Consider the following 112664-nt stretch of genomic DNA (forward strand, 5'->3'; position numbering starts at 1 on the left):
GACGCCAAGCCCGTGCGTCGCCGGACCCGCAAGGCCGTCGACGCCGAGATCCCCGCTCAGGCGGCTGCCGAGGACACCGAGGCCAAGCCCGTGCGTCGCCGGACCCGCAAGGCCGCGGAGGCTGCCGTCGAGACCGCTGAGGGCGTTGCCGAGGCTCCGGTCAAGGCGCGTCGTACGCGCAAGGCCGCGGTCGACGGGGCCGAGGTCGCGGCCGAGGCCGAGGCCAAGCCGCGCCGTACGCGCGCCAAGGCCGCCGCTGCCGTGGACACCGCCGAGGCCGCCGACGCCAAGCCCGTGCGTCGCCGGACCCGCAAGGCCGTCGACGCCGAGATCCCCGCTCAGGCGGCTGCCGAGGACACCGAGGCCAAGCCCGTGCGTCGTAGCACCCGCAAGGCCGCGGCTGCCGCGGAGTCCGCGGAGAGCTGATCCCCTGTCCGATGGCCCGGTCCCGCCTTTCGGTGGGGCCGGGCCATCGGTGTTTTCGCCCCCTCCGCCCCTGCCCGTCCCGTCCCTGGGGGCTGCGCCCCCAGACCCCGCCAGAAGACTGCGCAGTTCCCCGCGCCCCTAAAAAGGGGCGCGGGGAACTGCGCGTCAAGCCCCCACAGGTAAGGGCGGCTGGGGCGGAAAACCACCCCCGGTGCCCACCCACAGAGCGCTCGTCAACTCCGCCCGATAGCCTCGGGGGCATGAGCAGGCCGCCCAGCTTCATCCCGCCCGCCGGAGTCCGTGCCTACCGGCTCCCCACCGCCCGCGGTGAGTTCGCCGTGCTCGACGCCGCATCGCAGGGGCACCCAAAGGGAACCGCCCTCCTGCTGCCGGGATTCACCGGGAGCAAGGAGGACTTCATCGCGCTGCACGAGCCGTTGGCGCGCGAGGGGTATCGGACGGTCGCCGTGGACGGGCGCGGGCAGTTCGAGACCGAAGGCCCCAAGGACGACGAATCGGCGTACGCGCAGAGCGAGTTGGCGCAGGACGTGCTGGCGCAGGCCGCCGCCCTCGGTACTCCCGTGCACCTCGTGGGGCATTCCCTCGGCGGCCAGATCTCCCGCGCCGCGGTGCTCCTGGACTCCTCCCCCTTCCTCTCGCTGACGCTCATGGCCTCGGGCCCCGCCCAGATCTCCATCTCCCAGCAGCAGCGCGTCAAGCTGCTGCGCGACGCGCTCGCCGTGATGAGCATGGCCGAGGTGTGGGAGGCGATGCGGTCGATGGAACCGCCCGAGGAGACCGACGCCGGCGGGCTCGACCCGGGGCTCGACGACCTCACCGACCTGCGGCGCCGCTGGCTGGCCAACAGCCCCGCCCAGCTCATCGCCACGGGCCGCCAGCTGTGCACCGAACCCGATCGAGTCGCCGAACTGGCCGCCGTCCCCCTGCCGAAACACGTGCTCTCCGGCGCGCTCGACGACACCTGGCCGATCACCCTGCTGGACGAGATGGCCGTACGGCTCCAGGCCAAGCGCACGGTCGTACCGGGAGCGGAGCACTCCCCCAACACGGACAACCCGCCGGAGACGGCGCGCGCCCTGATCGAGTTCTGGAACGAGAACCAGTAACGAGCAGCGGTCAAGAGCGCCGCGATGGCCACCAGTTACTAGTACTGCGCCTGCAAGTGCTCCCAGAAGCCGTCCCGGAGCGCGCGACGCAAGTCCGCCTGTCCGCGCAGGGAGTACTGGAGCAGCCCCTCGGCCTCGACCAGCAGATCCTGGTCGACCGAGCCGGGGAGGTACGGGTGCCCGGGCAGCAGTTCCGCCAGTGACTCCCGCCCCCGCGCGGCGAGCCACTTCGCGGCGACCTGCGCGCCCACGAAGCGCACGTCGTCGCGCGTGGGACGGCTCGCAACCGTCGCGTCGTACGAGAGGGCGGTCCGCCGTGACACATACGGCTTGAAGAAGTCGAGGTCGAAGGTCCGCTGGCTGTCGACCTCCCAGAGCAGCGGCTCGGCCTGGTTGCGGCCCTCGGGCGCCTCGATCCCCCACAGGTGGACCCGGGCCCCGTACCCCTGCGCCGCCTCGACCGCCGAGACCAGGTCCTCGTCTCCGCCGAGCAGCGCGGCGTCGCTGATGGCGCGGTGCCGGGCGAGGGACTCCAGGTCGGACCTGATGAGTGAATCGACGCCTTTTTGCTGGTTGTTGGCGTTGAGGTTGCCCAACCGCACCTTCACGTCCGGGAGTTCGGCGATCGCCTGCTGTTCCGAAGTGTGGATGCGGCGGCGGGCGCCGTCGTACCAGTAGACGCGCAACAGCCTGCTGTCCGCGAAGATCGTGCGGGCCCGGTCGATGAGCGCCTCGATGAGGCCTTCGGTGTCCAGGTCGAAGGAACGGCGGTCCTCCGTCCCGGCGACGAGCCGCCCCGCGGCCGCGTACAGATATCCGGCGTCGACGAAGATCGCGTGGGTCGAGGGCGTCTTCGCCACCTCGGCGAGCATGCGCTGCAGCAGCTCGTTCGTGCGGTCGATGCGGGCGCCGAGCGCCGCGAGGTCGTCGTTCATCGCCTCCATTGTCCCGGCGGTCACGCTGCGAACACAACTGGCCCCGTTCAGTCTCCGCCACACCGCTTACCAGTCGGTAATTAGGTTCTCGAAAAATTTCCTTAGCGTAGGGAATGTTTGTAACACGCACCCCGTTGACTACGTACGGAAGCGGGGGCACCGACGCCTCGCACGCCACCACGAGTAGTTCTCCGCAGGAGGATGACCAGACGAAGGGAGAAGCCCATGCGCTTCGAAATCATGCGACTCGACGATGTCGACGGCACGCCCGTGGACAGCACCGTTGTAGACGCCGCCTCCGTCAACCGGATCGTTCAGCAAGCCGCCGCCATCGGGCAGCGACTGTGGATCCGCCCGGCCGACTCGTCCGCCTCGTAACAGCGCGGACGCATTTTTCGGACTGACGCGTCTTTCAGACTTCAGAGCCCCGCACGGCAACGGTTGCCGTGCGGGGCTCTGCGTGTGCGTGGGGCCGTTCGGCTCAGGCGGTCCGAATCACCTGCATGACGCCATTGATGATCTGCTGCACCGCGATCGCGGAGAGCATCATGCCCGCGAGCCGGGTCACCAGCACGACACCGCCGTCCTTGATGACGCGGATGATCACCAGTGAGTAGCGCATGACCAGCCACAGCACCACGTGGATGGCGAGGATCGCGGTCCACACCGACACCTGCGTGGCGACGGTGTCGGCCTTCCGCACCGCCAGGATCACGGAGACGATCGCACCTGGGCCGGCGAGCAGCGGCATGCCCAGCGGCACGAGGGCGACGTTCACGTCCTTGGTCTGCTTGGGCTCGTCCGTCTTGCCGGTCAGCAGGTCAAGGGCGATCAGCAGGAGCAGCAGCCCGCCCGCGATCATCAGCGCGGGCACGGAGACGTGCAGGTAGTCCAGGATCTGGTGCCCGAGCAGCCCGAACACCGCGATCACGCCGCCCGCCACACAGACGGCCTGGAAGGCCATCCGCTTCTGCACCTTGGCGGGGCGCCCGGCGGTCAGCGCGAGGAAGATCGGGGTGATCCCGGGGGGATCCATGATCACAAAAAGGGTGAGGAAGAGGGAGCCGAAGACGGCGACGTCGAACACAGGTGAGGCCTTGCTGGGGTGATGAATGCAGGACGGCAGCGGGGCAGTGGATGCCGCTACCGCTGTGGGCGGTCGCTCCGCGGGGCGGAACAGGTGGGCACAGCCGGCAGCGCCGGGTGCCTGAGAACAGAGTCAGCGGTGGGAAGCGTGCGCCTCAGGCCCCGCCGGTACCCGGCACCGGAAACGCCCCGGTAGCCCGCCGAATGATCTCCCCGTACACCTCGGGATCGGTCGTGAACTCCCCGAGCACGCACGTCTTCCGGCTGCCGTGATAGTCCGACGACCCCGTGGTGAGCAGCCCCAGCTCGGCCGCGAGCCCGCGCAACCGCGCCCGCGTCTCCGGCTCGTGGTCCATGTGGTCGACCTCGATGCCGTCGAGCCCCGCGGTGGTGAGTTCCGCCATCGCGGACTCCGGCACGGTCCGGCCCCGCTTGGCTGCGGCCGGGTGCGCGAAGACGGCGACGCCGCCCGCGCCCTTGATCAGCCGGATCGCCTCGAACGGGTCGGTCTCGTGCTTGGGGACATAGGCGCGGCCGCCGTCGGCCAGCCACTCCTCGGTGAAGGCGTCAGAGACGCTGTCCACGACACCCAGTTCGACCAGCGCGGACGCGACGTGCGGCCGCCCCACGGAGCCGTCGCCCGCGATGCGCGCCACCTGCTCCCAGGTGATCGGCACGCCGAGGTCCTGGAGCTTGGCGATCATGCCGTGGGCGCGCGGCACTCGGTCGTCCCGCACCAGCTCGCGCTCGGCGAGCAGCGCGGGCTCCTCGGGGTCGAACAGGTAGGCCAGCATGTGCATGCTGATGCCTTCGATGCGGCAGGAGAGCTCGGCGCCGGTGACCAGGGTGAGCCCCTCGGGCAGCGCCGCGATCGCCTCGGCGTACCCGCGGGTGGTGTCGTGGTCGGTCAGCGCGACGACGTCCAGACCCGCGGCGGCCGCGTTCCGCACCAGCTCGGCCGGGGTGTCCGTACCGTCGGAAGCCGTGGAGTGGGTGTGCAGATCGATGCGCACGACATGACTCCAGGCGGTGACCGGACGGGTGGGGACGCTCAAGGATAACGGGAATCCGAGGGTCCCCTGTCACACCCTCTCCTGCGGAGCGCCCCCTACGAGATTCCTGTGAGGGGCCTCCGCGTTCCTGTGCGGGCCCAGGCGCCCGACCTCACACGCCTACCTACGACTCCAGGATCCGCGGCGACAACGCTCCGCACGGCAGCAGATCCATCTCCGCCCCCGCGTCCCGCAGATCCGTCAGCACCAGCTCGTCGTACATCAGCAGACCCGACTGCTCGGGCCAGACCACTGCCCACAGCCACAGCCCGAGCGCCTCGCCCGCGAAGACAGCGCGGTCGTCGGGGGCGCCGGAGACATGCCAGAGCGGGGTCGGACGCCCGGCCGCGAGGACCTTCGCCTGGGGCGGCTTCTCGACGCTCATGTACGGGCCGGGGTCGGGCCCGTCGATGCCCGCGTACCGCGCACCGAGACCGACGCCGAGTTCCTCGGCGACGAGGATCAGCTCCCCTACGCCGCCGAGCGGCCCGGGACCCGAGCAGGCGACGGCGGTCGCACGCCCGCCGCTGCGGTCGTCACCGGCGAACGTCGCGCCGGTGAACAGCCAGCCGACCGGCAGCGGCCATGGCATCCACACCGGTACCCGCGCGTGGTGCACGACCACGCCGAGGGCCTCGACGCTGGGCGGGATCACGGGCTGCAGCGGATGCACGTTGCCGTGCACATCGCACTGCCAGGAGTCGGCAAAGAGGCCGGGAGCCCTGACCCGGCCACCACACTTCGGGCAACTGGGTTCGCCCCTCATAGGGCCCAACGGTCCTCCCCGCCCTGCGCCGCGTCAAGGACGATCACCCGTCCGGCGTGTGCCTGTCATGTCGGATCACACCCAAAAAGTAGATGTAGATTACATTAATTAGCACAGCTAACTTATTATGTGCATACGACAACGATCTCGGTCGCACACAGCAGTCGCAGTGAAGGAGCGAGCATGACCAGCAGCACCGGAGGCCCCGCGGAGGGCGACACATTCGACGCGGGTGCGGGCGGCATCCTGCGTCAGCCGAAGGCCGTCTGGGCGACCGCGGGGGCATCCGTCGTCGCCTTCATGGGCATCGGGCTCGTCGACCCGATCCTGCCGTCCATCACCAAGGGCCTGGACGCCACGCCCAGCCAGGTGTCGCTGCTGTTCACCGCGTACTTCCTGATCACCTCTGGTTCGCGGCGGCCGCCGCGCCGTACTTCGCGCCGAAGATCGAGGAGTGGAGCGACATCCACATCCCCTTCGTCGTCGCGGCGGTCACCGCGGTGGTCGGCGCCGCCGTCGTCCTCCTACGCCGCAACGCGCTCACCCTCCCCCACTCTCGGCTTCGCTCGAGCGGGGGACCCCCATGGCCGAGGAGCTGGAGCCGCGGCACGCGACCGAGGACAGTGTCACCGTCTTCGCCAACTGACGGACTCCGGCCGGTCTCTGACCGGGGCGCAGGGAGTGAGATGCCCCACTCCGCGCCCGGGGCCGCTCAGTCCAGCGGAACGGACTTGCGCAGCGGATCGCGCAGGTCCGTTCCACCGTTCAGCCAGCGCTCCTGGAGGGCGCCCGCGCCGTGCACACGCTTCCACGCGGCCTCGTTCGGCGTCATCGGAAGCAGCGGCAGGAAACGCACGGGGTCGGCGGGCGTGTCCAGCTCCAGGTCCTCGACCAGGCCGCCGGACTCCGCGACCAGGACGGAGCTGAACGGCGCTCCGGGCCACAGGGGTTCGCCCACGTCGAGCGAGGCGCCCGGAGCCACCACCACCCCCTCGACCTGAGGGGACGCGGCGAGCACGGCGAGCGGGCGGAGCACCTTGTCGGTGTCGGCGCCGCCCGCGCGCACCGAGAGGATCAGTTCGGCGCGGGGGCCCTTCACCGGGTCGGCGAGGACCGCCGTGGGGTCCGCCATCGGCTGGGCGGACATGCCCAGCGTCGCGTAGCGGACGATGTCGCCCTCCGTGAAGCGCAGCACTTCGACGCGGTCGGTGCCGAGGAAGGTGACCGCGGCCCGCGCGTCGGGTTCGCCCAGCGCAGAGCGCAAACGGGCCTCGACCAGAGGAAGAACATCAGCCATGCGCCGAGCATAGGCCGCGTCAATTCCGCGTCAGCACACCGGACCCCGCGGTCAACAACGGGCAAAGCGGCGCGTTGACGCTTCAGTGCGCTGATAGTCTTGGCCGCTGGTCGGGGCAGCACGCAGAAGCGTCGCTCTCGAGCTCCGACGCACTGAGACTGATCTGGCTCCCCACGGCGGGAGACAGACTCCCCTTCGGGGGATGGATCGTCCCTCACGGGGGACCGACCGGAGGAGGTGGGGCTGCAATGGACCGAAGTCGACCGTGCAGTACCACCCGCTCTTCCGGTCGCTGAGTTCCGTAGCTGGTTCCGCTGGTTTCCCCAGCTCTGCTGGCTGCCGCCTCCTGCAAACGTGTGCATACGTGTCAGCGTTGTCCGGTGCACCACGGAAGAGCGCTTCGTTTCCGCCTGATCTGTCTGATCTGAATCAGTAGCGAAGCTGCCACCGCGACGGTGCGGTGCTCCCCGCTTTGTGGACGTGCCAAACATCCGCAGTCAGGACGTCCCCATTCCGGGTAGTTCCAACCGTCGTCGGCGGCCTCCGTTCCGAAAAGGAGCCTGCCATGTCGATGATCCGTGACCTGCGTGCCGCGGTCCGCCCCCGTCCCTCGCTGCGCAAGGAGAGTGGCTCGTACGACACCACCCGTGACCCCGCCACCCCGTCCGCGGTGGTCGACTGCGCCGTCTACCGCGACGGCGCCCGCGTCGAGAGCCGCGAGCCACTGACACCGCACGAGGCGATGCGCCAGGTGCACCGCGACGGCGGCTTCGTGTGGATCGGTCTGCACGAGCCGACGGAGGCCGAATTCGCGGGTATCGCCCGGGAGTTCGGGCTGCACCCGCTGGCCGTCGAGGACGCCGTCCAGGCGCACCAGCGGCCCAAGCTGGAGCGCTACGACGACTCCCTGTTCACCGTCTTCAAGACCATCCACTACGTCGAGCACGACCAACTGACCGCCACCAGCGAGATCGTGGAGACCGGCGAGGTCATGTGCTTCACCGGACGGGACTTCTTCATCACCGTCCGGCACGGCGGGCAGGGCTCGCTGCGGGCGCTGCGGCACCGGCTGCAGGACGACCCCGAGCTGCTCGCCAAGGGCCCCTCCGCCGTGCTGCACGCGATCGCCGACCACGTCGTCGACGGGTACATCGCCGTCGCGGACGCCGTGCAGGACGACATCGACGAGGTCGAGACCCAGGTGTTCTCGCCGGGCCGCAAGGGCACGCCGCGCGGCACGGACGCCGGGCAGATCTACCAGCTCAAGCGCGAGGTCCTTGAGTTCAAGCGGGCGGTGTCGCCGCTGCTGCGCCCCATGCAGCTGCTGAGCGAGCGGCCGATGCGGCTGGTCGACCCCGACATCCAGAAGTACTTCCGCGATGTCGCCGACCACCTCGCCCGGGTGCAGGAGCAGGTCCTCGGCTTCGACGAACTGCTCAACTCGATCCTCCAGGCCAACCTCGCCCAGGCCTCCGTCGCGCAGAACGAGGACATGCGCAAGATCACGTCCTGGGCCGCGATCATCGCCGTACCGACGATGGTCTGTGGCGTGTACGGCATGAACTTCGACCACATGCCCGAGCTGCACTGGAAGTACGGCTACCCGCTGACGCTCGGCGTCACGGTCGGCATCTGCCTCTCGATCCACCGCATCCTCAAGCGCAACGGCTGGCTGTGAGAGCGCGCTGGATAGTCTTGGCCCCATGACGGAAGAGCTGCTCGACCAGGCCCTCGTCGAGGAGGCCACCAAGAAGTCCGGGCTGATCTGGGTGCGGGGCGGCGGCGTACCGACGCCGCAGGGCCACGAGGCGCCCAGCCGCGCCCTGTGGCACGTGTGGCACGACGGCGCGGCCTGTCTGGTCGGCGACGGGCCCGGCGAGCAGCCGCTGCCGGGCCTGGTCGACGGGGGCGACGCGGTCGTCACCGTACGCAGCAAGGACAAGGGCGGACGCCTCGTCTCCTGGTCCGCGAAGGTCGTGGAGCTGACACCCGCCTCCCCGGAGTGGGAGGCCGCCGTCGCCGAGCTCAAGGGCAAGCGCCTGAACGCCCCCGACGGTGAGGCCATGCCGGAGCGCTGGGCCCGCGAGTGCCGGGTGCTGCGCCTGGAGCCCACGGGCGGCACGGCCGAGCTGCCGGACGGCTCACTCGCCGAGCGGCCGCTGCCGACCCCGGCGACCACTCGCCGGCCGATCCCGGCGGGCCTCCCCCGACTCCTCCTCAAGAAGCGCAAGCGCCGCTAGGTCTGCCTTTCGGATCACGCCGGCTTCGGGCTACGGTCCCTCACGACCCCGCGGCCCGGGCGTGATCCTGAAGACGGGCCCCAGGGGCCGCGGACTACGACGTGGGCAGCTGCTGCCCGTAGTCCACCGTCTCCTTCTTCGAGGGCTCTTCCAGGGCGAAGTCCTTGCCCCAGTCGGTGAGACGAAGGGTGCCCGCGTTGCCCGCGCGGACCAGCAGCAGGGGGTACGGGGTTCCCTTCAGGGAGACGTCGAGGGAGCCTCCGGAGCCCTTGTCGCCGGTGATGCGGATGGTGCGGACGCCGGACTGCGCGTGGTGGCCGTCCGTGGCGAGCGCGCCGTGCAGGGTGAGCAGACCGTCGAGGAGGACGTCCTTGTCGGTGAAGCCGCTGAACCGCTTGTAGGCGGGGTCGCCGGTGGGCACCTTCACGTACATGCCCTCCAGCTTCTTGGCCGCGGCGGTGTCGGCGGAGGTGCTGTCGCTCTTGCCGTCCTGGTGGGTCCAGAACTCCGCGTCGGCCTTGAGGAAGAGGTGCTCGCCGACCCGCAGCAGCCGGAAGCTCGCCCCCTTCGAGGTGACGGAGCCGGTGCCGCCGTCGGCCTTGAGGCGCATGTCGAGGGTGTACGTCGTCCCGTTGCTGACGACGGTTCCGGAGAGCCGTACGGTGGCAGCCGCCTCGGCCGCCTTCTTCGTCTTCGCCTGGATCGTGGCGGCGGGCAGCTTGCCCACTCCGTTGGTGCCCGCGTCCGGGTCCTCACTACTGCACCCCGTCAGTCCCGTCCCCGTCACGACCAGTGCGCACATCGCGCTCACCAGTGCGGCCCGGCGGGTTCGGCCCTGGGGAATTGCAGTCACAGGTGGGGCTGCCTTTCGTGCGGGGGTCCTTGGCGGCGTACGGCAGCGTACCGGTGCCGCCGGCGCTCGGCGGAGGCAGTCCGTCCGGACCGCTCACCAGGGCGTATCCGACCGGGACGGGCTAGCCTGAAGCCCACCCGAGCGGACAGAGCGGGACAGACCGCGCGTACGTCGCGTGCGCACGGAGAGTCGTACAGGAGAACGCCCGCAAGAGCGCGTACGAGGGGAAGGAGGCGCGGGCATGGCCGCAGGCGCCCGGATCTTCGTCTCGCACCTCGCCGGTGTCGCCGTCTTCGACCCGAACGGCGACCAAGTGGGCCGGGTGCGGGACCTCGTCGCCATGCTCCGCGTCGGACGGCGGCCGCCCCGGCTGCTCGGCCTCGTCGTCGAACTGTCCACGCGGCGGCGCATCTTCCTGCCGATGACCCGGGTCATCGGCATCGAGTCCGGCGAGGTCATCACCACCGGCGTCCTCAACGTGCGGCGCTTCGAACAGCGGCCCACCGAACGGCTCGTCTTCGGCGAGCTGCTCGACCGGGTGGTACGCCTCGTCGAGACCGACGAGGAAGTGACCGTGCTCGACGTGTCGATCGACAAGCTGCCCGCCCGCAGGGACTGGGAGATCGACCGGGTCTTCGTCCGCAAGGGGCGCAGCGGGGCCTTCCGGCGCACCAAGGGCGAGACGCTGACCGTCGAGTGGTCCGCCGTCACCGGGTTCTCGCTGGAGGAGCACGGACAGGGCGCCGAGAGCCTGCTCGCCACCTTCGAGCAGCTGCGCCCGGCCGACCTCGCCAACGTCCTGCACCACCTGTCCCCCAAGCGGCGCGGGGAGGTGGCCGCCGCACTGGACGACGACCGGCTCGCCGACGTCCTCGAAGAACTCCCGGAGGACGATCAGATCGAGATCCTCAGCAAGCTCAAGGAGGAGCGCGCCGCCGACGTCCTGGAGGCGATGGACCCGGACGACGCGGCCGACCTGCTCGCCGAACTGCCCACCGAGGACGTGGAGCGGCTGCTGAAGCTGATGCAGCCGGACGAGGCGGCCGACGTGCGGCGGCTGATGGCGTACGAGGAGAAGACCGCCGGCGGGCTCATGACGACCGAGCCGATCGTGCTGCGGCCCGACGCGACGGTCGCCGACGCGCTCGCCCGGGTCCGCAACCCCGACCTCTCCCCCGCGCTCGCCGCCCAGGTGTACGTGTGCCGCCCACCGGACGAGACGCCGACCGGAAAGTACCTCGGCACGGTCCACTTCCAGCGGCTGCTGCGCGACCCGCCGTTCACGCTGGTCGGCGCGCTCCTCGACGACGATCTGCAGCCGCTCGCGCCGGACGCCTCGCTGCCCGTCGTCGCCGGCTTCTTCGCGACGTACGACATGGTCGCGGCGCCCGTTGTCGACGAGAGCGGCTCACTGCTGGGCGCGGTGACCGTGGACGACGTACTGGACCACATGCTGCCCGAGGACTGGCGCGAGACGGAGTTCCACCTCGTGGAGGAGGAGCCCCATGCCACCTGAGCGACCCCGCGAACGCACCCCCGCCGGGGCGACCGCCGCCACTCGGCCGCGTACCCGGCTCGACCAGCCGAAGCCGCCGCGGCGCAGACTGGTGCCCGAGTGGGACCCGGAGGCCTTCGGACGGCTCTCGGAGCGCATCGCCCGCTTCCTCGGCACCGGACGGTTCATCGTCTGGATGACCGTCGTCATCATCCTGTGGGTGGTGTGGAACGTCTCCGCGCCCCACGATCTGCGCTTCGACAACTACCCGTTCATCTTCCTGACGCTGATGCTGTCTCTGCAGGCCTCGTACGCCGCCCCGCTGATCCTGCTCGCGCAGAACCGCCAGGCCGACCGCGACCGGGTCAACCTCGAACAGGACCGCAAGCAGAACGAGCGGTCCATCGCGGACACCGAGTACCTCACCCGCGAGATCGCCGCGCTGCGCGTGGGCCTCGGCGAGGTCGCCACCCGCGACTGGATCCGCACCGAATTCCAGGACCTGATCAAGGAGCTGGAGGAGCACCCGGGCGACGGCCACGTCGTATTCCCGACGGAACGGTCGCGCGGACGTGACGTAGACGACCGGTGACGGGGCTTCGGGGCCCTGGGCCCGTCGCCGTACCATCTGGTTATGGCTACGGAAGACGCGGTGCGCGAAGCACTGGCGACGGTGAACGACCCCGAGATCCAGCGACCCATCACCGAGCTGGGGATGGTCAAATCAGTGGAGATCGGTGCGGATGGTGCGGTCGCGGTCACCGTCTATCTGACCGTCTCCGGCTGCCCGATGCGCGAGACCATCACGAAGAACGTGACGGAGGCGGTCTCGGCGGTCGAGGGCGTCACCCGTGTCGGCGTGACTCTCGAGGTGATGAGCGACGAGCAGCGCCGCGAGCTGACCTCCGCGCTGCGCGGCGGGCAGGCCGAGCGCGAGGTCCCCTTCGCCAAGCCCGGCTCGCTGACCCGTGTCTACGCGGTCGCCTCCGGCAAGGGCGGCGTCGGCAAGTCCTCGGTGACGGTGAACCTGGCGGCGGCGATGGCGGCCGACGGCCTCAAGGTCGGTGTCGTCGACGCCGACATCTACGGCCACTCGGTGCCCCGGATGCTCGGCGCTGACGGCCGTCCGACCCAGGTCGAGAACATGATCATGCCGCCGTCGGCGAACGGCGTGAAGGTCATCTCGATCGGCATGTTCACCCCGGGCAACGCGCCGGTCGTCTGGCGCGGCCCGATGCTGCACCGCGCCCTCCAGCAGTTCCTGGCGGACGTCTTCTGGGGCGACCTGGACGTCCTGCTCCTCGACCTCCCGCCCGGCACGGGCGACATCGCGATCTCGGTGGCCCAGCTGGTCCCGAACGCGGAGATCCTGGTCGTCACCACCCCGCAGCAGGCGGCCGCCGAGGTCGCCGAGCGGGCCGGCTCCATCGCCGTGCAGACCCACCAGAAGATCGTCGGCGTGGTCGAGAACATGTCGGGCCTGCCCTGCCCGCACTGCGGCGAGATGGTCGACGTCTTCGGCACGGGCGGCGGCCAGTCCGTCGCCGACGGCCTGACCCGCACCACCGGCGCGACCGTCCCGGTCCTTGGCTCCATCCCCATCGACGTCCGCCTCCGCGAGGGTGGCGACGAGGGCAAGCCGGTGGTCCTCACGGACCCCGACTCTCCGGCCGGCTCCGCCCTGCGCGCGATCGCGGGCAAGCTGGGCGGCCGCCAGCGGGGCCTGTCCGGGATGTCGCTGGGCATCACCCCGAGGAACAAGTTCTAGGAGCGCCCCGTAAGGGGCGCGGGGAACTGCGCGACCAACCACGACGGACCCGCAGTTGGCGAACGATCCGCAGTAATCCAATTCCATACGGGGAAGGGGGCGCCGTCCATCAGGACGGCGCCCCCTTCCCCGTAACCCCGCCGGCTAGGCGTACGCGCCGATGTCCTTGATCATGGCGAACCCCAGCCCATACGCACTCATCCCCCGTCCGTACGCCCCCACATGCACACCCTCCTGAGTGGACCCCGCCAGCACCCACCCGAACTCGGACTCGCGGTAGTGGAAGGACGTCGGGACACCGTCCACGGGGAGCGACAGCGAGGACCAGTCCGGCCCGTCGAGGTCGTCCGCGAGGACCCACGCAGTCTCGGTCTGCTGGTCCAGCCAGTCGTCCCGCAGGGTGTGGTCCATCTGCCCGGGCCAGGTGAAGGACAGCAGACCCACACCGGCCAGCCAGGCCGCGGAGGACACCGAGGTGGCCTCCAACAAGCCCGTACCGTCCGCGCTGCGGCGTACGGGGCTGGCCGCCACGGTGACCACCACCGCGAAGCGCTCCTTGTCCTCGGTCGACTCGGCGCGCACCGTGGGCTCGTCGCCGTGCCCGATCGATCCGTGGTCGACGGCGCCGTCCGCCGAGGTACCCACCTGCATCAGCCAGCGCGGCCCCGTGAAGGCCTCATCGAGGCCGTACCACGGGAAGGGCGCCAGCAGGTAGCCGTCGACCGTACGCCGGGCGGAGGGGACCTGTTGGCCGCCCTCCGCGGCCGGCGCCTTCGCGCCTACCCGACTTGTCGTCTCCATCTGCCCGGACGCCTCCTTGCTCTCGTCGGACCGGGCGGCCCGCCCCCCTCGGGCGTCCTTATCGGTCCGCACAACAACTGGGCAGCATAGCCACACCGCTCCTATCAGCAGGGAAACCGCCCGGCGCGTGGGTCGCGAACGCGCCGGTTCAGGCTGCGAGGCGTCGCTCTGATGTGCGGGTACGCGGGCGGCCGTGTGGATCAGGTGACGTCCGCCACGGCCAGGGGGCGTACGGCCCAGTCGGCCTCCGCCGAGTGGGACGTACGACTCAGGTGGCGTCCGCGTCGTACGGCGGACGCTCGTCCGGGTCGAGCTTCTCGCGCTTCTTCGTCATGTCGACGGAGCCACCGGTCGAACCGGACGAAGACGAGGCCGAGGAGGTGTCGGCTTCGCGGCCGTGGACCGCGTCCGTGACCTCGGCCATCTCCTTCTTCAGGTCGAAGCCGTTGCGGATTTCCTTGAGCCCCAGCTCGTCGTTGTCCAGCTGCTTGCGGATGAACGTCTTGGGGTTGAGGTCCTCGAACTCGAAGTCCTTGAACTCCGGGCCGAGTTCCTCACGGATGTCCGCCTTGGCGCTCTCCGAGAACTCGCGGATCTTGCGAATGGTGCGCGTGACGTCCTGGATCATCTTCGGGAGCTTCTCCGGGCCGAAGACGAGCACGGCGAGGACGACGAGCGTCACCAGCTCGAGCGGTCCTATGTCATTGAACACCTGAAGCTCCTTGCGATGTCCTCGGTCCTCGGCCCTCGGCGGGTCTTCCGTGGTCCGGGCCGTGTCCACGGTACCCGGCGATCCTGTCCGTCCGGAACTGTCCCGGGGCTTCCGGGTTCATGTACACGACGGGTTTTCCGCGTTGTTTGCCGTTCGGAGCTGCGGCGATGCGCCCAGCTGTGAACTTCATGTCAGTCACCGTCGGCGGAACCGAGGACCAGTGTGACCTTCTTCTGCGTGTCGCCCCGCCGCAGGGTCAGCCGGAGCCGGTCGCCCGGGCGGTGCGCACGGGTCTTCACGATGAGTTCCTCGCCGGAGTGGACGCGCTGGCCGTCGACCTCGGTGATGACGTCGCCCGCCTTGATGCCCGCCTCGGCGCCGGGACCGCCCGCGGTGACGGGCGGGCCGCCGCCGTTGCCCTTCGTGCCGACGCGGGCGCCGTCGCCCGTGTAGTTCATGTCGAGCGTGACGCCGATCACGGGGTGGGTGGCCTTGCCCGTGTTGATGAGCTCCTCGGCCACGCGCTTGCCCTGGTTGATCGGGATGGCGAAGCCGAGCCCGATGGAACCCGCCTGACCGCTCTCCAGGTCGGAGCCGCTGTCGGCGGAACGGATGGCGCTGTTGATGCCGATGACGCGGGCCTTGGAGTCGAGCAGGGGGCCACCGGAGTTGCCGGGGTTGATGGGCGCGTCGGTCTGCAACGCGTCGACGTACGAGACGTCGCTCCCGTCGCCCTTCTCCCCGCCCGCGGTGATGGGCCGCTCCTTGGCGCTGATGATGCCGGAGGTGACGGTGTTGGCGAGGTCGAAGGGCGCGCCGATGGCGACGACCGGGTCGCCCACCTGGACGTTGTCGGAGTTGCCCAGTGGCATGGGGTCGAGGCCGCTGACCCCGGAGACCTTGACGACCGCCAGGTCGTACCCGCTGTCGTGTCCGACGACCTCGGCCTTGGCGGTCTCCCCGCCGCTGAACGTCACGGATATCTCGCCGCCGCTGCCTGCCGGTTCGATCACGTGGTTGTTGGTGAGGATGTGGCCCTGGCCGTCGAGCACGAACCCGGTGCCGGTGCCTTCCTCCTGGGAGCCGCGCACATGCAGGGTGACGACGCTGGGCAGCGCGTGGGCGGCGATCCCGGCCACGCTGTCCGGAGCGCGCCCCGGCGCCTCCTTGCCCGCCTGCGGCAGCTCGACGTCCCCCATCCCCCCGTTCCGCTCCAGATACGCCCCTACGGCACCGCCGACGCCCCCGGAGACCAGCGCGATCAGCACGGCCCCGAGCACCAGCACCTTCTTCGCCCGCTTGCGCCGCTGCGTCACGGTCGCCACGGCCGCGCCGTTCTGCTGGAGGGGGCCCGGGGCGGCCCAGGGGTCGTAGTTCTGCCAGGGGGTGGGGGGCTGGGGGGTTTGTACGGGTGCTTCGTGGGCGGTTCCCGCGTACGCGGCCGGGGGCGCGCCCGCCGGGGCGTGGGCAACGGGCGCGGTGCCGTTCGGCGGGGCATCGAAGGGTGTGCCGTGGGCCGGTGCGCTCGCGGGGACGTGTGTGCCCAGGGCCGGTGCGCTCGCCGGCATGTGCGTCCCGTGCGCGGGGGTGGCCGCGGGGACGTGTGTGCCCTGGGCCGGCGCGCCCGCCGGGACGTGTGTGCCGTGGGCCGGTGTGCCCGCCGGCATGTGCGTCCCGTGCGCGGGGGTGGCCGCGGGGTGCTGGACCGGCGGGGCGGGCGCCCAGGGACCGGGCTGACCGTAGGGCGGGGTGCCGTAGGGGTCGGGGTCGTGCAGGGGCTTGGCGCGCTCCGCGGCGGCACCGGGGTGCGTGCTCGCCTCGCCCTGCGTGACGTGCGCGAGGGCTTCCGTGACCCGCGTGGGGACCGACGGCACGTGCGCCTCCCCGGTGTCGCCCGGGGCCGGGACACGGTCCGCCGGAGCGGTGTCGCCGCCCTGCGCACTCGCGCGCTGAACCGGCACGGGCCGCTCCAGCTCGAAGTCGCCGTCGGCTCCGGGCCCGCCCGTGGCCGGAGCCGCCGCGGGGCGGGCCAGCTCGAAGTCACCCCCGGTGTCGTCTCCCGTGGCACTGCCAGGCGTCTCGACGTCACCTCCGGTGCCGACCGCGCCGCCGGGCGTGCGGACGCCGGCGACGCCCGCGGGCCCGTCGGCGCCCTCGGACGAACCCGCCCCGGCATCCTCCGGAGAGACCGGCGGCCTGGGTCGGCTCCACCACTTCGCCTTCGTGGGCTTCCCCTCGTTCATGTTCTCCCCACACCTGGCCCGCGGCACAACTCGCCGACGGTCACCGCAGATTGTCGACTCCGCGTCCGGGATCCCTCCTGCGGACGCGGCCCACCCTGGATTCAACCAGGTTCACGGGCCGCCGCGCAGAGGGCGGGGTCAGCGGACGCTACGGGAGGAGGGGGAGGTGGGGGACGGGGAGGAAGCGGGGGACGGGGTGGCCACGGGGGCGGCGAGCAGGCCCGGAGTCGTGACGTCAGGGACTGCGGACCACGAGGTCAGCGCGAGCGGCTGGGCATCGGTGAGCGGACGTATGAGCGGGGACATCGCGGCTGCGCCGGCGACCACCGGTGTCGTCAGTGTGTGCATGGCGTCCTGGCCGCGCTCCGCCGGAGCGGGGACTCCGGACAGCAGCGGCGCGGACACCTCGGTCGGCGCCACGGTACCGTCGCCCAGCGCCCGGCGGCCCTGCGCGAGCAGCGGTGCGTCGGACCGGCGACGCTGTGACTCGGGAGACGTCGAGGCCCCCGTGCCCGGCGAACGCGTCGGCGTCACATTGCTTCCGGCCCCGGAACCGCCGCGTGCGTCCGCGGTGTCACCCGGCACCCCGGTCGACACCCCACCGAGCGCGACCGCGGCGAGCGACACCGCACCGGCGGCGGCGAACGCGAACCGCAGCCCGCGCGAGGCCGATCGCTCGGCCTCGTGACGGCTGACGTCATGGATGCGGAAGCCGCTGCCCGACGAGGGGGGCAGCACATCGGCGTGCGGTCCGGCGGGAACGTAACCGAAGGGCTCGCCCCTCACTCCGAAGAGTCCGGTGAGGCCGGAGGTCCGGTCGGCTCCGGGAAGTCTGCCGCCGAATCCTCCCCCGCCCAGCGGCGAGCCGGTGCCGTCGGAGTCCCCTCCCCCGGGAAGCCCCTGGAGGCGGGCCAGGAAGCTCTCGGAGGGCGGCGGAGGGGCCACTTCCGCGAATACGTTCTTCAGTCGGCGCTGGGCGTCCGCCTCGACCTTGCACTTCGCACAGGTGGCGAGGTGGGCCAGGACACGATCGCGCGACTCATGACCGAGCTCTCCGTCCACCAGGGCGGAGAGTCGGTCGCCGAGGTGCTGCTCAGCGGGCGTAGGACGGGATCCACTCACGCGGTCGCGCCCCCTCCTCCCAGCACGGGCACACGGGCCGTGAACGAGCGGCGCTCGGCGCGGGCCTCGGGAGACCGGTGTGCAAGGGCCTTGCGCAGCTGGGAGCGGCCACGGTGGATCCGGGAGCGGACCGTGCCGAGCTTCACGCCCAGGGTCGCGGCGATCTCCTCGTACGAGAGTCCCTCGATGTCGCACAGGACGACGGCGGCGCGGAACTCGGGCGCGAGGGTGTCCAGCGCCTGCTGGACGTCCGCGTCGAAGTGCGCGTCGTTGAAGACCTGCTGCGGGGACGGCTCGCGGCTGGGCAGGCGCTCGGCCGCGTCGTCACCGAGGGCGTCGAAGCGGATGCGCTGCTTGCGGCGGACCATATCCAGGAAGAGGTTCGTGGTGATGCGGTGCAGCCAGCCCTCGAAGGTGCCGGGTGTATAGGTCGACAGCGAGCGGAAGACGCGGACGAAGACTTCCTGGGTGAGGTCCTCGGCGTCGTGCTGGTTGCCCGTCAGGCGGTAGGCGAGGCGGTAGACCCGTCCGCTGTGCGTGCTGACGATCTCCTCCCAGGTGGGCGGAGTCCACGCCTGCGACTCCGCGTCGGTGGTGAACGTCGCGGTCTGCGCGGGGGCAGCAGCATGGAAGTTGTCAGCGATCTCGGTCACGGATTTCGGCTCACCCGCCGATCTGAGCAGGCGCCGCAGCACCCCTCCTCGATCCACAGGCGCAGCCGCACCTCCCCTGTCGGCTCTGGTGGTGTCCAGTCGAGCCCCTACCATAGCCACCTCGCCCGTTAGCTCCGGATAAGCGGTTTTACGGGAATTTGATACGTGCTCATATGGCTGCGTCAGCACTTGCTCGCCGCCCTGCTCCGCTTCCTGGTCCATCGCCTTCCCCCCGCTCTGTTTCCCCACCCCTCTAAACGCCCGGTCCCATCTGCGGGTTCCCGGCACCAACGGATACAGTCACGCCCAGGCAACCACGGGGACAGGAGAGGGTCATTACCGGCAACCGGCAGACGAGCTGGGCGTTCGCCGACGCCTTTGTCGCCGAGGACGAGGCGCTGCGCTGGGCCCGCGACCGGGCCCGCGAGGCAGGCCTGCGCTCGGTGTCGCCCGGCACGGGCGCCGCGCTGCGGTTGCTCGCCGCCACCGTGGACGCGAAAGCGGTGGCGGAGATCGGGACCGGGACCGGCGTCTCCGGAATTCATCTGCTGCACGGCATGCGGCCGGACGGGGTACTGACCACCGTCGATCCGGAGCCGGAGCGGCAGCAGTTCGCCCGCCAGGCCTTCCGCGCGGCCGGTTTCGCCAGCAACCGCGCCCGCTTCATCCCTGGCCGCGCCCTGGACGTCCTGCCCCGGCTCGCGGACGCCGGCTACGACCTCGTCTTCTGCGACGGCGACCGTCTCGAGTGCCTGGACTATCTCGCTGAATCGTTGCGCCTGCTGCGCCCGGGCGGGCTCGTCGCCTTCGAGGGCGTCTTCGCGGACGGCCGCACGGTGGACTCGGGACCGCAGCCCGCGGAGGTCGGCCGGCTGCGCGAACTGCTGCGCGCGGTCCGTGAGAGCCAGGATCTGGTGCCCTCGCTACTGCCGGTGGGCGACGGTCTGCTGTGCGCGGTCAAGCGCTGACTGCGCCCCGGCTCGTACGCGTCCGACCTGGAGAAATACCAAAGGGGTACGTCGCTGACGTACCCCTGGAGCCCCCTGGAAGACCACTGCCCCGGCACCGATTACGATGCCGGGGCAGCTGAAAAGGTGTGGTCGCTTCCGCGTCAGCCGACGACCTTCTTGAGGGCGTCGCCGAGCGCGTCGGCCTCGTCAGGGGTCAGCTCGACGACGAGCCGACCGCCGCCTTCGAGCGGAACGCGCATGACGATGCCCCGCCCCTCCTTGGTCACCTCGAGCGGGCCATCGCCCGTCCGCGGCTTCATGGCCGCCATGCTCGTTCCCCTTCCTGAAACCAGCTCATCGTCGCCGACGGCCCCTTGAGGGCACGCCCGTCCCCTCATAGGACACGCGTCACCGGCATCGAACACATTGCTTCCAGGCCATTATCCCGCATCTCAGGACCCGATGACCAACATCAGTCGGCATCGCTTGCGCAACGCGCTTGAGCAAAACCACTCAATTCGGCGATGTGACTGCGATACTGCGCCGCCGCATGGTCTTCCGGAGCGCGGAATTCTTTGACGCAGGTCACATGTCCGGTCCGCGCCACCGCCGGTGATCTCCGCCATGCTGTCCTCGGACACAGGACGTACCGACCGGTACGACGGAGCCGCGACACCGGAGGGAACCCACCATGGCCGACACCGTGCTCTACGAGGTGAGCGACGGACTCGCGACGATCACGCTCAACCGCCCCGAGGCGATGAACGCGATGAACATCGAGACCAAGGTCGCCTTCCGGGACGCGGCTCAGGAGGCCGCGGCGGACGGGGAGGTACGGGCGATCCTGCTGACCGCCGCCGGTGACCGGGCGTTCTGCGTCGGCCAGGACCTCAAGGAGCACATCGGGCTGCTGGCCGCCGACAAGCAGTCGGGTTCCGGCCAGACGATGAGCACCGTGCGCGAGCACTACAACCCGATCGTGCGGGCCCTGACCGGCGCCGCGAAGCCCGTGGTCGCGGCCGTGAATGGCGTCGCGGCCGGAGCGGGCTTCGGCTTCGCGCTCGCCGCGGACTATCGCATCGTCGCCGACACTGCTGCCTTCAACACGTCGTTCGCCGGGGTGGCGCTGACCGCGGACTCGGGCATCTCCTGGACGCTGCCCCGGGTCATCGGACCCAGCCGGGCCGCTGACCTGCTGCTCTTCCCGCGCAGCATCACCGCGCAGGAGGCGTACGAGCTGGGGATCGCGAACCGTCTCGTGCCCTCGGCGGAGTTGCGCGCCGAAGCGGAGAAGGTGGCCCGGGCGCTGGCCTCGGGACCGACGCTCGCGTACGCCGCGCTGAAGGAGTCCCTCGCGTTCGGGCTCTCCCACTCTCTGGAGGAGACCCTGGAGAAGGAGGATGAACTCCAGGCGCGGGCGGGTGCCTCCGAGGACCACACCATCGCGGTGCAGGCCTTCGTGAACAAGGAGAAGCCGAAGTACCTGGGGCGCTGACGCTTCGCCGGAGTCGGCGGTCAGAGGTCGGTACGGGAACTGCGGGCCGTCTGTGGCCGGTCGCGCAGTTCCCCCCGCTCCTTAAGGGGCGCTCCTGGCCGCGCAGTCCTCCAAGTGATCGTTCACCAGGCCGCAGGCCTGCATCAGTGCGTAGGCCGTGGTCGGGCCGACGAAGCGGATGCCGCGCTTCTTCAGCGTCTTGGACAGAGCCGTCGACTCGTCGGTGACCGCCGGAATGTCGCCCAGTCTCTTCGGGGCCGGGCGGGTGGTCAGGTCGGGGGCGAAGGACCAGATCAGCTCGTCCAGCTCGCCGGGGGCCCAGTCGGCCAGCACGCGCGCGTTGGCGACCGTCGCCTCGATCTTGGCGCGGTTGCGGATGATGCCCGGGTCTGCGAGCAGGCGCTCCTTGTCCGCGTCCGTGAAGGTCGCGACCTTGGCGATCTCGAAGCCGGCGAAGGCGGCGCGGAAGCCGGGGCGGCGGCGCAGGATGGTGATCCAGGACAGGCCCGACTGGAAGGCCTCCAGGCACAGCCGCTCGTACAGCGCGTCGTCGCCGTGGACCGGGCGGCCCCACTCCTCGTCGTGGTACGCCACGTAGTCCTCGGTCGACAGCGCCCAGGGGCAGCGCAGCGCGCCGTCCGGGCCGGCCAGGGTGTCGCTCACTGGGAGTCCTCCTCGGTCCGCTTCCGCAATGAGGGTGCGGCGCTCGCGCGGGCGCCGGCCAGCGCGTCCTCCAGGTCGGCGATCCGGGCGTCCCGCTCGGCGATCTCGGCGCCGAGCCGGCCGAGGGCGTCGTCGACGTCCGCCATGCGGTAGCCCCGTACGGCGACGGGGAAGCGCAGCGCCTCCACGTCACCGCGGTTCACCGGCCGGTCGTACGGCAGCGGGTCCTGCAGCCGCTCCGGGCCGGCCTCGGGAAGGGGGGCGCTCTCGCCGCCGCCCACCACGGACACTGTCACCGCGGCGACCACGACGGCGAGCGCGACGACCAGGAACAAGAACATGAACATCGCTGAGGTCCCCACGCTCTGGTGCCGACACATGCGCGTCGGCGCTGAAGTACTGAAGCTGAAACTGTCAGGGTCCGATCGTGCCATGCGACTCTGACAGTTAAGGTCGCAGGCGGCTTATCGGCGGGACTTACTGGGAGAGGTCACAGGGGATGCTCAGGCTGGGCAAGCGTGAATTCGACACGCACGAGCCGGTGATCATGGCGATCGTGAACCGGACCCCGGACTCCTTCTACGACCAGGGGGCCACCTTCCGCGACGAGCCGGCGCTCGCCCGCGTGGAGCAGGCGGTGGCGGAGGGCGCCGCCATCATCGACGTCGGCGGGGTCAAGGCGGGGCCGGGTGAAGAGGTGACCGCCGAGGAGGAGGCGCGGCGCACGGTCGGTTTCGTCGCCGAGGTGCGCCGGCGCTTCCCCGACGTGGTCATCAGCGTCGACACCTGGCGGCACGAGGTCGGGGAGGCGGTCTGCGAGGCCGGAGCGGATCTGCTCAACGACGCGTGGGGTGGGGCCGATCCGCGGCTGGCGGAGGTGGCCGCACGATACGGGGTGGGGCTGGTGTGCACCCACGCCGGAGAGTCCGAGCCGCGTACCCGTCCGCATCGGATCGCGTACGACGATGTCATGGCCGACATCTTGCGGGTGACCGTGGGGCTGGCCGAGCGTGCGGTGTCACTGGGCGTGCCGCGTGAGTCCGTGTTGATCGACCCCGGGCACGACTTCGGGAAGAACACCCGGCACAGCCTGGAGGCGACGCGGCGGCTGGGCGAGATGGTGGCCACCGGGTGGCCGGTGCTGGTCTCCCTCTCCAACAAGGACTTCGTCGGGGAGACGCTCGACAAGCCGGTGAAGGAGCGGGTGGTCGGCACCCTGGCGACGACGGCCGTCTCCGCCTGGCTGGGGGCCCAGGTCTACCGCGTCCACGAGGTCGCGGAGACCCGGCAGGTCCTGGACATGGTGGCGTCCATCGCGGGCCACCGCCCGCCGGCCGTGGCTCGGCGGGGGCTGGCGTAGCGGGTTCCTCGCCCCTCCGCCCCTACCCGTCCCGTACCCGGGGCTCCGCCCCGAACCCCGGGTGCCCTTTCGGCTAGGGGCTTGTCGCGCAGTTCCCCGCGCCCCTGACGGGGCGCGTCACCCAGACCGTCCGGCGTTCGAGGACGAGCGCCGAGGAGACCCCCGGCCCGACTACCGGCCCGCCTCCTTCGACACCAACGCCACCGCTTCCTCCACCTCGTCGGTCAGGTGGAAGAGCAGCAGGTCCTTCTCGGATGCCTTGCCCTGCGCGATCAGGGTGTTCTTGAGCCAGTCGACGAGGCCGCCCCAGTACGCGGTGCCGAAGAGGACGATGGGGAAGCGGGTGACCTTCTGGGTCTGGACGAGGGTCAGCGCCTCGAAGAGTTCGTCGAGGGTGCCGAGACCGCCGGGCAGGACCACGAAGCCCTGCGCGTACTTGACGAACATCATCTTCCGGACGAAGAAGTAGCGGAAGTTGAGGCCGATGTCGACGTAGGGGTTCAGGCCCTGTTCGAAGGGCAGCTCGATGCCGAGGCCGACGGAGATGCCCTTCGCCTCGCAGGCACCCTTGTTGGCGGCCTCCATGGCGCCGGGACCACCCCCGGTGATCACGGCGAAACCGGCTTCGACGAGACCGCGGCCGAGGGCGACCCCCGTCTCGTACTCGGGCGAGTCCACCACCGTACGCGAGGATCCGAAGACACTGATCGCGGGCGGGAGTTCGGCCAGGGTGCCGAAGCCTTCGATGAACTCCGACTGGATGCGCAGCACCCGCCACGGGTCGGTGTGCACCCAGTCGGAAGGACCACCCGCGTCCAGAAGGCGCTGATCCGTGGTGCTCGCCTGTACCTGACTCCGCCTGCGCAGCACCGGTCCGAGCCGCTGCTCGTCGGGTGGCACCTTCTTGCCCTCGGGGTTGCCGGTAGCCATGTCCGCTCCCTTCCCACCGCTCGCGGTCGTTCCACCCCAGCGTAGATCTACGCGGGTTACGGAGGGGGGACGCGAGTATGTCCGCCATGAACCGCCCCGAGATACGGCTCAGGCGGTCAGCCAGGCGCGCAGCCGCTCCTCGCCCGCAAGGACCTTCGCCGTCTCCACCCGCTCGTCGCGCTTGTGGGCCAAGTGCGGGTTGCCCGGGCCGTAGTTGACCGCCGGGATGCCGAGCCGGCTGAAGCGGGAGACGTCCGTCCAGCCGTACTTGGGCTGCGGGGTCCCCCCGACCGCCTCGATGAAGGCGGCGGCCGCCGGGTGCGAGAGGCCGGGGAGCGCGCCGCCGCTGTGGTCGTCGATGACGAACTCCTCCACGCCGCAGTCCCCGAAGACCTCGCGGACATGGGCGATGGCCTCCTCCTCGCTGCGGTCCGGCGCGTAACGGAAGTTGACGGACACGACGCACTCGTCCGGGATGACGTTGCCCGCGACTCCGCCCGAGATGCCCACCGCGTTCAGGCCCTCGCGGTATTCGAGGCCGTCGATGACGGGGTAGCGCGGCTTGTACTCGGCCAGCCTGGCCAGGATCGGGGCCGCCGCGTGGATCGCGTTCGAGCCCATCCAACTGCGCGCGGAGTGGGCGCGCTCGCCCTTCGTCTTCAGCAGTACCCGCAGCGTGCCCTGGCAGCCACCCTCGACCTGGCCGTCGGAGGGCTCCAGGAGGACCGCGAAGTCACCCTCCAGCCACTCGGGGTGGGCGTCGGCCACATGCTTCAGACCGTTCATGTGTGCCGCGACCTCTTCGTTGTCGTAGAAGACGAAGGTGAGGTCGCGGTTGGGGTCGGGGACCGTGGCCGCGATGCGGAGCTGAACCGCGACGCCCGACTTCATGTCGCAGGTGCCGCAGCCCCACAGCACACCGTCCTCGTCGAGGCGGGAGGGGACGTTGTCGGCGATGGGGACGGTGTCGATGTGGCCGGCGAGGATGACGCGCTCGGCGCGGCCCAGGTTCGTCCGCGCCACCACGTTGTTGCCGTACCGGTCGACCGTCAGGTGCGGCAGGGCGCGCAGGGCGGCCTCGACGGCGTCCGCGAGCGGCTTCTCGTTGCCGCTCTCCGAGGGGAAGTCGACCAGCTGCGCGGTGAGCTCGGCAGCGTCCAGGGTGAGGTCAAGGGAGGTGTCGGCCATGCCTTCGACCCTAGCGCCCCTGGGCGCCCGGTCCCGCTGACGGCCGGTCCCGCTGACGCCCGGTCCCACTGACAGCCGGTTCCTCTGACAGCCGGTTCCTCTGACGCCCGGTCCCGCTGACGGCCGGATGCGGCCGGATATGGACGGACGGATATGGACGGATGTCCCGAAGCGCCGGTCGGCACTCGGGTTGTCCACAGCCCCAAGCGCCGCCGACAGTGGCCTCCAGTACCTTGTACGACGTGCCAGAGCCGTCCCCCACTCCTGTCCGGCGCGGCCGCCTCCTCCGTTTCGGGGGGGCCGTCGTGGTCCTGCTCGCGCTCGCGGGGTATCTCACCGTGCAGTACCTCACGGGAGGCACCGGCGCGCCGAGATGCAAGGTCGTCTCGGGCAAGGGCGACGGGGCGTCGTACGAGTTCACACCGGAGCAGGCGGTCAACGCGGCGACGATCTCGGCAGTCGGCACCTCCCGCGGCATGCCCGAGCGCGCCGTGACCATCGCCCTCGCGACCGCCCTCCAGGAGTCAGGGCTGCGCAACATCCAGCACGGCGACCGTGACTCGCTCGGCCTGTTCCAGCAGCGGCCCTCGCAGGGCTGGGGGACGACGAAGCAGATCATGGACCCGACGTACGCGGCGGGGGTGTTCTACGAACACCTGGCCAAGGTGGCCGGCTATTCGCGCCTTCCGCTCACCGTCGCCGCGCAGCGTGTGCAGCGCAGCGGCTACCCGCAGGCGTACGCGAAGCACGAGCCGGACGCCACGCTGCTCGCCGCGGCCCTGACCGGGCGCGCGGCGGCCACGCTGACCTGTGAGGGGCGCCCCGACGCGACCCCGCCCGGCGGCGCGGACTCGGTGCGGGCTGCGCTCGTACGGGACTTCGGGCGCGATGTGCTGCAGGAAGCAGGGGCCGACGTGGGCGCCGAGGGCGTCTCCGCCTCGCCGTCGGCGGCCGCTTCGGCGTCGGCCTCGCCCTCCCCGACGGGCGGCGGGGGCCGGACCGTGACCGTCCCCGTGCGCAAAGAGGTCACCTCCGGGACCGGCGTCCGACAGCGCGGCTGGGAGCTGGCGCACTGGGCCGTGGCCAACTCCTCGGCGCTGCACATCGAGCGGGTGTCGTACGCGGGGCGGGAGTGGACCGCCGGGAGCACCGACAGCCAGTGGCGCGCCTCCGACGCGCAGGGGGGCCCGGACGCGCGGGAGTCCGCCGCCGCGGTCCGAATCGTCACTGGGCAGTAGTACGGGTCCTCACCCGTTGGAGGGACCCGTTCCGCGGCGCGTCGACGATGTGCGCAGGCATTCGCGCACTCACTCCTCCGTCCGTCGAATCCCTTGAAAACAAAGAGCCGTAAGGATTCGGCAGACTTTCCGACCGGGTGCCTTTTGCCCGCTTTTATCCGCAGATGATAATGCGACGCATTGCCAACTCTTTACGTCGGACCACCGCAACCTTCGTGGGCTTCGAGCGGTAGTCACTGCGTCCGAGCCCGGAACGATCACCTTCGGTCGGTCGGCAGCCAGTCGGTCAACTGCCGGGCGCGGTCGGACACTTCAACGTTCTCTCCCGTCTAAGGAGCATCATGTCCCTCCCCCTGACCCGCCGGATCGCCCGTGCCGCGCTGCTCGTCGCAGCGGGAGCGGCAGCCGGGGTCGGTGCGGCCGGCTCCGCCAGCGCGGCGGCCGAACTGCCGGCCACCCCCAACCTCGGCGGACTGACCGCCCTGGACGGGGCGAGCGTCGGCAACACCGTTGACGGAGCGGCTCAGAACGCCACCGGCCTCGCGGGCACGGCCGGCGGCAACACGGTCAAGAAGGCGGTGCCGGCTGCGGGCAAGACCGCTGGCAAGGTCGCCAAGATGGCGACGCCGGCCGCGCAGAAGGTGGCCGGGGATGCGGCGGGGCAGGCCGGGGGTCTGCTCGGCGACACCGCGAAGACTGCCACCAAGGGTGGGCTGCCGACGGACACCGTCACCAAGGGCGGTCTGCCGACCGACACCGTCACCAAGGGCGGGCTGCCGACCGACACCGTCACCAAGGGCGGGCTGCCGACCGACCAGCTGCCGCTGAAGACTCTCCCGCTCGGCTGACGCCGGGTCTGTACGGCTACGGGGGTCCAGGGAAGTGTTTCCCTGGACCCCCGTTTCGCTTGCCCCTGCCGGGGCTGGGGCCTGCCTGCACGGCACCCGGCGCTGTCGGCCGTGCCCACCGTTCCGCCCTGCGGAACATGCCCACAGTGGCAGCGGTAGCGATAGCGGCAGCTGCGGCTCGGCCGCGCACAGCGCGGTTACCGCGCCAGGCGTTCCACCGCTGCCGCTACGCGCTCGTCCGTTGCCGTCAGGGCTACGCGTACGAACGTGTCGCCCGCCTGGCCGTAGAAGTCGCCGGGGGCCACCAGGATGCCCCGCTGTGCCAGGTGGGCCACCGTGTCCCAGCAGGACTCGTCGCGGGTGGCCCAGAGGTAGAGGCTGGCCTCGCTGTGCTCGATGCGGAAGCCGTGCTTCAAGAGGGCGTCGCGCAGGGCCGTACGGCGGGCGGCGTAGCGCTCGCGCTGGTCGCGGACGTGGGTGTCGTCCGACAGGGCGGCGACCACCGCGGCCTGGGTCGGAGCCGACGTCATCATGCCGCCGTGCTTGCGGATCTCGAGCAGGTCGCCGAGGGCGGCGGGGTCGCCCGCCAGGAACGCGGCGCGGTAGCCGGCCAGGTTCGAGCGCTTCGAGAGGGAGTGGACCGAGACGATCCCCTCGTACGAGCCGCCGCACACGTCCGGGTGCAGGACCGAGACCGGGTCGGCCTCCCAGCCCAGCTCGATGTAGCACTCGTCGGAGAAGACCAGGACGTCGTGCTCGCGGGCCCAGGCGACGATCCGGGTCAGTTCGTCCTTCGACAGCACCTTGCCCGTGGGATTGGAGGGCGAGTTGAGCCAGAGGAGCTTCAGGTCCGTCGGGTCCAGTTGCGTGGGGTCGTCGTAGGCCTCGTACTCCGCGCGGGCCAGGCGCGCGCCCACCTCGTACGTCGGGTACGCCAGGCGCGGGTAGGCCACCTTGTCGCCCGGGCCCAGACCCAGCTGGGTCGGGAGCCAGGCGACGAGCTCCTTGGAGCCGACGATCGGCAGGATGTGGCGGTGGGTCACGTCGCGGGCGCCGAGGCGGCGCTCGACCCAGCCGGTGATCGCGTCGCGCAGCTCGGGTGTGCCCCACACGGTCGGGTAGCCGGGAGAGTCGGCCGCCGCGATCAGCGCTTTCTGGATCAGCTCGGGCACCGGGTCGACCGGGGTACCGACGGACAGGTCGACGATGCCGTCCGGGTGGGCGGCGGCCGTCTTCTTGTACGGCTCCAGCTTGTCCCAGGGGAAGGTGGGCAGGCGGTCGGAGACTGCGGACACGGTTCTGGCTCACTTTCTCGTACGTACGAGCCGTCGTACGGCAAACGCCTCGGTCCCGTACGGCGATCGTGCCGTACGGGACCGAGGCGGCGCGTGTGCGGGCCGCTTACTGGTTCTGCGGCGGCAGCGCTGCGATGAAGGGGTGGTCGCGCTCGATCAGGCCGAGCTTGCTGGCGCCGCCGGGCGAGCCGAGTTCGTCGAAGAACTCGACGTTCGCCTTGTAGTAGTCCTTCCACTCTTCAGGAGTGTCGTCTTCGTAGAAGATCGCCTCGACCGGGCACACCGGCTCACAGGCTCCACAGTCGACGCATTCGTCCGGGTGGATGTACAAGGACCGGGAGCCCTCGTAGATGCAGTCGACCGGGCACTCCTCGATGCACGCCTTGTCCTTGACGTCGACACAAGGCTGCGCGATGACGTAGGTCACGCTGTCGTTCCTCCTCGATAGGGCGCTGGCGGGCCTCCGTAGGCTCCGCCGCCTGGCGCGCGGGAGCGCGGCGTCGTCGATGCCCGCCCCTAGTATCTCCGTTCTTGGGCATGATCCGAACAGGAGGGGTGAACTGACCTGTGGAAATCTCTGCCTCCGGCCGCCTTGAGGTCCGTATCACCGCTGCTGACGTGGGCAAACGTGTCTCTGTTCGGCGGATGATCAAAGATGCCGCCGAGGGTGAGAAGTTCACCGACACGGTCGGTGTTCTCACATCATGGAACGAAGGTGTGCTGCTGATCACACGACGGACCGGTGAACGTGTCCGGATCGCGGAATCCGCGCTGGTCGCGGGCAAGGTCGTGCCGTCCGCTCCGGCGCGTCGGCGGGGCCCGGCGGCCTCGTACGAGGAGCTGGCGCGGGTCGCCGCGCGGGCGTGGCGGCCGGTGGAGAGCGAGCGGCTCGGCGAGTGGGAGCTGCGGGCGGCCTCCGGTTTCACCCGGCGCGCCAACTCCGTCCTGCCGCTCGGCGACCCCGGCGTGCCGCTGGACGAGGCGCTGACGTACGTCCGGGACTGGTACGCCGCCCGTGACCTGCCCGCGTACATCCAGACCGCGACCGGGGCCGAGGGCACGCAGGAGCTGCTGTGCGCGGAGCTGGAGGCGCGCGGCTGGACGCGTGAGGTGACGGCCGAGCTGTGGATCGGCTCGCTCGCGCCGATCGGGGACCGGGAGGCGCCCGAGGTCGTGCTCTCCCGCGCGGCGGACGACGCGTGGCTGGGCCGCTATCAGCGGAAAGGGCTGAGCGAGGTGGCCCTGAAGGTGCTGGGCAGTGGGCCTTCGGTGTGGTTCGCGACGGTGCCCGGTGCCACAGGGGAGGCTCCGGCCGCGATCGGACGCTGCGTGGTGGACGGCCGCTGGGCCGGTTTCGCGGCGGTCGAGGTCGATCCCGCCCACCGCCGCCAGGGACTCGCCACCGCCGTCATGGCCGCGCTGGCCCGTCGGGCCCTGGACGAGGGCGCCTCGGCGGCCTGGCTCCAGGTGGAGGACGACAACGCGGGAGCGCGGGCGATGTACGCGGAGATGGGCTTCGGGCCGCATCACGCGTACCACCACTATCGGTGGGTGCCGGACGCCGACGCCGGGGAAGGCGCTGCCGAGCGGCCTGGCGCGCGAGGCCTCGGCCCGCTCGCCGCCGGTGCTGTGTGCCGGACCGACGGGCCGACCGGTCACCGGAACGAGCCGACCAGTGACCAGAACGGGCCGAGCGGCCACCGGAACGGCGAGAGCGGCGGTTTCGGTGTCGGCGACTCGTATCGATCGGCGTGAAGGGGCACGAGCCAGTTATGCGTTCCCCTCAGCCACCGGAACCGGAGCGGGCCGCCGAGGTGCGGCGGCGGTTCGCCGATGAGGCGCGGGCCGAGCGGCCCGATCTGGCGCTGCTGTGCCTGCTGGTGGGGGCCGCGGCGGACGGGACGCTGGACGAGGCCGGGATGGACGCGGCGCAGATCGAGCTGGACCGGCTGGCGGGGCAGCTGCCGTTCCGCCCGGGCGGGCCGCGGTCCTGGGCGGCCGCGCTCGGTGAGCTGCTCGGCGGGCGCTGCGGGTTCCGGGGGGCGCCGGCCGACTACCAGCGGCTGGAGTCCTCGCTGCTGCACGAGGTGCTGCGGCGGCGGCGCGGGCTGCCGATCCTGCTCTCCGTGGTGTGGATGGAGGTCGCGCGGCGGGCCGGTGCGCCGGTGTACGGGGTCGCGCTGCCGGGGCACTTCGTCGTCGGCTTCGGGCCGCCCGAGCAGCAGGTGCTCGCCGATCCCTTCGACGGGGGGCGCGTCCTCACCGGGTCCGACGCGGAGCTGCTCGTCGCGGGGGCGACCGGTGCCCCGCTCGACCCGTCGATGCTCTCGCCCGCCGACACGCTCGACGTCGTGCTGCGCATCCTGAACAACATCCGGGCCTGGGCCGCCGCCCGGCCGGAGCGCTCCGACGTGTCGCTGTGGGCCGTGGAGCTGTCCCTGCTGCTGCCCTCGCATCCGGCGCGGCTGCGCTACGAGCGCGCCCAACTCCTCGTCCAGCGTGGCGACTTCCTTGGGGGTGCGGCCGAACTCGACGCGTATGCCGATGTGGTGGCCGCCGTCGATGAACCGGCCGCGGCCCGGGTGCGCCAACAGGCCCAGGCCGCGCGGGCGATGCTCAACTGAAGCCGGGGAAGGGCTTTTTCGCCCCCTCCGCCCCTACCCGTCCCGTATCCGCCTTTCGGCTGCGAGTGTGGGGGGCTTGTCGCGCAGTTCCCCGCGCCCCTGAAAGGGGCGGCAGAACCCCGGATACGGGACGGGCGGGGGCGGGGCAGAGGCGAAACGACGCTTGGCCGCTGCCTTACAGCCAGCCCTTCTCCCTCGCCGTGCGGACCGCTTCCGCGCGGTTGCGGACCGCCAGTTTCTGGATGGCCGTGGAGAGGTAGTTGCGGACGGTGCCCTGGGACAGGTGCAGAATCGTGGCCAGCTCCGCGTTGGTGGAGCCGTCGGCCGCCGCGCGCAGGACCTCGCGTTCGCGGTCGGTCAGGGGGTTGGCACCCTCGGCGAGAGCGGCGGCTGCCAGGGTGGGGTCGATGACCCGGTCACCGGCCAGTACCTTGCGTACGGCTTCGGCGAGTTGGGCGGCCGGAGCGTCCTTGACGAGGAAGGCGTCGGCGCCGGCCTCCATCGCGCTGCGCAGATAGCCGGGACGGCCGAAGGTCGTGAGGATGACCAGCTTGAGACGCGGAAGCTCCTTGTGGAGTTCGGCCGCCGCCTCGATGCCCGTCCGGCCGGGCATCTCGATGTCGAGGAGCGCGACATCGACGTCCAAGGCACGGGCCGCGGCCAGCACTTCGTCGCCGCGCGCCACCTGAGCGACCACCTCGATGTCCGGTTCGAGGCCCAGCAGCGCGGCCAGCGCCTCGCGGACCATCGACTGGTCCTCGGCGAGCAGGACCTTGATCGTGCGGCTCATGCCCCGGATCCTACGGGGTGGCCGCCCACGGCAAGGGGGGCCTCCGTCGGTACGCGCGCGACCAGCCGGAAGCCGCGCCGCACCCTCCCCGCTTCCAGCGATCCGCCCGCCTTCTCCAGGCGCTCGGTCAGCCCGGTCAGACCGTTGCCGTGGGCGCCCCCTGAACCGCCCGAGCCGTCGTCCTCCACGGACAGTTCGAGCACCGGACCGTCCAGCGTCTGACGTCGGACGACCTCCACCGCGCAGCGCCGGGCCCCGCTGTGCCGTACGACATTGGTGACCGCCTCGCGCAGCGCCCAGGCCAGCGCGGACTCGCTCTCCTCGGGGACGCCGCCGAGGTCCGGTTCGGCCGGAAGGTCGGCGGTGACGCCCGCGGCGGTCAACGCGACCTGCGCGCCCGCGAGTTCGCCGGCCAGCCGGGGCCGCCGGTAACCCGTGACCGCCTCGCGCACGTCCACCAGGGCCTGGCGGCTGACCTGTTCGATGTCCGCGACCTGCTGAGCCGCCTTCTCGGGGTCGTCGGGGAGCATCCGGCCCGCCAGCTCGCTCTTCAGGGTGATGAGGGAGAGTGAGTGGCCGAGCAGGTCGTGCAGATCGCGGGCGAGGCGCAGGCGCTCCTCGTTGGCGGCGAGCTGGGCAACGGTGGCGCGGGCCTTGCGCAACTCGATGGTCGTACGGACCAGTTGACCGACGCCGGTCATGGCGAATCCGATGAGCAGCACCAGCAGGGCCAGGTTCTGGGCCTCCTCCCGGTCGACCCGGCTGCCGACGAGCAGCATCACGCCGGTCGTCGCCGGGATCGCGCCGTACGCCAGCCGCAGCGGCAGGGTGGACCCGCAGGCGACGGACACGTAGCAGTACAGGCCCAGCCAGGCGCCGCCGAGTGTGAGGCACAGCAGGGTGGCGAGCGCGCCCAGGACCAGGATGAGGCCGACGACGAGCCGTCCGGTGAAGGGCTTGCCCATGTTCCGGAAGACCAGCGACAGATACACCCCGACGAAGGCCGCGAGGCCGAGCCAGCCCGCCACGGTGCCACCGGTGGTGTGGTGCCCGGAGACGAGGTCCTTCACCGGTGAGCTCAGGAACACGAGCCAGACGCCGATCCACAGCACCTTGCGCCGCAGCTCGGCCCGGTTGCGGGGCGGCTGCCCCGTACGCATCAGCCGCTCCGACCGGGACTCGTCGTCGCACCGCGGGTCTTCCGTCATGGCACTCACGCCTTCAGCGTGTCCTTCCGGTACAGCCAGGCCGCGCCGCCCGCGAACAGGACGAAGAAGACGGCGAGGATGGCGATGTCCTTGGCGTGCGGGGCCTGGCTCTGTTCGATGGCCTGGCCCAGCGCAGCGTACGCGTGCGTGGGCAGCCACTTCGCTATGTTCTGCAGCCAGTCCGGGAAGGTCGTCGCCGGCATCCACAGGCCGCCGAGCATCGAAAGGCCGAAGTAGGTGATCATGGTGATCGGGCGGACCGCGTCGCCGCTGGCGAGGTAGCCGATGGCGACACCGAGCGCGGCGAAGACGAGGCTGCCGGCCCAGATCGCCCCGGTCAGCGCGAGCCACTGCCAGGCATCCAGGCGTACGTGCTTCACGGCCGCGGCGACGACGAAGACGATCACGATCGAGGGGAGGCTGACGACGGCGGCACTGGCGGTCTTCGCCAGGACATAGCCGCGGCCCGGCAGGGTGGTCAGCCGCAGCTGCCGCACCCAGCCGCTCTCGCGCTCCTTGGCGATGCGCTCGCTGTTGCCCATCAGGACGGCCGTCAGGGCGCCGAAGGAGGCCATGGAGACCATCATGTAGGTCGGGATGGTGAGGCCGGTGCCGTCGACCTTGGCCGTGCTGTCGGCGTTGCCCGCGATGAGCAGGAACAGGGCCGAGGGGTAGATCACCGAGAAGAACAGGAACTTGCGGTTGCGCAGCGCGCGGGCGAGTTCCAGTCTGATGAGGCTGTTCACTTCGACTTCGCCTCCTCGGCGGCCGTGATGGCGACGAAGGCCTGCTCCAGGCCGAGCCCGGCCACTTCGAGATTGCGGGGGTAGACACCGAGCCCGTACAGCGCGTGCACGGTCGCGTCGGCGTCGGAGGACTGGATGCGGACGGTCTGGCCCGACCCCGCGGTGGAGCCGCTGTTGGACACTGTCATCGACGTCAGGAAGGGCAGCGACCGCAGCGCACCCTCGTCGATCGGGCCCTCCAGGTCGAAGGCGATGCGGCGGACGCCGGCCTTGGCCTTGATCTCGGCGGCGGTGCCGTCGGCCAGCAGACGGCCTCGGTGCAGGACCAGCACGCGGTCCGCGATCGCGTCGGCCTCCTCCAGGTAATGCGTGGCGAACAGGACCGTACGCCCCTGGTCGGCCTGCTCGCGCATGGTGGCCCAGAAGGCCTGACGGGCGGAGACGTCCATGCCAGTGGTGGGCTCGTCGAGGACGATCAGGTCGCTGTCACCGGCCGTGGCGAGGGCGAAGCGGACACGCTGGGCCTGGCCGCCGGAAAGCTTGTTGACCTTGCGGTCGGCTATCCCCGAGATGCCCGCACGGGCCAGTACGTCGGTGGCCCGGAACGGCTTGGGGTGCAGATCGCAGGCGAGCTTGACCAGTTCGCCGACGGTGACCTCGTCCATCAGCCCGCCACTCTGCAGCATGGCGCCCACCCGGCCTGCGACGATCGCCTCGCGCGGGGTGGTGCCGAACACCCGGACCGCGCCGCTGTCGGCGTGCTTGAGACCGAGGAGCAGGTCCAGCGTGGTCGACTTGCCCGCGCCGTTGGGCCCCAGCAGAGCGACGGTCTCGCCCGGGTGCAGGTCGAGCGTCAGCCCGTCGACGGCCCGGACGCTCCCGTAGGCCTTGGTCACCGATTCGAACCCGACCACCGAGGTGGTGGCCGTCGCAGTCGTTGTCATGTGATCCATCGTGGCGGCGCGGGAGGGGCCGTCGGCAGTGCTGCGTGTCCTCAGTCGCGGATGACAGATGTCATACCGCGCCTCTCCCCCGTCCTGTCCTGGCGTACGACAGGGGGGCACCCGGCCAGGGAGACCATGGCCGGGTGCCCTCCGGAGAGCGGCAGCGCGAGCGCCCGCTAGCTGGGGTTGGTGGAGATGGTGACGATGCGGTCGGCAGTCGTCTTTCCGAGCAGCGCCTGCCCCAGAGCCGAGGCCACGTCCTCGGGGCTCACGGCCTTCTTGCTGCCGTCGCCCTTGGTGATCGTGACCCCGTCGAAGGCACCGCCGTACAGCTCCTTGAGGACCTTGAGGTCGTAGTGCTGGACGAGCTTGCCGTTGACCGCCTGCACGCTCAGGAACTTCCAGATGGAGTTCTGCGGGCTGAAGGAGATGGTGTGGACGGCATCCGTGCGCACCGTGACGTTCGCGGACATCGCCGGCTTCGCGAACTTCGTCATCATCCGGTCGACCTCGGCGTTCGAGACCGTCGGCTGACGGGTCTTGGTGGCAACCTTGACCGGCGTGGTCGTGCCGGTCTCCACCTGGGTGCGGTACGCGTCCTCGACGGCCTGCGTCGAGGACGCGACGTCGATGCCCTTGCCCGCCTTGCCGTACACGGCGACAGCCTTGCCGGCCTCGAACTTGATGGTGCCGTCGCTCACCGAGCCGGAGCCGCCCGCGGCGCGCTCCAGGGCGGCCTGCAGCTTCTCCTCGTCGACCGGCATCACGGGCTCGACGACGCGCTCCTGGCCGAACAGCGAGCCGATCACCGAGACGGGGTTGTAGTCACTGCCCGCGGCGGCGCGGACGGTGGCCTGGCTGTCGAGCTGGAGCCCGGCCTGGTCCGGCTTGAGCGAGACGGTGTCGCCGTCGACCGACAGCTTGAGCGCCTTGTTCGTACTGGCGCCGAAGGCGTCGTCGAGCTTCTTGGCGGCCTCGTCCCGGGTGCCGCCGCCGATGTCGACGCCGAGCACGGTGGTGCCCTTGGGCACGTCCGAGTGGTTCATGAGCAGCCCGGCGCCGTAGGCGCCACCGGCGACGACGAACACGCCGACGCCCAGGAGCTTCAGCTTGCTGCGGCCCTTCTTCTTCGCCGGCTTCGACGAAGCGGGGGGCTGCTGGACCGGCGCGGGCAGCTTCGGCGGGGTGTGCGGCAACGGGCCGTCGGTGTGCGTGCCCGGCCCGAACGGGGAGTTCTGGGCGGGCGGTACGACGGGGATGCCGCTGGTCAGCGTGTGCCCGGAGACGTTGTCCACGGGGCCGCCGTAGCCACCGGCGCCCGGCTCGGGGGCAGGCTTCTGCGGCGTGAGGATCGCGGTGTCGTCGCTGAGACCACCGCTGAGACCGCCGTGCGGGGTGACACCGGGCGCGCCGGGAGCGCCTCCCGGGTATCCCGGGCCCGGGCCCGCGGCCAGGCTGCCCGGTGCCGCGCCCGGACCGACCGGCGGCACCAGCGGGCCGTCTCCGGTGACCGGACCGCCGGTCGGGCCGGCGGGGCCGCCCTGACCGCCCTCCGAGAAGTACGGAAGATCGTCGCGGCGCGGTTCGCCGCCGCTGCCGGCTCCGACGGACGGGAAGGAGCCGGTGTTGTTCAGCGCCGCGGAGACGTCGAAGGAACCGGTGCCGCCGCCGTGGCCGGGTGCCACGGGTCCAGCGCCGGTGGCACCGGGCAGCCCGGCACCGTTCGTACCGCCGCCGGGGCGGGGGGCGTTCGCACCGCCGGGCCGGGCGCCGCCGGTGGCACCCAGCGGACCGGCACCGTGCGCGGAGCTCGGACGCGCACCGCCCGGAGCGCCAGGACGCCCGCCCTGCGCTCCCGTGGAGTCGGCCGCGCCCGCGGGACCCGAACCGCCCGGCAGGCCCGCCCCGTTGGTGGACCCGCCGCCCGGCCCGCCCTTGGGCGCACCGGCCTTGCGGGGTGCGAACCAGTCGCTCGTCTTCTCCTCGGCCGCGGCGGGCGCCCCGGCGGGACTGCCCGCGAGGGCGGACGCGCCCATGGAAGTGGACGTGGTCGTGGACGCGGTGGGGGACGCGGTGGTGGCCGTCGCCGCGGACGCGCTCGTGGGCGAACCGGCGCCCCGCGGCGTCTCCGCGCCTGCACCGGCGCCGTCGGCACCCTCGGTGGACGCGTCCGCGTCCCCGACCGGTGTGCGGACAACGACGGGCGGGATGGGCCGCGATCCGGGGATGTTGATCCGGATCCGCGTCGTCAGCGTGGTCTCGGTCTTGCGCTCCTCCGGCGGGTTGCCGGTGGCCGAACGGCCCGCGTCGGCACCGCTTTCGGAAGCCGTGGGGGTCCCGTACGGCGGCGTCCCCGACGGGTACGCGGCTCCACCGCGCCCGTTGGGCCCGGAGGACGAACTGTCAGTTTCACGACTCAAGGCAGGTTCTCCCGGTTGGCTCCGCCGCCCGTTTACTCGACCTCATCTCGGGCAGCTCGGCGGCGCGCACCACCATACTGGCCGTCTCCGGCGCGCAAACCTCGCCCGGGAAGGAAACCCCCACGGGACCCGCACCTGTTGGATACGGCGAAGTGGTACGTCACTTGCCAAGTCGGACGCCTGAGCCGTCCGGTTGCCGCCCCTGCCCAAGGGTGGCGCACATCACAGCGACGGCCATGCCGCCGAGCAGGAAGAGGTAGGAGACGACTCCCGCGCCGAAGAGGAAGTCGCCCTCGGGGCGGCTGGCGGTGAGCAGGACGACGGCGACCATCCAGCCGGCCGCGGGCGCCACGGCCCCGGCCCGGGACCCGGTCGCCCGCGCGCCGCCGAGGAAGAGTCCGGCCGCGCCCGCCAGCGCGAGCAGCAACCCGCCCGGGAACCAGCCGGATTGCACCAGCGCCCCGGCGGCCCCGACCACCGTGCCGAGCACAAAGAGTCCCAGGTAGGCGGCCATCCGCCCGCCCGAGGGCCGCGTCAGCGGCTGGGCAAGCATGCTCCCGCGCTGTCCCGTCGTACTCATCGCACATCCGCCTCTCGCCGATCGGTCGTCCTCATCGCACGCCCGCCTCTCCCCGACCGGTCACGATGCCCGCGAACAGGTCCGTCTCCCGCGTCGCCGGCCGCTCCCCGCGCACCAACTCGTAGTACTCGGTGGTGAAGAGGGGTTGCGCGAGCTGGTTCGAGAGGACGAACCAGGGCTCGGCCACCTCGATCTGGGTGGCGTGCGCCCGCATCGCGGCGGCCTTGGCGGCGCCGTACGCGGTCCCGTCGATCTCGGTGGTGATCACCGGCTCGTCCACGACGCCCGGTACGTCGTCGACGGTGGCGGCCTCGGTGAACGGCAGCCGCGGCAGCGTCTCGCGCAGCCGGGCGAAGCCGTCGTCGGCCACCGGGCGCGGCACCCGGTTCCAGTAGATCTTGGCGATCTCCCAGGGGTCCCCGAGGTCCCGGCGGAAGGCGGCCTCGGCGGCCAGCTCGGCGGCGCGCATGGCCACGCGGTGGGCCTGGATGTGGTCCGGGTGCCCATAGCCGCCGTGCGGGTCATAGGTGACGAGCACCTGGGGGCGTACCTCGCGGATCACCTCCACCAGGTACTCGGCGGCCTCGTCGACGTCGGCGGACCAGAAGGCGCCCGCGCGGTGGTTCTGCGCGACGCCCATCATCCCGGAGTCGCGAAAACGCCCGGGGCCGCCGAGGAACCGGTGATCGGTGACGCCCAGCTCCTTCATGGCGGCGGTCAGCTCACCGATCCGGTGCGGGCCCAGCCCGCCGTCGCGGTCGGGTGCCAGATGCGCGAGCTCGGACGGGATGACCTCGCCCTCCTCGCCGAGGGTGCAGGTCACCAGCGTCACATGGGCGCCCTCGGCCGCGTACTTGGCCATGGTCGCGCCATTGTTGATCGACTCGTCGTCCGGGTGCGCGTGCACGAGGAGCAGACGCCGGTCGGGCAGTTCCGTCATGGAACCCACCCTACGAGGCGAGCGCCCGGCCACTCGGCCGGGCGCGGCTCAGAACTTGATGCTGCCGATCATGCCCGCGATGTTCGTGGTCAGCTCGTTGATCGTGGGAGCGACCGTGGAGGAGGCGAGGTAGAACCCGAGCAGGACGCACACGATGGCGTGCCCGCCCTTCAGCCCTGACTTCTTGATCAGAAGAAAGACGATGATCGCCAGCAGCACCACCGCCGAAATCGAGAGTGCCACGGCGGCTCACCTCCAAAGATCCCAGGGACTTGGGGTCCGGTATGGGGGTCGGACACGGGGGGTCGGTAAATCCATACAACAGCCAGCAGGTTGATACCCACGCAGCGCTAGTGATCATAACTATCCGTACGCGCGCATCGATCGGCGCACGGCCGCACAAGGGGGCGCATGGCCAATATGGTCAAGGCATGACGACCGAGCCTCTTTCCTTCCCGCGCCGGTACGCCCGCACCCAGCGGTTCACCTCCGGCGCACCCCGCGCGTTCACCGTGTCTCCCGACGGTTCCCGTGTCGTGTTCCTGCGGTCCCGCTCCGGTACGGACCGGGCGAATCAGCTGTGGGTCCTCGATGTGGCGGAGGGCGAGGTGGGGGTCCCCCCGGCCGGAGGCTGGGGGAGGGTGGCGGCCGATCCGGCGGCGCTGCTCGGGGGCGCCACCGAGCATCTGTCGCCGGAGGAACGGGCGCGCCGCGAGCGCAGCCGCGAGGGCGGTGCCGGGGTCGTCGGCTACGCCACCGACACGGCGGTCGAGTTGGCCTCTTTCGCCTTGTCAGGGCGGCTTTTCACGGCGGAGCTGCGAGCCGGCACGGCACGTGAACTCCGGGTCCCGGGACCGGTGATCGACCCTCGCCCCTCCCCCGACGGACGGCTCGTCGCGTACGTCGCCGGGGGCGCCCTGCGTGTGGTCGGCGCCGAGGGCGAGGACGACAGCGCGCTCGCGGAGCCCGAATCGGACTCGGTTTCCTATGGATTGGCCGAGTTCATCGCGGCCGAGGAGATGGGGCGTTCACGTGGGTTCTGGTGGTCGCCGGAGAGCGACCGGCTGCTCGTCGCGCGGGTCGACGACATGCCCGTACAGCGCTGGTGGATCTCCGATCCGGCGCATCCGGAACACGATCCGCAGCGGGTCGCGTATCCGGTGGCCGGCAGCGCCAACGCGGACGTACAACTCTTCGTCATCGGCCTCGACGGGGTACGCACGGAGGTCGTGTGGGACCGGGCACGCTACCCGTATCTGGCGCATGTGCACTGGTCAGCGGCGGGTGCGCCGCTGATCCTGGTGCAGGCCCGGGATCAGCGCAGCCAGCTGTTCCTGGCCGTGGCGCCGGACACCGGGGCGACCCGCATGGTGCACGCGGACGAAGATCCACAATGGCTGGATCTTTTCGCCGGTGTGCCGTGCTGGAGCCCCGGCGGACAGCTGGTGCGGATCGCCGACGAGGGCGGCGCGCGGGTGCTCGCGTTCGGTGAACGTCCGCTGACGGGACCGCAGTTGCATGTGCGCGCAGTGCTCGACGTGTCGGACGACGACGTGCTGATCTCGGCGTCGGCGGGCGAGGCCGCGGCCGCCCCGGAAACGGGCGAAGTGCATGTGTACCGCGTCAACGAGCTCGGCATGGAGCGCGTCTCACAGGAGCCCGGCGTGCACTCGGCGGTGCGCGCCGGAGGCGTGACCGTGCTCGTCTCGTCGGTGCTCGACCAACCGGGCACCCAGGTACAGGTGCTGCGCGAGGGAAAGCGTGTGGCGACCGTGCCCTCATATGCCGAAAGTCCTGGTTTGTCCCCGCGCGTGACCCTCACGCAGGGGGGCGCACGGAAAATCCCATGCGCCGTGCTTATGCCCACTGACTACGACGGTGACAATCTCCTCCCGGTCCTCATGGACCCCTACGGCGGCCCGCACGGCCCCCGGGTGCTCGCCGCACACAACGCCCACCTCACCTCGCAGTGGTTCGCCGACCAGGGCTTCGCGGTGATCGTCGCCGACGGCCGGGGCACCCCCGGCCGCTCCCCCGCCTGGGAGAAGGCGATCCGCGACGACTTCACGCTCTCTCTCGACGACCAGGTCGACGCGCTCCAGGGCCTTGCCGAGACCTTCCCCCTCGACCTGTCCCGGGTGGCGATCCGCGGCTGGTCGTACGGCGGCTGGCTCGCGGGGCTCGCCGTGCTGCGCCGCCCCGACGTGTTCCACGCGGGCATCGCGGGGGCCCCGGTCGCGGACTGGCGGCTGTACGACACCCACTACACGGAGCGGTACCTCGGTGACCCGGCGGCGACCCCGGACACCTACGCGAAGAGTTCGCTGATCACCGACGAGGGGCTCTCCGCGGCCGCCGAGCCGCACCGGCCGCTGATGATCGTGCACGGCCTCGCGGACGACAACGTGGTGGTGGCACACGCCCTCCGGCTGTCCTCTGCGCTGCTGGCCGCGGGCCACCCGCACGAGGTGCTGCCGCTGTCGGGGGTCACGCACATGACCCCGCAGGAGCAGGTCGCGGAGAACCTGCTGCTGCTCCAGGTCGATTTCCTGAAGCGCTCCCTGGGGCCGGCCTAGCCGACACGGCAACGGACCGGGGCGACATGGCGCGCCCCGGTCCGTTTACGGCACCCGCACGGCCGTACGTTGTTCAGATTGACGCGTCCGTATATCGGGATCGGGTCGGCCAAGTTGCCTGCGTGTTAACGCGGTTGGTGCGCATTTATACGGCTATTTCGCCGCGCCGCCATGATAGTCCGGTGGCTCCTCCGGCGGTACCACCTGCTTCTCCTCGGCGAAGTGGCAGGCCGAGTCGTGCGCGGCCGGGCCCTCGGTGAGCCGGAACTCCGCGGGCACCGCGAGCAGCGGCACCTCCAGCGCGCACCGCTCCTGCGCCTTCCAGCAACGGGTACGGAAGCGGCATCCGGACGGGATGTTCGCCGGCGAGGGCACGTCCCCGGTGAGGATGATCCGCTCCCGGTGCTCACGGGCCTCCGGGTCGGGCACGGGCACGGCGGAGAGCAGGGCCTGGGTATAGGGGTGTGTCGGGTGGTCGTAGATCTCGGCGTCCTTGCCGGTCTCCACGATCCGCCCGAGGTACATCACGCCGACCCGGTCGGAGATGTGCCGCACGATGGAGAGGTCGTGCGCGATGAAGACGTAACTCAGGTCGAACTCGCCCTGGAGCCTGTCCAGCAGGTTGATCACCTGGGCCTGCACGGAGACGTCGAGCGCGGAGACCGGCTCGTCGGCGACGATGATCTCGGGGCGCAGCGCCAACCCCCGTGCGATGCCGATGCGTTGGCGCTGGCCGCCGGAGAACTGGTGCGGATAGCGGTTGATGTACTCGGGGTTGAGCCCGACCACATCGAGCAGGTCCTGGACCTTGCGCCTGCGCTCGCCCTTCGGCGCGACCTCGGGATGGATCTCGTACGGCTCCCCGATGATGTCGCCGACGGTCATGCGCGGGTTGAGCGAGGTGTACGGGTCCTGGAAGACCATCTGGATGTTGCGGCGCACGGCCTTCAGCGCTTTGCCGGACAGCCGGGTGATGTCCTCGCCGTAGTACTTGATCGTCCCGGCCGTCGGCTTCTCCAGGTTGACCAGCATCTTGGCGACCGTCGACTTGCCGCAGCCGGACTCGCCGACGATGCCGAGGGTCTCGCCCCGGCCGAGATGGAAGTCGACGCCGTCGACCGCCTTGACGGCGCCGATCTGCTTCTTGAAGAGAATGCCCTGGGTGAGGGGGTAGTGCTTGACCAGGCCGCTGACCTCGAGAATCGCCTCAGGCATCGGACTCTCCCGCCGCGCTCGCTCCCCCGCCGCTCCCGGAATCGAGCGTCTCTCTCCAGAAGAAGCAGGCGCTCCTGCGGTCCTCGTCCACCTCAGCGAGCGGCGGCACATCGGTCCGGCAGATGTCCTGGGCCATCGGGCAGCGCGGATTGAAGGCGCAGCCCGGCGGGATCCGCATCAGGTTGGGCGGCAGGCCCTTGATCGCATAGAGCTCCTTGCCCTTCTGGTCGAGCCGTGGAATCGACTCCAGAAGCCCCTTCGTATAGGGGTGCGCCGGGGCCTTGTAGATGTCGTGGACCGGCGCCGACTCGACGATCCGGCCCGCGTACATCACCGCGATCCGGTCGGCGACGTCCGCGACCACCCCGAGGTCGTGGGTGATGAGGATGAGCCCCATGTTGAGCTCGCGCTGCAACTCGGCCAGCAGGTCCATGACTTGGGCCTGGACGGTGACGTCGAGCGCGGTGGTCGGTTCGTCGGCGATGATCAGCGCGGGTTCCAGGGACAGCGCCATGGCGATCATGATGCGCTGGCGCATACCGCCGGAGAACTGGTGCGGATAGTCGCGCACCCGGTCGGCGGCCGCCGGGATCCGCACCCGGTCCATCAGCTCGATCGCCTTGGCCCGGGCGTCCTTCCGCGACATCCCGCGGTGCACGGTGAACATCTCGCCCAGCTGGTCGCCGACGCTGAGCACGGGGTTGAGGGAGGACAGCGCGTCCTGGAAGATCATCGCCATCTCGGCGCCGCGGACCTTGCGCCGCTCGTCCTCCTTGAACTTCAGCAAGTCCTTGCCCCGGAAGAGGATTTCACCGCCGGTGATCTTCCCGGGCGGCATGTCGAGGATGCCCATCACGGCCTGCGCGGTGACCGACTTGCCGGAGCCGGACTCGCCGAGCACGGCGAGCGTCTCGCCCTCGTCCACGCTGTACGTGACTCCGTTGACGGCCTTGGCGACCCCGTCCCTGGTTCTGAACTCCACGTGCAGATCGCGCACTTCGAGCAGCACGGCGGTCACCTCAGCTTCGGGTCGAGGGCGTCGCGCACCGCGTCGCCGAGCATGATGAACGCGAGCACGGTGATCGCGAGCGCTCCGGCCGGCCACAGCAGCATGTGCGGGGCGTTGCGGATGTAGGCGGAGGCCGACGAGATGTCGATGCCCCAGCTGACCGTCGGTGGCTTCAGGCCCACTCCGAGGTACGAGAGCGTCGCCTCCAGGGAGATGTACGTACCGAGCGCGATGGTCGCCACCACGATCACCGGCGCGACGGCGTTGGGCGTGATGTGCCGCAGCAGCAGCCGTGAGTTGGAGGCGCCGAGGGCGCGGGCGGCCTGTACGTAGTCGTTCTGCTTGATGGTGATGACGGAGCCGCGCGCGATGCGGGAGATCTGCGGCCAGCCGAGCAGCACGATGAACCCGATGACCGGCCAGATCGTATTGCTGGTCACCACGGAGAGGAGGACAAGACCGCCGAGCACGACGGGGATGGCGAAGAAGATGTCGGTGATCCGGGACAGGAAGGAGTCCCCCAGCCCGCCGAAGAACCCGGCGAGGCCGCCGAGCACCGAGCCGAGGAACGCGACGCCGAGAGTGGCGCAGACGCCGACGCTGATCGAGACGCGGGTTCCGTACACCGTCCGCGTGTAGACGTCGCAGCCCTGGCCGTCGAAGCCGAAGGGGTGCCCCGGCTGCGAACCTTCCTGGGCCTTGGAGAGGTCGCACTGGAGCGGGTTGCCGGAGGTGATCAGCGAGGGCCAGATCGAGATGACGACCAGGAAGAGGATGACGAGCGCGGAGATGATGAAGACGGGGTTGCGCCGCAGATCGCGCCAGGCGTCGGACCAAAGACTTCTGGGCTTCTCCTGCGGACCCGTGCCCTCCGGTCCTCCCGGGGTCTTCTCGAGGGTCTCCGCCTCGCTGGTGCCGAGGTCCATGGTTCCTCCCATGCCGGTCGGGGCGATGGCGAGGTCTTCCGGGGGAGGACCCTCGGGCCTCCCGGGCCCTGGGCCCCGGAGTGCCCCGGGCTCGTACGGGGGCTGCTCAGGCATAGCGGATCCTCGGGTCGAGTACGGCGTAGAGGAGGTCGACGAGCAGGTTGGCGGCCAGGAAGACGAGGACGAGGACGGTCACGAAGCCGACGACGGTCTGGGTGTTCTGGTGCACGATCCCCTGGTAGAGCTGGTAGCCGACACCATGGATGTTGAAGATCCGCTCGGTGGCGATCGCACCGCCCATCAGTGCGCCAATGTCGGTGCCGATGAAGGTGACGACGGGGATCAGCGAGTTGCGCAGCAGATGCTTCGTGATGACCCGGTGCCGGGGCAGGCCTTTGGCGACGGCCGTGCGGACGTAGTCGGATCGTTTGTTCTCCGCGATGGAGGTCCGCGTCAGCCGGGTGACATAGGCGAGGGAGACGGAGGCGAGGACGAGGCCCGGCACGATCAGCTCACTGAGCGTGGCTTCCGGGGAGACGGACGGTTTGATCCAGCCCCACTCGACGCCGAGCAGCAGCTGGAGCAGCAGACCGGTGACGAAGATCGGCACGGAGATGACGACGAGGGTGAGCAGCAGCACGCCGCTGTCGACGGGCCGGCCGCGGCGCAGCCCGGTGATGACGCCGAGCGCGATGCCGACGACGATCTCGAAGAGGATGGCGACGATCGTCAGCCGGATGGTGACCGGGAAGGCGGAGGCCATCAGCTCGGTGACCTTCTGCCCGTTGAAGGCAGTGCCGAAGTCGCCCGTGAAGATGTTGCCCAGGTAGTTCAGGTACTGCTGCCACAGGGGCTTGTCGAGGCCGAACTCCTTGCGCAGCTGGGCGGCCGTGGCGGGGTCGCACTGTCTTTCGCCGCACAGGCCCGCGATGGGGTCGCCCATCACGTTCACCATCAGGAAGATCAGCAGTGTGGCGCCGAAGAAGACCGGGATCATCTGCAGCAGACGCCTGATTACGTACCGTCCCATGGGGGCTCCGGAGATAGAGGGGGCCAACCCCTGACGCGGGTTCGCCCCCTGGACGGTTCAGCTGACCTTGATCTCGTTGTAGACGGGGACGCTGAACTGGTTGAGCGCCACATTGGAGAGCCGCTCCGAGTAGCCGGCGCTGCCGTTCTGGTACCAGAGCGGGATGGCGGCCATGTTGTCCCGTACGACCCCCTCGGCCTGCTGGAAGAGCTTCACCGCCTTGCTGGTGTCGGTCTCCGCGTTGGCCTGGTCGACGAGCTTGTCGAAGTCCTTGTTGGACCACTTGCCGTCGTTGGAGGAGGCGTTGGTGTAGTAGAGCGGCTGCAGGAAGTTCTGGATCAGCGGGTAGTCCATCTGCCAGCCGGCCCGGAACGGACCCTGCATCTTGTGCTGGCCGATCTGGTTGCGGAAATCGGCGAAGGTGCCGATCGGGTTGCCGACGCACGCCTTGTCGTTGCCGAGCGCGTTGTTGATGGAGTTGCAGACGGCGTCGATCCACTCCTTGTGGGAGCCCGTGTCCGCGTTGTAGGAGAGCTTGACCTGGCCGCCGGGCAGGCCGCCGCCCTCCTGGATCAGCTTCTTGGCCTCGCTCGGGTTGTACTTGCAGGAGTCACCGCACAGCCCGTCCTGGAAGCCGCCGTCCGTGCCGAGCACCGGCGAGGTCCAGTCGGAGGCCGGGGTGCGGGTCTTCTGGAAGATCGTGTTCGTGATCTGGTCGCGGTTGATCGCCATGGACAGCCCCTGGCGGACCTTCTGGGCCCCGCTCGTGTCCCAGTTCTTGTCATAGAACGGGAAAGCGAGCGTCTGGATGATGCCGGCCGGTGTATTGATGTAGCGATCGCCGAGGTCGTTCTTCACGTTCTTGAGCTGAGAGGCGGGCACGTCGTCGACGAGGTCGAGGTTGCCCGCCAGCAGGTCGGTGTAGGCGGTGTTGTTGTCGGTGTAGACCTTCAGGGTCACGCCGCCGTTCTGGGCCTTGTCGTCGCCGGGGTAGCCGTCCCACTTCTTCAGGGCCATCTGCGAGCCCTTGGTGTACGAGTCGATGGTGTACGGCCCGTTGCCGACCGGCTTCTGCACCCAGGCCGCGTGGTCCTCGAAGAACGCCTTGGGCAGCGGCGCGTAGGCCACATAGCCGAGGGTGTCGGGGAACGTCGAGAACTTCTGGTTGAGCTTGACGGTGAAGGTGTTCGTGCCGGTCACCTTGAGCCCGGAGAGGGTGTCGGCGCTCTGGCTGCCCGAGTCGGGATGGACCTTGTCGTAGCCCTCGATGTACCCGAAGAAGTACGCGTTCTTCTGGTTGTTCTTGAGGCTGGCCCCGTAGTTCCACGCGTCGACGAAGGACTGCGCGGTGACGGCCTCGCCGTTGCTGAACTTCCAGCCGTCCTTCACGGTGATCGTGAAGTTCTGCGAGTCCGAGGTCTCGATCTTGTCGGCCAGCATGTCCTCGGCGGCGCCGGTCTTGGCGTCGTACCGCTTCAGGCCGCGGAAGATCATGTCGAGGACCTTGCCGCCCTGCACCTCGTTGGTGTTGGCCGGCTCCAGCGGGTTCTGCGGGTCTCCCCAGGAGGAGGAGAGCGTCCCGGAGTCGTTGCCACCGCCGCCGCTGCCCCCTCCGCCCCCGCAGGCAGTCGCCGTGAGGGCTACCGCCGCCGCGCAAGCGGCCCATTTGGCGTGCGTGGCTCCACGCATGGAGTGCCTCCTCAAGAGTGCGCTGTGCCGTCGGCGCCGGGGCATGGGAAGTCGGCTCCGGTGCGCTGTGCCTTTAGCGCCCAATATCGGCCCATACGGGGTGTATCGCTATTTCACCCCACCCTTCCGAGTGGCCGCACCACCCGGATGCATCTGGACGCGGCCACTCCGGATGACCAACGCAATGGATCTTCGCCGTTCGATGCGGAACCGTTGGATTCCGTGCACCAGATGTACGCATTCCGAGACTCCGCCGTCCGCATATCGAACCCCTTGCCCGATTGGCGTAGTTGGCCCGATTCTGGACACGGAACGGCCACGGTGCGCTACACGCGTAGTTACGCTAAGGTCAAGTCGAGGTAAAGAAAGTAAAGAGAAACCCAAGGGGGTCGAGAATTTATTGACCTTGAATGAATTGCGTTGAAAAAGTCCGGCGTAGCCCGTAGGGAGCGCCCTGCGGAGTCCTTGACCGCATCGGGCCTGGAGCACCATGACCCCCCCAACTCCATCTGCGGCTGCCCCGCTAGAGGTGACCGACGAGAGCGTCGAGAAGTCGGCTTCTCCCTCGACGCCCAAGGGCAACGAGAGTCGCTCCCCAGGACGGCTGGCCTGGACCCGCTTCAAGCGTGACCGCACGGGCGTCATATCGGCCTACATCGTGGTCTTTTTCTTCCTGGTCGCGATCTGCGCCCCGCTGATCGCCAAGCTGTACGGCAAGAACCCGTACGAGCAGTACGGTCAGGAGACCCCCGGCCTGCTCAACGACTTCGCCTTCCCCGTCAAGCCCAACGGCGGAATCGACGGCGACTTCTGGTTCGGCATCGAGCCGCAGCTCGGCCGGGACGTCTTCACCTTCCTGATCTACGGCATCCGCACCTCGCTGATGATCGCCACCGCTGCCACGCTGCTGACCACGCTGGTCGGCGTGGTGATCGGCGTCACCGCGGGTTACCTGGGCGGAAAGACGGACTACTTCGTCGGCCGGGTCATCGACATCCTGCTGTCGTTCCCGTCGACTCTGTTCTTCATCGCCTTCATGCCGGTCGTCTACGGCCTCTTCGTCCCCTTCAACGAGGACGTGCCGTCCTGGCTCAGAGCCACCTGCCTGATCCTCGTGCTCTCCGCCTTCGGCTGGGCCTCCATCGCACGTCTGCTGCGTGGCCAGGTACTCGGCCTGCGCGAGCGGGAGTTCGTCGAGGCCGCGAAGGTGACCGGAGCGTCATCCCGCCGCATCGTCTTCAAGGAACTGCTGCCCAACCTGTGGACGCCGATCCTGATCCAGTCCACGCTCATGCTGCCGGCCTACGTCACGGCCGAAGCGGGTCTCGCCTTCCTCGGCGTCGGCATCCAGGACCCGACCCCCGACTGGGGCGTCATGATCCAGCGCGGTGCTGGCTTCTACACCGAAGACATCACCTTCATGATCTTCCCTGGCGTCTCGATGATCATCTTCGTACTCGCCTTCAACCTGCTCGGAGACTCGGTACGCGACGCACTCGACCCGAAGTCCAAGCGCTGAGTCCCACCCCAGCTCCGGTCACCGTAGTCCGGCTGGTAGCACTTCTCTCATCCACCCTCCTCGAGGCAGGTAAGCCATGTCCTTTTCCCGCAGAAACTTCCTCATAGCCACTGGTGTGGCGGCCGGTGCGACCACGGTCCTGAGCGCCTGCAGCAGCGGCAACGGGGGCGGGAGCGGCAGCAGCAAGGCTCCGTCGGTGGACAAGGCCAAGGCCGCCACCATCGCCGTCGGCACCAAGGCCGACTCCACCGGTCCGGCCCCCGAGGTCGAGGGTGCGGTCAAGGGCGGGACGATCTACACGCTGGACCAGATCGACTGGGACCACCTGGACCCGGCGCAGCTCTACTCCTCGTACGAGGGCGCCTGCTCGGTTCTGTTCCTGCGTGGTCTGACCGGCTACAAGGTCGACTCCAAGGGCGCCACCACGCTCGTGGGTGACCTCGCCACTGACGCCGGCACCGCGTCGGACGGCGGCAAGACCTGGTCCTTCACGCTCAAGGACAACGTGAAGTGGGAGGACGGCGCCGACGTCACGATCGAGGACGTCCGCTGGACCTTCGAGCGCCTCTTCGCCAAGTTCGTCACCCAGGGCCCCCGTTACCCGCAGAGCTGGCTGGTCGGCGGCGACAAGTACAAGGGTCCCTACGAGGGCAAGCACCTGGACTCGATCGAGGTCGACGGCAAGACCATCACCTTCAAGCTGAAGGAAGCCCACGCCGACTTCAACTTCATGGTCGCGATGCGCGGCTTCTCCATCGTGCCCAAGAAGCACGACACCAAGGAGAAGTACGACAAGCGCCCGTACTCCTGCGCCCCGTACAAGATCGACAGCCGCAGCATCGGCAAGGGGGCGACGCTGGTCCGCAACACGCACTGGGTCGCCGAGACGGACCCGCTGCGCAACGCGTACCCGGACAAGTTCGTGTTCCAGTTCGGCTTCCAGTCCCTGGCGTCCACGGACCGCTACATCGCCGACAAGGGCAACGACCAGTTCACGCTGTCGCTGCTCAACGAGGTCGCTCCCGAGCGCATCCAGAAGGTGATGACCGACGCGACGCTCAAGAAGCGCGTGCTGACCCAGGTCGACACCACCTGCTACTACTTCGCGATCAACACCACGCGCGTCAAGGACGTCAAGGTCCGCCAGGCGCTCAACTTCGCGTGGCCGTCGCAGCAGCTGAAGCAGATCCGTGGTGGCTCGCTCTCCACCGCGACCGCGACCACGATCATCAGCCCGCTCACCCCGGGCCACAAGGACTTCGACCTCTACAACAAGAAGACGAAGCCCATGGGCGACCCGGAGAAGGCCAAGGCGCTTCTCAAGGAGGCCGGCAAGGAGGGGCAGCGCATCGTCGTCGCGATGCAGCAGTCCGACAACTCCGTCAAGCAGGCCGTCGCGATCAAGACCGCGCTGACGAAGGCCGGCTTCACCCCGGTCCTCAAGCAGGTCGACAAGACGTCCTTCTACAGCCAGATCGGTCAGCTGGACAACCAGTACGACATGTTCGCCGCCGGCTGGGGCCCGGACTGGCCGGCCGGTTACGCCGTCATCCAGCCCTGCTTCGACAGCAGCCAGATCGCCGACGGTGGCGTCAACTGGCCGCAGCTGAAGGACAAGAGCGTGGACAAGGCGATCGCCGCCGCCACCATCGAGGCCGACCCGAAGAAGGCCGCCACGATGTGGGGCAACATCGACGAGCAGATCATGCAGGTCGCCGCGGTGGTTCCGGACTACAACCCGATCCGCAACTACTTCCACGGCTCCAAGGTCGGCGGCGTGATCTACGACTCCGGCAACACCTGCATCGCGCTGGGCAAGGTCTACGCCGCGAAGGCCTGATCCCGCTTCGGGGCGGCGGCAACCGCCGCCGCCCCGGTCCCACCTCACACGCTCCCCACACCCGGCGACGGCGCCCCGTCCGGAAAGTCACGCCACATGTTCCGTTTTCTAGTCCGCCGCGTAATCGGCGCACTTGTGATTCTGCTGATCATCAGCGCCGTCACCTTCATGCTCTTCTACGCGATCCCGCGCGACCCGGCCCGTATGGCGTGCGGCAAGGTCTGCACCAAGGACCTTCTTGAGCAGGTTCGGCAGAACCTCGGGATCGCCGACCCGCTTCCGGTGCAGTACTGGCACTGGCTGGCGGGCCTCTTCGTGGGACGCGACTACGGCGGCCTCGGCAACTGCAACGCGCCGTGCCTGGGCTTCTCGTTCACCAACCGTGAGCCGGTCCTCGGCACGATCATGGATCGCTTCCCGACGACGATCTCGCTCGCCCTGGGTGCCGCGTTCTTCTTCCTGATCATCGGCGTCGGCACGGGCATGATCGCCGCGGTCAAGCAGGGCAAGGCGGCCGACAAGATCGCCAGCTCGTTCTCGTTGATCGGCTCCTCACTGCAGATCTACTTCGTCGGCTACATCGCCATGTACTTCCTGGTGCAGCAGCTCGGCATCCTCGATCAGCCCTCGTACACGCCGTTCACCGAGAACCCGTCCGCCTGGGCGGGCGGACTCCTGCTGCCGTGGCTGACGCTGTCCATCATCTTCACCGCCAACTACACCCGTATGACGCGCTCCCAGCTGGTGGAGCAGCTCAGTGAGGACTACGTGCGGACGGCACGTGCCAAGGGGCTGTCCCGGCGCACGGTCTTCTTCCGCTTCGCGTGGCGCGGTGCGATGGGGCCGATCGTGACGATCTTCGGCATCGACCTGGGCACGCTGATCGGTGGCGCGATCATCACCGAGTCGGTCTTCAGCCTCCAGGGCATCGGCCGGCTCGCGGTCACCGCGGTGGAAGCCAACGACCTGCCCATGCTGCTGGGCGTGACGCTGGTCGCAGCCTCGGCGATCGTCTTCTTCAACATCATCGTGGACGCCGTCTACGCCTTCATCGACCCGCGGATCCGGCTCGCCTGACCCCGGGCACCCGCCCCCGACAGCAACCCCCGGCATCACCCCCCTCAGGAGCGTCCCCGTGACGAGCACCGATCAGCAGCCCTTCCTGTCCGTCAGGGATCTGAAGGTCCACTTCTCCACCGAAGACGGCGTCGTCAAGGCCGTCGACGGTCTCACCTTCGACCTGGCCAAGGGCAAGACGCTCGGCATCGTGGGCGAGTCGGGCTCGGGCAAGTCCGTCACGAACCTGACGATCCTGGGCCTGCACGACCGCGACCGCACCGCCATCGACGGGGAGATCCTGCTCGACGGCAAGGAGTTGCTGACCGCCTCCGAGCGTGAGCTCGAGCAGCTGCGCGGCAACAAGATGTCGATGATCTTCCAGGACGCGCTGGCCTCGCTGTCGCCGTACCACACCATCGGCAAGCAGATCGGCGAGACGTACCGCAAGCACACCGGCGCCTCCAAGAAGGAGGCCCGGGAGCGGGCGATCGAGATGCTCAAGCGGGTCGGCATCCCGCAGCCGGACGTCCGCGTGGACGACTACCCGCACCAGTTCTCCGGCGGTATGCGCCAGCGCGCGATGATCGCGATGGCGCTGGTCTGCGACCCCGAGCTGCTGATCGCCGACGAGCCGACGACCGCGCTCGACGTGACGGTCCAGGCCCAGATCATGGACCTCCTGAAGGACCTCCAGCAGGAGTTCGGCACGGCGATCATCTTCATCACCCACGACCTCGGTGTCATCGCCGACATCGCGGACGACGTGCTGGTGATGTACGGCGGCCGGTGCGTGGAGCGCGGCACCAAGAAGGAGGTGCTGCGCGAGCCGCAGCACCCGTACACCTGGGGCCTGCTGGGCTCGATGCCGAGCCTGGACGGTCCGGTCGATGTACCGCTGAACCCGATCCCCGGTTCGCCGCCGTCGCTGCTGAACCCGCCGACGGGCTGCCGCTTCCACCCGCGGTGCACCTTCACGGAGAAGATCGAGGGCGGCCTCTGCTCCACCGAGCAGCCACTGCTGAAGATCACGGACGGGCGCGGTGCCGCCTGTCACCTCACGGCGGACCAGCGCCGCGAGTTCTTCGCCGACTACGCCGCGACCCGGTCGCACTGACGTAACTGAGACGGGATTTCACGATCATGAGCAACACGAACCCCCTCCTGGACGTCACCGGACTGACCAAGCACTTCCCGGTGATGGGAGGCTTCCCCTTCAAGCGGAAGATCGGCGCGGTCCAGGCCGTGGACGGACTCGACTTCCAGGTCGCCGAGGGCGAGAGCCTGGGTCTGGTCGGTGAGTCCGGTTGCGGCAAGTCGACGACGGGCCGGCTGATCACGCGCCTCCTGGAGCCCACCGGCGGCAAGATCAGCTACCGGGGCCAGGACATCACGCACGCGGGCCGCAAGCAGCTGGCGCCGGTCCGCTCCGAGATCCAGATGATCTTCCAGGACCCGTACGCGTCGCTGAACCCGCGCCAGACGGTCGGCAAGATCATCTCGGGCCCGATGGAGATCAACGGGATCAACCCGCCCGGCGGCCAGGAGAAGCGCGTACGCGAGCTCCTGGAGACGGTCGGCCTCAACCCCGAGCACTACAACCGCTTCCCGCACGAGTTCTCCGGCGGTCAGCGTCAGCGCATCGGCGTGGCCCGCGCGCTGGCCCTCGAACCCAAGCTGATCGTCGCGGACGAGCCCGTCTCGGCGCTCGACGTCTCCATCCAGGCGCAGGTGGTCAACCTGCTCCAGGACCTCCAGCGGGACCTGGGCATCGCGTTCGTCTTCATCGCCCACGACCTCGCGATCGTGCGCCACTTCTCGGAGCGCGTCGCGGTCATGTACCTCGGCAAGATCGTGGAGATCGCCAACCGCGAGGACCTGTACGACAACCCGCGCCACCCCTACACGCGCGCGCTGCTGTCCGCCGTTCCCGAGGCCACCGCGGACGACGTGCCGGCCCGCGAGCGCATCCTCCTCACCGGTGACGTGCCCTCCCCGCTCAACCCGCCGTCGGGCTGCCGCTTCCGCACCCGTTGCTGGAAGGCCACCGAGAAGTGCGCGACGGAGGCCCCGCCGCTGGTCCAGGTCGAGGGCAACCGTGAGGGCCACCTGACGGCGTGCCACTACCCGGAGACCCAGGACTCCGTCCCGGCGCCCCGCCTCTCCAAGGACCCCGAGGTCGCGGCCTGACACACCCCTTTTTCGTCAGCCCGTGACCCACGGGACCGACTTTCACCGGCCCATTGACCCGAGCCCATGAACGTCCGGTTCCCGGGGAAGGAAGGCCCGTGCACCCTTCGGGGGCGCGGGCCTTCGTCTTGGCCACAGTGCGGTGCGGGGGCCGGGCCTCGGGTCATCTTCCGGTTCCTCTTCTCCCCTTGCGATAGTCGAAGAGCACCACGGTGACGATCGTCGTCAACCCCAAGATGATGAGGCCGAGCCACCCTGCACCGGTGAACGTCAAGAAGAGCCCCAAGAGGACGATGACGGCGGTCAGGACTCTTTCTCGCCGGCTCCGGCGGACGAGGCGTGAACCGTGGGCGGTGTCCGGGGAAGGCGTGCCGGGCCGAGTTGCGGTCGCCGGGCGGCCGGGCTTGGGGCGATGGTCCGGCGGCATCTTGGCCGCCTGCTGCGCAGGCTTGGGCGGTTGAGGCTCCGGCTGGACGGGAGCCCCGGGCGGTTGAGCCGTCGGCTGCTCCGGAGTGGGCTCCGGTGGCTGCGGAAGGATGGAGTGCAGGCGCGCGGCGGCGGCGCCTGATACGAGTCTGCTGTCGTCGTCCGAGAGGCGGCGGATCTCGTCGAGGACGGCGCCGCGGACGACCGTGTTGCCGATCCGGTGCAGGTGGGCCAGCCCGTCGAGGGCACCAAGCCGGTCGCCCGCGATCGGGCTGCCGATCGCGTTGCGCAAATAGGCGGGGAGCTTCCAGTTGATGTTCCTGGCGATGACCGTACGGCCCTCTACGTTGTCCTGCTTTTTGGGCCGCTGCTGCGGCATCTCGTCGACGACCCGGTCGTGGACGTAGCTGTACAACTCGTCGAGAGTGATGTTGCCATCGCCATCGAGGTCTGCGCTGCCGTCACGAAGGCCCTCCACCAGGTAGCGGGTGAACACGGACTGCGTCGCTTCACCGTGCGGCTGGTTGCCCTCGAACGAGTACTGGGTCGCGTCCGATGCGGTCAGCACGGTGCGGCCGCGGCCCTGGAACCGCTCCAGTGCGTGTACGGCGGTGTCGTCGGATTTGGCGACCCGGCCGGCCGGGAACGCGCCGCTGTAGCAGCAGTCGAGCACCAGCACCTTCTGCCGTGAGACGCATCCCTCCATCGCCTGATCGATGTTCTCGGCGGACAGCGCGGTGAACAGCAGGCTGTCGCGGCGGGTGTTGGTCATCGCCAGGTAGAGCCGGCCGTCGTCATCCTTGAGGCCATGGCCGGTGAAGTACAGCAGGGTCAGGTCGTCGCGGCGCCGATCGCGATAGAAATCGCCGATGGCCTCCCCGACCACGTGATGCGGTTCGTTGACCAACGTGGTGACCTCGAACCCGGCGATGGCCGGGTCCCGCAGCACCTTGGCGAAGGCCTCCGCGTCGTGCCCCGGAGCGGTCAACTGCCGCAGCCCGGCGTCCTGGTAGTCGTGGGTGGCGATCAGCAGAGCCAGTCGGCGTCCCATGGCTAACCGCGCTCACGGCCGGTGTGGCGACGGATGTACGCGTCGACCAGGTCGCGCCGCTCGGCGGCGGACGCCCGCTCCAGTTCGATCGTGTCACCGTCGATGGTCAGCGAGACGCGATGCCGGGCGGAGGACCTGGCAAGCCAGTCGCGCAGGGTCTCGATGAGCGCCGTGAATACACCGCCGGAGGCGCTCAGCGCTACGACGACGGCCCCGAGCGTGACCGCATCGGCACCCTTCGCACCGTCAGGAGCCGGGGCGCCGGGTGCGGGACGGACCGATTCGACGTCCAACTCGGCGATCTCGGCCCGGAGCCGGCGCGCCAGCCGTTCCGCCGTCTCCGGATCCAGCTCGGGGTCGGGCGCGATGACCAGGAGCACGTTCAGCACGCCGTCCACACGGTGATCCGTGTGGCCCGCTCTCATAGGAGTGTCGTCTCGCATGAGTCCCCCGGTGGCACGTTGCAGCGAAGCCGTACCCCACAGTGTGGCGGTATGCGGCTGCGTCGGCAGCCTGTCGGGACTACTCGCCGAGCCGAGATGGTTCAGCCGGGGGCGGGCACGGGCCTCACCGGCTCAGGCGTGGGCCAGGTCCAGCTCACCCACCACCTGATCCCCACTCATCTCCCCCGTCCGACGGAACCCCAGCCGCAGATAGAACTCCTCGGGTCCGCCCTCGCCCAGGCCCCACGTCACCGTTGCGCGGGACTGGCCGCGCCCGCGGATCTCCTCGCAGACGGACTCGACGGCGAAGCGGCCGTAGCCGCGGCCCTGTCGGCCGTCGGCGATGTTCAGGCGCCAGAGGCCGGAGCGGGGGCGGTCGTCTGGGTCCTCGGGGTTGAAGCGGATGTCGAAGAAGGCCATCACGAACCCGACCAACTCCTCGCCGTCGACGATCAGGCGGGGCCCGGCCTGCTCGGGGTGCACATAAGCCTCGGCCAGCGACTTCACCACCGGGGACACGAAACGTTCCTGGTCCGGCCGCACCTTCAGCGCGAGGGCGGCGTCGATGTTGTCCGGCGTCACCTTCGCCAGCCGCAGATCCGCCACCGTCAGCCCAATTCCCCGCGCTCCACACAGAATTCGTTGCCCTCCGGGTCGGCCAGGACGACCCAGCCGCCGCCGTCCGGGCGGGTGTGGTCCGCGATCTGCCGGGCGCCGAGGGCGAGTGCCCGCTCGACCTCCGCCGCCCGTGTGCGGGCGTGCGGTTGCAGGTCGAGGTGGATGCGGTTCTTGGCCGTCTTCACCTCCGGGACGTGCACGAACAGGAGGGTCGGACCGCCGGAGGGGTCCACGATCACCGCCTCCGGGTCGCCGGGCTTGTCGTCGTCGGCCAGCGGGCGGCCGAGCAACTCGCTCCAGAACCGGCCGAGATCGTAGGGATCGCCGGTGCAGTCGAAGGTGATCGTGCGGATGGTGGGGTTCAACGGACCTTGCTCTCCCATGTGTTAGTCCCCCGTCCGGCCGTCGGCCAGTTCACGCAGGATGTCGATATGGCCGTTGTGCCGGGCCGTCTCCTCGATGAGATGGAGGAGGATCCAGCGGAGGTCGACATGGCGCCCGTCGCGGATGGGGCGCTGTGCCTTGGTGTCCAGGTCGTGGTCGGCGACCAACCGGCGGTAGCGGGCAGCCTGTTCCTCGTAGTCGTCGAGGAGCTGGGTCAGCGGGATGTCGACGGCGATGCGCATCTCGCGGTCGGGGTCCTCGTCCGTCCAGGGCCCCTCGTCCTCCTCGCCGAGGAAGACCACCTGGAACCAGGAGTACTCGACCCAGCGCAGGTGGCTGATCAGTCCGCACAGGGTCATCAGCGGGGACCCTGGCAGCGGTGCCTTGATGGCGTCCTCCGCCGAGACGCCCTCGCACTTGGCGTGGGCGGTGGCGCGGGCGTAGTCGAGGAAGGTGGTCAGCTGGGTGCGCTCGTCCCAGTCGGGGGGCGTGTCAGTGCGAGTCGTCTGAGTCATCGGGGTGAAGCATCCGCTCCCGCCCGTTCGTTGTCGAGCGATTAAGTGCCCGCTTCCAGTGCGGGGTTGTCGACGCCCCGGCACCGGAGCCAGACTGTCGCGCCATGGCCTTCCACCTGCGCGGGACCGTCCTGCCCGACGGCGTCGTACGCGACCTCTGGACCCTCGGCGACCGGATCACCTTCCAGCGCCCCTCCGCACCGGCCGACACCATCGCCGACGGCGGGTTCCTGCTGCCGGGCCTCGTCGACGTGCACACGCACCCGGGCGCCGCCGCCGAGGACGACATGCGCTTCGACCCGGACGTCTTCGCCGAGCAGATCGCCGCCCACCGCGAGGCGGGCATCACGGCCCTGCGCTTCCCGGGGCTGCTGGGCGAGGTGCCCGACGGGCTGCGCGACGCGCCCGGATCCCCTCGTATGATCGCCGCCGGCCGCTGGCTGGCCTGGGCGGGGCTGTCGAAGAGCGTCGGGTTCCACACGGTGACCGACGACCTGGTCGCCGCGGCGGTGGCGGAGGCGAAGGCCCACGACGGCTGGTGCAAGCTCATGGGCGACTGGGACTTCGAGGCGGCGCCGGTGCCGTACGAACTGCTGTGCGCGGTCGTCGACGGCGTGCACGCGGTCGGCGGACGGGTCGCCGTCCACTGCCAGTCCGCGGACGGCGTGCTGGGCGCGGCGCGCGCGGGCGTCGACTCCATCGAGCACGGCATGGGAATGCCGGAGCAGTGCATCGAGCTCATGGCCGCGCGCGGGACGTCGTACGTCCCCACCCTCACCGCCTTCGCGCGCAGCGCGCCCCGGATCAAGGACAACCCCCGGGGCAGACTCTGGCACGACGGCCACCGCACGATGATCCGTCGCGTCCGGGAGGCGTACGACGCCGGTGTCACCGTCCTCGCCGGTACGGACTCCGCCCCCTTCGGCAACGTCGCCACGGAGGTCGAACACCTCGTCGCCGCGGGCCTGCCTCCCGAGACGGCTGTCGGCGCCGCCAGCTGGACCGCCCGCGCGTTCCTCGGCCTCACCGGTCTGGCCGAGGGCGCCCTCGCCGACATCACCGTCTACGACACGGACCCCCGCCTCGACCCGGGTGCCCTCCGCCTTCCCCGCCGCATCGTGCTGCGCGGCCGGGTCGTCCGCTGACCCCGCGTCAGCGCCCCTTCGCCACCAGCTCCACCTCGAACCCGTCCACGTTCTCGAGATATGCGGCACAGTGCTCGGTCCCACCCGCGTACGGATGCCGCTCGGGGAACAGCAGCGACCAGCCGTACGCCGGCGCCTCCTCGACCAGCGCGTCGAGTTCCGCGCGGCTCCCGACGTGGAAGGCGAGGTGGTTGAGCCCGGGGCGCAGCCGGTCGTGCCGGTCTCCGCTCAGCGCGGGCGACTGCTCGACCACCAGGTACGTCTCGCCCAGGCGCCAGCTACGGCCGTCCGGCCAGTCCTGGTAGGGGACGTACCCGAGCCGCTCCAGCAACCAGCCCCACGCCCGCACGGCCCGCCCCAGGTCCGGCACCCACAGCTCGATGTGGTGCAGCATCTCGTCTCGATTCTCATCGGCAGCATGCCCGAGCCTCTCACCTGCAGGTGGAGGCCACGGCGTACACCGTGCAACCGACGGCGGGTCACCGGCCTGCCGTCATCTATCCCTTTCTTCAACTTCCCTTTACTGAACCGAACTTGCCCTCACGCTTCCTACCCGATCAGTGGTTCGACCGGGCCCTCGGGCTGAGACACTGCTGCGATGGCTGATCGTTCGTTCAGTGACGTCTCACTCGCCGCCCTGTACGACGCCCTCAATCCGTGGGGGCCGAGTGACGACTTCTACCTGGACCTGGTGATGTCCGCGCGGTCCGTGCTCGACGTCGGGTGCGGGACGGGGCGGCTGTTGGGGCGGGCCCGGGAGGCCGGGCACGAGGGGCGGCTCTGTGGGCTGGATCCCGCCGCGGCCATGCTGGTGCAGGCGCGGCGCCGGGCCGCCGTCGAGTGGGTGCTCGGGGATCTCGTCTCCGCGCGCTGGGAGCGTGAGTTCGACCTCGTCGTGATGACCGGGCACGCCTTTCAAGTACTCGTCGGCGACGAGGAGTTGCGCTCCTCGCTGGCCGCGGTCCGCGAAGCCCTCACCGACGACGGCCGGTTCGTCTTCGAGACGCGCAATCCCGCCGTCCGCGCCTGGGAGTCCTGGACCCCGGAGCGCGTGCGCGAGGTGAGCGACGACCACGGCGATGTCGTACGGGTCCGGCACGAGGTCGAGACGCCCGTGCTCGGGGACCGCGTGACGTTCACCGAGACGTTCGAGCACCCAGGGTGGGAGCGGCCGCGGGTCAGTCGCAGCACGCTGCGGTTCCTGGGGGCGGACGCGCTGTCCGGGTTCCTCGACGACGCCGGGCTCGCCGTCCACGAGCAGTTCGGCGACTGGGGACGGGGACCGCTCTCCCCCACCGCCCCCGAGATCATCACCGTGGCCGGGCCCAGCGGCGGCTAGGGCCCGCCCGGCGGATCGTGCCGGACAGGCCCTAGTCGTCGCCCTCGAGCGCCGCCAGCGCCGGATCCAGCACGATGTCCTCCGCGCGGGCCTCGATCGTCGGGTCCTCCGGGAAGTGGCAGGCCGTCAGATGGCCCTCGGCGTTGCCCGACAGCTGGATCAGCGGTGGCTCCTCCTGCGCGCACTTGTCCTGCGCCTTCCAGCAGCGCGTACGGAAGCGGCAGCCGGAGGGCGGGGCGATGGGGGAAGGTACGTCGCCCTCCAGGCGGATGCGTTCCTTCTTCTCGGCGTCGATGTCAGCATCGGGAACGGCCGACATGAGGGCGTGGGTGTAGGGGTGGCGCGGGCCGGTGTACAGCGACGTACGGTCCGCGATCTCCACGATCTTGCCGAGGTACATCACCGCGACGCGCTGCGAGAAGTGGCGGACGACCGCGAGGTCGTGTGCGATGAAGACGAACGCGATGCCCATCTCCCGCTGGACTTCCTGGAGCAGGTTCACCACCTGCGCCTGGATGGAGACGTCAAGTGCCGATACCGGCTCGTCGGCCACGATCAGCTTGGGCGCGAGCGCCAACGCCCGTGCCACGCCGATGCGCTGGCGCTGACCGCCGGAGAACTCGTGCGGGAAGCGGTTGTAGTGCTCGGGGTTGAGACCGACCGTCTCCAGCAGCTCGCGCACCCGGGCCTCGCGGCCGCCGGGCGGATTGATGCCGTTGATCTCCATCGGCGAGGAGATGATCGTGCCCACCGTCTGGCGGGGGTTGAGGGAGGCATACGGATCCTGGAAGATCATCTGGATCTCGGAGCGGATCGGGGACAGCTGGCGCCGGGTGGAGCGGCTGATGTCCTTTCCGCGGTACGAGATCGTGCCCTGCGTGGGCTCCAGGAGACGGGTCAGCAGTCGTCCCGTCGTGGACTTGCCGCAGCCCGACTCGCCGACCAGACCCAGTGCTTCACCGGGGAAGACGTCGAACGACACGCCGTCCACGGCCTGCACCGCGCCGATCGTGCGCTTGATCGGGAAGCCTCCCCTCACCGGGAAGTACTTCTTCAGGTCGCGTACCCGCATCAGCGGTTCGGCCGGGTCCACGTCCCGCTGACCGGGGATGGTGTCGACCGCGACCGCGGTCTTCTCGTCGCTCACAGCGTCGCTCACAGTCAGTCCCCTCAGCCCAGCCTGGGCCGAATCGTCTCGGTGAAGATGCGGCTCTTTTGATCCAACGTCAGATGGCAGGCCGCTCCCCGACCTTCCGGCAGCTCGGGCCGGATGTCCACACACCGGTCGGAGCCCTCGACCTCGCTCCGGAAGGCGCACCGCGGATGGAACGGGCACCCCGAGGGCGGGTTCAGCAGCGACGGAGGCGCGCCCGGAATGGGGGTCAGCGGCTCGTCCACGTCCGCCGAAAGTCGCGGCATGGATGCCAACAGGCCCCAGGTGTACGGGTGTTGCGGGGACTTGAGGACCTCGCGGACCGTGCCGCGCTCCACCGCCCGGCCCGCGTACATCACGAGCAGGTCGTCCGCCATGTTCGCGACCACCCCGAGGTCGTGGGTGATCATGATGATCGCGGAGCCGAACTCCTGCTGAAGGTCCTTCAGGAGGTCCAGGATCTGCGCCTGGACGGTCACGTCGAGGGCCGTCGTCGGTTCGTCGGCGATCAACAGGTCCGGGTTGCAGACCAGGGACATCGCGATCATCGCGCGCTGGCGCATACCACCGGAGAACTGGTGCGGATAGTCGTCCACGCGCCGCTGGGCGTGCGGGATGCCGACCTTCTCCAGCATGTCGATGGCCCGCTCGCGCGCCTCCTTCTTGGAGGCCCCGGTGTGCTTGCGGAACGGCTCGCCGATCTGCCGCCCCACGGTGTGGTACGGCGACAGCGCGGTCAGCGCGTCCTGGAAGATCATCGCCATCTTGTTGCCCCGGAGCTTCTCCAGCTCGACCTCGGTGGCGGTGATCAGTTCCTTGCCGTCGAGGACGACCTCGCCCTCGATGGTGGTGGTCAGCGGGTTGTGCAGGCCCAGGATGGTCAGGTTGGTGACGGACTTCCCGGATCCGGACTCGCCGACGATACCGAGCGTCGTACCGCGCTCCAGGTCGAAGGAGAGACCGTCGACCGCCTTGACGACGCCGTCTTCGGTGGAGAACCGCACATGCAGGTCACGCACCGACAGGAACGCGTCGGATCCGGTCGGCGCCGGGGCGTCCTCGGGCTTGGTGAGTGTGGTCACTTCAGAGGGCTCCTCAAGCACTAGGACAGCCGCACACGCGGGTCGATCACGGCGTACAACGCATCCACGATGACGTTGAGCAGGAGGATGAACGCGGCGCTGAAGAGCATCACGCCCATGAGTTTCGGCAGGTCCTTGCCGACCACGGACTCCACGGCGAGCCGGCCGATGCCCGCCAGACCGAAGGTGAACTCGGTGACGACGGCGCCGCCGAGCAGCGCGGAGAGGTCCATGCCGAGGATGGTGAGGATCGGGATGAGCGAGCCGCGCCAGGCGTACCGGAAAAAGACGTATCTGCCGGTCATGCCCTTCGCGCGAGCGGCGCGCACATGCTCTTCCTGGAGCTGCTCGATCATCGTCGAGCGCGCCATACGGGTGTAGTTGGCGGTGAAGATCACGGACATGACGACCCAGGGGATCAGCAGGCCCATGAACCACTGCGCCGGATTCTCGCTGAACGGCACGTACTTGGGCTTGTCCAGCCAGCCGGTGCTGTAGACGAAGATGCCGAGGACGATCGGGCCGAGGAAGTAGATCTGGAACGAGCTCAGCACCAGCGAGATGGAGCTGAAGACCTTGTCCAGCCAGGTTCCCCGGTAGCGGGCGGCGATCATGCCGGTGCCGAGGCCGACGATGAGGAAGACGATCAGGCCGCCGATCGTGAGGGACAGCGTCAGCGGGAAGCGGTCCATGATCGTGGACCAGACCATCTGCTGGTCGCGGAAGGAGACGCCGAAGCAGGGGGCCGGGCAGTGCCCCACGGCGAAGTCCCGCCCGACGAATATGCCGGAGAGGAACTTCCAGTACTGCACCGGGATCGGATCATCGAGCCCCAGGTTCTTGTGGATGATCGCCAGCGCGTCCGGGGTGCAGTTCTTGCCGCACGCGAGGGTGGCCGGGTCCTGGGGGATCGCGTAGTACATGAAGAAGGTGAAGGCGCTGATCAGCAGGAGGATGAGCATCGCGCCGAACGTCCGGCGAAGGATGAATCGAAGCATGGCGGAACGCTGCTCTCAGGACGGCGGCCAGGGACAGGAGCGCCCGGGGCGCACTCCGCTGAGTGCGCCCCGGGAGGGTGGTCAGCTCTTGAGGAAGACCCGGGTCGGGTCGGTGTAGCTGGTGACCGTGGAGTAGCGCAGGCCGCCCACGTTGGTGCCGGCGATCTGGAACACCTTGGTGTAGTAGATCGGCGACGCCGGGTTGACCTTCTCGCTGATGTACTGGTTGAGCGCGGTCCAGGCCTTGGTGGCCTCGGCGGTGTCCGTGATCTTCAGGATCCGCTTGATCTCGGAGTTCACGTGGTCGTCGTTGATGTGCGCGTAGTTCGACGCGCCGTCCTGGATCTGCGTGCCGTCGTACAGCGGCGGGAAGACGGTGCTGGCGGAGGACCAGTCCTGGCCCCAGCCGGTCATGTAGATGTCGAAGCCGTTGTCGACCTTGCCGATCTGCTCGTACCAGGTGGCGGCGTCGACTTCCTTCTTCTGGACGTCGAGACCGATCTTGGTGAGGGCGTTCTCGACGAGGACGGCCTGCTGCTGGCGGACCGGGATGTTGGCGTAGGCGTAGACGATCTTCTTGCCCTTGGCGCCGGCCTCTTCGATCAGCTTCTTGGCCTTGGCGATGTCACCGTTGGGCTTCTTGGTCCGGTCGAAGGGGTCGTAGTCCTTCTGGTAGCCCGGAGTGGTGGGCGACATCAGGCTGTTGGCGACCTCACCGCCGTACGCGCCGCCGTCTGCCTTGTAGACCGCGGTGGACGGCATGGCGTAGGTGATCGCGTCGCGGATCTTCTTGTCCTTGATGCGGTCCATGTTGAAGTTCATCTGCCACACGTACGGGGCGTAGCCCTGGATCGTGCGCTTCATCGCCGCGGCGTCGGAGACCACCTTCTGGACCTGGGTGGTGGCAACCTGGCCGGTCATCATGATGGCGTTCTTGGCCTCACCGCGGTCGGCGAGGATCGTCTTGGTCTGGTCCTCGTCGTCGTGGTTGATGTCGATGTTGAAGCCGTCGACGTACTGGTGACGCATCGCGTCCGTCTTCGCGTCCCAGTTGGTGTTCTTGACCAGCTTCACGCTCTTGCCGGCCTTGAACTCCGAGATCTTGTACGGGCCGATGGCGACGGGCTTGGTGTCGTACTTGGCCTTGGTGTCCGTCTTCTCGGGGACGACGGAGTAGCCGGCCATGGCGAGCGCCTGCGGCAGGTCGGGCTGCGCGTCCTTGAAGTGGAAGACGACCGTCTTGTCGTCGGGCGTGGCCAGGACCGTGTCCGGCAGGTGCTTGCCCTTGAACGGGCCCTCGTACGCCTTGCGGTAGGTGGTGCCGGCACCGGACAGCCACTGCTGGATGTACGACGGGCCGTCCGTGATGAACGGGTCGTAGAGCCGCTCGAAGGTGTGGCGGATGTCGGCCGAGTCGATCACATGACCTGTCTCGTCCTTGACGCCGTCCTTCAGGGTGTACGTCCAGGTCTTGCCGCCGTCCGACATCTTGCCGGGGTCGGTGGCGAGGTCACCGACGACCGTGAGGCCGCCCTTGGCGTCCTCCTTGTAGGTCGTCAGGCCGCGGAAGATGAGCTTGGAGAGCAGGCCGGCGTCGCTGACGTAGATCTGGCCCGGGTCGAGGTGCGAGAAGTCGTCCTCCTCGTACACCTGGATCGTGCCGCCGGGCTTGGCGCCGGTGACCTCTTCGGCGGGACCCGTCGAGTCCGCCGCGGTGCCCATCTTCACCGCCGCGGCCTGGGACGCGGCCTCTTCCTTGTTCTTGCTCTTGTCCTTGCCGCTGCCGCTGTCACTGCTGCTGCAGCCGGCCAGCGCCAGGGCGCCGGCCGCGACCGCGACGACGACGGTCCGCCCTCTGTGGGAACTGAGGATGCTCATGGAGTCGAGTCCACCTGCCTGTGAGTTGTGATCAGTGATCAACCGGTGCTGCCTGGCAGTGCACGGCCGGTCGTGCCGGCTCCCGGGTGGCAGCGGCCCCCCGCGCTCGGATCAGCGGCCCGTCTTGGGATCGAAGGCATCCCGGACCGAGTCACCGAGGAGGTTGAACGCCACGACGAAGACGACCATGGCGACACCCGGGAAGAACATGTAGACCGGGTCCTGTTCGTAGATGTCCGACCCGATGGCGAACATCCGGCCCCAGTCGGGGGTCGGTTCGGTGTAACCGACCCCGACGAACGAGAGAAAAGCGACCGACAGGATGGTGCTCGGCAGCATGTAGGTGCCCTGCACCAGGATCGGTGTGACGAGGTTGGGCAGCAGTTCCTTGCGGATGATCCGCCACGGCGAGGCGCCCGCGACCTTCGCGGCCTCGACGAACTCCCGCTCACGCAGGGAGAGCGCGACCGCCCGGATGAGCCGGGCGAGACCCATCCAGCCGAGGAACCACAGCACGCCGATGATCGCGAGCGCGTGAATGTAGGTGGGCGTCTCCTCGTCGGGGGCGACGAACACCGCGGTGATCACCGGCATCGCCGCGATCATGAACAGCTGCTGCGGGAAGGCGAGCAGGAAGTCCGTGAGCCGACCGAGCCAGTAGTCGACCTTGCCGCCGAAGTAGCCGCCGACCAGGCCGATCAGCACCCCCATGAACACCATCGCGACCGTCGCCGCGAGCGCCGTGTACAGCGAGGTGCGCATGCCGTACAGGAGCTGCATGAACACATCGCGCCCCAGCGTCGGTTCGATCCCGAACCAGAACTCCGACGTGATGCCGCCGTTGGGACCGGCGGGCATGTTGAAGTCGTTCAGGAGCGTGGGGTCGTCCTGCCCGTAGAGCGTGTACGGATCCTTGCCGTACAGCTTCGAGATCAGCGGAGCGAGGGCGGCGATCAGGAAGAAGAAGATCACGATGTACGCGGAGACGACACCGCTGCGGTCGCGCTTGAACCGGCGCCACATCAGCTGGCCGGGCGATCGGCCCTCCAGCTTCTCCGGCTCGGCGGAACGCTTCTGCTTCGTCTGCTCGTCGACCTCGGTGGAGGCTTCCGCGCTCTCGATCTCGATCGGACTCGTCATGATTCGTCCATTTCATGGGTACGCCGAGCCCGCGCCCGCCACAGGGTGTGGGCGGCCACGGTTCGGACCATGCGGATCAGGAGAGACGTATGCCTAGCGGTCGCTGCGCGCAAGAACGCGGCGTGCGACAACTCGCAGATGAACACGCGTAGTTGGCATCTGGTGCCTCCTCATGACTCAACCGGTGCACGGACAGGAGGGGCCCTGACTGACCTCCGACACCCCTGACGGAGGGTCAAACACCCCACTGTGCTCGTGAGTCGGCGCTGTCCCCACAGCGCATGACCCATTGACCCGAGCGTTACGCGGCTAACTATCTGACATGAGCCAGATAACCGACCACAGCCTTTAGGTCTCGGTTCCATCACAGCTGACGCGTACATCTTCCAAAATCTGGACAAAATGATCTGAGGGAGAAGCCCGCGAAACGGACGTGTTACATGCGTATCGGGCGGGGGGTCCCGCATTTCGGACAGCGGGAAGCAGAAATTGGGTTGCAAAAAGCCCGGGTCCCCCCATCCTGGGGAAACCCGGGCTCAGTTGCCGATGATCAGCCGTACGGAGCGACGAGAATCAGCCGAACCGGACGACCGTGATCAGCCGAACCGGCGACTGTGATCAGCCGTGCTTGGCGCGGCTCGCGGCGCGGGCGCGCTCGCGGGCGTCCAGGTTGACCTTGCGGATGCGAACGGCCTCCGGGGTCACCTCGACACACTCGTCGTCACGGCAGAACTCGAGGGACTGCTCCAGCGAGAGCTTGCGCGGCGGGACGATCGCCTCGAACGAGTCGGCCGAGGACGACCGCATGTTCGTGAGCTTCTTCTCCTTGGTGATGTTCACGTCCATGTCGTCGGAGCGCGAGTTCTCGCCGACGATCATGCCCTCGTACACCTCGGTGCCGGGGTCGGTGAACAGCACGCCGCGCTCCTGCAGGTTCGTCATCGCGAACGCGGTGACGGCGCCGGCGCGGTCGGCGACCAGCGAGCCGTTGTTACGGGTCGCCAGCGTGCCGAACCAGGGCTCGTGGCCCTCGTGGATCGAGTGCGCGATGCCCGTGCCGCGGGTGCTGGTGAGGAACTCGGTCCGGAACCCGATGAGACCGCGGGAGGGAACGACGAACTCCATGCGCACCCAACCGGAACCGTGGTTGGACATGTTGTCCATCCGGCCCTTGCGGACACCCATGAGCTGCGTGACCGCGCCCATGTGCTCCTCGGGCACGTCGATCGTCATGCGCTCGACCGGCTCGTGGACCTTGCCGTCGATCTCCTGGGTGACGACCTGCGGCTTGCCGACGGTCAGCTCGAAGCCCTCGCGGCGCATCTGCTCGACCAGGATGGCGAGCGCGAGCTCACCACGGCCCTGGACCTCCCAGGCGTCCGGACGCTCAGTGTCGAGCACACGGAGGGAGACGTTACCGATCAGCTCGCGGTCCAGACGGTCCTTGACCTGGCGGGCGGTGACCTTGCGGTCCTTGACCGCGGCCTTGGCGTCCGCGCCCTTGCCCGTGCCACCACGGCCGACCAGCGGCGAGGTGTTGGTACCGATCGTCATCGAGATCGCCGGCTCGTCGACCGTGATCAGCGGCAGCGCGATGGGGTTCTCGGGGTCGGCGAGGGTCTCGCCGATCATGATGTCCGGGATACCGGCGACGGCGCAGATGTCACCGGGACCCGCCACCTCGGCGGGCTTGCGGGTGAGCGCCTCGGTCATCAGCAGCTCGGTGATGCGGACGTTGGACATCGTGCCGTCGCGCTTGATCCACGTGACGGTCTGGCCCTTGCGGAGCTCGCCCTGCTCGACGCGGAGCAGCGCGATACGGCCGAGGAAGTTGTCGGCGTCCAGGTTGGTGACGTGTGCCTGGAGCGGGGCCTTCTCGTCGTACGAGGGGGCCGGGACGTGCTCCAGGATCGTGGAGAAGAACGGCACCAGGCTGTCGCTGTCGGCCGGGACGGTGCCGTCCTCCGGCTTGGTCAGCGAGGCCACGCCGTCACGCGCACACGCGTAGACGATCGGGAACTCGATCTGGTCCTCGTCGGCGTCGAGGTCGAGGAAGAGGTCGTACGCCTCGTTCACGACCTCGTCGATGCGCGAGTCCGGGCGGTCCGTCTTGTTGATGCACAGGATGACGGGCAGGCGGGCCTGCAGCGCCTTGCGCAGCACGAAGCGGGTTTGCGGCAGCGGGCCCTCGGAGGCATCGACGAGGAGGACGACCGCGTCCACCATCGACAGACCGCGCTCGACCTCGCCGCCGAAGTCGGCGTGGCCGGGGGTGTCGATGATGTTGATCGTGATGGCCTCGCCGCCATCCTTGGGGTGGTACTTCACGGCCGTGTTCTTGGCCAGGATCGTGATGCCCTTCTCACGCTCCAGGTCATTGCTGTCCATCATGCGGTCGTCGAGCGACTCGGCGGCGTGCGCGGCGAAGGCACCGGCCTGCTTGAGCATGGCATCGACCAGGGTGGTCTTGCCATGGTCGACGTGGGCGACGATGGCGACGTTGCGGATGTCGTGGCGCGTGGCCATATTGAGGCGCTTCTCCCGGGGTGAGTGGACGGCCTCCGCTGCGCGGGGCCTGCCGGGCTGAACACGCCACGGCCTTACCCCATGGTACGTGCCCCGGACAGCCCCGGCCCCCGGAGGGCGACGACCACCACCTGACCTGGGCCCCTACAGCCGTCCCAGCTGTGGGCATACGCGCCGCCGCCCCCCACTTTCCCAGCTGTGGGCATGCGTGCCGCTAGGGGCGGCACGGGTGGGCACAGCGGCACCCCGTACAGCGCCGGGCCGCGCGACCGGCCCTCGACCCCCGCCCCGGTGCCGGGAGCCTTGGTGCAACAGGGCACCCGGCGCTGGTGGCTGTGCCCACCCGTCCCGCCCCGGGACGATTGCCCACAGCAGTCAGCGGTAGCGGGAGCCAGCCAGCGGCAGCTGGAGTGGAGCCGTGGTCAGTTCTGTGAGGGGCCGGCCGAAGGCTTCGCGGAGGGCTTCAGGTAGCCCATGTCCTCGTAGATCGGCGTCTGGAAGCCGAAGGCGCCGGTGTTGGCGAGGTTGGAGCGTGCGGCGGTGAGCTGCGGGCGCTGGTAGAGGGGGATGGAGCCGGCGGCGGCCCAGATGCGGGCGTCGGCCTTGCGGACCAGCGAGCGCGCCTCGTCCTCGTCCAGCGTGGAGATGGCCTGGTCGAAGAGCTGATCGACCTGGTCGGTGCCGACCCGGGTGTAGTTCTGCTCGACGCTGAGGGACCCGTCGGCGGCCGGCACCGGCTTGGCGAAGATCGGGCGGGCGTCGGTGGCCGGAAAGGCGGACGCGGGCCACGAGTACAGCGCCAGGTCGTACTGACCCGACGCGATGTGGTCCTTGAAGTAGCTGTCGTCCGAGACCTTCGAGATGTCGGTGTGGATACCGATGCGCTGCAGCATCTGCGCGATGCGGTCGGCGACGGCGTGCAGGGACTCGGAGCCCGGGCCCGAGGGCAGCACGAAACGGAGCGTGAGCGCCTTGCCGTCCTTGGCGAGCGCACCCGCCGCGGCGCCCGCGGGAGCCGCCGTCCCCTTCGGCGCGTACGCCCCCGGCGCCCCGCCCTGCCTGAGGTACCGCTTCCCGTCCAGGTGCTTGCCGGCCTGCTCGTCCGCGTACTCCCCCGACTGCTTCCGATTGTGCCGTTCGCTGTGGTCCTTGGGGTCCTTCTTCCTCTCCCGGTCGGCGTCGGAGGGCTTGTCGTCCTCGCCGACGATGTACGTCCCGTCGTCGCCGGTGCCGTCGGAGTCCGCCTTCTTGCCCTGGGAACCGGCCGCCTTCTCCGTCTTCTTCTTCTGTTCCTTGACCGGCCCGCCGGGCACCCACCCGGCGTCGGTCAGCAGCGCCTGCGCCTCGGCGGTGTTCTGGCCGCCGAGAGCGCCGCTGTTGTCGGCGTACGCCTGCTGGCCCGAGAGGGCGAGATGGCTGCCGACCGGAACGGCGGGCAGGCCCAGCGGCTTCAGCACCACCTGGGCGAGCTCCTGCCGGTTGAGGGCGCGGGCCACGGCGCGGCGGACGCGCTCGTCGGCGAGCGGGCCCTCGGAGCCGTTGAGGGCGAGCTGGGTGTAGGCGGGTTCGAGGGACTTGCGGACCACGAAACGGCGCAGCGCCGACTGCTGGTCGGCGAACTTCTCCATCGCCTCGCGCAGCTTCGTGCGGGCGCTGGCCTCGTCGGAGGCGGCGTTCTCGTCGGAACCGTGCGCGAGGGCCCAGGAGCGCAGCGCCTTCGCGGGTGTGATCGCGGCTCCGGCCCCCTGCAACGGGGTGCTGCCCTGATCGCGGGCGGCGAGCGTGATCTGTTCGGCCTCGGAGGGGTCGATCTCGGCCAGGTCGAGCTTGTCATCGGCGAGCGCGGCGGCCCGCTTGTCACGGGCGACGGCGATCAGATCGATCTCGGAGAGCTTGGTGGGATGGCCCCACCAGCGCGGGTTGCGGATGAGGTGGACCTCGCCGCCCGTGCGGTCCACCTCCTTCAGCGCGAAGGGTCCCGCGGTCACCTTGAGCTTCCTTCTCGCCCCGTCGTTGAAGCTGTCCGGGGTACCCATGACGTCCTTCGGGTACAGCGGTGAGAACAGCGACTTCCAGTCGGCGTAGGGCCGGCTGAAGGTGACTCTGACCTCCAGGTTGTTCTTGCCGCGCTCGATCTTCTCGATGCGGTCGTAGCCGGCGTTGCGGGCCGTCCAGTACGCGGTGTCCTTGCCGGACAGAGCGCGCCACTGGGCCGCGAAGTCGGCGGCGCCGATCTCGCGGCCGTCGCTCCAGACGGCCTGCTGGTTGAGCTTGTACAGCACGACCTGCTTGGGCTCGGTCTCGACGATCTTCGCGGATTCCAGGTAGTCGGGGTCGACCTGCGGCCGCCCGTTCCGGTCGAGCCGGTACATCGACGGCAGTACGGCCCCGGCGACGCGCGAGGTCGCGGCGTCGGCGTCGGCCTGGAAGGTGTTGAGCGTCTCCGGTACGGCGTCCACGGCCCAGCGCAGGGTGCCGCCGTCGGCGACCAGGTCACGGGCCGCGGGCGCGATGTCCTGCCCGGCCACGGGCTGACCCGCCTCGTCCTCCGCGCTGCACGCGGCGAGGGCGGGTACCGCGAGCGCGCCCGCGGTGAGGAACGCGACCGAGCGCATCACCGCGCGCAGTCCGACGCCGTCGTGGGACATCACTGCAACCTCCGGGGGGCGCTCCGCTGTGGGGCAGGTCGGCTTCTGATCACGTTTGGCGGTATATGGAGTTGATCAGATGTATGCGCCCACTGAAGGGGAGGAAGGCGGCCACGGGGCGGCGACACGGCGGTGCGGGCCGCGAAGGCCACCCATGTGGCGCAATGGCACCCGGCGCCGGGGCCGGCCCAGGGAGGATTTCGCCCCTCCACCCCGACCCGTGGGGGCTTGTCGCGCAGTTCCCTGCTCCCCTGAAGGGGTGCGCGGAACTGCGCGATCTTTTGGGGGGTCTGAGGGCGGAGCCCCCAGGTACGGGACGGATAGGGGCGGAGGGGGCGACACACCCCCGGCGCACGGCCGCGCCACCGGCGGCACCCGGCGCGCGCAGGGCGCGTGGCGGCGCGTTCGGGATAGTGCGATCCTGGAATCCGTGCAGATCTCTTCACACGGCCCGGTGTGACGCGCAACACTCGCAGGCGCATGAACGTTGCCGCCTTGGGCCGGAGGGTCCGCGGAAGTGAGGGCAAGTCATGTCCGTGCACGACGACTTGACGTCCGTACAGCGCTGTCTCGACGACCTCGCGAGGTCGGTCGGACGGCTGGAACAGCAAATAGGCGCCGGCCTGGATATGCGCCGGGTGCGGGCGGACGCCGACCACCTGCGCGAGAGCGTCGCGCTGCTGCGCGAGGCCGCCGCCCAGCCGGCCGCGCCACGCCGGCCCGACCTGGTCGCCATCCCCGACACCCCGTACGACAACTCCCTGTGGACGGACTCGGACGACGAGGGCCTCGGCGCCCGCGACCGCCACGCCCCGTGAGCACCCCCGGCGAGCAGGCCGAAGGGTCGACACAGTCACGCGCCGGGGGGCGCACATCGATGCGGTTGCGGCCCGGAGGCGAACCGAGCCCTGAAGAGGAGCAGCAGCGTTGGCCACTGGTACGGAACCCCAACTGAACAGCGGCGGCGTACGGTCCGCCGCGCGGGCCGCGATCACCGCCCCGCATCTGCGGACGGACCGCTGGTGGCTGGCGCCCGCCGCCACCGCGGCCGGGCTGCTGGCCTTCGTCGTCTACTCGACCTGGCGGGCCTTCGCGGACACGAACTACTATGCGGCGCCGTACGTCTCGCCGTTCTACTCGCCCTGTCTGGCCGAGCGGTGCGAGACCATGCACGCGGGCCCCAACGCGGACCTCTTCGGGAGCTGGTGGGCCATCTCCCCGGCCATCATCATCCTGATCTTCCCGCTGGGCTTCCGGCTGACCTGCTACTACTACCGCAAGGCCTACTACCGCGGTTTCTGGGCGTCGCCGCCGGCCTGCGCGGTCCCCGAGCCGCACAAGAAGTACACCGGTGAGACGCGCTTCCCGCTGATCCTGCAGAACATCCACCGGTACTTCTTCTACGCGGCCATCATCGTCGCCGGGATCCTCACGTACGACACCGTGCTGTCCTTCCGCGACGAGCACTACAACTGGGGCCACATGGGCCTGGGCACCGTGGTGTTCCTGGTCAACATCGTGCTGATCTGGTCGTACACCCTGTCCTGCCACTCCTGCCGGCACATCGTCGGCGGGAAGCTCAAGCACTTCTCCAAGCACCCCGTGCGCTACCGGATGTGGCAGTGGGTGGGGAAGCTCAATGCCCGTCACATGCTGCTCGCCTGGACATCGTTGGTGAGCGTGGCGCTCGCCGACTTCTACGTGTATCTGGTCGCGTCCGGCGCCTTCGACGATCCGAGGTTCTTCTGATGTCCGTGGTCGACCGGCAGGAGTGGGACGTTGTCGTGGTCGGCGCCGGGGGTGCCGGACTGCGCGCCGCCATCGAGGCGCGGGAGCGCGGCGCCCGTACGGCCGTGATCTGCAAGTCCCTGTTCGGCAAGGCGCACACCGTGATGGCCGAGGGCGGCATCGCGGCGGCGATGGCCAATGTCAACGAGCACGACAACTGGCAGGTCCACTTCCGCGACACCATGCGCGGCGGGAAGTTCCTCAACCAGTGGCGGATGGCCGAGCTGCACGCCCAGGAAGCGCCCGACCGGGTATGGGAGCTGGAGACCTGGGGCGCCCTCTTCGACCGTACGAAGGACGGGCGGATCTCGCAGCGCAACTTCGGCGGCCATGAGTATCCACGGCTCGCGCACGTCGGCGACCGGACGGGCCTGGAGCTCATCCGGACCCTGCAGCAGAAGATCGTGTCCCTCCAGCAGGAGGACATGAAGGAGACCGGGGACTACGAGAGCCGCCTGAAGGTGTACCAGGAGTGCACCGTCACCAGGATCCTCAAAGAGGGCAGCCGCGTCTCCGGGGCCTTCTGCTACGAGCGCGAATCGGGCCGTTTCTTCGTCCTCGAAGCGCCCTCCGTCGTGATCGCCACGGGCGGCATCGGCAAGTCCTTCAAGGTGACGTCGAACTCGTGGGAGTACACGGGCGACGGGCACGCACTCGCGCTCCTTGCCGGGGCGCCGCTGCTGAACATGGAGTTCGTGCAGTTCCACCCGACGGGCATGGTCTGGCCGCCGTCGGTGAAGGGCATCCTCGTCACCGAGTCGGTGCGCGGCGACGGCGGAGTGCTCCGGAACTCCGACGGCAAGCGGTTCATGTTCGACTACATCCCGGACGTCTTCAAGGAGAAGTACGCGCAGTCCGAGGAAGAGGGCGACCGCTGGTACGAGGACCCGGACAACAACCGCCGTCCCCCCGAGCTGCTGCCCCGGGACGAGGTCGCCCGGGCCATCAACTCCGAGGTGAAGGCCGGCCGCGGCTCCCCGCACGGCGGAGTCTTCCTCGATGTCTCGACCCGTATGCCCGCCGAGGTCATCCGGCGCCGGCTGCCGTCCATGTATCACCAGTTCAAGGAGCTGGCGGACGTCGACATCACCGCCGAGTCGATGGAGGTCGGCCCGACCTGCCACTACGTGATGGGCGGCATCGCGGTCGAGTCGGAAACGGCGGCGGCACGCGGCGTACCCGGCCTCTTCGCGGCCGGCGAGGTCGCCGGCGGCATGCACGGCTCCAACCGGCTCGGCGGCAACTCGCTCTCCGACCTGCTGGTGTTCGGGCGGCGGGCCGGGCTGCACGCGGCCGAGTACGCGGCGGGGCTCTCCGAGGACCGTCCCGCCGTCGACGAAACCCAGGTGGACACCGCCGCCGCCGAGGCGCTGCGCCCCTTCTCGGCCGAGGGACCCCAGCCCGGCGAGGAGAACGGGCGGCCACCCGAGAACCCGTACACCCTGCACCAGGAACTCCAGCAGACGATGAACGACCTGGTCGGCATCATCCGCCGCGAGGCCGAGATGGAGCAGGCCCTGGAGAAGCTCGCGGACCTGCGGGTACGGGCGCGGCGGGCGGGCGTGGAGGGCCACCGGCAGTTCAACCCCGGCTGGCACCTCGCCCTCGACCTGCGGAACATGCTCCTGGTCAGCGAGTGCGTGGCACGGGCCGCGCTGGAGCGCACGGAGTCCCGCGGCGGTCACACCCGCGAGGACCACCCGACGATGGACCGCGCGTGGCGCCCGGTCAACCTGCTGTGCCGGCTGACCGACCCGACGGGCGGATTGGCGGCGACCGACCCCGTAAGCGGCCAGATCGACCTCGTACGCGAGACCACCGAACCCATCCGCCCCGACCTGCTCGCCCTCTTCGAGAAGGAGGAGCTGGTCAAGTACCTCGCCGAAGAGGAGCTGTACGAGTGAGCAGCTATGAGGCCCGCTTCAAGGTGTGGCGCGGGGACGTCAAAGGCGGCGGCCTGGAGGACTTCAAGGTCGAGGTGAACGACGGTGAGGTGGTCCTGGACATCATCCACCGGCTCCAGGCGACCCAGGCCCCCGATCTGGCCGTGCGCTGGAACTGCAAGGCGGGCAAGTGCGGTTCGTGTTCGGCGGAGATCAACGGGCGGCCGCGGCTGATGTGCATGACGCGGATGTCGGTGTTCACGCCGGAGGAGACGATCACCGTCACACCGCTCCGCGCCTTCCCCGTCGTACGTGATCTCGTCACGGACGTCGGCTTCAACTACACGAAGGCGAGGGAGGTCCCGGCCTTCGTGCCCCCGGCAGGCCTCGGCCCCGGCGAGTACCGGATGCAGCAGGAGGACGTCGACCGCTCGCAGGAGTTCCGCAAGTGCATCGAGTGCTTCCTGTGCCAGGACACCTGCCATGTCGTCCGCGACCACGAGGAGAACAAACCGGCGTTCGCGGGCCCGCGCTTCCTGATGAGGGTGGCGGAGCTGGACATGCACCCGCTGGACGCGGCGGCGGAGTCCGGCCTGGACCGCAAGCGCACCGCCCAGGACGAACACGGCCTCGGCTACTGCAACATCACCAAGTGCTGCACGGAGGTCTGCCCGGAGGGCATCAAGATCACCGACAACGCCTTGATTCCCTTGAAGGAACGGGCGGTCGACCGCAAGTACGACCCGCTGGTGTGGCTGGGGTCGAAGATCAGGAGGCGGGAGACGTAGGGCCGGACGCGGGGCCGCCGGGGCGTCGGCGGTCGCGGGTCGCACGATGCATCACGGCGGCGCCGGTGATCATCCCGACACCGCCCACGAGGGTGACGGCGAACTGGACGGCGCCCGGACCCAGCACGGCCAGCGTCAGCGAGGGGAGCGCGACGGACCCCGTCAGCACCAGCGCCCCCTGTCCCCACAGCCGTCGCCGGACGACGGGGCGGCGCTCCCACCCCGGCACCCGGCCACCACGCGCGGCGGCGATCCCGACGGCGGCCGCCAGCCCCAGGACCACGCCCTCGGCCAGCCCGAGCATGAAGTGCCAGTCCGTCGTCATCGGATCGCGGGGTGGCCGGGGCGGCGGGCGAGCAGCTGCAGTGCCGAGCCCAGGAAGGACGCGAAGAGGCCGGCCCAGGCGAAGGGGTTGGGATGGGCGGTGGGGCCCTGGAACGGGCCGAGGAACAAGAACACGGCCATGCCGAGGGAGATCAGGACCGCGCCGGAGCCCCACAGCCTCGGCCGCAGTACGCGGCTTCGGCCGAAGGGCGGCACCCAGCCCGTGGTGATCGTCACGGTGCCGACGCCGACCAGAGCGACCAGAATCAGCAGGGCCACCACTGAGTACGTGTGCATCCGCCTCCCCCTCCCCCAGAGCATGCCTGCGCGGCACGCACCCAGATCATGGCACGCGGGGGTCCTGGGCCTCTAGAAGGGTGAGGGTCTGCCGGAGGTTGTGCTCGGCGATGGCCCGCATCGGCCCCGGCTCCGGGAAATCGCCGTCGAGCAGGCGCAGTGGGCCGGCGACCAAGGAGAGGTGCATCGCCAGGCGGTACAGGCGCAGCCGGTCCTCGTCGAGGCCGTCGGTGCGCAGGGCCTCGTAGTGGTCCTGGAAGCGCAGGCGCAGGAACACGTGCTCCCACTCGGCGTCGAAGTACATCAGGCCCTCGATGTCTATGAGCACCGGGTGACTGTCGGCGGTTACGAGGACGTGGTCCGGGCCGAGTTCGCCGTGGATGAGCGTGTGGTGACCGCGGGGCCGGATCGCGGCGGCGAGGGCGTGCACGCGGTCGTGCAGCGCCCCGCGTACGGCGGCGATCCGGCCGTCCCGTGCCGCGGCCTCCGCCAGGTCGGCCAGGGCGCGGTCCCGTACGACCTCCGCGCAGGAACTCCCGTACGAGACGCCGCCGTTGTCGACGAGGGCGACTTTTCCGAAGCCGGGGGCACGGTGGCGTCGCATGCGGTTCAGGGCCTCGGCCAGCTCCCGCAGGGGCTTCGCGCCCGCCCGGGGATCACGGCGCAACAGCTCTTCCAGGCTGCCGCCGCCCACGTACTCGACGACGGCCACGTCCGCCGGGAGGTGCGCGTGGGTGCGGTCGGCGAGGAGGAGGCGCGGGGTGCGGACACCGAGCGCCGTCAGCCGCTCGTACGAGGCCGTGTAGAGGTCGATTCCGGAGGCGTGGGAGAAGGGGTCGCGGTGGTCGGTGGGGCCCGAGGGATCCGCCGGGCCGATCGGGCCTGTCGGGACCGTCGGAGCCGTCGGAGCCGTCGGAGCCGTCGGAGCCGTCGGCCAGAAGTCCTCGTCCGGGGACCAGACGTACGCGATCGCCGTGGAACCGTCGTCGAAGGCGAGGCGGTAGACGCCCTTCTTGCTGCCCCCGCGGAGCCGCGTGGTCGCGATGAGGGTGCGGGCGGGACCCAGGGCGGCGCGGGCGAGCGGGGCCAGATCTTCGCGGGTGAGAGGCGTGCGGGAGCTGGTCACTGGACCCACCCTTGCCGATACGCCGTCCAGTCCGCTTCCGTGGCGGCGAAATCCACGTACAGCGCGACGCCGAACCGCTCACGGTGGCGATCGGTGCGGGAGAGGCCGAGACGGGTGCCGCGTACGGCGGCCGCGACGGTTTCCGCCGACCCGTGGTGACTCATGTCGTCCTCGTGGAAGAACGGCAGGCCCATCAGCAAGTCCGTCGACCTCGGGGTGACTTCGAGGGCGAGGGAGGTCTGCTGGGCGACGTAACCGCCGTACAGGCTCTCCAGAGGCAGTGCCGTGTCGTACGACATGAGGGCGATCTGGTCGACGCGGCGCGCGACCTGGCCGAAGTACGACTGGGACCACCACTTGGGGTGTCCCGTGAGGGTGCCGCGGAGGGAGTGGACCGCCGGGAGCGGGTCGATCTGGTGGGCGGCGACGGAGAGCGGGACGCCGCGGGCACGGGTGACCCGGTGCAGGTCGTCGAGGAGGGAGAGATAGTCGCGGTCGCCCGAATGGAGGGGCTCCAGGTCGAAGTGGACGCCGTCGAAGCCGGCCGCGAGAACCTGGCGGGCCGACCGCACGACGGCGTCCCGGGTCACCGCGCGCTCCAGCCGCAGCCCGACCGGTCCCTCACTGGCCAGCTCGTCCCCGAGCCATGCCTGCACCCGTACTTCGGACAGCTGCCGGTGCACGGCCGCGATCAGCCGACCGGCCCCCGGATACGCCGCCGCGGGCAGCGTCCCGTCGTGTTCCAACGGCCCCGCGTGCACATACAGATCCCTGATCCCGGTACTCCGCAGCCGCTCCGCCAGCGCCTCGACCTCCGCGTCCCCCTTCCGCCCGTCCACCCAGGCATGCCCCAGCCAGAGGGCGTCACGGTTTCTCGTCCGGGTGCCGGGGGCGGGGTCTCCCGCGTAGTTCACCCGGAGGGCGATTCCGGCGGCGAGGGACGGGAGGAGAAGGACGAGAAGCAGAGTGAGGGCGATGCGCTTGGGCCAGCGGAGGCGGGGGTTGCGCCAGGCCCGGACGATCCGTCGGGTCCGGGTGGGGGTGGCAGGGTACGGGGGCGCCCCGGGGGCGCCCGCCGGCTCCCCGGCGCCGGGCGCCGGGGTCCGGGCGTCGCCCGTCCGGACCTCTTCGTTCGTCGTGGTCGCTGGGGCCGTTCGGTGGTCGGCGGGCTTCGGCTCCTGCGGGGTCCGCGGTCGGGTCGGGCCCGCGTTCGTCGGGGTTTCGGCCTGCTCCCCGTGGGGCTCGACGGGTGGCGCCGGGCTCTGCGTGTGGTTCTCCGTTGCCGGTTCCGTCCCGCCCGTGTCCATCCCCGGTGCCCCTCCCGTACGCCCCCGTGTCCCCCGTACCTTAGGCGCCCCCGCCTCGGCGTACCCCGGTCGCGTCGGCGCGCAAGCGGTCATACGCTCCCAAATGTGACGTCGCCCCAGAGCCGCAACCGATCGCGCCGAGCCACGTCCCACATAGCCCTGCGGGTGGCGCATGTCGTGCTCGGGGGGCTGGTGGCGGTGGGGTGGTTAGTGCTGCCGCCGGCGACGGCGGGGGCCGGGGATGCGGAGACCGTGGCGCGGAGTGTGCCGGCCGCCGACGAGGTGGGCGCCGCCGGGCAGGCCGAGGGTGCTCCGGGTCAGGACGGGACGGCCACCGGGGATCTCGTACTGCCCCTCGTCGCGGTGGGCACCGCGGTGGTACTGGCGGCCTACGGGTACGCGCGGCGCAAGCGGCGGGCGAGGACGCGTACGACACCCGGCGGCGCCCCGCATGCCGTACCGCCGGTCCACGAACTGGACCTGCAGACCCGGCAGTTGCTGGTCGGCACCGACGACTGCGTCCGCACCAGCGCCGAGGAACTCGGCTGCGCCACCGCCCAGTTCGGCGACGAGCCGGTCAAGCCGTGCATGGAGGCACTGGCGTACGCGAAGTCCGAGCTGGCGGCCGCCTTCCGGCTGCGGCAGCGGCTCGACGAGGCGGCCCCGGAGGACAGCCGGAGCATGCTGGAGGAGATCGTCCTCCGCTGCACCGAGGCGGGGCGGCGGCTGGACTCGGAGGCGGCCGGGTTCGACCTGCTGCGCGCCCTGGAGCGCAACGCGGCGGCTCCTCTGGAGATCGCGGAGACCCGCTTCCGCGAACTCGCCACGCGCACCCCGGGCACGGAGACGACACTTGGCGACCTCCACAAGCGGTACGCCCCCTCCGCGTCCCTCCCGGTCGCCGGCCACGTCGAACAGGCCAAGGACCGGCTCGTGTTCGCCACCGTCCATCTCAACCAGGCGCGGCAGTCCCTCGACCGGGGAGACGCCGGGAAGGCGGCCGCGTATCTGCGCGCCGCGGAGGGGGCCGTCGACCAGGCGGCCGCCCTCGTGGACGGTGTAGAGCGCCTCGCGGCCGAACTGGCCTCGGCCGCCGAGCAGTTGCCCGCCGCGCTCGCCGGGGTGGAGGGCGACCTCGCGGAGGCCCGCGGCCTGCTGGCGACCGGGGGCGTCGGCCGGCTGCCCGGGCGGATCGCCCACGCCGAGTCACTTCTCGCCGGCGTGCGCCGGGAGACGACGGCCGGTCCGTACGACCCCCTGGACGCCCTTCGTCGCGTCGCCGAGGCGGGCACGGCTCTCGCCGAGGCGGGCGACGGCGGCCTTCCCGACGAGCGCGTGCGCGCCCTGCTCGGGCACTTTCTCCTCCCCGCCCGTAGCGCCGTTGCTCTCGCGGCGGATTTCGTCACGACGCATCGGGCGGCTGTGGGATGCGAGGCGCGGACGCGGCAGGCGCAGGCGGAGCGTCTCCTCGCCGGGCCGTCCCCCGGCCTCTCCGAGGTCCAGCGGGCCGATGGCCTCACCCGTCAGGCGCGGGAGTTCGCGGAGCGGGACGTACGGGCGTACGGGAATCCGTCCGGAGGCGACGAAGGTGTCGGGGTGGGTGGGGCCGTGCTGGGTGGCATCCTCCTGGGGCACGGTGGCGGGCCCGCGAGTTTCGGCGGGCCCCGCACGCGGGGGCGGCGGGCGACACCGGCCGGCTGACCCTGCGTCGGTACCGGCCTGGAGGTTTTCGCCCCCTCCGCCCCTGCCCGTCCCGCACCTGGGGCTGCGCCCCCAGACCCCCGCTAAAAGATTGCGCAGTTCCCCGCGCCCCTGAACAGGGGCGCGGGGAACTGCGCGACAAGCGAAAAAGCCACCCCGCGAACCCCCGTGCACCCCCGCTCTCAGAACAGACTGAGCAACGCCTCCGCCGGATCCGTCAACCCGGTCTCCCCGTCCGGCAACGGGAGTTCGAACCACACGGTCTTCCCCCGGGGGGTCCGTCGCGACCCCCAGGCCGCGGACAGCAGCCCCACGAGCTGCAACCCCCGACCGCCCTCGTCCGTGTCACGGGCCCGCCGCCGCCGCGGCTGGACGAGCCCCGCGTCCCAGACCTCGCAGACGAGTGTCCGGTCGAGAAGGAGCCGCAGCCGGATCTCGCCCTCGCCGTAGCGCAGCGCGTTGGTCACCAGCTCGCTGACCAGGAGCTCTGCCGTGTCGACGAGGGGCTCCAGGCCCCAGGACACCAGCTGCGTACGCGCGTACTCGCGGGCACGGCCCACGCTGCGCGGCTCGCGCGGCAGCGTCCAGTCGCCGACGGACTCGGCGGGCAGCCCCTGGACGCGTGCCATGAGCAACGCGATGTCGTCCTCGCCGTGGTGGGTGTCGAGGGTGTTGAGGACGTGGTCGCAGACGTCCTCCAGAGGGCTGGAGGGGTCGGTCAGGGCGCCGACGAAGGCTTGCAGGCCCTCGTCGAGAGGATGGTCGCGGGATTCGACCAGTCCATCCGTGTAGAGCGCCAACAGTGCGCCTTCGGGCAGTTCGACCTCCACCTCCTCGAAGGGCTCGCCGCCCACCCCGAGCGGCATCCCCGGCGGCACGTCGAGCATCAGCGCGCTCTCGCCGGGTTCGACCAGCACCGGGGGCAGATGGCCCGCGTTGGCGAAGGTGCACCGGCGCGTCACTGAGTCGTAGACGGCGTACACGCACGTCGCGAGGTACACCTCGGAGAGGTCGGCGTCGCGCGGCTGGCGGGCCGCGCGGGTGGCCTGCTGGACCCCGCCGGGCGTGCCGAGGCCCCGCGCGATCTCGTCCAACGCGGAGAGGACCTCGGCCGGTTCCAGATCCAGGAGTGCCAATGTTCTTACGGCGGTGCGGAGTTCACCCATCGCCACCGCGGCGCGCAGGCCGCGTCCCATCACGTCTCCCACCACCAACGCCGTGCGATGGCCGGGGAGTTCGATGACGTCGAACCAGTCGCCGCCGACCTCGGTCGCCGCGTTGCCCGGCAGGTAGCGGCAGGCAATGTCCAGGCCGGACGCCTCCGGGTCGCCCGGCGGGAGGAGGGACCGTTGCAGAATCAGCGCGCGCTCGTGCTCACGGCGGTACAGCCGCGCGTTGTCGATGCAGACGGCGGCGCGCGCGGCCAACTCCACCGCGAGCGACCGGTCGCGCTCCCCGAACGGCTCGCTGCCCTTCGTACGGGAGAACTGGGCGAGGCCGACGACGGTGTCGTGGGCGACCATCGGGACCGCGAGCGTGGACTGGATGAGGCCGCCGTCCTCGGCGGGGATGTGCTGGGGGCGCGCGGTGCGCAGGGCGTCCGCGCAGAGCGAGTTGAAGGGGTAGTGGTGGACCGCGCCCACCGCCACGGGTGCCGGTCCGCCGGCGAAGGGCGCGTCGGATACGGCGCTGGCGAAGGCGACCCGGCGGAGTTCGGCGCTGCCGTCGGCCAGGCCCGGCGGGGTCTCGTCGCCGGCCAACAGGCCCTGATACAGATCCACCGTCGCCAGATCGCAGAAGCCGGGGACCACGACGTCGAGGAGTTCGCGTGCGGTGGTCTCCAGGTCGAGGGAGTTGCCTATGCGGGCGCCGGCCTCGTTCAGAAGGGCGAGATTGCGCCGGGCTGCGGCCGCTTCGCGGGCGGCGGCGCGACGGGCCGTGATGTCGGTTCCGAGCCAGGCGATGCCGATGGGGCGCCCGCTGCCGCTGTGCACGCGGTAGAGGTTGACGGACCAGTGGCGGCGCTCGTCGGAGCCGGGCACATGGCCGGTGACGTGCATGTCCGTGATGGAGTCGCCGGTTTCCAGGACGCGCCGCAGGGTCGCGGCGACGCGCTCGGCCTCGGCGCGCGGCAGATAGTCGTGGACGCCCTTCCCGCGGTGGTCGTCCACGGTGCCGCCGAAGGTCGAGGCGAACCGCTGGTTGGCGCGCCGGACCCGCAGGTCGGCGTCGATCAGCAGGAAGCCGAACGGAGATTGGCCGAAAATCGCCTGCGAGGCGGCGAGGTCCGTCTCGATGCTGCGCAGGGTGCGGACGTCCACGACGATGCATACGGCGGCCCGCTCGCCGTCCTCCGTAGTGGTGGGCATCACATAGACCTCGGCGAGCCCCTCGGCGACCTCGCCGCCGTCGCCAGGGGCGGGCATCCGGAACGGGACCACGCCGGTCCACTCCCGGCCGTCCAGGATCTCGGCCATCTTGCGCTGACCGAAGTCACGTCGGTCGGGGGCGACGAAGGCCTCGATGGGGTCCATGCCGACGGCCCGCTCGGAGGAGATGCCGAAGAGCTGCTCGGCCCGCAGGCTCCACTGGTCGACGAGCCCGTCGGCGCCTATGGAGAACGAGGCGACCTTGATGTAGTCGTAGATCGAACCGGGCGGACTGCTCTGCCACATCGCGTCGCCCGCACCCTCGCCGGGCATCATGCGCGCGGAATCGCCCGCGGCATCAGTCCTCGCGCCGCCCGACGGGTCCTCGGACTCCGTGGCCTTCGCTGGTATCTCGCTCACGCGAACCGTCCCCTCCAGCTCACCGCATCCGGCACCGGTCACCGGGGGCGGCTGCCCGCAGTATCCAGCACTACGGCGCCGCACAACACGGTGTTCACGATCACAGCACGGTCCCGATGGTTTTTGGACCGGCCGCGACATACTCCCAGTCTTCTAACCAGGTGACGCCCCATCGAATCAAAGAGTCCGGTCAGCACCAGTGGCCTGAACCAGTCGGTCGCACGATCCCCCCGGCCGACGCGCCGTCAACCGGGCACCGCCAGCTCGAACCAGACCGTCTTTCCGGTGCCCCCGGGGCGGGTCCCCCAGCGCCGGGACGAGCTGGCCACGAGCTGGAGTCCACGGCCGCTCTCGTCGTCCACGTCGGCGGTCCGTTCGCGGGGCGGATCCGGCAGCGGGTCGGAGACCTCCACCAGCAGGGCGCCGGGCACCCCGACGGGACGCACCAGCCGTACGCCGATGGGGCCGGTGGCATGCCGCAGGGAGTTCGTCACCAGCTCGCTGACCAGCAGCGCGGCGATGTCACCGAGGGAATCCAGCTCCCAGGAGCGCAACTGGCCCCGGACGACGGCGCGGGCGGTACGGACGGCACCGGGTTCCGCGGGAAAAGTCCACTCGGCACAGTCGCCTTCGGTGTCGATCAAGCCGATCACTTCCCAGGCCAGGAACCCACACATGTCCGGTTTCGTGGGGTTAATGGGCACATACCCGATATCCACGAAGCCTTACCGCACACGAAGGCGCACTATGGCACGAACGGCGTACGAGACCTGCGCTCCCGTCCGCACATGCGCCCCGAAGGGCCCCGCTACGCCCCAGCGTCCAGTCTCAGCAGCGCACCCGTCACCGCCGGCACGTCCGCGTCCAGCCAGTCCACGTCCCAGATTTCGCCGGGGGTCAGCCAGCGCAGTTCGTCGTGGTCCTCCAGGGGCCGCGGCTCGACGGAGTCGGGGAGCAGCCGTGCGGTCCACACCCGTAGGACGTACCCCGGCTTCAGGGGCCACTCGCCGGGGACCCGCTCCAGCGGCTCCGCCCCGACGCCGAGTTCCTCACGCAGTTCCCGTACGAGGGCGTGCTCGGGAGTCTCGCCCGGTTCGACCTTGCCGCCCGGCAACTCCCAGCGCCCGGCCAGCTCGGCAGGCGCGCTGCGGCGGGCGGAGAGCAGACGCCCCTCGCTCAGCAGGGCGGCTCCGACCACCACGATCCGTTCCGTCATGCACCGGAGCCTACGGGAGCGGCGCGGGGCCCCGGCGGCGCGGATCACCACCTGGCGGCGGCAAGGGCGATCACTCCGGAGCGAGCGCGATCACCTGGATCCGTTCTGCCCGATCCGCTCGACCCAGTAGAGCTGCTTGTGCCCGCGGTCGTCGAGGCTGTCCGCGATCTTCTGGGCCTCGGCCCGGGTCGCGTACCTGCCCACGCGGTAGCGATTGCCGTTGTCGTCCTGCCGTATGACGAGCCAGGGAAGAGTGATCGTGCCGTCGTTCATCGCGCCCCTCCACTTCCCGCCCCGGGCCCCCGCCGTGCCCCGCTCTCTAAGGAAACCGCAATCCGCATATGCCCGAGCCTACGCCTAACCTTCACGCAGCGAATACGGCTTTTCACAAAGAGGTACACACGAGGTACGCCGTAGGTGCGCAACCAGCCAGGACGGCAGGGGGCGCACGCCATCGAACGCGCTGTCGACCGCCCTCCGCGCGCCCCCGAGCAGCGCGAAGTCCCGCCCGGACAGGGCTCTTGAGATAGGCCAGATTCCAACCGGGCTTCACACGCGGTCCACTTGGCGGACGTCGCGGGTCAGTCCATGGATGGCGTCGGCCACTTCACCGGCACGCGACACCGGGTTGCTTCACCGGCATGCGACAGCAGGTTGCTTCACAGGCAGGTGCTACCAGGTTGCCTCACAGGCAGGTGATACGCGGTTACTTCACGGGCAGGTGATAGGCGATCCGGTACCGGTCCGCCGGTACGACGACGTCGGCCGTCTCGACCGGGCGACCCGAGGCGTAGAAGGTCCGCTGGATGACAAGCACGACATGCCCGGGTACGCCGCCCAGCGCGAGGAGTTCCTCGGCGAGGCCTGGACGCGCTCCCACTTCCTCCGTGACGTTGTCCACGATCACGTCGATGGCCGCCATGCGCTCGACGACGCCCATGCCGCCGAGCGGGCCCTCCTCGGGGAGCATCACCGGCGTACGGCCGGTGACGGCGAGGGGCTCCCAGGACGTGGAGAGCATCATCGCCTCGCCGCCGTCCCGGTAGACGTAGTGCGTGCACATCACGCGGTCGCCCGGCTGGACGGACAAGCGCTCGGCGATCTTGCCGCTCGCCTCGACCTGCCGGCTGTGGGACTCCCAGGTGCCGCGCGCGGAGATGTCCGCCTGCTCCTGACGGAACGGGGTCGCCCCGCTGTCCGGCCGGTACCCGGAGCGGGCCACCCGGCGCGGCACCGGCCGCTCGCGCACATACGTGCCCGACCCGGAGCGGCCCTCGACCAGGCCCTCGGCCATCAGCACCTTGCGCGCCTCCAGAGCGACCGTGTCCGAGACGCCGTACTCCTCGCGGATCCTGGCCTGTGACGGAAGGCGGGTGTGCGGTGGCAGCGAACCGTCGACGATCTTCTTGCGGAGATCACCCGCGACGCGCAGGTACGCCGGCTGCTCACCGAAAGTCACTGGCCGCTCCTATCAGGTTGTACAGACAGCAACAGCGTGGCAACCGTGGGTTGTGCCATGCAAGCAAAGGCCAGAGAATCACTCGATGTGATGACGTGTGGCCCCCGAGGGCTTCACGCAGGCACTTTCTCCCCGGTATGGCCGCCGTCACACCTCGAAGCCGGAGCCGCTTCCTCCGCCGTCCTGGCCGCCGCCGTTCCCGTCCGACGCCGGCGGCGTGGTGGTGAGGCCCAGAGCCTTGCGCGTGGTGACCGTCTTCTCGGGGTCGATCAGCTTCATGCCCTTCTCGTAGTGCGCGTAGAAGGTGTCCGCGTCCTGCGCGTCCGCAGCCTTCGCCCACTCCTTGCGGGACAGCTCGATGTCCTTCACGAGGGCGTCGACCGGCTTGCGGACCGCGGGGGCGAACGCGTAGCCGCGCAGCGTGCTCGCCTGCTTCGTGAGCGCGTCCGAGACCCTGGTCGCCCACTTCTTGTGGCCGGGCAGGTCGTCCTCCACGTACTCCTCGTCGGGCGCCGAGTCGATCGCCGCGTTGATGCCCTGCGCGGCCCGCAGATAGGCGAGTTGGTCCGCGTCGAGCGTGGTCGCGTCCTTGCGCAGCGAACCCGTCAGGCTGCCCTTCTCGTCGGTGTTCCCGAACATGCAGGTGATCTCGCGGTCGCCGAGCCGCCAGCTCTGCCGCGTCGGCGTGAAGTAGTACACGTCGACGTTGTCCGGGACGGCCCAGGCGTCCATCGCGTACTCGTCCCGCAGCCCGTAGCACTTCTCGTCCGCGGAGTCGGTGATCGCGCCGTCACCCGGATAGGCACCCTTCCTGGCCAGGCGGAAGGCGGCGAAGACCTCGGCGTCGTGCTCTCCCGCGCACGGCACCTTGTCGACGTCGTACGCCATGCCTTCCAGGGCGCCGCCCGGCGCGTCGAAGCACTCGCCCTTCTTGAGCGAGAAGGCCGCGCCGCCCGAGCCGTTCGCCCCGTCCTTGAAGCCGTCCCAGAAGTCGCGCGCACCGCCGGTGGCGACCGCGACGGCGAGCAGCACGACGCCGATCGACGACATGACCATGCCGCCCACCGCCATCCCCTTGCCGCGCTCGCCCCGCTTCTTGATCTGCGCGAGCGCGACGATCCCGAGCACCAGTCCGACGGCGGGCAGGAAGCAGAGGATGCCGAGCACGAGCGCGGAGATCGCGAAGCCGTTGACGGGCGCCGGACGGTTGTACGGGGAGTAGCCCTGACCCCAGGGCTGGTACGGCCCCGGATAGGGGGTCTGCTGGTACGGGTACGCACCAGGCGGCAGTCCCGGAGTCCCCGGCGGCAACCCTGGAGGCGGGTACTGGCCCTCGGGCTGCTGTGGCCCGGGCGGCGGGGGTATTGCCACGAGTACCTTGCTCCTAGTCCAGGCGAGGTGGAACCTGCGTACGGCAGCCAAATGGCTGCGCGCATCGTAAGCGCGACACGGGCGGGGGCGTAATGGGGGTTACGAACGCGACGATTCGGACGGTCAACGACCTGACGACGCGTTGGGCGGGCGTCGCGTCGCAGGGCACGGTCTTCTCTGCGGCCGGAGTGTGGCCCCTGCTCGGCTTCCTGGCGGACGGGGCCGACGGCGCGGCGCGCGCGGAGCTGGCGGAGGCGGTGGGGTTCCCGGCGGAGGAAGCAGCGTACCGCGCAAGGGAGTTCATGGCCGCGCTCGGCGCGGTACGAGGGCTCGACTCGGCCCTCGGGCTGTGGACCGACCGGCGGCTGAAGGTGCGGGCGGAGTGGGAGGCGGGGCTGTCCGCGGGCACGCTGGAGGAACTCACCGGCGATCACCCGGCGGACCACGCGAGGCTCGACGCCTGGGCCACGGAGCGGACCGGAGGTCTCATCGACCACCTGCCGGTCGAGCTGACCAACGACACCGTGCTGGTACTGGCGAGCGCGCTGGCCCTGCGCACGAAGTGGCTGCGCCCCTTCGAGGAGCGCTACTTCCGGCCGGCGGCGGGGCCGTGGCAGGAGCGCGCGCTGCTGGGGCTGCGGCGGCGCAGCGTCCTGCTGGACCGGATCGGCGTGGCGGACACGCCGGACGGGGCGCTCACCGAGCTGAAGATCCTCGGCTCGACCGGCATCGACGTGCATCTCCTGCTCGGCGAGGAACGGATGGGCCCGGGGCAGGTGCTCGGCGCGGGCGTGGGCATCCTCGCCGGAACGCACGCGGTCGTGCCCGGTCCTCAACTCCCGTACGGCGACGCGGGGCCCGGTGTGCGGGTGGAGAAGGAGCGCTGCATACGGCCCCGGCCGACGACCTTGCGGGTGATGACGGCGGCGTACGAGGTGAGGGCGGAGCACGATCTGCTGGACCAGCGCGGGCTGTTCGGCCTCACCACGGCGAGCGACCCGAGTCAGCCGCACTTCCCCGGCATCTGCGAGTTCCCACCCCTTTTCGTCGAGTCCGCCCAGCAGTCCGCCATGGCGAGGTTCGGCGCCCTGGGTTTCGAGGCCGCGGCGGTGACATCCATCGGACTGGGCATCACGTCGGCACCCGAACTGCGCTACGTGACCACCACGATCCACGCCACGTTCGACCGCCCCTTCGGCTTCCTCGCAGTGCACCGGTCCTCACGCCTGGTCCTCGCGGCCGGCTGGGTCACGGACCCGAAGCCGTACCGCGAGGACGCCTAGCCATCCCTGCGAGGGATCAGAACTGCAGTGCCCAGGAGTCGATCTTCCCGGTGTCGAGCGCCGCGTTGTCGCTCACGCGCAGCTTCCACGTGCCGTTGGCGACCTCGGAGGAGGCGTTCACGGTGTACGTGGTGTTGATGTTGTCGGAGCTTCCGCCGGTGCCGTACGACTTCAGCGTGTACGCCGAACCGTCGGGGGCGATCAGTTGCACCTGCAGATCACCGATGTACGTGTGAACGATGTTCACAGGCACGCTCAGCGTTGACGGCGCATTGCCGGAAACACCCGTCACCGTGATCGGCGACTCCACCGTGGAGTTGTCGTTGATCGCGTAGTCCGCGGTGTTCTCGAAACGCGGTCCGGGCGGGGTCACCGTGCCGGCGCCGACCTGGAGCAGACGGTTGGGCGAGCCGCTGCCGGGGCTGGTGACGACACCGGTCGAGGCCGCGGCGACCAGGCCCGAGGCGACCTGCGCGGGTGTGGAGCCGGGGTGGTCGGCCAGATAGACCGCCGCCGCGCCTGTCACATGCGGGGTCGCCATCGACGTACCGGAGATCGTGTTCGTCGCCGTGTCGCTGCTGTTCCACGAGGACGTGATCGAGGAGCCCGGAGCGAAGATGTCCAGGATGGAGCCGTAGTTGGAGTAGCTGGCGCGGGCGTCGCTCGACGTGGTCGCGCCGACCGTGATGGCCTCACTGACGCGGGCGGGCGAGTAGTTGGAGGCGTTCGCGCTGTCGTTGCCGGCCGCGACCGCGAAGGTGACGCCGGAGGCGATGGCGTTGCGGACGGCCGTGTCGAGGGCGCTGTCCGCGCCGCCGCCGAGCGACATGTTGGCGACGGACGGGCCGCTGTGGTTCTGGGTCACCCAGTCGATGCCCGCGACGACCTGGGCGGTCGTCCCCGAGCCGGAGTTGTTGAGCACGCGGACGGCGACGATCTTGGCCTTCTTGGCGACGCCGTACGCGTTGCCGGCCACCGTGCCCGCCACGTGCGTACCGTGGCCGTTGCCGTCCTGCGCGGTGTTGTCGTTGTCGACGGCGTCGTAGCCGTACGAGGCCCGGCCGCCGAAGTCGCTGTGCGTGATGCGTACGCCGGTGTCGACGATGTACGCGGTCACGCCCTGCCCCGCCGAGTCCGGGTAGGTGTACTTGCTGTCCAGCGGCAGGTTCTTCTGGTCGATGCGGTCCAGGCCCCAGGAGGGCGGGTTGGGCTGGGTCGCGTCGATGTGGAAGGTGCGGTTCTGGACGACGGAGGTGACGGCGGGGTCGGCGGCGAACCGCTTCGCCTCGGCCGCGGTGGCCTCAATCGCGTAGCCGTTCAGTGCCTTCTTGTACGTACGCTCGATGGTGGCGCCGTACTCCTTGGCGAGGGCCTTGCCCCGGGCCGAGGCCGCCTTCGCGGCGTGCGCGTCGAGGGTCACGATGTAGCTGTTCGCGACCGCGTTGGGGGCGCCGGCGTACTGGATGCGGCCCACCGGCTCGGACGCGGCGCTCGCGGGGAGCGCGGTGACGATGCCGAGGACGAGAGCCGCTGTGCCTGCCCAGGCCAGTCTTCGCCGGGCATGGCGAGCAGGACGGACATGACGCATCTCTGCCATCTGAGGGATCCTTCTCATTCGGTGGTGCGCTGGTGGGGGATGGTGCACGAACCGAGAGATCGACAAGACAGGGTCATGCCAAGCAGCCGTGTGACAGCCACTCGCCTGGCACTCAGCTGTGAGAACCCTGTGCGTCAGCCGAAAGATTGAGGCCTCCACAGGAATTGCACAAGGGCCCTGCAGTGCCGCAACGCGACTGCCATGTGCCAGTCATGACACAACGTCACCAAACGGCACATCCACCCCCTGCTCCCCCTGCGCATAATCTGCGCACATGACACCACTGCCGGATTGTTTCTGTCCCACGGACGGCACCCGCGTCCCGGCCGGCTCGCTCGCCTGGTGCTGTCCGCTCTGCCGCGGCCCGCTCGATCTGGACTTCGCGCCGACGCCCGCGCCCCTCAAGTCCCTTGCCGGACGGGTGAATTCGCTGTGGCGGTACGCGGAGTGCCTGCCGCTGGCCGCGCCCGCCGTCAGCCTGGGCGAAGGCCGCACCCCTCTTGTCCCCCTCCGTGACGGCATCTCCGCGAAGCTCGACTTCCTCATGCCGACCCTGTCGTTCAAGGACCGCGGGGCGGTGCTACTGGCCGAGCTGGCGCTGCGGCTCAAGCCCCGGCAGGTGCTCGCGGACAGCAGCGGCAACGCGGGGACGGCGATCGCCGCGTACTGCGCACGGGCCGCGCTGCCGTGCACGGTGTACGTGCCCGAGGGCACCTCACCGAAGAAGCTGGAGCAGATCGAGGCGCACGGGGCGCGGCTGCGCGTGGTCGAGGGCGACCGGGAGGCGACGGCGCGGGCGGCGCGCGAGGCGGCGGACGAGGAGGGTGTCTTCTACGCCTCGCACGTCTTCAACCCGTACTTCCTGCACGGTACGAAGACCTACGTCCACGAGCTCTGGGAGGACCTCGGCGGACGCCTCCCCGATGTCATCGTCGTGCCCGTCGGCAACGGCACTCTGCTGCTCGGCGCCGCCCTCGCCGTCGCCGAACTGCACGGCGCGGGCCTCATCGATCGCCGGCCCGCCCTGTACGCCGTCCAGGCCGCGGCGGTCGCTCCGCTGGCCCATGCCTGGTCCGAGGGCGCGGACGACCTCGTCGGCGTCACACCCATGGCGCCCACCTTCGCCGAGGGCATCGCGATTCCCCGGCCGCCGCGGGCGCGGCAGATTCTGCGGGCGGTGCGGGACTCGGGCGGCACATTTCTTACGGTGACGGAGGATCAGATCCGCCACGCGCAGCTGGACTTGGCTTCGCAGGGGCTGTACGTGGAGTCGACCGGGGTGGCTTGCTGGGCGGCTGTTCGGGAGGGGGTTCTGGGGGAGCGTACGGCGGTGGTGCCGTTGTGCGGGGCGGGGGTGAAGACGGGGCTGGCGCGGGGGTAGGGCGAGGTGCGGCGCGAACCGCACGGCCCCGGACGGGAGGTGATCCCGTCCGGGGCCGCGGTGTTCCCCCTCCACGCTGATCAGACCCGAGGCCGTTCCCTTTCGAGGAGCGCGACGCACCGGCCCAGCAACCCGACCAACGCGTCGCGCTCCTCGTCCGTGAACTCGGCGGCGAGAGCGCGTTCGACCCGTACCGCACGGGCGTCCGCGTCGGCCATGACGGCGCGGCCCTCGTCGGTGAGCCGGGTCTCCAGGACGTTCTTGTGCCACTCGTGCGGGGTGCGCTCGATGAGGCCGCGGTCCTGGAGGTTGTTCAGGATCGTGTTCATGGTCGGGGGCGTGACCCCGCAGAGACGGGCCAGTGCGGCGGCCGAGATGCCGGGGTTCGTACTGAGGTGGAGCAGCGCCGAGTACTGGGCGACGGTCACGCCCGCCGGTTTGAGGACCGCGGTCTTGGTCGCGTTGAGAGCCTGCTCGGCCCGCTTGAGGTGGGAGCCGAGGCGCTCGGACACGGGCATGGACGTCATCTCCGCATGGTAGCGGCGCACGGTATGGGCGATACGACGATGAGCTCCCACTCGGACGTAATTACATTGACGATGATTAGAGCTCTAACTTAGATTCGTGCTCGTTGCTCTTCCTCAGGAATTCGAGAAGCCGACCGAGAGGCACCGTCGTGTCCCGTTCGATCCAGCGCCGCACCTTCCTGACCGCCGCCGCCCTGACGGTGGCGGCGACCGCCGTGGGCGCATCGCCCGCGACCGCCGCACCCCGCATCTCCACCGCCTACGAACTGCCCGGCGACCGTGCCTACCCCGAGGGCATCGCTGCGGACCCGCGTACGGGCGACCTGTTCGTGGGCTCGTACACCACCGGCGCCGTCTACCGGGCGACGCCCGGCCGGCGTACGGCCCAGGTCTTCCTGCCCGCGGGTACGGCCGGCCGGAACACCGCCAACGGTCTGAAGGTCGACCGGGCGGGCCGCCTCTGGGTGACCGACTCGACGTCCGGGGTCGACGTCTACGACCTGCGCTCCCGTGCCCTGCTGGCCCGCTTCGACGTACCCGGCGACGCGCCGCGCTTCGTCAACGATCTGGCGATCACCGCGGACGGCAGCGCCTATCTGACGGACAGCGTGCGAGAGGTCGTCTACCGGGTGACACCGGCCGACCTGGCGCGGGCGATCGCACACGGCGGCCGCTCCGCGCTCACCACCGCCTACGACCTCAGCGGCGTCGTCGCCCCGCACCCTTCCGGCACCTTCACCCTGAACGGGATCGTCGCGGGGGACGGCCGGCTGCTCACCGTCGACATGACCGCGGGCGCCCTCTACCGGATCGAACTCGCCACCGGCGACATACGCCAAGTCGCCTTGTACGGGGGCGACTTGGTTAACGGCGACGGTCTGGAGCTCGTCGGCGACACGCTGTGGGCCGCCCTCAACAGGACCAACACGATCACCCGTTGGCGCCTGTCGGCCGACGGCACCGCGGCCCGTCTGGAGCGGAGCGTCACCGACACCGCGCTCCAGATCCCGACGACGCTCATCCGCCGGCACGGGCGCACCCTCGTCGTCCGCTCGCAGTTCGACAAGGGCGGGCCGATGGGGCCGGGCACGCCCGAGACGCCTTTCACCGTGGCGTGGGTGCACGGGATCTGACCCGCGCTCAGCCCTGTGCGGCCAGCCGCAGCTGCTCCTCCTCGACGATGCGTCGCGCGAGCCCGTCGTCCGACACGTCGACCGCGTCCGGTGTCGCCTCCGCCATGTCACTGCGGCGGGCGTAGGCGTCGAAGAGCCGGTCCTTGTTCCGCAGGATCCGCAGGAGACGGTCGTCCACGCTGTCGGTCGCGAGGAGGCGGTGCACCTGGACCGGGCGGACCTGGCCCATGCGATGGGCACGGGCCACGGCCTGGTGCTCCAGGGTCGGTTTGACCTGGGGCTCGCAGAGGACGACCACGGACGCCGCCTGGAGATTGAGGCCGACGCCGCCGGCCTCGATCTGGCAGAGCAGCACCGCGTGCCCGTCGGCCGCCGCGAACTCGTCGACGAGACGCTGGCGGTGGGCCGCGGGCACGCTCCCCGATATCGGCCCGAACACGCCCTTGCCCGGGGTTCGTCGGGCGGCCATGTCCAAGGTCTCCCGGACCGTGGCGAGCACGTCGCGGAAGTACGAGAACACGACCACCTTCAGTCCGTTCACCGCCGCTTCGGACACCAGCTCGCGCAGTCGCTGGAGCTTGGCGGACTTCTCCGCGTCGGCGTACGCGGCCCTGCGCATCGCCATGAAGTTCCCGGCCTCGACAGCCTTCCGGTAGGCCTCCTGGTCGGCCGCGCTGAACTCCTCCCACTCGTCGACCTGGAGCAGCGCGGGCAGTTCGGTAAGGACGTCCTGCTGGTTGCGGCGCAGATAGGCCGGGGCGACGGATTTGCGGAAGGCGTGCGGACCGGCGGCCGCGCTGCTGTTCCGGATCTCCGGCAACAGCTCGGGGCGGAGGTAGCGGACGAGGCTGCGGAACTCCTCGACGCGGTTCTCCATCGGCGTACCCGTGAGGAACAGGACGCGGTCGCAGTGGTCGGTCCAGGCCGCGACGGCCTTGGAGCGGCGGGCGTCCGGATTCTTCACGTAGTGGGCCTCGTCGACGACGAGCATCCCGGGCGCCGCCGCGCCGTGGGAGGCCCCCGGCTTCGCGCCGTTGGGCGCTGGCAGGCCGTTTCTTCTGTCGCTCCCGGGCAGGCCGTTTCTTCCGCTCTGCGTGGGCAGGCCGTTTCTTCCGTTCTGCGTGGGCAGGCCGTTTCTTCCGTTCTGCGTGGGCAGGCCGTTTCCGTTGGGCATGGGCAGGCTGTGCAGCACGTCGTACGTGGTGATCGCGACGCCGCCGCGCTCCCGCCACTCGGCGTACGCGTCCTGCCGGTCGGCGCCGTGCACCGGCAGGGCCCGCAGGGTGCTGCGCGCACGGATCTCGCGGGTCCAGTTGATCAGCACGCTGGCCGGGCACACCACCAGGAAGTGGCTGTGCCCCTCCCCCGCGAGGTGGGCGAGCACGGCGATGGCCTGGACGGTCTTGCCGAGCCCCATCTCGTCGCCGAGCACGACCCGGCGCTGGGCCAGCGCGAAACGGGCGCCGAAGGACTGGTAGCCGCGCAGCGAGACCCGGCGGTGGGTGTCATCGAGGGTCTGCCCGTGGACACGCTCGGCGACCTCCGACGGCAGGAAGCCCTCGGCGGCCTCGACGTCCGCCGTGTGCTCGGAGATCTCGGCGAGCTGGCTGTAGTACTCCGTGGAGCGCAGCTCGAAGTCGACCCAGGCCTCGATGTCGGAGGCCGGTTCCCGCAGCAGGTCAGTGGACGCCTGCGCGAGCAGCAGTCGTACGTCCCGGGCGGCGGCGTCGGCCGTCAGCTCGCGGATCCCGGCGACCGCCGCGAACGCGCTCCGCCGTCGGCGCCGCCCTGTGACCGCCAGACGCAGCCATCCGGCGGCAGGCCGGGCCTCGGGCAGCAGCGCGCCGAGCCGCTCGTCGAGCCGCTGGGCGGCATCCACCGCGCGCCGCAGCTCGGGCCCGGCCTCGACGAGCCTGCGCAGCGCGACAACCAGGGTGGTGGTGCGGGGCTCGGGGCTGTCCACGTCCAGGCGTACGGAGACTGTGTCTTCGACCGCCCTGGCGATCTGGCGCGCGGCGGCGAGCGCCTGGTCGGCGGTCTGGGCACCGACGCCCGGGATCTGCCGCAACTCGTAACGGCTCGCCTCGTACACCGCGCGCACCGAGGCGAGCCCGGCCGCCTCGACGGCCCCGAGGCGCAGCCGCCCCTCGGTGACGTCCTTCAGCCGTGAGACGGGGATCGACTCCAGCTCCTTGGCGACGAGTTCGGCCTGGAGCGGCGCCAGTGCCGCGCGCACCGCTTCCAGGGCACGGGCGTGATCGGCGAGCACGCTGAGCGCGGACTCGTGCAGCCGCGCGGCTTCCGCGAGCAGGGCACGCGCCTTGCGTCCGACCGGCGGTTCCTCCCCGCCGGGACCGCCGCGCACCCGGGCCGGTCCGCCCGCCGCCTCCTCGACACCCGCCATGACACCCCTCATGTGCCGTCCGCCCCAATGCGCGCATCCTTCCACGCGGCACTGACAGTCGATCGACCTCGACTTCGAGGGTCATGGCCTGGGCAAGCTGCTGGTGCCGCTGGTCGTCCGTCCGAAGGCACGCAGGGAGATACCGAGGGACGAGCAGAAACTCAAGGAGCTTCTGGAGAGCCGTACCGGTAGACCTCGGACAGACGAAAGGGCCGAGCCCCGAAGGACTCGGCCCACGCTTGAGGTGCGTCAGACGTTGAAGCGGAACTCGACCACGTCGCCGTCCTGCATGACGTAGTCCTTGCCTTCCATACGGGCCTTGCCCTTGGCACGGGCCTCGGCGACCGAGCCCGTCTCGACGAGGTCGTGGAAGGAGATGACCTCGGCCTTGATGAAGCCCTTCTGGAAGTCGGTGTGGATGACACCGGCGGCCTCGGGGGCGGTGGCGCCCTTCTTGATGGTCCAGGCGCGGGATTCCTTGGGGCCGGCCGTCAGGTACGTCTGCAGGCCGAGGGTGTTGAAGCCGACGCGGGCCAGGGTCGTGAGGCCGGGCTCCTCGGCGCCCACCGACTCCAGGAGCTCCATCGCGTCCTCCTCGTCGAGCTCGGCGAGGTCCGCCTCCAGTTTGGCGTTGAGGAAGATCGCCTCGGCGGGGGCGACCAGGGCGCGCTGCTCGGCCTTGAAGTCGTCGTCGACCAGCTCGTCCTCGTCCACGTTGAAGACGTACAGGAACGGCTTGGTGGTCAGCAGGTGCAGGTCGTGCAGCAGCTCCTCGTTGCCGGAGCCCTGGACGATCCCCTGCGAGAAGAGGGTGTCGCCCTTCTCCAGCATCTCCTTCGCCGCCTCGACCGCCGCGACCTTGGGAGCGACGTCCTTCTTGATGCGCGACTCCTTCTGGAGACGCGGCAGGACCTTCTCGATCGTCTGGAGGTCGGCGAGGATCAGCTCGGTGTTGATCGTCTCGATGTCGTCCTTCGGCGAGACCTTGCCGTCGACGTGCACGACGTTCTCGTCCTTGAAGGCGCGGATGACCTGGCAGATCGCGTCGGACTCGCGGATGTTCGCGAGGAACTTGTTGCCCAGGCCCTCACCCTCCGAAGCGCCCTTCACGATGCCCGCGATGTCGACGAAGTCGACGGTCGCCGGGAGGACGCGCTGCGAACCGAAGATCTCGGCCAACCTGGTGAGGCGGGCGTCCGGGACGCCCACCACGCCCACGTTCGGCTCGATCGTGGCGAACGGGTAGTTGGCCGCGAGCACGTCGTTCTTGGTCAGGGCGTTGAACAGGGTCGACTTGCCGACATTCGGCAGACCGACGATTCCGATCGTGAGCGACACGTTGCGACTTCCCGTACGTGAGGATGGGCGAAAGGCCCTCGGAGAGCGCGGGCCGATCCACCAGTCTACGGCGTGACCGAGCCCGCACCGGCGACGGATCGAACGCATGGCCAAGGTCTACCCATCGGCGTGTCTGAGGGGCTATTCCACACATAAACCGACCTAAGTTGGTCCAGTGGAGCAACACAGGACGCGTCCCCCTCGGCCCAGATCGCGACGCGACATGCCCGTTCCCGCACAGGGGGGGCGCGGCGCGCACGTCGGCGTCCGGCGGGGCGCCCCGGTGGCACGGCAGCCCACGCCGCCGCTGGTCCATGGGGTGCGGCGGATGCCGAATCCCCGGCTCACCGGGCTGGGCAGCGGGCTGTTCTGCTGTGCGTCGATGTTCGCGCTCGGCTGCCTGGACGAGTTGCTGTTCGGGGCGTCGCTGGTGGTGTACGGGGTGCTGTTCCTGCCCGTGTGTGCGCTGACCGCGGTGTGGGTGCGGCGGGGGGACCTTGTGACCGCGCCCGTCGTCGTACCGATCGCGTTCACGTTCGGGCTGCTGGCGGTCGCCGAGCACAGTGGGGGGATGGGGGGCCGTGTCATGGGGCTCTTCACCGCGCTGGCCACGCAGGCGGGGTGGCTGTACGGGGGGACGCTGGTCGCGGGGCTGATCGTGACCGTCCGCAAGGTCGCGCTCATGAGCCGCCGGGCCGCTCAGCGCAGGGCCCAGGCCGCCGCTTCGCGCCGAGCTTTGCCGCCTGCCCGTCCGTCTCGGCCGACCGGATAGCCGGGCTCGACACCGACACCGGGGAGGCCTGGGCCCCAGCAGGTCCGGGAAGCCCGGCCTCGGTCCTCGGAGCCGCGGCTACTCCGCCGTCTTAACAGCTCTCATCGCCGCCCCCACGATCCCCGCGTTGTTCCGCAGCTGGGCCGGGACGATCTCCGCCTTGATGCCCTCGATCAGGGGCAGGAACCTGTCGGCCTTACGGCTGACGCCGCCGCCGATGATGAAGAGCTCGGGCGAGAAGAGCATCTCCACGTGGGCGAGGTACTTCGTGACGCGGCGGGCCCAGTTCTCCCACGTGAGCTCGTGGTCCTCCTTGGCCTTGGTGGAGGCGCGCTTCTCCGCGTCGTGGCCGCCCAGCTCCAGGTGGCCCAGCTCCGTGTTCGGGACCAGCTCGCCGTCGATGAAGAGCGCGCTGCCGATGCCCGTGCCGAAGGTGAGGAGGATGACCGTGCCCCGGCGGTCGTGCCCGGCGCCGAACTGCATCTCGGCGACGCCCGCCGCGTCCGCGTCGTTCAACACGGTCACCGGAAGGCCGCCCAGCCGCTCGCTCAGCAGGGCCCGCGCGTCGGTGTCGATCCAGTTCTTGTCGACATTGGCCGCCGTACGGATGGTTGCACCGCCGGTAACCACCCCGGGAAACGTGATGCCGACCGGACCCGTCCAGCCGAAGTGCCCGACGACCTCCTTCACGCCGTCGGCCACCGAGTCGGGCGTCGCCGGATGTGGAGTGAGCACTTTGAAGCGCTCCTCCGTCAAGTCGCCGCGGTCCAGGTCCACGGGAGCGCCCTTGATCCCGGAACCGCCGATGTCCACACCGAAGATCTGCATGGCCCTACGTTACGTCGTACGACTGACAGTCACTTCTCGGAGGAGGCCTCGGAGCGCGCCGTGCCCGTGCGCTGCTCCACCAGCGCCGCCGCCTCCGCGCGCAGATCGCGGCGCAGCTCCTTCGGCAGCGAGAAGGTGATGGACTCCTCGGCCGCCTTGACGATCTCCACGTCCTCGAAGCCGCGCTGCGACAGCCACTCCAGGACCTGTTCGACCAGGACCTCGGGGACCGAGGCACCCGAGGTGACGCCGACCGTCGTCACACCCTCCAGCCACGCCTCCTGGATCTCGTCGGCGAAGTCCACGAGGAACGCGTCGCGCGCGCCCGCGAGCTTGGCGACCTCGACGAGCCGCTTGGAGTTGGAGGAGTTCCGCGAGCCGACCACGATCACCAGATCCGCTTCCGCGCCCATCTGCTTCACCGCCAGCTGACGGTTCTGCGTCGCGTAGCAGATGTCGTCGCTGGGCGGGGAGATGAGCTGCGGGAACTTCTCCTTCAGCGCGTCTACCGTCTCCATGGTCTCGTCGACCGACAGCGTGGTCTGGGAGAGCCAGACCACCTTGGAGGGGTCGCGGACCTCGACCTTGGCGACGTCCGCGGGGCCGTCGACCAGGGTGATGTGGTCCGGCGCCTCACCGGAGGTGCCGATGACCTCTTCGTGGCCCTCGTGCCCGATGAGGAGGATGTCGAAGTCCTCGCCCGCGAAACGGACGGCTTCCTTGTGGACCTTGGTGACCAGCGGGCAGGTCGCGTCGATGGTGGCGAGCTTGCCGGCCGCCGCCTCGTCGTGGACGACCGGGGCGACGCCGTGCGCGGAGAACATGACGATGGACCCCTCGGGGACCTCCGCCGTCTGCTCGACGAAGATCGCGCCCTTCTTTTCCAGGGTCTGCACGACGTACTTGTTGTGGACGATTTCGTGGCGGACGTAGATCGGGGCCCCGTACTGCTCAAGGGCCTTCTCGACGGCGATCACGGCGCGGTCCACGCCCGCGCAGTAGCCCCGGGGGGCGGCGAGCAGGACACGGCGGCCAGGCGAAGCAGTCATGCACCCCATCGTAAGGCCGCGCTCGGGGGGTCAAAGATCGCCTCCTTGGGGAGACTGATCGGAGCCGGGAGGGGTGGGGCCCTGCGTGACCCTCGGGAGGCACGATGTCCGACACGGAGCCCGCGGCAGCCACAGCCGGCGCGGCCGACGCAGAGCACGAACTGCGGCGCAGCCTCGGCTTCCGGGACCTCGTCGTCTACGGGCTGCTGTTCATCGCCCCCATGGCGCCGGTCGGAGTCTTCGGGACCCTCGACGCCAAGTCTCACGGGGCGGTGGCGCTGGTCTACGTCGTCGCCACCGTCGCGATGGCGTTCACCGCATTCAGCTACGCCCAGATGGTCCGCGTCGTCCCCCAGGCGGGTTCGGTGTTCGCCTACGCGCGCGTGGCGCTCGGAAAAGCGGCCGGGTTCATCGCCGGGTGGATGGCGATGCTGGACTACTTGCTCATCCCCGCGGTGGCGTACCTGTTCTCCGGGATCGCGATGAACTCCCTGGTTCCGGGCGTCTCCCGGTGGGTGTGGACGGCACTCGCCGTGGTCATCACCACGCTGTTGAACCTGTGGGGTGTGCGGGCCGCCGCCCAAGTCGGCTTCCTGGTGCTCGCGATGGAAATCGTGGTTCTTCTTGTCTTCATCGTGTCGGCCATCGTCATGCTCGCGCGTGACGGGGCCCACCGCGGGTGGCTGTCCCCGCTCTCCGGCGACGGCTCGCAGGGCGCGTTCGCCCTGTCGGCGGTGGTCGGCGCCGTGTCGGTCGCCGTCCTGTCGTATCTCGGCTTCGACGCGATCGCGACGTTCGCGGAGGAGGTCACCGGCGGTTCGGAGAAGGTGGCCCGGGCGGTGCTGTTCTGTCTGGCGCTGGCGGGTGTGCTGTTCGTTGTCCAGAGTTATCTGGTGGCACTCCTTGAGCCGCTGTCGTCCGCGCAGCTCGCCGCGGATCCCGGGAAGCAGGGGTCGGCCTTCTACGACGCCGTGGACTCCTCGGTCGGGTCGTGGCTGCACAACCTGGTGGCCGTGAGCAAGGCGATCGGGGCCGCGTTCGCCGCGCTGGCCGGGCAGGCGGCGGCGGGGCGGCTCGTCTTCGCCATGGCTCGCGATCGGCGGCTGCCGCGGGCGCTGTCGCGGACCGACTCGGGGGTGCCGCGGGCGGCGCTGCTGTGCGCGGCCGTCATCACGCTGGTCGCGGCGGTGTGGGCGGCTCGGCGCGACGACGGCCTCGACAAGCTGGTGTCGGTCGTCGACATCGGTGCGCTGACGGCGTTCACGCTGCTGCACGCGAGCGTGGTGGGGTGGTTCGCCGTGCGTCGCCGGGGCGGGCCCGTGGTGTGGCGGCGGCACGTGCTGGTTCCGGTGGTGGGCGCCGCGATCACCATCGCGGTGATCGTCGAGGCGTCCGGCACCGCTCAGGTGGTGGGGGCGATCTGGCTGGCGCTGGGGCTGGCCGTGCTGTTCGCCCAGCGAGGGCGGGACGGGACCGAGGCCTAGGATCCCGCGTCCTTGGCGCGAGGGAAGGACAGGCCCTGAGCGGCCTCGGGGAGGTGGGGTGCGTTCCCGCGTCGCCATGGGGGTGCCCCTGTTCGAGCGAAGCCCAGGACTCGGGGAGCGGTGCGTCGGCGTGCTGCCGCATCGCCCTCGTACTGGACGCACTCAGGTGATGCGGCAGTGCGGCGAGGTTCCGTGCCGGGCCTCGTGGGGAGGCGTGCCTCACTTCCCCGAGGCCGCTCAGGCCAGGACCGCTGCCGGTTCGCGCCGCTTGCCCAGCCAGACCGCGGAGGCGAGGTGCACCATCGCGCTCACGCCGCCCCCGACGGCCATGCCGGGTACGCCTGAGGTCAGACCCATCACCATGTCGCCGGCCTGGGCGGCGGCGCTGACCGCGAGCAGCGGGACCAGGTGGTGCCGGTACCTGCCGCCCAGGGAGACGAACACTGCGGCGGTGAGTGGGAGTTGACGTACGGCGATGCCTTCCGCATAGAGCCGCAGGCCGTCCCCCGCCGAGCTGCCGTCCGGCAGCACCAAGGTCGGATCGACCACGCCCACCAGGGAGGCGATGGCCGAGGTGGCGGCCAGGGCCGCATTGGCGACGAGAACCCACTTCTGCGAGCGGGACAGATCCACGGACATTTTAATTCACTCCTCGAATCATTCGAATTGAGAACGATGCAAGGAAGTTAGCATTGTCGGCGTGAACGATGTCAAGGGCTCCCACCCTCCCGAACCCGGTCCCGAGGGACTCACCGGCACCCTCACGTTCCGGCTCGGCACCGTCGGCACCCTGGTCGGCGCCCGCTTCACGGCAGCCGTCGAGGACCTCGGCGTGAAGCCCAAGCACGTGGGGCTGCTCTCTGTCCTCGGCTCCGGCGCGCCCGCGTCGCAGCAGGACGTCGCCCGGACCATGGGCGTCGTGCCGAGCCTGGTGGTGACGCTCGCCGACCAGCTGGAAGAGCTGGGCGCCATCGACCGCGTACGCGACCCGGACGACCGGCGCCGACACCGGCTCGGACTGACGCAGGAGGGGCGCGCCCTGCTCGCGGAATGCACGGCACGCGCGCGTGCCCTCGACTCGGAGCTCACGGCAGGACTGAGCACGGCGGAACGAGACGCGCTGGCCCGCGCGATGGGCGTATTGGCGCGCGAGGCCGGTCTCCCGTAACCCGCGCCTCAGGAGTGCGGGTGGTGTCGGTGGTGGCCGTTACGCTCGGGCGCATGGCTCTCAACACGTCCGCGGACGCTCCGCTGCCCGTCGGTGAGGTGTCGCGGCTCATCGGGGGGTGGATCGACCGGCTCGGCGCGGTGTGGGTCGAGGGGCAGATCACCCAGTTGTCGCGGCGCCCGGGCGCGGGTGTGGTCTTTCTGACGCTGCGCGATCCGTCGTACGACATCTCGGTGAGCGTGACCTGCTATCGACAGGTGTTCGACGCCGTCGCCGACGTGGTGAGCGAGGGCGCCCGTGTCGTCGTACACGCGAAGCCGGAGTGGTACGCGCCGCGGGGGCAGTTGTCGCTGCGGGCCGCCGAGATAAAGCCGGTGGGGGTCGGTGAACTGCTGGCCCGGCTTGAGCAGTTGAAGAAGTCGCTGGCCAGTGAGGGGTTGTTCGCGGCCGAGCGCAAGAAGCCGCTGCCCTTCCTGCCGCAGCTCATCGGGCTGGTGTGCGGGCGGGCCTCGGCGGCGGAGCGCGACGTGCTGGAGAACGCGCGGCACCGCTGGCCTGCCGTCCGCTTCGAGGTCCGCAACGTAGCCGTGCAGGGCGTGCACGCGGTGCCGCAGGTCGTGCAGGCCGTGAAGGACCTGGACGCGCTGGACGACGTCGACGTGATCATCGTGGCGCGAGGCGGCGGCAGCGTGGAGGACCTGCTGCCGTTCTCGGACGAGCAGCTCGTACGGGCGGTCGCCGCCTGTCGCACTCCGGTCGTGTCGGCCATCGGGCACGAACCCGACAACCCGCTGCTCGACCACGTGGCCGACCTGCGCGCCTCCACGCCGACCGACGCCGCCAAGAAGGTCGTGCCGGACGTCGGCGAGGAGTACGAGCGGGTGCGGTTCCTGCGGGACCGGGCGCGGCGCAGCGTCCAGTCCTTCATCGAGCGGGAGGAGCGCGGCCTCGCGCACGCGTTGGCCCGGCCCTCGATAGAGGATCCGCACCGCATGGTCGACGAGCGGGCGGACCATGTCGCCGCCCTGCTGGACCGCGGCAGGCGCACCCTCGGGCACCTCCTGGACCGCGCCGACTCGGAGCTGACGCACACCCACGCGCGCGTGGTGGCCCTCTCCCCCGCCGCGACCCTCCAGCGGGGGTACGCGGTGCTGCAGAAGGCCGACGGCCATGCCGTCCGGGGGCCGGACGAGGTGGCGGCGGGCGAGGAGTTGCGGGCGCGGGTCGCCGAGGGTGAATTCTCCGTACGAGTCGATGCATAGGGTGGGCGCATGACCAGCAAGGTGGACGAGGCGCTCGGGTACGAGCAGGCGCGGGACGAGCTCATCGAGGTGGTACGCCGTCTGGAGGCGGGCGGTACGACCCTGGAGGAGTCCCTCGCCCTGTGGGAGCGCGGCGAGGAGCTGGCGAAGGTGTGCCGGCGGTGGCTCGAGGGCGCACGGGCGCGGCTGGACGCTGCGCTGGCCGAGGAGGAAGAGGGCGCGGGCGGCTCGGCCGACTCCGAGTAGCTGGATTATTGAAAGTTGAAGCACATGTGAAGTGGATCACTTCGGGCGGGCTTTGGTTGAACCTTAAACCTTCTTGTCGTACCTTCGAGACCGCAAGCCGATCCCCCCGGATCCCCGCTCGTCCCTAGAAGGTTTCACATGTCTCTCGTTCTTGACCTCGCTGCCCAGGACCTGCTGTTCCGTGAGGCCCGCACCGCGAACACGTTCACCGACGAGCCGGTGACCGACGAGCAGGTGCAGGCGATCTACGACCTGGTCAAGTACGGCCCGACCTCCATGAACCAGTCGCCGCTGCGCATCACCCTGGTCCGCTCTCCCGAGGCTCGTGAGCGCCTCGTGAAGCACTTGGCCGAGGGCAACCAGTCCAAGACCGCCACCGCCCCGCTGGTCGCGATCCTCTCCGCGGACAACGAGTTCCACGAGGAGCTGCCGACCCTGTTCCCGCACTTCCCGCAGGCCAAGGACGCCGTCTTCGCCGACCGCGCGGTCCGCGAGGGCAACGCCTCGCTGAACGGCGCCCTCCAGGCCGCCTACTTCATCATCGGCATCCGCGCCGCCGGCCTCGCCGCCGGTCCGATGACCGGCCTCGACTTCGCGGGTGTCCAGAAGGAGTTCCTGGACGACGACCACACCCCGCTGATGGTCGTCAACATCGGCAAGCCGGGCGAGGACGCCTGGTTCCCGCGCTCCCCGCGCCTGGAGTTCGACGAGGTCGTCACGACGGTCTGATCCCCGCCGTACACGCGAGAAGGGCCCCCGCCAATGGCGTCGGGGGCCCTTCTCGCGTGTACGGCGGGGATCAGGAGGTCTTGAGTGCCTGCGCCATCCTCGTCAGCTGGGCGAACGACGCGGTGCCGGTCACCACCGTCGTGGAGCCCTTGCCCTTGAGCACCAGGGCGTCGTAGCGACCCCCCGTGTACCGCTGCCACGTCTGGTCGCCGATCCGCTGGGTGGTCTTCGATTCCTCGGCGCCCTGGCTGGCCGTGTCGATGAACACGGCCGGCTTCTGAGTGGACTGCTCGATCGCCACGTACTGGCCGTCGGGGTCGTGGAAACCCAGGTGCCAGGCGTCGAACTCCGAGCCGTCGTACCGCACGGACGTCGCCTTCCACGTCTTGGGCAGACCCTCGGGCGCCGCGACGGGATAGCTCGCCGCGCGGCGCGCCGTGAGCAGCTCGACACGGTAGTCGACACGCTTGAGGGGAGGCTCGGAGTCGTCGTGCGGGATGAAGATGTAGATGACGCCCGCCATGAGCCCGATGAGGCCCAGGGAGAGAATCATGTCCCGGACCGACTGCTTGCCTTTCATACCTGCCACGCACCTATCGTCTCAGGTGCCCTGGCCTGCTCATCCGTGGGGCCCCCTGCTCATTTTGTCGACCTGACGATAGAGTCGGGACACACCCTCATCCGGCCGTCGCCGTATCAGAAAGGTGCGTCTCGATGACCGAGAATCATCAGCTGCCGTCCGAACTCGAGGTCCCTTCGGAGGCCCCCGACCGAAATCTCGCCCTGGAACTGGTCCGCGTCACCGAGGCCGCCGCCATGGCCGCGGGCCGCTGGGTCGGCCGCGGCGACAAGAACGGTGCCGACGGCGCCGCCGTCAGGGCCATGCGGACCCTCGTCTCCACCGTCTCGATGAACGGCGTCGTCGTCATCGGTGAAGGTGAGAAGGACGAGGCCCCGATGCTCTTCAACGGAGAGCGCATCGGCGACGGGACCGGTCCCGAGTGCGACATCGCCGTCGACCCGATCGACGGAACCACGCTCACCGCCAAGGGCATGTCGAACGCCATCGCCGTCCTGGCCGCCGCAGACCGCGGCACCATGTTCGACCCGTCCGCGGTCTTCTACATGGACAAGCTGGTCACCGGCCCGGAGGCCGCCGACTTCGTCGACATCAACGCGCCCGTCTCCGTGAACATCCGGCGGGTCGCCAAGGCCAAGCGCTCCGCGCCCGAGGACGTCACGGTCGTCATCCTCGACCGGCCGCGCCACGAAGGGATCATCAAGGAGATCCGGGAGACCGGCGCGCGCATCAAGCTGATCACCGACGGCGATGTGGCCGGCTCGATCCTGGCGCTGCGCGAGGGCACCGGCATCGACCTGCTGCTCGGCATCGGCGGCACCCCCGAGGGCATCATCTCGGCCTGCGCGGTCAAGTGCCTCGGCGGCACCATCCAGGGCAAGCTGTGGCCCAAGGACGACGAGGAGCGGCAGCGGGCGATCGACGCCGGTCACGACCTGGACCGCGTGCTGACCACGAACGACCTGGTCTCCGGCGAGAACGTCTTCTTCGTCGCCACCGGCATCACCGACGGCGAGCTGCTGCGCGGGGTGCGGTACCGCGCCGAGACGGCCACGACCGAGTCGATCGTCATGCGGTCCAAGTCGGGCACGGTCCGGCAGATCACCTCGGAGCATCGGCTCAGCAAGCTGCGCGCCTACAGCGCGATCGACTTCGACCGAGCGAAGTAGCTCCGGCCGGGTTCGCCGGGCAGCGGAAAAGGGGCGCCCCTGTGCGGAGGGGCGCCCCTTTCCCGTACGTACCGGTCAGCCGGCCGCCGCTATCGTCCCCCGCGCGGCCTTCTTGAGTTCCAGTTCACGCCGGCGGCGCCGGGCGAGCACCACGCGGCGCTCGGCGGCGGTGAGGCCGCCCCAGACTCCGTACGGCTCGGGTTGCAGCAGCGCGTGTTCGCGGCACTCGACCATCACCGGGCAGCGGGCACAGACGCGCTTCGCCGCCTCCTCACGGGACAGCCGGGCGGCAGTGGGCTCCTTGGAGGGGGCGAAGAACAGGCCGGCTTCGTCTCGTCGGCACACGGCCTCCGTGTGCCATGGGGCTTCCTGATCCCTGTCCCGCACTGGCGCCCGCTGGGCCGGAACGGCAGCTACCTGCAGAGACTGATGCGGCGGTTGCAGCACGGTCTACTCCTGACGACGGCTTCGCGAGCGTGCCGGGCGCCGCGGAAAGGTCCACAGCGCCCTCCAAGAGACGATGCAGCAAGGCCTACCCGCTGTGCGCGCGCCTATGCACTGAGTTCTGAAGCCCAGGAATTCTCGTACGCGGCACGGCCCGTACGGCTGGACCAATTCGCTGTCGGAGCCGCCGAATTCACAAGCGTCAACGGTCCAGGTGCTTGCGCAAACTCCGGTCCACCCGGTCGGCCACGCGTTCGGTCACACGGCCCGTCACGCGGTCGAGGATGTCCGCGATCAGCTTGCCCCGCTTGGGCCTTGCCTCGACATTGCCCAGCACGGCCAGTCCGTCGACATAGACGACCGGCGCGTGGGGATCGCCCGAATCCAGCGTGTCCACTTCGAAGTTGCCCAGCACCCCGCCGCCGTTGCCCCGCAGTGAGACGTTCTCCGGGACGCGGATCTCCACGTTGCCGAAGACCGAGATCACCTTGATCACGACCTGCTGGTACTCGAAGATCGCCTCGCTGAGGTCTATCTCGACACTGCCGAAGATCGAGTACGCGTGGATACGCCGGCCCGCGCGCCAGCGGCCCTTGCGGACGGCGGCGCTGAAGACCGCCACCACGTTCTCGTCGGCCTCCGCCGGCATCGCGTCGACAGTGGGGCGGTTGGGCGCGGAGGCGTACGACGGGGTCGCGCGGCCCGTGTGGGCGGCGGGCAGGTCTCGTACGAAGTGGTCGAGCTCGCCCACCGTCTTCGTGGCCAGCACCCCCTCCACCCGCTCCGCGTGCTCCTCCGGGGTCAGGCGCCCCTCGGCGAGGGCCTCGCGCAGGATGTCGGCGATCCGGTCACGGTCGGCGTCGGAGGCACGGAGCTCGGCCGGCTCGGCCGCCGTGGATGCGATCGGCTTCGCCGATGTGGGCGCGGTCGGGGCGGGGCTCTTCTGAAGGTCCACGGCAGCAGGGTACCCAAACGCGATAGATCGCGACTAGGGGTGTGGACAATGTCGGACAAGCAACTGAGCCTTACCTCACAGACTCGGTGTCCGTGCCAGGTTCTACGCTGGTGGACGCTGCCAATGGAGGCACGCCGCTGTCTGTCGAGTGAGGAATGGGCGAGATGCCTGAGTTCGCGTACACCGATCTGCTCCCCCAGGGAGAGGACACCACCCCGTACCGGCTGGTGACCTCCGAGGGTGTCTCCGCCTTCGAGGCCGACGGGCGCACGTTCCTCAAGGTCGAGCCCGAGGCGCTGCGCAAGCTCGCCGAGGAGGCCATTCACGACATCCAGCACTACCTGCGGCCCGCTCACCTGGCCCAGCTGCGGCGGATCATCGACGACCCGGAGGCATCCAGCAACGACAAGTTCGTCGCCCTGGACCTCCTGAAGAACGCGAACATCGCCGCCGCGGGCGTCCTGCCCATGTGTCAGGACACCGGCACGGCCATCGTCATGGGCAAGCGCGGACAGAACGTGCTCACGGAGGGCGGCGACGAGGCGGCCCTCTCGCGCGGTATCTACGACGCGTACAAGAACCTCAACCTGCGCTACTCGCAGATGGCTCCGCTCACCATGTGGGAGGAGAAGAACACGGGCTCGAACCTGCCGGCGCAGATCGAGCTCTACGCGACCGACGGCGGCGCCTACAAGTTCCTCTTCATGGCCAAGGGCGGCGGGTCCGCGAACAAGAGCTTCCTGTACCAGGAGACGAAGGCCGTTCTGAACGAGGCCTCCATGATGAAGTTCCTGGAAGAGAAGATCCGTTCGCTCGGTACGGCCGCCTGCCCGCCGTACCACCTGGCGATCGTCGTCGGCGGCACGAGCGCCGAGTACGCCCTGAAGACCGCGAAGTACGCCTCCGCGCACTACCTGGACGAGATTCCGGCCGAGGGCTCCGAACTCGGGCACGGCTTCCGGGACAAGGAGCTGGAGGAGAAGGTCTTCGAGCTCACGCAGAAGATCGGGATCGGCGCGCAGTTCGGCGGCAAGTACTTCTGCCACGACGTGCGCGTGGTGCGCCTGCCGCGGCACGGCGCGTCCTGCCCGGTCGCCATCGCCGTGTCCTGCTCCGCCGACCGCCAGGCCGTCGCGAAGATCACGGCCGAGGGTGTCTTCCTGGAGCAGCTGGAGACCGACCCGGCGCGCTTCCTGCCGGAGACGACGGACGAGCACCTGGATGAGGCCGGTGACGTCGTCAAGATCGACCTCAACCAGCCCATGGACGACATCCTCGCCGAGCTGACCAAGTACCCGGTCAAGACCCGGCTCTCGCTCTCCGGCCCGCTCGTCGTGGCCCGCGACATCGCGCACGCCAAGATCAAGGAGCGGCTCGACGCGGGCGAGGAGATGCCGCAGTACCTGAAGGACCACCCGGTGTACTACGCGGGCCCGGCCAAGACGCCCGAGGGGTACGCGTCCGGGTCCTTCGGCCCGACGACCGCCGGCCGCATGGACTCCTACGTCGAGCAGTTCCAGGCCGCGGGCGGCTCCAAGGTGATGCTCGCGAAGGGCAACCGCAGCAAGCAGGTCACGGACGCCTGCGACGCGCACGGCGGCTTCTACCTCGGCTCCATCGGCGGGCCCGCAGCCCGGCTCGCGCAGGACTGCATCAAGAAGGTCGAGGTCGTCGAGTACGAGGAACTCGGCATGGAGGCCGTCTGGAAGATCGAGGTCGAGGACTTCCCGGCGTTCATCGTGGTCGACGACAAGGGCAACGACTTCTTCCAGAACCCCGCCCCCGAGCCGACGTTCACCCACATTCCGGTGCGGGGTCCCGGGCTGGCGTAACGTCCCGGGACGCCACAGCGTCGATGCACCTCCTGGATGCTGTCCCACTTCGTCCCAGGAACGAGTGGGACAGCATCTTTGCGAACTATGCCGGAAAAGCTCCGAGCTGACTGGATCACAGCCTGTGATCCGCAGGTCAACTCGGAGGGAAATCCCATGATTCGACGCACCTTGCGCAACGGTCTGGTGGCCGCGATCGCGGCCGTCGCCGTCTTTCCGGTGACGGCCGTCGCCTCCGCCGCCCCGGCAGCGCAGGCTCCCGGCTGGGTCACGCCCACGCAGAGCTCGACGCCGAGCTGGTACCCGACGCCGCCGCAGTCCTCGATTCCGGGCCTGCCCGGCGCCCGGCACTCCCAGCGGAAGGCGCCGAAGCGGCACGCCCGACGCCACGTGACGACCCATGTACGCCACCACGTCACGACGCACGCCCGGCACCACGTCACGGCCCACACCTGGGGCCGCGTTGCCACCCACCGCCTGCGGCTGAACGTCCGGTCCGGACCGGGAACCGGCTACCGGGTCATCGGCTCGCGCCCCATCGGCCGCGTCGTGGCCATCACCTGCAAGAAGCGGGGCTCCAACGTGCTGGGCAACCGGCGCTGGTACAAGCTCGCCCACCACAAGGGCTACGTCTCCGCGCGCTACGTGTACAACCGCAGCGCCGTCCGCTGGTGCTGAAGGGCGCCGCTCCGCTCGGCGCCTGACATCCGGTATCTCCTGACGGGGTGTCCGTCACCCCGTCGGGAGGTACTACCGGTCAATCAGCCGATCACACCGCCTCCCGGTGGCAGAACAGCAGGTCAACTCCCCTTCATATTCCGGTGATCGTGGTGTGGCCCGGCGCCTCGCACGGGAACACATCACGGCGGTCACCCCCGGCACGGCGAGGGAGCGAGATGGAGAGCCACGTGATGGTCAAGAGGCAGCCGCTGCCCGACTCCTCGGGCGACGCGGAGCAACTCCTGGTGGAGCGACTCCGCTCCCTCAAGCAGCGGACGGGGCTGAGCCTGGCGGCGCTGGCCACCGCCACCCCGTTCAGCAAGTCGACCTGGCACCGCTATCTGAACGGCGACCAGTTCCCGCCGCGCGCAGCGGTCGACGCGCTCGGCCGGCTCGCGGACGCCGACCCCGGTCCACTCCTCGCCCTGTGGGACGCCGCGGCCCGGGCCCAGTCCAGAGCGGCAAGCGTGCCGCAGCAGCCGCCGGGCCCGGCAGCACCCGCACCGGAGGGCGCCAGTCGTCCCCGCCGGGCGAATCGCGCCTTCGTCGCCCTCGCCGCGGTGGCCGCCACGGTGGCGGTCACCGCGGGTGCGGCGGACGTCCTGGACTTCGACGAGGCGGCGGCGCCCCGGACGGCCGCCTCCTGTCGCGGCAGCGGCTGCCAGGGGGAGTTCCCGACCTCCGAGACCTGCGGTCGTGACGCGCGTACGGTGAGCAGCGTCGCCGAGGCCGCGCAAGTCGTGCTGCTGCGTTTCTCCCCGTCCTGCGCCACGGTCTGGTCCGAGGTGCGCACCCGGGCCGGCGGCGCGCGGGAGATCTCGATCAGGTCCGGCCAGGACGAGCTGTCCGCCACCTACCAGGGTGACAAGTCGGACGGTTACACCAGCCCGATGCTGGCCGCCTCGAACCCGCGCGGGGCGCAGGCGTGCGCCAAGGTGGGCGGAAAGCCCGCGTGCACCGGCCTGTTCGGCGTTTCGCGCCGCTGACTCCCCCGCGGGAGGACACGGCATGACGCAGGACACTCCGTTCCTGTCCCCTGCCGCGGGAACACGGGACAGGTCCGCGATGCTGTCCTCACTGGAGGTGATCGGCAATGGCCGATGAGCAGGCAGAAGCCCCGTACCGGATCGAGCACGACTCCATGGGTGAGGTCCGCGTCCCCGCCGACGCGAAGTGGCGGGCCCAGACACAGCGGGCCGTGGAGAACTTCCCGATCTCCGCGCAGCAGCTGGAGCGTGCCCACATCGAGGCCCTCGCCCGGATCAAGGCGGCCGCCTCGAAGGTGAACGGCGAGCTGGGTGTGATCGACAAGGACGTCGCGGAGGCGATCCAGGAGGCGGCCCGTGAGGTCGCCGAGGGGCGCTGGGACGCGCACTTCCCCATCGACGTCTTCCAGACGGGATCCGGCACGTCCTCCAACATGAACACCAACGAGGTCATCGCCACGCTCGCGAGCGAGCGGCTCGGCAGGGACGTACACCCCAATGACCATGTGAACGCGTCTCAGTCGTCGAACGACGTCTTCCCCTCCTCGATCCACATCGCCGCCACCGCCGCCGTCACCCGCGATCTCATCCCCGCGCTGGAGCACCTCGCCGGCTCGCTCGCGCGGAAGTCCGAGGAGTTCGCCGACGTCGTGAAGTCCGGGCGTACGCACCTGATGGACGCGACGCCGGTGACGCTGGGGCAGGAGTTCGGCGGGTACGCGGCCCAGGTGCGCTACGGGGTGGAGCGGCTCCGGGCCTCACTGCCGCGGCTGGCCGAGCTGCCGCTCGGGGGGACGGCCGTGGGCACCGGGATCAACACCCCGCCCGGGTTCTCCGCCGCCGTCATCGCGGAGGTGGCCCGGGACACCGGGCTGCCGCTCACCGAAGCGCGCGACCACTTCGAGGCGCAGGGGGCGCGCGACGGAATCGTCGAGACCAGCGGGCAGCTGCGCACCATCGCCGTCGGGCTGACCAAGATCGCCAACGACCTCCGGTGGATGGCGTCGGGGCCGCGGACCGGACTGGCCGAGATCAGCCTTCCCGACCTCCAGCCGGGGTCCTCGATCATGCCCGGCAAGGTCAATCCCGTCATCCCCGAGGCCGTGCTGATGGTCGCCGCCCAGGTGATGGGGAACGACGCGACGGTCGCCGTCGCCGGGGCCGCGGGCAACTTCGAGCTGAACGTGATGCTGCCCGTCATCGCCAAGAACGTCCTGGAGTCGATCCGGCTGCTCGCCAACGTCTCGCGGCTGCTCGCCGACCGCACCGTCGACGGGATCGTCGCGCACCGCGAGCGGGCGCGCGAGTACGCCGAGTCGTCACCGTCCGTGGTCACACCGCTCAACAAGTACATCGGGTACGAGGAGGCCGCCAAGGTGGCCAAGAAGGCGCTCGCGGAGCGGAAGACGATTCGCCAAGTCGTCCTGGAGTCCGGATATGTGGAGCGCGGTGACCTCACGCTGGAACAGCTCGACGAGGCGCTGGATGTCCTGCGGATGACGCGTCCGTAACGGCGTTCACCCCTTCGGAAGACGCC

General features: G+C 70.0%; 105 protein-coding genes and 3 pseudogenes. 43 read left to right on the forward strand and 65 right to left on the reverse strand.

The window, feature by feature from the left end; translation table 11 throughout:
- Both ACZ4RZ_RS01450 and ACZ4RZ_RS01455 read left to right on the forward strand, forming a co-directional pair.
- Positions 1-426: pseudogene (locus ACZ4RZ_RS01450) on the forward strand (DEAD/DEAH box helicase); the annotation flags it as partial.
- A gap of 260 nt (positions 427-686) precedes the next feature.
- Positions 687-1553 carry an alpha/beta fold hydrolase gene (locus ACZ4RZ_RS01455; protein ID WP_467740911.1) on the forward strand — a complete coding sequence of 289 codons (867 nt, stop codon included), beginning with the start codon at positions 687-689 and terminating at the stop codon, positions 1551-1553.
- A gap of 38 nt (positions 1554-1591) precedes the next feature.
- Here the strand turns inward: ACZ4RZ_RS01455 and ACZ4RZ_RS01460 are convergent, their stop codons facing one another.
- Positions 1592-2488, reverse strand: a complete 897-nt coding sequence (locus tag ACZ4RZ_RS01460; protein WP_467740913.1) for an NYN domain-containing protein — start codon at positions 2486-2488, stop codon at positions 1592-1594.
- 225 nt (positions 2489-2713) lie between these two features.
- On the opposite strand from ACZ4RZ_RS01460, the gene ACZ4RZ_RS01465 reads away from it, so the two are divergent.
- Complete coding sequence (locus ACZ4RZ_RS01465) at positions 2714-2866, forward strand: hypothetical protein (protein ID WP_105968294.1); 153 nt, start codon at positions 2714-2716, stop codon at positions 2864-2866.
- Positions 2867-2969: 103 nt separating this feature from the next.
- Here ACZ4RZ_RS01465 and ACZ4RZ_RS01470 read toward each other — a convergent pair whose 3' ends face one another.
- The 3 genes from ACZ4RZ_RS01470 to ACZ4RZ_RS01480 all read right to left on the reverse strand — a co-directional run bounded on the left by ACZ4RZ_RS01470 (position 2970) and on the right by ACZ4RZ_RS01480 (position 5392).
- A complete protein-coding gene (locus tag ACZ4RZ_RS01470) occupies positions 2970-3575 on the reverse strand; it encodes a MarC family protein (RefSeq protein WP_467740915.1) in 606 nt (201 codons plus the stop codon).
- Between the two features lie 154 nt (positions 3576-3729).
- Positions 3730-4587, reverse strand: a complete 858-nt coding sequence (locus ACZ4RZ_RS01475; protein ID WP_467741921.1) for a PHP domain-containing protein — start codon at positions 4585-4587, stop codon at positions 3730-3732.
- A 163-nt stretch (positions 4588-4750) separates the two neighbouring features.
- The gene (locus tag ACZ4RZ_RS01480) at positions 4751-5392 is read right to left on the reverse strand and encodes a DUF6758 family protein (RefSeq protein ID WP_467740917.1); all 642 of its coding nucleotides are present in this window, start codon (positions 5390-5392) and stop codon (positions 4751-4753) included.
- A gap of 183 nt (positions 5393-5575) precedes the next feature.
- On the opposite strand from ACZ4RZ_RS01480, the pseudogene ACZ4RZ_RS01485 reads away from it, so the two are divergent.
- Positions 5576-5800: pseudogene (locus ACZ4RZ_RS01485) on the forward strand (MFS transporter); the annotation flags it as partial.
- On the opposite strand, the gene ACZ4RZ_RS01490 reads toward ACZ4RZ_RS01485, so the two are convergent.
- Complete coding sequence (locus ACZ4RZ_RS01490) at positions 5793-5927, reverse strand: hypothetical protein (RefSeq protein WP_467740919.1); 135 nt, start codon at positions 5925-5927, stop codon at positions 5793-5795. The pseudogene ACZ4RZ_RS01485 and the gene ACZ4RZ_RS01490 overlap by 8 nt on opposite strands.
- Positions 5928-6104: 177 nt before the next feature.
- A complete protein-coding gene (locus tag ACZ4RZ_RS01495) occupies positions 6105-6689 on the reverse strand; it encodes a suppressor of fused domain protein (protein ID WP_467740921.1) in 585 nt (194 codons plus the stop codon).
- A 565-nt stretch (positions 6690-7254) separates the two neighbouring features.
- Between ACZ4RZ_RS01495 and ACZ4RZ_RS01500 the strand changes: the two genes are divergently transcribed.
- Both ACZ4RZ_RS01500 and ACZ4RZ_RS01505 read left to right on the forward strand, forming a co-directional pair.
- Positions 7255-8367 (forward strand): magnesium and cobalt transport protein CorA, encoded by a 1113-nt coding sequence (locus tag ACZ4RZ_RS01500; protein WP_467740923.1) that lies wholly within the window; start codon positions 7255-7257, stop codon positions 8365-8367.
- Between the two features lie 25 nt (positions 8368-8392).
- Positions 8393-8929 carry a hypothetical protein gene (locus ACZ4RZ_RS01505; RefSeq protein ID WP_467740925.1) on the forward strand — a complete coding sequence of 179 codons (537 nt, stop codon included), beginning with the start codon at positions 8393-8395 and terminating at the stop codon, positions 8927-8929.
- A gap of 94 nt (positions 8930-9023) precedes the next feature.
- On the opposite strand, the gene ACZ4RZ_RS01510 is transcribed toward ACZ4RZ_RS01505, so the two are convergent.
- Positions 9024-9782, reverse strand: coding sequence for a hypothetical protein (locus ACZ4RZ_RS01510; protein WP_467740927.1), 759 nt, complete (start codon positions 9780-9782; stop codon positions 9024-9026).
- 241 nt (positions 9783-10023) lie between these two features.
- Between ACZ4RZ_RS01510 and ACZ4RZ_RS01515 the strand changes: the two genes are divergently transcribed.
- The 3 genes from ACZ4RZ_RS01515 to ACZ4RZ_RS01525 are packed head-to-tail and all read left to right on the forward strand — an operon-like array spanning position 10024 to position 13045.
- On the forward strand, positions 10024-11298 hold the full coding sequence (locus tag ACZ4RZ_RS01515; protein WP_467740929.1) for a magnesium transporter MgtE N-terminal domain-containing protein: 1275 nt from the start codon (positions 10024-10026) through the stop codon (positions 11296-11298).
- The gene (locus ACZ4RZ_RS01520) at positions 11288-11869 is read left to right on the forward strand and encodes a DUF1003 domain-containing protein (RefSeq protein WP_467740931.1); all 582 of its coding nucleotides are present in this window, start codon (positions 11288-11290) and stop codon (positions 11867-11869) included. Before ACZ4RZ_RS01515 ends, ACZ4RZ_RS01520 begins: the two co-directional genes overlap by 11 nt.
- Positions 11870-11911: 42 nt before the next feature.
- Positions 11912-13045 carry an Mrp/NBP35 family ATP-binding protein gene (locus ACZ4RZ_RS01525; protein WP_467740933.1) on the forward strand — a complete coding sequence of 378 codons (1134 nt, stop codon included), beginning with the start codon at positions 11912-11914 and terminating at the stop codon, positions 13043-13045.
- 144 nt (positions 13046-13189) lie between these two features.
- On the opposite strand, the gene ACZ4RZ_RS01530 is transcribed toward ACZ4RZ_RS01525, so the two are convergent.
- From ACZ4RZ_RS01530 to sigE, 5 genes are all read right to left on the reverse strand, one after another.
- Positions 13190-13846, reverse strand: a complete 657-nt coding sequence (locus ACZ4RZ_RS01530) for a hypothetical protein (protein ID WP_467740935.1) — start codon at positions 13844-13846, stop codon at positions 13190-13192.
- 268 nt (positions 13847-14114) lie between these two features.
- Positions 14115-14558, reverse strand: coding sequence for a sec-independent translocase (locus ACZ4RZ_RS01535; protein ID WP_467740937.1), 444 nt, complete (start codon positions 14556-14558; stop codon positions 14115-14117).
- 191 nt (positions 14559-14749) lie between these two features.
- Entirely contained in the window at positions 14750-16801 is a 2052-nt protein-coding gene (locus ACZ4RZ_RS01540) for a S1C family serine protease (RefSeq protein WP_467740939.1), read from the reverse strand.
- Positions 16802-16939: 138 nt separating this feature from the next.
- Positions 16940-17923 carry an anti-sigma factor family protein gene (locus ACZ4RZ_RS01545; RefSeq protein WP_467740941.1) on the reverse strand — a complete coding sequence of 328 codons (984 nt, stop codon included), beginning with the start codon at positions 17921-17923 and terminating at the stop codon, positions 16940-16942.
- Positions 17920-18618 (reverse strand): RNA polymerase sigma factor SigE, encoded by a 699-nt coding sequence (sigE, locus tag ACZ4RZ_RS01550; protein ID WP_467741923.1) that lies wholly within the window; start codon positions 18616-18618, stop codon positions 17920-17922. Before sigE ends, ACZ4RZ_RS01545 begins: the two co-directional genes overlap by 4 nt.
- 227 nt (positions 18619-18845) lie before the next feature.
- Between sigE and ACZ4RZ_RS01555 the strand changes: the two genes are divergently transcribed.
- Positions 18846-19544: an O-methyltransferase gene (locus ACZ4RZ_RS01555; RefSeq protein WP_467741925.1), complete on the forward strand. Its 699-nt coding sequence runs from the start codon at positions 18846-18848 to the stop codon at positions 19542-19544.
- Between the two features lie 143 nt (positions 19545-19687).
- Here ACZ4RZ_RS01555 and ACZ4RZ_RS01560 read toward each other — a convergent pair whose 3' ends face one another.
- Positions 19688-19855 carry a DUF3117 domain-containing protein gene (locus ACZ4RZ_RS01560; RefSeq protein WP_003966491.1) on the reverse strand — a complete coding sequence of 56 codons (168 nt, stop codon included), beginning with the start codon at positions 19853-19855 and terminating at the stop codon, positions 19688-19690.
- A gap of 362 nt (positions 19856-20217) precedes the next feature.
- Here ACZ4RZ_RS01560 and chcB point away from each other — a divergent pair, with 362 nt between their 5' ends.
- Entirely contained in the window at positions 20218-21021 is an 804-nt protein-coding gene (gene chcB, locus ACZ4RZ_RS01565; protein WP_467740943.1) for a 2-cyclohexenylcarbonyl CoA isomerase, read from the forward strand.
- An 81-nt stretch (positions 21022-21102) separates the two neighbouring features.
- On the opposite strand, the gene ACZ4RZ_RS01570 is transcribed toward chcB, so the two are convergent.
- Entirely contained in the window at positions 21103-21684 is a 582-nt protein-coding gene (locus ACZ4RZ_RS01570) for a DNA-3-methyladenine glycosylase I (protein ID WP_467740945.1), read from the reverse strand.
- A complete protein-coding gene (locus tag ACZ4RZ_RS01575) occupies positions 21681-22031 on the reverse strand; it encodes a DivIVA domain-containing protein (RefSeq protein WP_467740947.1) in 351 nt (116 codons plus the stop codon). The genes ACZ4RZ_RS01570 and ACZ4RZ_RS01575 overlap by 4 nt, the downstream gene beginning before the upstream one ends.
- A 152-nt stretch (positions 22032-22183) precedes the next feature.
- Here ACZ4RZ_RS01575 and folP point away from each other — a divergent pair, with 152 nt between their 5' ends.
- Complete coding sequence (folP, locus tag ACZ4RZ_RS01580; RefSeq protein ID WP_467740949.1) at positions 22184-23044, forward strand: dihydropteroate synthase; 861 nt, start codon at positions 22184-22186, stop codon at positions 23042-23044.
- A 171-nt stretch (positions 23045-23215) separates the two neighbouring features.
- Here folP and ACZ4RZ_RS01585 read toward each other — a convergent pair whose 3' ends face one another.
- A complete protein-coding gene (locus ACZ4RZ_RS01585) occupies positions 23216-23974 on the reverse strand; it encodes an LOG family protein (RefSeq protein ID WP_467740951.1) in 759 nt (252 codons plus the stop codon).
- A 108-nt stretch (positions 23975-24082) separates the two neighbouring features.
- Complete coding sequence (gene dapE, locus ACZ4RZ_RS01590; protein ID WP_467740953.1) at positions 24083-25162, reverse strand: succinyl-diaminopimelate desuccinylase; 1080 nt, start codon at positions 25160-25162, stop codon at positions 24083-24085.
- Between the two features lie 242 nt (positions 25163-25404).
- On the opposite strand from dapE, the gene ACZ4RZ_RS01595 reads away from it, so the two are divergent.
- Together ACZ4RZ_RS01595 and ACZ4RZ_RS01600 are read left to right on the forward strand one after the other, a co-directional pair.
- Positions 25405-26400: a VldE C-terminal domain-containing protein gene (locus ACZ4RZ_RS01595; RefSeq protein ID WP_467740955.1), complete on the forward strand. Its 996-nt coding sequence runs from the start codon at positions 25405-25407 to the stop codon at positions 26398-26400.
- A gap of 341 nt (positions 26401-26741) precedes the next feature.
- Positions 26742-27248: an ATP-binding protein gene (locus ACZ4RZ_RS01600; protein ID WP_467740957.1), complete on the forward strand. Its 507-nt coding sequence runs from the start codon at positions 26742-26744 to the stop codon at positions 27246-27248.
- Between the two features lie 197 nt (positions 27249-27445).
- Here the strand turns inward: ACZ4RZ_RS01600 and ACZ4RZ_RS01605 are convergent, their stop codons facing one another.
- Both ACZ4RZ_RS01605 and fdxA read right to left on the reverse strand, forming a co-directional pair.
- Positions 27446-28543: a bifunctional succinyldiaminopimelate transaminase/glutamate-prephenate aminotransferase gene (locus tag ACZ4RZ_RS01605; RefSeq protein ID WP_467740959.1), complete on the reverse strand. Its 1098-nt coding sequence runs from the start codon at positions 28541-28543 to the stop codon at positions 27446-27448.
- Positions 28544-28649: 106 nt separating this feature from the next.
- The gene (gene fdxA / locus ACZ4RZ_RS01610; RefSeq protein WP_018089397.1) at positions 28650-28970 is read right to left on the reverse strand and encodes a ferredoxin; all 321 of its coding nucleotides are present in this window, start codon (positions 28968-28970) and stop codon (positions 28650-28652) included.
- A gap of 140 nt (positions 28971-29110) precedes the next feature.
- On the opposite strand from fdxA, the pseudogene ACZ4RZ_RS01615 reads away from it, so the two are divergent.
- Positions 29111-30091 (forward strand): annotated as a pseudogene (locus ACZ4RZ_RS01615) (GNAT family N-acetyltransferase); the annotation flags it as partial.
- 224 nt (positions 30092-30315) lie between these two features.
- The gene (locus ACZ4RZ_RS01620) at positions 30316-31167 is read left to right on the forward strand and encodes a transglutaminase family protein (RefSeq protein WP_467740961.1); all 852 of its coding nucleotides are present in this window, start codon (positions 30316-30318) and stop codon (positions 31165-31167) included.
- Between the two features lie 175 nt (positions 31168-31342).
- Here ACZ4RZ_RS01620 and ACZ4RZ_RS01625 read toward each other — a convergent pair whose 3' ends face one another.
- The 8 genes from ACZ4RZ_RS01625 to ACZ4RZ_RS01660 all read right to left on the reverse strand — a co-directional run bounded on the left by ACZ4RZ_RS01625 (position 31343) and on the right by ACZ4RZ_RS01660 (position 39038).
- Positions 31343-31957 (reverse strand): response regulator, encoded by a 615-nt coding sequence (locus ACZ4RZ_RS01625; protein ID WP_467740963.1) that lies wholly within the window; start codon positions 31955-31957, stop codon positions 31343-31345.
- On the reverse strand, positions 31954-33165 hold the full coding sequence (locus tag ACZ4RZ_RS01630; protein ID WP_467740965.1) for a sensor histidine kinase: 1212 nt from the start codon (positions 33163-33165) through the stop codon (positions 31954-31956). Before ACZ4RZ_RS01630 ends, ACZ4RZ_RS01625 begins: the two co-directional genes overlap by 4 nt.
- Before the next feature lie 5 nt (positions 33166-33170).
- Entirely contained in the window at positions 33171-33911 is a 741-nt protein-coding gene (locus ACZ4RZ_RS01635; RefSeq protein WP_467740966.1) for an ABC transporter permease, read from the reverse strand.
- Positions 33908-34855, reverse strand: a complete 948-nt coding sequence (locus ACZ4RZ_RS01640; RefSeq protein ID WP_467740967.1) for an ABC transporter ATP-binding protein — start codon at positions 34853-34855, stop codon at positions 33908-33910. Before ACZ4RZ_RS01640 ends, ACZ4RZ_RS01635 begins: the two co-directional genes overlap by 4 nt.
- Positions 34856-35031: 176 nt before the next feature.
- Positions 35032-37275 carry a hypothetical protein gene (locus ACZ4RZ_RS01645; RefSeq protein WP_467740969.1) on the reverse strand — a complete coding sequence of 748 codons (2244 nt, stop codon included), beginning with the start codon at positions 37273-37275 and terminating at the stop codon, positions 35032-35034.
- 160 nt (positions 37276-37435) lie between these two features.
- Positions 37436-37855 carry a DUF6113 family protein gene (locus ACZ4RZ_RS01650; RefSeq protein WP_467740971.1) on the reverse strand — a complete coding sequence of 140 codons (420 nt, stop codon included), beginning with the start codon at positions 37853-37855 and terminating at the stop codon, positions 37436-37438.
- Between the two features lie 31 nt (positions 37856-37886).
- The gene (mshB, locus tag ACZ4RZ_RS01655; protein ID WP_467740973.1) at positions 37887-38795 is read right to left on the reverse strand and encodes an N-acetyl-1-D-myo-inositol-2-amino-2-deoxy-alpha-D-glucopyranoside deacetylase; all 909 of its coding nucleotides are present in this window, start codon (positions 38793-38795) and stop codon (positions 37887-37889) included.
- Positions 38796-38843: 48 nt separating this feature from the next.
- Entirely contained in the window at positions 38844-39038 is a 195-nt protein-coding gene (locus tag ACZ4RZ_RS01660; RefSeq protein WP_467740974.1) for a hypothetical protein, read from the reverse strand.
- Between the two features lie 188 nt (positions 39039-39226).
- Here ACZ4RZ_RS01660 and ACZ4RZ_RS01665 point away from each other — a divergent pair, with 188 nt between their 5' ends.
- Positions 39227-41371, forward strand: a complete 2145-nt coding sequence (locus ACZ4RZ_RS01665) for a S9 family peptidase (RefSeq protein ID WP_467740976.1) — start codon at positions 39227-39229, stop codon at positions 41369-41371.
- Positions 41372-41524: 153 nt separating this feature from the next.
- On the opposite strand, the gene ACZ4RZ_RS01670 is transcribed toward ACZ4RZ_RS01665, so the two are convergent.
- The 5 genes from ACZ4RZ_RS01670 to ACZ4RZ_RS01690 are packed head-to-tail and all read right to left on the reverse strand — an operon-like array spanning position 41525 to position 47240.
- Positions 41525-42586, reverse strand: a complete 1062-nt coding sequence (locus tag ACZ4RZ_RS01670; RefSeq protein ID WP_467740978.1) for an ABC transporter ATP-binding protein — start codon at positions 42584-42586, stop codon at positions 41525-41527.
- A complete protein-coding gene (locus ACZ4RZ_RS01675) occupies positions 42579-43595 on the reverse strand; it encodes an ABC transporter ATP-binding protein (protein WP_467740980.1) in 1017 nt (338 codons plus the stop codon). Before ACZ4RZ_RS01675 ends, ACZ4RZ_RS01670 begins: the two co-directional genes overlap by 8 nt.
- Before the next feature lie 5 nt (positions 43596-43600).
- Complete coding sequence (locus ACZ4RZ_RS01680; protein ID WP_467740982.1) at positions 43601-44635, reverse strand: ABC transporter permease; 1035 nt, start codon at positions 44633-44635, stop codon at positions 43601-43603.
- Complete coding sequence (locus ACZ4RZ_RS01685) at positions 44628-45551, reverse strand: ABC transporter permease (protein ID WP_467740984.1); 924 nt, start codon at positions 45549-45551, stop codon at positions 44628-44630. Before ACZ4RZ_RS01685 ends, ACZ4RZ_RS01680 begins: the two co-directional genes overlap by 8 nt.
- A 57-nt stretch (positions 45552-45608) precedes the next feature.
- Positions 45609-47240: a peptide ABC transporter substrate-binding protein gene (locus ACZ4RZ_RS01690; protein WP_467740986.1), complete on the reverse strand. Its 1632-nt coding sequence runs from the start codon at positions 47238-47240 to the stop codon at positions 45609-45611.
- A 529-nt stretch (positions 47241-47769) separates the two neighbouring features.
- Here ACZ4RZ_RS01690 and ACZ4RZ_RS01695 point away from each other — a divergent pair.
- The 5 genes from ACZ4RZ_RS01695 (at position 47770) to ACZ4RZ_RS01715 (ending at position 53845) form a co-directional block, all read left to right on the forward strand.
- On the forward strand, positions 47770-48759 hold the full coding sequence (locus ACZ4RZ_RS01695) for an ABC transporter permease (RefSeq protein WP_467740987.1): 990 nt from the start codon (positions 47770-47772) through the stop codon (positions 48757-48759).
- A gap of 76 nt (positions 48760-48835) precedes the next feature.
- Entirely contained in the window at positions 48836-50599 is a 1764-nt protein-coding gene (locus tag ACZ4RZ_RS01700) for an ABC transporter substrate-binding protein (protein WP_467740989.1), read from the forward strand.
- 96 nt (positions 50600-50695) lie between these two features.
- Positions 50696-51676, forward strand: coding sequence for an ABC transporter permease (locus tag ACZ4RZ_RS01705; protein WP_467740991.1), 981 nt, complete (start codon positions 50696-50698; stop codon positions 51674-51676).
- Between the two features lie 58 nt (positions 51677-51734).
- Positions 51735-52772: an ABC transporter ATP-binding protein gene (locus ACZ4RZ_RS01710; protein WP_467740993.1), complete on the forward strand. Its 1038-nt coding sequence runs from the start codon at positions 51735-51737 to the stop codon at positions 52770-52772.
- A 26-nt stretch (positions 52773-52798) separates the two neighbouring features.
- The gene (locus ACZ4RZ_RS01715; RefSeq protein ID WP_467740995.1) at positions 52799-53845 is read left to right on the forward strand and encodes an ABC transporter ATP-binding protein; all 1047 of its coding nucleotides are present in this window, start codon (positions 52799-52801) and stop codon (positions 53843-53845) included.
- A 163-nt stretch (positions 53846-54008) separates the two neighbouring features.
- Here the strand turns inward: ACZ4RZ_RS01715 and ACZ4RZ_RS01720 are convergent, their stop codons facing one another.
- The 5 genes from ACZ4RZ_RS01720 to ACZ4RZ_RS01740 all read right to left on the reverse strand — a co-directional run bounded on the left by ACZ4RZ_RS01720 (position 54009) and on the right by ACZ4RZ_RS01740 (position 57282).
- Positions 54009-55322, reverse strand: coding sequence for a caspase family protein (locus tag ACZ4RZ_RS01720; protein ID WP_467740997.1), 1314 nt, complete (start codon positions 55320-55322; stop codon positions 54009-54011).
- Between the two features lie 2 nt (positions 55323-55324).
- Positions 55325-55720 carry an effector-associated constant component EACC1 gene (locus tag ACZ4RZ_RS01725; protein ID WP_467740999.1) on the reverse strand — a complete coding sequence of 132 codons (396 nt, stop codon included), beginning with the start codon at positions 55718-55720 and terminating at the stop codon, positions 55325-55327.
- Between the two features lie 177 nt (positions 55721-55897).
- Positions 55898-56362, reverse strand: a complete 465-nt coding sequence (locus ACZ4RZ_RS01730) for a GNAT family N-acetyltransferase (protein ID WP_467741927.1) — start codon at positions 56360-56362, stop codon at positions 55898-55900.
- An 11-nt stretch (positions 56363-56373) separates the two neighbouring features.
- The gene (locus ACZ4RZ_RS01735) at positions 56374-56766 is read right to left on the reverse strand and encodes a VOC family protein (RefSeq protein ID WP_467741000.1); all 393 of its coding nucleotides are present in this window, start codon (positions 56764-56766) and stop codon (positions 56374-56376) included.
- 3 nt (positions 56767-56769) lie between these two features.
- On the reverse strand, positions 56770-57282 hold the full coding sequence (locus tag ACZ4RZ_RS01740) for a DinB family protein (RefSeq protein WP_467741002.1): 513 nt from the start codon (positions 57280-57282) through the stop codon (positions 56770-56772).
- A gap of 104 nt (positions 57283-57386) precedes the next feature.
- On the opposite strand from ACZ4RZ_RS01740, the gene ACZ4RZ_RS01745 reads away from it, so the two are divergent.
- Positions 57387-58427, forward strand: a complete 1041-nt coding sequence (locus ACZ4RZ_RS01745; RefSeq protein ID WP_467741004.1) for an amidohydrolase family protein — start codon at positions 57387-57389, stop codon at positions 58425-58427.
- Between the two features lie 7 nt (positions 58428-58434).
- Here the strand turns inward: ACZ4RZ_RS01745 and ACZ4RZ_RS01750 are convergent, their stop codons facing one another.
- Positions 58435-58821, reverse strand: a complete 387-nt coding sequence (locus ACZ4RZ_RS01750) for a VOC family protein (protein WP_467741006.1) — start codon at positions 58819-58821, stop codon at positions 58435-58437.
- 204 nt (positions 58822-59025) lie between these two features.
- Here ACZ4RZ_RS01750 and ACZ4RZ_RS01755 point away from each other — a divergent pair, with 204 nt between their 5' ends.
- Entirely contained in the window at positions 59026-59766 is a 741-nt protein-coding gene (locus ACZ4RZ_RS01755) for a class I SAM-dependent DNA methyltransferase (protein ID WP_467741008.1), read from the forward strand.
- A gap of 31 nt (positions 59767-59797) precedes the next feature.
- On the opposite strand, the gene ACZ4RZ_RS01760 is transcribed toward ACZ4RZ_RS01755, so the two are convergent.
- From ACZ4RZ_RS01760 to ACZ4RZ_RS01790, 7 genes are all read right to left on the reverse strand, one after another.
- Entirely contained in the window at positions 59798-60838 is a 1041-nt protein-coding gene (locus ACZ4RZ_RS01760; protein ID WP_467741929.1) for an ABC transporter ATP-binding protein, read from the reverse strand.
- A 98-nt stretch (positions 60839-60936) separates the two neighbouring features.
- Entirely contained in the window at positions 60937-62001 is a 1065-nt protein-coding gene (locus ACZ4RZ_RS01765; RefSeq protein WP_467741010.1) for an ABC transporter ATP-binding protein, read from the reverse strand.
- Positions 62002-62021: 20 nt separating this feature from the next.
- Positions 62022-62999 (reverse strand): ABC transporter permease, encoded by a 978-nt coding sequence (locus tag ACZ4RZ_RS01770; protein ID WP_399087287.1) that lies wholly within the window; start codon positions 62997-62999, stop codon positions 62022-62024.
- Positions 63000-63080: 81 nt separating this feature from the next.
- A complete protein-coding gene (locus tag ACZ4RZ_RS01775) occupies positions 63081-64877 on the reverse strand; it encodes an ABC transporter substrate-binding protein (RefSeq protein ID WP_467741012.1) in 1797 nt (598 codons plus the stop codon).
- 111 nt (positions 64878-64988) lie between these two features.
- A complete protein-coding gene (locus tag ACZ4RZ_RS01780; protein ID WP_467741014.1) occupies positions 64989-66017 on the reverse strand; it encodes an ABC transporter permease in 1029 nt (342 codons plus the stop codon).
- A 618-nt stretch (positions 66018-66635) separates the two neighbouring features.
- Positions 66636-68543, reverse strand: a complete 1908-nt coding sequence (typA, locus tag ACZ4RZ_RS01785; protein WP_467741016.1) for a translational GTPase TypA — start codon at positions 68541-68543, stop codon at positions 66636-66638.
- Positions 68544-68965: 422 nt separating this feature from the next.
- Positions 68966-71191, reverse strand: coding sequence for an ABC transporter family substrate-binding protein (locus ACZ4RZ_RS01790; protein WP_467741018.1), 2226 nt, complete (start codon positions 71189-71191; stop codon positions 68966-68968).
- 530 nt (positions 71192-71721) lie between these two features.
- On the opposite strand from ACZ4RZ_RS01790, the gene ACZ4RZ_RS01795 reads away from it, so the two are divergent.
- The 4 genes from ACZ4RZ_RS01795 (at position 71722) to ACZ4RZ_RS01810 (ending at position 75650) form a co-directional block, all read left to right on the forward strand.
- On the forward strand, positions 71722-72009 hold the full coding sequence (locus ACZ4RZ_RS01795) for a hypothetical protein (protein WP_467741020.1): 288 nt from the start codon (positions 71722-71724) through the stop codon (positions 72007-72009).
- Positions 72010-72118: 109 nt separating this feature from the next.
- A complete protein-coding gene (locus ACZ4RZ_RS01800) occupies positions 72119-72940 on the forward strand; it encodes a hypothetical protein (protein ID WP_467741022.1) in 822 nt (273 codons plus the stop codon).
- The gene (locus ACZ4RZ_RS01805; protein ID WP_467741024.1) at positions 72940-74883 is read left to right on the forward strand and encodes a fumarate reductase/succinate dehydrogenase flavoprotein subunit; all 1944 of its coding nucleotides are present in this window, start codon (positions 72940-72942) and stop codon (positions 74881-74883) included. Before ACZ4RZ_RS01800 ends, ACZ4RZ_RS01805 begins: the two co-directional genes overlap by 1 nt.
- Entirely contained in the window at positions 74880-75650 is a 771-nt protein-coding gene (locus tag ACZ4RZ_RS01810) for a succinate dehydrogenase/fumarate reductase iron-sulfur subunit (protein ID WP_399087271.1), read from the forward strand. Before ACZ4RZ_RS01805 ends, ACZ4RZ_RS01810 begins: the two co-directional genes overlap by 4 nt.
- Here ACZ4RZ_RS01810 and ACZ4RZ_RS01815 read toward each other — a convergent pair.
- The 4 genes from ACZ4RZ_RS01815 to ACZ4RZ_RS01830 are packed head-to-tail and all read right to left on the reverse strand — an operon-like array spanning position 75631 to position 78704.
- Positions 75631-75975, reverse strand: coding sequence for a hypothetical protein (locus tag ACZ4RZ_RS01815; RefSeq protein ID WP_467741025.1), 345 nt, complete (start codon positions 75973-75975; stop codon positions 75631-75633). The two genes, ACZ4RZ_RS01810 and ACZ4RZ_RS01815, sit on opposite strands and share 20 nt — an antisense overlap.
- Positions 75972-76271: a hypothetical protein gene (locus tag ACZ4RZ_RS01820; RefSeq protein ID WP_467741026.1), complete on the reverse strand. Its 300-nt coding sequence runs from the start codon at positions 76269-76271 to the stop codon at positions 75972-75974. Before ACZ4RZ_RS01820 ends, ACZ4RZ_RS01815 begins: the two co-directional genes overlap by 4 nt.
- A 46-nt stretch (positions 76272-76317) precedes the next feature.
- Positions 76318-77397, reverse strand: coding sequence for a phosphotransferase family protein (locus tag ACZ4RZ_RS01825; RefSeq protein ID WP_467741027.1), 1080 nt, complete (start codon positions 77395-77397; stop codon positions 76318-76320).
- The gene (locus tag ACZ4RZ_RS01830; protein ID WP_467741029.1) at positions 77394-78704 is read right to left on the reverse strand and encodes a glycoside hydrolase family 18 protein; all 1311 of its coding nucleotides are present in this window, start codon (positions 78702-78704) and stop codon (positions 77394-77396) included. Before ACZ4RZ_RS01830 ends, ACZ4RZ_RS01825 begins: the two co-directional genes overlap by 4 nt.
- Positions 78705-78809: 105 nt before the next feature.
- Between ACZ4RZ_RS01830 and ACZ4RZ_RS01835 the strand changes: the two genes are divergently transcribed.
- Entirely contained in the window at positions 78810-80405 is a 1596-nt protein-coding gene (locus ACZ4RZ_RS01835) for a hypothetical protein (RefSeq protein ID WP_467741030.1), read from the forward strand.
- 182 nt (positions 80406-80587) lie between these two features.
- Here ACZ4RZ_RS01835 and ACZ4RZ_RS01840 read toward each other — a convergent pair whose 3' ends face one another.
- From ACZ4RZ_RS01840 to ACZ4RZ_RS01865, 6 genes are all read right to left on the reverse strand, one after another.
- Positions 80588-83194: a SpoIIE family protein phosphatase gene (locus ACZ4RZ_RS01840; protein ID WP_467741032.1), complete on the reverse strand. Its 2607-nt coding sequence runs from the start codon at positions 83192-83194 to the stop codon at positions 80588-80590.
- Positions 83195-83439: 245 nt separating this feature from the next.
- Positions 83440-83871, reverse strand: a complete 432-nt coding sequence (locus ACZ4RZ_RS01845) for an ATP-binding protein (protein ID WP_467741034.1) — start codon at positions 83869-83871, stop codon at positions 83440-83442.
- 131 nt (positions 83872-84002) lie between these two features.
- Positions 84003-84410, reverse strand: coding sequence for a (deoxy)nucleoside triphosphate pyrophosphohydrolase (locus ACZ4RZ_RS01850; protein ID WP_467741036.1), 408 nt, complete (start codon positions 84408-84410; stop codon positions 84003-84005).
- A gap of 90 nt (positions 84411-84500) precedes the next feature.
- The gene (locus ACZ4RZ_RS01855) at positions 84501-84683 is read right to left on the reverse strand and encodes an SPOR domain-containing protein (protein ID WP_028804678.1); all 183 of its coding nucleotides are present in this window, start codon (positions 84681-84683) and stop codon (positions 84501-84503) included.
- Between the two features lie 433 nt (positions 84684-85116).
- Positions 85117-85869, reverse strand: coding sequence for a GntR family transcriptional regulator (locus ACZ4RZ_RS01860; protein WP_189190114.1), 753 nt, complete (start codon positions 85867-85869; stop codon positions 85117-85119).
- A gap of 147 nt (positions 85870-86016) precedes the next feature.
- Positions 86017-87240 carry a DUF4190 domain-containing protein gene (locus ACZ4RZ_RS01865; RefSeq protein ID WP_467741038.1) on the reverse strand — a complete coding sequence of 408 codons (1224 nt, stop codon included), beginning with the start codon at positions 87238-87240 and terminating at the stop codon, positions 86017-86019.
- Between the two features lie 92 nt (positions 87241-87332).
- Here ACZ4RZ_RS01865 and ACZ4RZ_RS01870 point away from each other — a divergent pair, with 92 nt between their 5' ends.
- Entirely contained in the window at positions 87333-88523 is a 1191-nt protein-coding gene (locus ACZ4RZ_RS01870) for a serpin family protein (RefSeq protein WP_467741040.1), read from the forward strand.
- A gap of 16 nt (positions 88524-88539) precedes the next feature.
- Here ACZ4RZ_RS01870 and ACZ4RZ_RS01875 read toward each other — a convergent pair whose 3' ends face one another.
- Entirely contained in the window at positions 88540-90120 is a 1581-nt protein-coding gene (locus ACZ4RZ_RS01875) for a S8 family peptidase (protein ID WP_467741042.1), read from the reverse strand.
- A gap of 274 nt (positions 90121-90394) precedes the next feature.
- Here ACZ4RZ_RS01875 and ACZ4RZ_RS01880 point away from each other — a divergent pair, with 274 nt between their 5' ends.
- Positions 90395-91501: a pyridoxal-phosphate dependent enzyme gene (locus ACZ4RZ_RS01880; protein ID WP_467741044.1), complete on the forward strand. Its 1107-nt coding sequence runs from the start codon at positions 90395-90397 to the stop codon at positions 91499-91501.
- Positions 91502-91581: 80 nt separating this feature from the next.
- Here the strand turns inward: ACZ4RZ_RS01880 and ACZ4RZ_RS01885 are convergent, their stop codons facing one another.
- Positions 91582-92028 carry a MarR family winged helix-turn-helix transcriptional regulator gene (locus ACZ4RZ_RS01885; RefSeq protein ID WP_467741046.1) on the reverse strand — a complete coding sequence of 149 codons (447 nt, stop codon included), beginning with the start codon at positions 92026-92028 and terminating at the stop codon, positions 91582-91584.
- Between the two features lie 149 nt (positions 92029-92177).
- On the opposite strand from ACZ4RZ_RS01885, the gene ACZ4RZ_RS01890 reads away from it, so the two are divergent.
- A complete protein-coding gene (locus tag ACZ4RZ_RS01890; RefSeq protein ID WP_467741048.1) occupies positions 92178-93161 on the forward strand; it encodes an SMP-30/gluconolactonase/LRE family protein in 984 nt (327 codons plus the stop codon).
- Positions 93162-93168: 7 nt separating this feature from the next.
- Here the strand turns inward: ACZ4RZ_RS01890 and ACZ4RZ_RS01895 are convergent, their stop codons facing one another.
- The gene (locus tag ACZ4RZ_RS01895) at positions 93169-95565 is read right to left on the reverse strand and encodes an SNF2-related protein (protein ID WP_467741050.1); all 2397 of its coding nucleotides are present in this window, start codon (positions 95563-95565) and stop codon (positions 93169-93171) included.
- Positions 95566-95814: 249 nt separating this feature from the next.
- Entirely contained in the window at positions 95815-96903 is a 1089-nt protein-coding gene (gene ychF, locus ACZ4RZ_RS01900; protein WP_467741052.1) for a redox-regulated ATPase YchF, read from the reverse strand.
- 328 nt (positions 96904-97231) lie between these two features.
- Here ychF and ACZ4RZ_RS01905 point away from each other — a divergent pair, with 328 nt between their 5' ends.
- Positions 97232-97675, forward strand: a complete 444-nt coding sequence (locus ACZ4RZ_RS01905; RefSeq protein ID WP_467741053.1) for a DUF6542 domain-containing protein — start codon at positions 97232-97234, stop codon at positions 97673-97675.
- 78 nt (positions 97676-97753) lie between these two features.
- Here the strand turns inward: ACZ4RZ_RS01905 and ppgK are convergent, their stop codons facing one another.
- Together ppgK and ACZ4RZ_RS01915 are read right to left on the reverse strand one after the other, a co-directional pair.
- The gene (gene ppgK, locus ACZ4RZ_RS01910; protein ID WP_467741055.1) at positions 97754-98503 is read right to left on the reverse strand and encodes a polyphosphate--glucose phosphotransferase; all 750 of its coding nucleotides are present in this window, start codon (positions 98501-98503) and stop codon (positions 97754-97756) included.
- A gap of 29 nt (positions 98504-98532) precedes the next feature.
- Positions 98533-99561 (reverse strand): 4-hydroxy-3-methylbut-2-enyl diphosphate reductase, encoded by a 1029-nt coding sequence (locus tag ACZ4RZ_RS01915; protein WP_467741057.1) that lies wholly within the window; start codon positions 99559-99561, stop codon positions 98533-98535.
- Between the two features lie 95 nt (positions 99562-99656).
- Here ACZ4RZ_RS01915 and ACZ4RZ_RS01920 point away from each other — a divergent pair, with 95 nt between their 5' ends.
- Complete coding sequence (locus tag ACZ4RZ_RS01920; protein WP_467741059.1) at positions 99657-101036, forward strand: APC family permease; 1380 nt, start codon at positions 99657-99659, stop codon at positions 101034-101036.
- A gap of 237 nt (positions 101037-101273) precedes the next feature.
- Here ACZ4RZ_RS01920 and ACZ4RZ_RS01925 read toward each other — a convergent pair whose 3' ends face one another.
- On the reverse strand, positions 101274-101675 hold the full coding sequence (locus ACZ4RZ_RS01925; protein ID WP_467741061.1) for a hypothetical protein: 402 nt from the start codon (positions 101673-101675) through the stop codon (positions 101274-101276).
- Between the two features lie 61 nt (positions 101676-101736).
- On the opposite strand from ACZ4RZ_RS01925, the gene ACZ4RZ_RS01930 reads away from it, so the two are divergent.
- The 4 genes from ACZ4RZ_RS01930 to ACZ4RZ_RS01945 all read left to right on the forward strand — a co-directional run bounded on the left by ACZ4RZ_RS01930 (position 101737) and on the right by ACZ4RZ_RS01945 (position 104441).
- The gene (locus ACZ4RZ_RS01930) at positions 101737-102204 is read left to right on the forward strand and encodes a MarR family winged helix-turn-helix transcriptional regulator (RefSeq protein ID WP_467741063.1); all 468 of its coding nucleotides are present in this window, start codon (positions 101737-101739) and stop codon (positions 102202-102204) included.
- 53 nt (positions 102205-102257) lie between these two features.
- A complete protein-coding gene (xseA, locus tag ACZ4RZ_RS01935; RefSeq protein WP_467741065.1) occupies positions 102258-103466 on the forward strand; it encodes an exodeoxyribonuclease VII large subunit in 1209 nt (402 codons plus the stop codon).
- 9 nt (positions 103467-103475) lie between these two features.
- The gene (locus tag ACZ4RZ_RS01940) at positions 103476-103712 is read left to right on the forward strand and encodes an exodeoxyribonuclease VII small subunit (RefSeq protein WP_467741067.1); all 237 of its coding nucleotides are present in this window, start codon (positions 103476-103478) and stop codon (positions 103710-103712) included.
- Between the two features lie 138 nt (positions 103713-103850).
- Complete coding sequence (locus ACZ4RZ_RS01945) at positions 103851-104441, forward strand: malonic semialdehyde reductase (RefSeq protein ID WP_467741069.1); 591 nt, start codon at positions 103851-103853, stop codon at positions 104439-104441.
- 70 nt (positions 104442-104511) lie between these two features.
- Here ACZ4RZ_RS01945 and ACZ4RZ_RS01950 read toward each other — a convergent pair whose 3' ends face one another.
- On the reverse strand, positions 104512-105030 hold the full coding sequence (locus tag ACZ4RZ_RS01950; RefSeq protein WP_467741071.1) for a DUF4245 domain-containing protein: 519 nt from the start codon (positions 105028-105030) through the stop codon (positions 104512-104514).
- Between the two features lie 125 nt (positions 105031-105155).
- On the opposite strand from ACZ4RZ_RS01950, the gene glpX reads away from it, so the two are divergent.
- On the forward strand, positions 105156-106190 hold the full coding sequence (gene glpX / locus ACZ4RZ_RS01955; protein ID WP_467741072.1) for a class II fructose-bisphosphatase: 1035 nt from the start codon (positions 105156-105158) through the stop codon (positions 106188-106190).
- A 75-nt stretch (positions 106191-106265) separates the two neighbouring features.
- Here glpX and ACZ4RZ_RS01960 read toward each other — a convergent pair whose 3' ends face one another.
- Both ACZ4RZ_RS01960 and ACZ4RZ_RS01965 read right to left on the reverse strand, forming a co-directional pair.
- Positions 106266-106637, reverse strand: coding sequence for a WhiB family transcriptional regulator (locus ACZ4RZ_RS01960; RefSeq protein WP_099499641.1), 372 nt, complete (start codon positions 106635-106637; stop codon positions 106266-106268).
- Between the two features lie 199 nt (positions 106638-106836).
- Entirely contained in the window at positions 106837-107589 is a 753-nt protein-coding gene (locus ACZ4RZ_RS01965) for a DUF1707 SHOCT-like domain-containing protein (protein WP_467741075.1), read from the reverse strand.
- Between the two features lie 164 nt (positions 107590-107753).
- Here ACZ4RZ_RS01965 and ACZ4RZ_RS01970 point away from each other — a divergent pair, with 164 nt between their 5' ends.
- The 4 genes from ACZ4RZ_RS01970 to ACZ4RZ_RS01985 all read left to right on the forward strand — a co-directional run bounded on the left by ACZ4RZ_RS01970 (position 107754) and on the right by ACZ4RZ_RS01985 (position 112638).
- Positions 107754-109421, forward strand: a complete 1668-nt coding sequence (locus ACZ4RZ_RS01970; RefSeq protein WP_467741076.1) for a fumarate hydratase — start codon at positions 107754-107756, stop codon at positions 109419-109421.
- A gap of 156 nt (positions 109422-109577) precedes the next feature.
- Positions 109578-110099, forward strand: a complete 522-nt coding sequence (locus tag ACZ4RZ_RS01975) for an SH3 domain-containing protein (RefSeq protein ID WP_467741078.1) — start codon at positions 109578-109580, stop codon at positions 110097-110099.
- 218 nt (positions 110100-110317) lie between these two features.
- Positions 110318-111127, forward strand: coding sequence for a helix-turn-helix domain-containing protein (locus ACZ4RZ_RS01980; RefSeq protein WP_467741079.1), 810 nt, complete (start codon positions 110318-110320; stop codon positions 111125-111127).
- Positions 111128-111234: 107 nt separating this feature from the next.
- Positions 111235-112638: a class II fumarate hydratase gene (locus tag ACZ4RZ_RS01985; protein ID WP_467741081.1), complete on the forward strand. Its 1404-nt coding sequence runs from the start codon at positions 111235-111237 to the stop codon at positions 112636-112638.
- Positions 112639-112664 lie beyond the last annotated feature (26 nt).

The sequence above is a fragment of the Streptomyces sp. NPDC027189 genome (assembly GCF_055566975.1).

Coding starts and splice junctions, on each gene's coding strand:
- ACZ4RZ_RS01455 (WP_467740911.1), top strand. CDS start 687: ATGAGCAGGCCGCCCAGCTTCATCCCGCCCGCCGGAGTCCGTGCCTAC.
- ACZ4RZ_RS01460 (WP_467740913.1), bottom strand. CDS start 2,488: ATGAACGACGACCTCGCGGCGCTCGGCGCCCGCATCGACCGCACGAAC.
- ACZ4RZ_RS01465 (WP_105968294.1), top strand. CDS start 2,714: ATGCGCTTCGAAATCATGCGACTCGACGATGTCGACGGCACGCCCGTG.
- ACZ4RZ_RS01480 (WP_467740917.1), bottom strand. CDS start 5,392: ATGAGGGGCGAACCCAGTTGCCCGAAGTGTGGTGGCCGGGTCAGGGCT.
- ACZ4RZ_RS01495 (WP_467740921.1), bottom strand. CDS start 6,689: ATGGCTGATGTTCTTCCTCTGGTCGAGGCCCGTTTGCGCTCTGCGCTG.
- ACZ4RZ_RS01500 (WP_467740923.1), top strand. CDS start 7,255: ATGTCGATGATCCGTGACCTGCGTGCCGCGGTCCGCCCCCGTCCCTCG.
- ACZ4RZ_RS01505 (WP_467740925.1), top strand. CDS start 8,393: ATGACGGAAGAGCTGCTCGACCAGGCCCTCGTCGAGGAGGCCACCAAG.
- ACZ4RZ_RS01515 (WP_467740929.1), top strand. CDS start 10,024: ATGGCCGCAGGCGCCCGGATCTTCGTCTCGCACCTCGCCGGTGTCGCC.
- ACZ4RZ_RS01520 (WP_467740931.1), top strand. CDS start 11,288: ATGCCACCTGAGCGACCCCGCGAACGCACCCCCGCCGGGGCGACCGCC.
- ACZ4RZ_RS01525 (WP_467740933.1), top strand. CDS start 11,912: ATGGCTACGGAAGACGCGGTGCGCGAAGCACTGGCGACGGTGAACGAC.
- ACZ4RZ_RS01530 (WP_467740935.1), bottom strand. CDS start 13,846: ATGGAGACGACAAGTCGGGTAGGCGCGAAGGCGCCGGCCGCGGAGGGC.
- ACZ4RZ_RS01540 (WP_467740939.1), bottom strand. CDS start 16,801: ATGAACGAGGGGAAGCCCACGAAGGCGAAGTGGTGGAGCCGACCCAGG.
- ACZ4RZ_RS01560 (WP_003966491.1), bottom strand. CDS start 19,855: ATGGCGGCCATGAAGCCGCGGACGGGCGATGGCCCGCTCGAGGTGACC.
- chcB (WP_467740943.1), top strand. CDS start 20,218: ATGGCCGACACCGTGCTCTACGAGGTGAGCGACGGACTCGCGACGATC.
- ACZ4RZ_RS01575 (WP_467740947.1), bottom strand. CDS start 22,031: ATGTTCATGTTCTTGTTCCTGGTCGTCGCGCTCGCCGTCGTGGTCGCC.
- folP (WP_467740949.1), top strand. CDS start 22,184: ATGCTCAGGCTGGGCAAGCGTGAATTCGACACGCACGAGCCGGTGATC.
- ACZ4RZ_RS01585 (WP_467740951.1), bottom strand. CDS start 23,974: ATGGCTACCGGCAACCCCGAGGGCAAGAAGGTGCCACCCGACGAGCAG.
- dapE (WP_467740953.1), bottom strand. CDS start 25,162: ATGGCCGACACCTCCCTTGACCTCACCCTGGACGCTGCCGAGCTCACC.
- ACZ4RZ_RS01600 (WP_467740957.1), top strand. CDS start 26,742: ATGTCCCTCCCCCTGACCCGCCGGATCGCCCGTGCCGCGCTGCTCGTC.
- ACZ4RZ_RS01620 (WP_467740961.1), top strand. CDS start 30,316: ATGCGTTCCCCTCAGCCACCGGAACCGGAGCGGGCCGCCGAGGTGCGG.
- ACZ4RZ_RS01625 (WP_467740963.1), bottom strand. CDS start 31,957: ATGAGCCGCACGATCAAGGTCCTGCTCGCCGAGGACCAGTCGATGGTC.
- ACZ4RZ_RS01630 (WP_467740965.1), bottom strand. CDS start 33,165: ATGACGGAAGACCCGCGGTGCGACGACGAGTCCCGGTCGGAGCGGCTG.
- ACZ4RZ_RS01640 (WP_467740967.1), bottom strand. CDS start 34,855: ATGACAACGACTGCGACGGCCACCACCTCGGTGGTCGGGTTCGAATCG.
- ACZ4RZ_RS01650 (WP_467740971.1), bottom strand. CDS start 37,855: ATGAGTACGACGGGACAGCGCGGGAGCATGCTTGCCCAGCCGCTGACG.
- mshB (WP_467740973.1), bottom strand. CDS start 38,795: ATGACGGAACTGCCCGACCGGCGTCTGCTCCTCGTGCACGCGCACCCG.
- ACZ4RZ_RS01665 (WP_467740976.1), top strand. CDS start 39,227: ATGACGACCGAGCCTCTTTCCTTCCCGCGCCGGTACGCCCGCACCCAG.
- ACZ4RZ_RS01670 (WP_467740978.1), bottom strand. CDS start 42,586: ATGCCTGAGGCGATTCTCGAGGTCAGCGGCCTGGTCAAGCACTACCCC.
- ACZ4RZ_RS01680 (WP_467740982.1), bottom strand. CDS start 44,635: ATGCCTGAGCAGCCCCCGTACGAGCCCGGGGCACTCCGGGGCCCAGGG.
- ACZ4RZ_RS01685 (WP_467740984.1), bottom strand. CDS start 45,551: ATGGGACGGTACGTAATCAGGCGTCTGCTGCAGATGATCCCGGTCTTC.
- ACZ4RZ_RS01690 (WP_467740986.1), bottom strand. CDS start 47,240: ATGCGTGGAGCCACGCACGCCAAATGGGCCGCTTGCGCGGCGGCGGTA.
- ACZ4RZ_RS01700 (WP_467740989.1), top strand. CDS start 48,836: ATGTCCTTTTCCCGCAGAAACTTCCTCATAGCCACTGGTGTGGCGGCC.
- ACZ4RZ_RS01705 (WP_467740991.1), top strand. CDS start 50,696: ATGTTCCGTTTTCTAGTCCGCCGCGTAATCGGCGCACTTGTGATTCTG.
- ACZ4RZ_RS01715 (WP_467740995.1), top strand. CDS start 52,799: ATGAGCAACACGAACCCCCTCCTGGACGTCACCGGACTGACCAAGCAC.
- ACZ4RZ_RS01720 (WP_467740997.1), bottom strand. CDS start 55,322: ATGGGACGCCGACTGGCTCTGCTGATCGCCACCCACGACTACCAGGAC.
- ACZ4RZ_RS01735 (WP_467741000.1), bottom strand. CDS start 56,766: ATGGGAGAGCAAGGTCCGTTGAACCCCACCATCCGCACGATCACCTTC.
- ACZ4RZ_RS01740 (WP_467741002.1), bottom strand. CDS start 57,282: ATGACTCAGACGACTCGCACTGACACGCCCCCCGACTGGGACGAGCGC.
- ACZ4RZ_RS01745 (WP_467741004.1), top strand. CDS start 57,387: ATGGCCTTCCACCTGCGCGGGACCGTCCTGCCCGACGGCGTCGTACGC.
- ACZ4RZ_RS01750 (WP_467741006.1), bottom strand. CDS start 58,821: ATGCTGCACCACATCGAGCTGTGGGTGCCGGACCTGGGGCGGGCCGTG.
- ACZ4RZ_RS01755 (WP_467741008.1), top strand. CDS start 59,026: ATGGCTGATCGTTCGTTCAGTGACGTCTCACTCGCCGCCCTGTACGAC.
- ACZ4RZ_RS01760 (WP_467741929.1), bottom strand. CDS start 60,838: ATGCGGGTACGCGACCTGAAGAAGTACTTCCCGGTGAGGGGAGGCTTC.
- ACZ4RZ_RS01770 (WP_399087287.1), bottom strand. CDS start 62,999: ATGCTTCGATTCATCCTTCGCCGGACGTTCGGCGCGATGCTCATCCTC.
- ACZ4RZ_RS01775 (WP_467741012.1), bottom strand. CDS start 64,877: ATGAGCATCCTCAGTTCCCACAGAGGGCGGACCGTCGTCGTCGCGGTC.
- ACZ4RZ_RS01780 (WP_467741014.1), bottom strand. CDS start 66,017: ATGACGAGTCCGATCGAGATCGAGAGCGCGGAAGCCTCCACCGAGGTC.
- typA (WP_467741016.1), bottom strand. CDS start 68,543: ATGGCCACGCGCCACGACATCCGCAACGTCGCCATCGTCGCCCACGTC.
- ACZ4RZ_RS01790 (WP_467741018.1), bottom strand. CDS start 71,191: ATGTCCCACGACGGCGTCGGACTGCGCGCGGTGATGCGCTCGGTCGCG.
- ACZ4RZ_RS01795 (WP_467741020.1), top strand. CDS start 71,722: ATGTCCGTGCACGACGACTTGACGTCCGTACAGCGCTGTCTCGACGAC.
- ACZ4RZ_RS01805 (WP_467741024.1), top strand. CDS start 72,940: ATGTCCGTGGTCGACCGGCAGGAGTGGGACGTTGTCGTGGTCGGCGCC.
- ACZ4RZ_RS01815 (WP_467741025.1), bottom strand. CDS start 75,975: ATGACGACGGACTGGCACTTCATGCTCGGGCTGGCCGAGGGCGTGGTC.
- ACZ4RZ_RS01820 (WP_467741026.1), bottom strand. CDS start 76,271: ATGCACACGTACTCAGTGGTGGCCCTGCTGATTCTGGTCGCTCTGGTC.
- ACZ4RZ_RS01830 (WP_467741029.1), bottom strand. CDS start 78,704: ATGGACACGGGCGGGACGGAACCGGCAACGGAGAACCACACGCAGAGC.
- ACZ4RZ_RS01845 (WP_467741034.1), bottom strand. CDS start 83,871: ATGTGTGGGTTCCTGGCCTGGGAAGTGATCGGCTTGATCGACACCGAA.
- ACZ4RZ_RS01850 (WP_467741036.1), bottom strand. CDS start 84,410: ATGACGGAACGGATCGTGGTGGTCGGAGCCGCCCTGCTGAGCGAGGGG.
- ACZ4RZ_RS01855 (WP_028804678.1), bottom strand. CDS start 84,683: ATGAACGACGGCACGATCACTCTTCCCTGGCTCGTCATACGGCAGGAC.
- ACZ4RZ_RS01870 (WP_467741040.1), top strand. CDS start 87,333: ATGGGGGTTACGAACGCGACGATTCGGACGGTCAACGACCTGACGACG.
- ACZ4RZ_RS01875 (WP_467741042.1), bottom strand. CDS start 90,120: ATGGCAGAGATGCGTCATGTCCGTCCTGCTCGCCATGCCCGGCGAAGA.
- ACZ4RZ_RS01880 (WP_467741044.1), top strand. CDS start 90,395: ATGACACCACTGCCGGATTGTTTCTGTCCCACGGACGGCACCCGCGTC.
- ACZ4RZ_RS01885 (WP_467741046.1), bottom strand. CDS start 92,028: ATGACGTCCATGCCCGTGTCCGAGCGCCTCGGCTCCCACCTCAAGCGG.
- ACZ4RZ_RS01895 (WP_467741050.1), bottom strand. CDS start 95,565: ATGGCGGGTGTCGAGGAGGCGGCGGGCGGACCGGCCCGGGTGCGCGGC.
- ACZ4RZ_RS01905 (WP_467741053.1), top strand. CDS start 97,232: ATGCCGAATCCCCGGCTCACCGGGCTGGGCAGCGGGCTGTTCTGCTGT.
- ppgK (WP_467741055.1), bottom strand. CDS start 98,503: ATGCAGATCTTCGGTGTGGACATCGGCGGTTCCGGGATCAAGGGCGCT.
- ACZ4RZ_RS01915 (WP_467741057.1), bottom strand. CDS start 99,561: ATGGGGTGCATGACTGCTTCGCCTGGCCGCCGTGTCCTGCTCGCCGCC.
- ACZ4RZ_RS01920 (WP_467741059.1), top strand. CDS start 99,657: ATGTCCGACACGGAGCCCGCGGCAGCCACAGCCGGCGCGGCCGACGCA.
- ACZ4RZ_RS01925 (WP_467741061.1), bottom strand. CDS start 101,675: ATGTCCGTGGATCTGTCCCGCTCGCAGAAGTGGGTTCTCGTCGCCAAT.
- xseA (WP_467741065.1), top strand. CDS start 102,258: ATGGCTCTCAACACGTCCGCGGACGCTCCGCTGCCCGTCGGTGAGGTG.
- ACZ4RZ_RS01940 (WP_467741067.1), top strand. CDS start 103,476: ATGACCAGCAAGGTGGACGAGGCGCTCGGGTACGAGCAGGCGCGGGAC.
- ACZ4RZ_RS01945 (WP_467741069.1), top strand. CDS start 103,851: ATGTCTCTCGTTCTTGACCTCGCTGCCCAGGACCTGCTGTTCCGTGAG.
- glpX (WP_467741072.1), top strand. CDS start 105,156: ATGACCGAGAATCATCAGCTGCCGTCCGAACTCGAGGTCCCTTCGGAG.
- ACZ4RZ_RS01970 (WP_467741076.1), top strand. CDS start 107,754: ATGCCTGAGTTCGCGTACACCGATCTGCTCCCCCAGGGAGAGGACACC.
- ACZ4RZ_RS01975 (WP_467741078.1), top strand. CDS start 109,578: ATGATTCGACGCACCTTGCGCAACGGTCTGGTGGCCGCGATCGCGGCC.
- ACZ4RZ_RS01980 (WP_467741079.1), top strand. CDS start 110,318: ATGGAGAGCCACGTGATGGTCAAGAGGCAGCCGCTGCCCGACTCCTCG.
- ACZ4RZ_RS01985 (WP_467741081.1), top strand. CDS start 111,235: ATGGCCGATGAGCAGGCAGAAGCCCCGTACCGGATCGAGCACGACTCC.